Annotated in this window: 113 protein-coding genes, 6 tRNA genes and 1 pseudogene (2 of these 120 only partly in view); 55 read left to right on the top strand and 65 right to left on the bottom strand. The window is 70.7% G+C overall.

All coding sequences use genetic code 11. The annotated features are described in order from the left end of the window. A protein-coding gene (locus AB0C38_RS06500; RefSeq protein ID WP_360667359.1) for a patatin-like protein crosses the window boundary here: on the bottom strand, nt 1-450 show its 5' portion. The gene continues 2,508 nt to the left of window position 1, outside the view; 450 of the gene's 2,958 nt are visible here — the first part of the coding sequence; its start codon is at nt 448-450; the stop codon falls past the left edge of the window. A 260-nt stretch (nt 451-710) separates the two neighbouring features. Here AB0C38_RS06500 and AB0C38_RS06495 point away from each other — a divergent pair, with 260 nt between their 5' ends. Next, complete coding sequence (locus tag AB0C38_RS06495) at nt 711-1,922, top strand: hypothetical protein (RefSeq protein ID WP_360667356.1); 1,212 nt, start codon at nt 711-713, stop codon at nt 1,920-1,922. 9 nt (nt 1,923-1,931) lie between these two features. On the opposite strand, the gene AB0C38_RS06490 is transcribed toward AB0C38_RS06495, so the two are convergent. Both AB0C38_RS06490 and AB0C38_RS06485 read right to left on the bottom strand, forming a co-directional pair. Further along, nucleotides 1,932-3,167 carry a DUF445 domain-containing protein gene (locus AB0C38_RS06490; protein WP_360667353.1) on the bottom strand — a complete coding sequence of 412 codons (1,236 nt, stop codon included), beginning with the start codon at nt 3,165-3,167 and terminating at the stop codon, nt 1,932-1,934. A gap of 3 nt (nt 3,168-3,170) precedes the next feature. Next, nucleotides 3,171-3,962 (bottom strand): Abi-alpha family protein, encoded by a 792-nt coding sequence (locus tag AB0C38_RS06485; RefSeq protein WP_360667350.1) that lies wholly within the window; start codon nt 3,960-3,962, stop codon nt 3,171-3,173. An 82-nt stretch (nt 3,963-4,044) separates the two neighbouring features. Between AB0C38_RS06485 and AB0C38_RS06480 the strand changes: the two genes are divergently transcribed. Beyond that, nucleotides 4,045-4,866: a maleylpyruvate isomerase family mycothiol-dependent enzyme gene (locus AB0C38_RS06480; protein WP_360667347.1), complete on the top strand. Its 822-nt coding sequence runs from the start codon at nt 4,045-4,047 to the stop codon at nt 4,864-4,866. Between the two features lie 17 nt (nt 4,867-4,883). On the opposite strand, the gene AB0C38_RS06475 is transcribed toward AB0C38_RS06480, so the two are convergent. From AB0C38_RS06475 to AB0C38_RS06460, 4 genes are read right to left on the bottom strand one after another with little or no spacing between them, the layout of a single operon-like run. Then, nucleotides 4,884-5,318, bottom strand: a complete 435-nt coding sequence (locus AB0C38_RS06475; protein WP_360667345.1) for a lipopolysaccharide assembly protein LapA domain-containing protein — start codon at nt 5,316-5,318, stop codon at nt 4,884-4,886. Nucleotides 5,319-5,364: 46 nt separating this feature from the next. Then, a complete protein-coding gene (locus tag AB0C38_RS06470; protein ID WP_360667342.1) occupies nt 5,365-6,504 on the bottom strand; it encodes a dipeptidase in 1,140 nt (379 codons plus the stop codon). A 42-nt stretch (nt 6,505-6,546) separates the two neighbouring features. Further along, complete coding sequence (locus AB0C38_RS06465; protein WP_360667339.1) at nt 6,547-7,149, bottom strand: alpha/beta hydrolase; 603 nt, start codon at nt 7,147-7,149, stop codon at nt 6,547-6,549. Further along, nucleotides 7,146-8,111: a ring-cleaving dioxygenase gene (locus AB0C38_RS06460; protein WP_360667336.1), complete on the bottom strand. Its 966-nt coding sequence runs from the start codon at nt 8,109-8,111 to the stop codon at nt 7,146-7,148. Before AB0C38_RS06460 ends, AB0C38_RS06465 begins: the two co-directional genes overlap by 4 nt. An 83-nt stretch (nt 8,112-8,194) precedes the next feature. Between AB0C38_RS06460 and AB0C38_RS06455 the strand changes: the two genes are divergently transcribed. After that, nucleotides 8,195-8,641 carry a MarR family transcriptional regulator gene (locus AB0C38_RS06455; RefSeq protein WP_360667333.1) on the top strand — a complete coding sequence of 149 codons (447 nt, stop codon included), beginning with the start codon at nt 8,195-8,197 and terminating at the stop codon, nt 8,639-8,641. 3 nt (nt 8,642-8,644) lie between these two features. Here AB0C38_RS06455 and AB0C38_RS06450 read toward each other — a convergent pair whose 3' ends face one another. The 7 genes from AB0C38_RS06450 to AB0C38_RS06420 form a co-directional block, all read right to left on the bottom strand. Continuing rightward, the gene (locus AB0C38_RS06450) at nt 8,645-9,499 is read right to left on the bottom strand and encodes an amidohydrolase family protein (RefSeq protein ID WP_360667330.1); all 855 of its coding nucleotides are present in this window, start codon (nt 9,497-9,499) and stop codon (nt 8,645-8,647) included. Then, nucleotides 9,496-11,040, bottom strand: coding sequence for a benzoate-CoA ligase family protein (locus AB0C38_RS06445; protein WP_360667327.1), 1,545 nt, complete (start codon nt 11,038-11,040; stop codon nt 9,496-9,498). The genes AB0C38_RS06450 and AB0C38_RS06445 overlap by 4 nt, the downstream gene beginning before the upstream one ends. Before the next feature lie 8 nt (nt 11,041-11,048). Further along, entirely contained in the window at nt 11,049-12,470 is a 1,422-nt protein-coding gene (gene boxB / locus AB0C38_RS06440) for a benzoyl-CoA 2,3-epoxidase subunit BoxB (protein WP_360667324.1), read from the bottom strand. A gap of 5 nt (nt 12,471-12,475) precedes the next feature. Beyond that, nucleotides 12,476-14,095, bottom strand: a complete 1,620-nt coding sequence (gene boxC / locus AB0C38_RS06435) for a 2,3-epoxybenzoyl-CoA dihydrolase (protein ID WP_360667321.1) — start codon at nt 14,093-14,095, stop codon at nt 12,476-12,478. Nucleotides 14,096-14,127: 32 nt separating this feature from the next. Next, entirely contained in the window at nt 14,128-14,565 is a 438-nt protein-coding gene (locus AB0C38_RS06430) for a hypothetical protein (protein ID WP_360667318.1), read from the bottom strand. A 90-nt stretch (nt 14,566-14,655) separates the two neighbouring features. Continuing rightward, nucleotides 14,656-15,558, bottom strand: coding sequence for a GNAT family N-acetyltransferase (locus AB0C38_RS06425; RefSeq protein ID WP_360667315.1), 903 nt, complete (start codon nt 15,556-15,558; stop codon nt 14,656-14,658). 152 nt (nt 15,559-15,710) lie between these two features. Further along, the gene (locus tag AB0C38_RS06420) at nt 15,711-18,137 is read right to left on the bottom strand and encodes a glycoside hydrolase family 3 C-terminal domain-containing protein (RefSeq protein ID WP_360667312.1); all 2,427 of its coding nucleotides are present in this window, start codon (nt 18,135-18,137) and stop codon (nt 15,711-15,713) included. 74 nt (nt 18,138-18,211) lie between these two features. Here AB0C38_RS06420 and AB0C38_RS06415 point away from each other — a divergent pair, with 74 nt between their 5' ends. Beyond that, nucleotides 18,212-18,793: a TetR/AcrR family transcriptional regulator gene (locus tag AB0C38_RS06415; RefSeq protein ID WP_360667309.1), complete on the top strand. Its 582-nt coding sequence runs from the start codon at nt 18,212-18,214 to the stop codon at nt 18,791-18,793. Nucleotides 18,794-18,795: 2 nt separating this feature from the next. On the opposite strand, the gene AB0C38_RS06410 is transcribed toward AB0C38_RS06415, so the two are convergent. Next, a complete protein-coding gene (locus AB0C38_RS06410) occupies nt 18,796-19,179 on the bottom strand; it encodes a PPOX class F420-dependent oxidoreductase (RefSeq protein WP_360667306.1) in 384 nt (127 codons plus the stop codon). A 12-nt stretch (nt 19,180-19,191) separates the two neighbouring features. Further along, entirely contained in the window at nt 19,192-19,779 is a 588-nt protein-coding gene (locus AB0C38_RS06405; protein ID WP_360667303.1) for a dihydrofolate reductase family protein, read from the bottom strand. A 91-nt stretch (nt 19,780-19,870) separates the two neighbouring features. Here AB0C38_RS06405 and AB0C38_RS06400 point away from each other — a divergent pair, with 91 nt between their 5' ends. After that, nucleotides 19,871-20,326, top strand: coding sequence for a helix-turn-helix domain-containing protein (locus AB0C38_RS06400; RefSeq protein ID WP_360667300.1), 456 nt, complete (start codon nt 19,871-19,873; stop codon nt 20,324-20,326). A gap of 2 nt (nt 20,327-20,328) precedes the next feature. Here the strand turns inward: AB0C38_RS06400 and AB0C38_RS06395 are convergent, their stop codons facing one another. Continuing rightward, a complete protein-coding gene (locus AB0C38_RS06395) occupies nt 20,329-20,775 on the bottom strand; it encodes a helix-turn-helix domain-containing protein (protein WP_360667297.1) in 447 nt (148 codons plus the stop codon). 49 nt (nt 20,776-20,824) lie between these two features. Here AB0C38_RS06395 and AB0C38_RS06390 point away from each other — a divergent pair, with 49 nt between their 5' ends. From AB0C38_RS06390 to AB0C38_RS06375, 4 genes are all read left to right on the top strand, one after another. Further along, nucleotides 20,825-21,292, top strand: a complete 468-nt coding sequence (locus AB0C38_RS06390) for a DUF1579 family protein (protein ID WP_360667294.1) — start codon at nt 20,825-20,827, stop codon at nt 21,290-21,292. Nucleotides 21,293-21,666: 374 nt separating this feature from the next. Continuing rightward, nucleotides 21,667-23,616 (top strand): ABC transporter ATP-binding protein, encoded by a 1,950-nt coding sequence (locus AB0C38_RS06385; RefSeq protein WP_360667552.1) that lies wholly within the window; start codon nt 21,667-21,669, stop codon nt 23,614-23,616. A gap of 104 nt (nt 23,617-23,720) precedes the next feature. Beyond that, the gene (locus tag AB0C38_RS06380) at nt 23,721-25,196 is read left to right on the top strand and encodes a wax ester/triacylglycerol synthase family O-acyltransferase (RefSeq protein WP_360667292.1); all 1,476 of its coding nucleotides are present in this window, start codon (nt 23,721-23,723) and stop codon (nt 25,194-25,196) included. Then, a complete protein-coding gene (locus AB0C38_RS06375; protein WP_360667289.1) occupies nt 25,196-26,080 on the top strand; it encodes an alpha/beta hydrolase in 885 nt (294 codons plus the stop codon). The genes AB0C38_RS06380 and AB0C38_RS06375 overlap by 1 nt, the downstream gene beginning before the upstream one ends. A 77-nt stretch (nt 26,081-26,157) precedes the next feature. Here the strand turns inward: AB0C38_RS06375 and AB0C38_RS06370 are convergent, their stop codons facing one another. Together AB0C38_RS06370 and AB0C38_RS06365 are read right to left on the bottom strand one after the other, a co-directional pair. Beyond that, nucleotides 26,158-26,919 carry a fumarylacetoacetate hydrolase family protein gene (locus tag AB0C38_RS06370; protein ID WP_360667286.1) on the bottom strand — a complete coding sequence of 254 codons (762 nt, stop codon included), beginning with the start codon at nt 26,917-26,919 and terminating at the stop codon, nt 26,158-26,160. Beyond that, entirely contained in the window at nt 26,916-27,716 is an 801-nt protein-coding gene (locus AB0C38_RS06365; protein WP_360667283.1) for a 2-keto-4-pentenoate hydratase, read from the bottom strand. The genes AB0C38_RS06370 and AB0C38_RS06365 overlap by 4 nt, the downstream gene beginning before the upstream one ends. Nucleotides 27,717-27,855: 139 nt before the next feature. Between AB0C38_RS06365 and AB0C38_RS06360 the strand changes: the two genes are divergently transcribed. The 4 genes from AB0C38_RS06360 to AB0C38_RS06345 are packed head-to-tail and all read left to right on the top strand — an operon-like array spanning nt 27,856 to nt 30,147. Beyond that, a complete protein-coding gene (locus AB0C38_RS06360; RefSeq protein ID WP_360667280.1) occupies nt 27,856-28,359 on the top strand; it encodes a VOC family protein in 504 nt (167 codons plus the stop codon). Between the two features lie 57 nt (nt 28,360-28,416). Further along, nucleotides 28,417-28,989, top strand: coding sequence for a hypothetical protein (locus AB0C38_RS06355; protein WP_360667277.1), 573 nt, complete (start codon nt 28,417-28,419; stop codon nt 28,987-28,989). Between the two features lie 23 nt (nt 28,990-29,012). Then, nucleotides 29,013-29,414, top strand: a complete 402-nt coding sequence (locus tag AB0C38_RS06350) for a CoA-binding protein (RefSeq protein WP_360667274.1) — start codon at nt 29,013-29,015, stop codon at nt 29,412-29,414. Nucleotides 29,415-29,424: 10 nt separating this feature from the next. After that, entirely contained in the window at nt 29,425-30,147 is a 723-nt protein-coding gene (locus AB0C38_RS06345; RefSeq protein WP_360667271.1) for a dienelactone hydrolase family protein, read from the top strand. Here AB0C38_RS06345 and AB0C38_RS06340 read toward each other — a convergent pair. The 12 genes from AB0C38_RS06340 to AB0C38_RS06285 all read right to left on the bottom strand — a co-directional run bounded on the left by AB0C38_RS06340 (nt 30,144) and on the right by AB0C38_RS06285 (nt 37,537). Continuing rightward, nucleotides 30,144-30,677, bottom strand: coding sequence for an NHL repeat-containing protein (locus AB0C38_RS06340; protein WP_360667269.1), 534 nt, complete (start codon nt 30,675-30,677; stop codon nt 30,144-30,146). The genes AB0C38_RS06345 and AB0C38_RS06340 overlap by 4 nt on opposite strands. A 74-nt stretch (nt 30,678-30,751) precedes the next feature. Next, a complete protein-coding gene (locus AB0C38_RS06335; protein ID WP_360667266.1) occupies nt 30,752-31,309 on the bottom strand; it encodes a GvpL/GvpF family gas vesicle protein in 558 nt (185 codons plus the stop codon). Then, nucleotides 31,306-31,623: a gas vesicle protein GvpJ gene (gvpJ, locus tag AB0C38_RS06330; RefSeq protein WP_360667263.1), complete on the bottom strand. Its 318-nt coding sequence runs from the start codon at nt 31,621-31,623 to the stop codon at nt 31,306-31,308. The genes AB0C38_RS06335 and gvpJ (AB0C38_RS06330) overlap by 4 nt, the downstream gene beginning before the upstream one ends. After that, nucleotides 31,624-31,845 (bottom strand): gas vesicle protein K, encoded by a 222-nt coding sequence (locus AB0C38_RS06325; protein ID WP_360667260.1) that lies wholly within the window; start codon nt 31,843-31,845, stop codon nt 31,624-31,626. Next, the gene (gvpJ, locus tag AB0C38_RS06320; RefSeq protein ID WP_360667257.1) at nt 31,842-32,015 is read right to left on the bottom strand and encodes a gas vesicle protein GvpJ; all 174 of its coding nucleotides are present in this window, start codon (nt 32,013-32,015) and stop codon (nt 31,842-31,844) included. Before gvpJ (AB0C38_RS06320) ends, AB0C38_RS06325 begins: the two co-directional genes overlap by 4 nt. Next, the gene (locus AB0C38_RS06315; protein WP_360667254.1) at nt 32,008-32,730 is read right to left on the bottom strand and encodes a GvpL/GvpF family gas vesicle protein; all 723 of its coding nucleotides are present in this window, start codon (nt 32,728-32,730) and stop codon (nt 32,008-32,010) included. The genes gvpJ (AB0C38_RS06320) and AB0C38_RS06315 overlap by 8 nt, the downstream gene beginning before the upstream one ends. Then, nucleotides 32,727-33,050: a gas vesicle protein gene (locus AB0C38_RS06310; protein ID WP_360667549.1), complete on the bottom strand. Its 324-nt coding sequence runs from the start codon at nt 33,048-33,050 to the stop codon at nt 32,727-32,729. Before AB0C38_RS06310 ends, AB0C38_RS06315 begins: the two co-directional genes overlap by 4 nt. Then, a complete protein-coding gene (locus AB0C38_RS06305; protein ID WP_360667251.1) occupies nt 33,043-33,372 on the bottom strand; it encodes a gas vesicle protein in 330 nt (109 codons plus the stop codon). Before AB0C38_RS06305 ends, AB0C38_RS06310 begins: the two co-directional genes overlap by 8 nt. Before the next feature lie 182 nt (nt 33,373-33,554). Continuing rightward, on the bottom strand, nt 33,555-34,235 hold the full coding sequence (locus tag AB0C38_RS06300) for a response regulator transcription factor (RefSeq protein WP_360667248.1): 681 nt from the start codon (nt 34,233-34,235) through the stop codon (nt 33,555-33,557). Beyond that, nucleotides 34,235-35,623 (bottom strand): ATP-binding protein, encoded by a 1,389-nt coding sequence (locus tag AB0C38_RS06295; protein WP_360667245.1) that lies wholly within the window; start codon nt 35,621-35,623, stop codon nt 34,235-34,237. Before AB0C38_RS06295 ends, AB0C38_RS06300 begins: the two co-directional genes overlap by 1 nt. A 20-nt stretch (nt 35,624-35,643) precedes the next feature. Next, a complete protein-coding gene (locus AB0C38_RS06290; protein ID WP_360667242.1) occupies nt 35,644-36,351 on the bottom strand; it encodes a glutamine amidotransferase in 708 nt (235 codons plus the stop codon). Further along, complete coding sequence (locus AB0C38_RS06285) at nt 36,344-37,537, bottom strand: MurT ligase domain-containing protein (RefSeq protein WP_360667546.1); 1,194 nt, start codon at nt 37,535-37,537, stop codon at nt 36,344-36,346. Before AB0C38_RS06285 ends, AB0C38_RS06290 begins: the two co-directional genes overlap by 8 nt. 565 nt (nt 37,538-38,102) lie before the next feature. Here AB0C38_RS06285 and AB0C38_RS06280 point away from each other — a divergent pair. From AB0C38_RS06280 to AB0C38_RS06270, 3 genes are read left to right on the top strand one after another with little or no spacing between them, the layout of a single operon-like run. Then, nucleotides 38,103-38,882, top strand: a complete 780-nt coding sequence (locus AB0C38_RS06280) for an IclR family transcriptional regulator (RefSeq protein WP_360667239.1) — start codon at nt 38,103-38,105, stop codon at nt 38,880-38,882. Nucleotides 38,883-38,885: 3 nt separating this feature from the next. After that, nucleotides 38,886-40,571, top strand: a complete 1,686-nt coding sequence (locus tag AB0C38_RS06275) for a lactate permease LctP family transporter (protein ID WP_360667236.1) — start codon at nt 38,886-38,888, stop codon at nt 40,569-40,571. A 10-nt stretch (nt 40,572-40,581) separates the two neighbouring features. Continuing rightward, on the top strand, nt 40,582-41,133 hold the full coding sequence (locus AB0C38_RS06270; RefSeq protein ID WP_360667233.1) for an HD domain-containing protein: 552 nt from the start codon (nt 40,582-40,584) through the stop codon (nt 41,131-41,133). Here the strand turns inward: AB0C38_RS06270 and AB0C38_RS06265 are convergent. The 3 genes from AB0C38_RS06265 to AB0C38_RS06255 are packed head-to-tail and all read right to left on the bottom strand — an operon-like array spanning nt 41,130 to nt 43,214. Continuing rightward, the gene (locus AB0C38_RS06265; RefSeq protein WP_360667231.1) at nt 41,130-42,395 is read right to left on the bottom strand and encodes an RNA polymerase sigma factor; all 1,266 of its coding nucleotides are present in this window, start codon (nt 42,393-42,395) and stop codon (nt 41,130-41,132) included. The two genes, AB0C38_RS06270 and AB0C38_RS06265, sit on opposite strands and share 4 nt — an antisense overlap. Nucleotides 42,396-42,441: 46 nt before the next feature. Then, nucleotides 42,442-42,789 carry a YciI family protein gene (locus tag AB0C38_RS06260; RefSeq protein ID WP_360667229.1) on the bottom strand — a complete coding sequence of 116 codons (348 nt, stop codon included), beginning with the start codon at nt 42,787-42,789 and terminating at the stop codon, nt 42,442-42,444. Beyond that, on the bottom strand, nt 42,789-43,214 hold the full coding sequence (locus tag AB0C38_RS06255; RefSeq protein ID WP_360667226.1) for a YciI family protein: 426 nt from the start codon (nt 43,212-43,214) through the stop codon (nt 42,789-42,791). The genes AB0C38_RS06260 and AB0C38_RS06255 overlap by 1 nt, the downstream gene beginning before the upstream one ends. Before the next feature lie 176 nt (nt 43,215-43,390). Here AB0C38_RS06255 and AB0C38_RS06250 point away from each other — a divergent pair, with 176 nt between their 5' ends. Both AB0C38_RS06250 and AB0C38_RS06245 read left to right on the top strand, forming a co-directional pair. After that, on the top strand, nt 43,391-44,365 hold the full coding sequence (locus AB0C38_RS06250; protein WP_360667223.1) for a small ribosomal subunit Rsm22 family protein: 975 nt from the start codon (nt 43,391-43,393) through the stop codon (nt 44,363-44,365). Beyond that, entirely contained in the window at nt 44,362-44,934 is a 573-nt protein-coding gene (locus AB0C38_RS06245; protein WP_360667220.1) for a dihydrofolate reductase family protein, read from the top strand. Before AB0C38_RS06250 ends, AB0C38_RS06245 begins: the two co-directional genes overlap by 4 nt. On the opposite strand, the gene AB0C38_RS06240 is transcribed toward AB0C38_RS06245, so the two are convergent. After that, nucleotides 44,931-45,599, bottom strand: coding sequence for a maleylpyruvate isomerase N-terminal domain-containing protein (locus AB0C38_RS06240; RefSeq protein WP_360667217.1), 669 nt, complete (start codon nt 45,597-45,599; stop codon nt 44,931-44,933). The two genes, AB0C38_RS06245 and AB0C38_RS06240, sit on opposite strands and share 4 nt — an antisense overlap. 239 nt (nt 45,600-45,838) lie before the next feature. Between AB0C38_RS06240 and AB0C38_RS06235 the strand changes: the two genes are divergently transcribed. Together AB0C38_RS06235 and AB0C38_RS06230 are read left to right on the top strand one after the other, a co-directional pair. After that, on the top strand, nt 45,839-47,170 hold the full coding sequence (locus AB0C38_RS06235) for a HAMP domain-containing sensor histidine kinase (RefSeq protein WP_360667214.1): 1,332 nt from the start codon (nt 45,839-45,841) through the stop codon (nt 47,168-47,170). Nucleotides 47,171-47,226: 56 nt separating this feature from the next. Continuing rightward, the gene (locus tag AB0C38_RS06230; RefSeq protein ID WP_360667211.1) at nt 47,227-48,543 is read left to right on the top strand and encodes a DUF2079 domain-containing protein; all 1,317 of its coding nucleotides are present in this window, start codon (nt 47,227-47,229) and stop codon (nt 48,541-48,543) included. A 234-nt stretch (nt 48,544-48,777) separates the two neighbouring features. On the opposite strand, the gene AB0C38_RS06225 is transcribed toward AB0C38_RS06230, so the two are convergent. The 6 genes from AB0C38_RS06225 to AB0C38_RS06200 all read right to left on the bottom strand — a co-directional run bounded on the left by AB0C38_RS06225 (nt 48,778) and on the right by AB0C38_RS06200 (nt 55,378). Further along, on the bottom strand, nt 48,778-49,353 hold the full coding sequence (locus AB0C38_RS06225; RefSeq protein WP_360667208.1) for a DUF4232 domain-containing protein: 576 nt from the start codon (nt 49,351-49,353) through the stop codon (nt 48,778-48,780). 35 nt (nt 49,354-49,388) lie between these two features. After that, complete coding sequence (locus tag AB0C38_RS06220; protein WP_360667206.1) at nt 49,389-49,877, bottom strand: DUF4232 domain-containing protein; 489 nt, start codon at nt 49,875-49,877, stop codon at nt 49,389-49,391. Between the two features lie 131 nt (nt 49,878-50,008). After that, nucleotides 50,009-52,525 (bottom strand): CHAT domain-containing tetratricopeptide repeat protein, encoded by a 2,517-nt coding sequence (locus AB0C38_RS06215; RefSeq protein ID WP_360667203.1) that lies wholly within the window; start codon nt 52,523-52,525, stop codon nt 50,009-50,011. Between the two features lie 173 nt (nt 52,526-52,698). Next, entirely contained in the window at nt 52,699-53,184 is a 486-nt protein-coding gene (locus AB0C38_RS06210) for a hypothetical protein (protein ID WP_360667201.1), read from the bottom strand. Continuing rightward, nucleotides 53,181-53,756 carry a sigma-70 family RNA polymerase sigma factor gene (locus AB0C38_RS06205; RefSeq protein ID WP_360667199.1) on the bottom strand — a complete coding sequence of 192 codons (576 nt, stop codon included), beginning with the start codon at nt 53,754-53,756 and terminating at the stop codon, nt 53,181-53,183. Before AB0C38_RS06205 ends, AB0C38_RS06210 begins: the two co-directional genes overlap by 4 nt. Beyond that, nucleotides 53,753-55,378: a S8 family serine peptidase gene (locus tag AB0C38_RS06200; RefSeq protein WP_360667196.1), complete on the bottom strand. Its 1,626-nt coding sequence runs from the start codon at nt 55,376-55,378 to the stop codon at nt 53,753-53,755. The genes AB0C38_RS06205 and AB0C38_RS06200 overlap by 4 nt, the downstream gene beginning before the upstream one ends. A gap of 183 nt (nt 55,379-55,561) precedes the next feature. Here AB0C38_RS06200 and AB0C38_RS06195 point away from each other — a divergent pair, with 183 nt between their 5' ends. Next, nucleotides 55,562-58,702, top strand: a complete 3,141-nt coding sequence (locus AB0C38_RS06195) for a SpvB/TcaC N-terminal domain-containing protein (protein ID WP_360667193.1) — start codon at nt 55,562-55,564, stop codon at nt 58,700-58,702. Nucleotides 58,703-58,904: 202 nt separating this feature from the next. Here the strand turns inward: AB0C38_RS06195 and AB0C38_RS06190 are convergent, their stop codons facing one another. The 3 genes from AB0C38_RS06190 to AB0C38_RS06180 all read right to left on the bottom strand — a co-directional run bounded on the left by AB0C38_RS06190 (nt 58,905) and on the right by AB0C38_RS06180 (nt 60,713). Beyond that, nucleotides 58,905-59,786: a sigma-70 family RNA polymerase sigma factor gene (locus tag AB0C38_RS06190; RefSeq protein WP_360667190.1), complete on the bottom strand. Its 882-nt coding sequence runs from the start codon at nt 59,784-59,786 to the stop codon at nt 58,905-58,907. Nucleotides 59,787-59,852: 66 nt separating this feature from the next. Then, nucleotides 59,853-60,473 carry a hypothetical protein gene (locus AB0C38_RS06185; protein WP_360667187.1) on the bottom strand — a complete coding sequence of 207 codons (621 nt, stop codon included), beginning with the start codon at nt 60,471-60,473 and terminating at the stop codon, nt 59,853-59,855. A gap of 51 nt (nt 60,474-60,524) precedes the next feature. Next, complete coding sequence (locus AB0C38_RS06180) at nt 60,525-60,713, bottom strand: hypothetical protein (protein WP_360667184.1); 189 nt, start codon at nt 60,711-60,713, stop codon at nt 60,525-60,527. Between the two features lie 154 nt (nt 60,714-60,867). On the opposite strand from AB0C38_RS06180, the gene AB0C38_RS06175 reads away from it, so the two are divergent. Next, nucleotides 60,868-61,050 carry a DUF2716 domain-containing protein gene (locus AB0C38_RS06175; RefSeq protein ID WP_360667543.1) on the top strand — a complete coding sequence of 61 codons (183 nt, stop codon included), beginning with the start codon at nt 60,868-60,870 and terminating at the stop codon, nt 61,048-61,050. A gap of 157 nt (nt 61,051-61,207) precedes the next feature. Further along, nucleotides 61,208-63,532 carry a chitobiase/beta-hexosaminidase C-terminal domain-containing protein gene (locus AB0C38_RS06170; protein WP_360667181.1) on the top strand — a complete coding sequence of 775 codons (2,325 nt, stop codon included), beginning with the start codon at nt 61,208-61,210 and terminating at the stop codon, nt 63,530-63,532. 59 nt (nt 63,533-63,591) lie between these two features. Here the strand turns inward: AB0C38_RS06170 and AB0C38_RS06165 are convergent, their stop codons facing one another. Beyond that, a complete protein-coding gene (locus AB0C38_RS06165) occupies nt 63,592-64,593 on the bottom strand; it encodes an erythromycin esterase family protein (RefSeq protein WP_360667178.1) in 1,002 nt (333 codons plus the stop codon). 17 nt (nt 64,594-64,610) lie between these two features. Here AB0C38_RS06165 and AB0C38_RS06160 point away from each other — a divergent pair, with 17 nt between their 5' ends. Continuing rightward, nucleotides 64,611-65,327, top strand: a complete 717-nt coding sequence (locus tag AB0C38_RS06160) for a TioE family transcriptional regulator (protein ID WP_360667176.1) — start codon at nt 64,611-64,613, stop codon at nt 65,325-65,327. On the opposite strand, the gene AB0C38_RS06155 is transcribed toward AB0C38_RS06160, so the two are convergent. Beyond that, entirely contained in the window at nt 65,284-65,832 is a 549-nt protein-coding gene (locus AB0C38_RS06155; RefSeq protein ID WP_360667173.1) for a TetR/AcrR family transcriptional regulator, read from the bottom strand. The genes AB0C38_RS06160 and AB0C38_RS06155 overlap by 44 nt on opposite strands. A gap of 83 nt (nt 65,833-65,915) precedes the next feature. Between AB0C38_RS06155 and AB0C38_RS06150 the strand changes: the two genes are divergently transcribed. Beyond that, nucleotides 65,916-66,923, top strand: a complete 1,008-nt coding sequence (locus AB0C38_RS06150; protein ID WP_360667170.1) for an LLM class flavin-dependent oxidoreductase — start codon at nt 65,916-65,918, stop codon at nt 66,921-66,923. On the opposite strand, the gene AB0C38_RS06145 is transcribed toward AB0C38_RS06150, so the two are convergent. Both AB0C38_RS06145 and AB0C38_RS06140 read right to left on the bottom strand, forming a co-directional pair. Beyond that, entirely contained in the window at nt 66,924-67,772 is an 849-nt protein-coding gene (locus tag AB0C38_RS06145) for an ion transporter (protein ID WP_360667167.1), read from the bottom strand. A gap of 164 nt (nt 67,773-67,936) precedes the next feature. Next, on the bottom strand, nt 67,937-68,920 hold the full coding sequence (locus AB0C38_RS06140) for a hypothetical protein (protein WP_360667164.1): 984 nt from the start codon (nt 68,918-68,920) through the stop codon (nt 67,937-67,939). Nucleotides 68,921-69,287: 367 nt separating this feature from the next. On the opposite strand from AB0C38_RS06140, the gene AB0C38_RS06135 reads away from it, so the two are divergent. Next, on the top strand, nt 69,288-71,486 hold the full coding sequence (locus AB0C38_RS06135; RefSeq protein WP_360667161.1) for an NB-ARC domain-containing protein: 2,199 nt from the start codon (nt 69,288-69,290) through the stop codon (nt 71,484-71,486). A 137-nt stretch (nt 71,487-71,623) separates the two neighbouring features. Beyond that, nucleotides 71,624-71,797, top strand: a complete 174-nt coding sequence (locus AB0C38_RS06130) for a hypothetical protein (RefSeq protein ID WP_360667158.1) — start codon at nt 71,624-71,626, stop codon at nt 71,795-71,797. A gap of 10 nt (nt 71,798-71,807) precedes the next feature. On the opposite strand, the gene AB0C38_RS06125 is transcribed toward AB0C38_RS06130, so the two are convergent. The 8 genes and pseudogenes from AB0C38_RS06125 to AB0C38_RS06090 all read right to left on the bottom strand — a co-directional run bounded on the left by AB0C38_RS06125 (nt 71,808) and on the right by AB0C38_RS06090 (nt 75,316). After that, nucleotides 71,808-72,431, bottom strand: coding sequence for a TetR family transcriptional regulator (locus AB0C38_RS06125; protein WP_360667155.1), 624 nt, complete (start codon nt 72,429-72,431; stop codon nt 71,808-71,810). Nucleotides 72,432-72,445: 14 nt separating this feature from the next. Beyond that, nucleotides 72,446-73,849 carry an MFS transporter gene (locus tag AB0C38_RS06120; RefSeq protein WP_360667152.1) on the bottom strand — a complete coding sequence of 468 codons (1,404 nt, stop codon included), beginning with the start codon at nt 73,847-73,849 and terminating at the stop codon, nt 72,446-72,448. Nucleotides 73,850-73,954: 105 nt separating this feature from the next. After that, nucleotides 73,955-74,823, bottom strand: a pseudogene (locus AB0C38_RS06115) (alpha/beta hydrolase). Nucleotides 74,824-74,897: 74 nt separating this feature from the next. Beyond that, a tRNA-His gene (locus AB0C38_RS06110) sits at nt 74,898-74,974 on the bottom strand. 2 nt (nt 74,975-74,976) lie between these two features. Then, nucleotides 74,977-75,048, bottom strand: a tRNA-Val gene (locus AB0C38_RS06105). Between the two features lie 30 nt (nt 75,049-75,078). Beyond that, nucleotides 75,079-75,152, bottom strand: a tRNA-Thr gene (locus AB0C38_RS06100). 4 nt (nt 75,153-75,156) lie between these two features. Beyond that, nucleotides 75,157-75,229: transfer RNA gene (locus AB0C38_RS06095), tRNA-Gly, on the bottom strand. A 4-nt stretch (nt 75,230-75,233) separates the two neighbouring features. Continuing rightward, nucleotides 75,234-75,316, bottom strand: a tRNA-Tyr gene (locus AB0C38_RS06090). A gap of 309 nt (nt 75,317-75,625) precedes the next feature. Between AB0C38_RS06090 and AB0C38_RS06085 the strand changes: the two genes are divergently transcribed. After that, nucleotides 75,626-76,768, top strand: a complete 1,143-nt coding sequence (locus tag AB0C38_RS06085; RefSeq protein WP_360667149.1) for a pentapeptide repeat-containing protein — start codon at nt 75,626-75,628, stop codon at nt 76,766-76,768. Nucleotides 76,769-76,882: 114 nt separating this feature from the next. Further along, nucleotides 76,883-78,469 (top strand): benzoylformate decarboxylase, encoded by a 1,587-nt coding sequence (mdlC, locus tag AB0C38_RS06080; protein ID WP_360667146.1) that lies wholly within the window; start codon nt 76,883-76,885, stop codon nt 78,467-78,469. 105 nt (nt 78,470-78,574) lie between these two features. Here the strand turns inward: mdlC and AB0C38_RS06075 are convergent, their stop codons facing one another. Both AB0C38_RS06075 and AB0C38_RS06070 read right to left on the bottom strand, forming a co-directional pair. Then, entirely contained in the window at nt 78,575-79,582 is a 1,008-nt protein-coding gene (locus AB0C38_RS06075) for an ABC transporter substrate-binding protein (RefSeq protein ID WP_360667540.1), read from the bottom strand. 414 nt (nt 79,583-79,996) lie between these two features. Continuing rightward, nucleotides 79,997-80,069: transfer RNA gene (locus AB0C38_RS06070), tRNA-Thr, on the bottom strand. Between the two features lie 170 nt (nt 80,070-80,239). On the opposite strand from AB0C38_RS06070, the gene AB0C38_RS06065 reads away from it, so the two are divergent. From AB0C38_RS06065 to AB0C38_RS06040, 6 genes are all read left to right on the top strand, one after another. Then, nucleotides 80,240-81,739: a threonine/serine exporter family protein gene (locus tag AB0C38_RS06065; protein WP_360667143.1), complete on the top strand. Its 1,500-nt coding sequence runs from the start codon at nt 80,240-80,242 to the stop codon at nt 81,737-81,739. 82 nt (nt 81,740-81,821) lie between these two features. After that, nucleotides 81,822-83,261, top strand: a complete 1,440-nt coding sequence (locus AB0C38_RS06060; RefSeq protein WP_360667140.1) for a trehalose-6-phosphate synthase — start codon at nt 81,822-81,824, stop codon at nt 83,259-83,261. A gap of 36 nt (nt 83,262-83,297) precedes the next feature. Next, nucleotides 83,298-85,832, top strand: a complete 2,535-nt coding sequence (otsB, locus tag AB0C38_RS06055) for a trehalose-phosphatase (protein WP_360667137.1) — start codon at nt 83,298-83,300, stop codon at nt 85,830-85,832. 85 nt (nt 85,833-85,917) lie between these two features. Continuing rightward, complete coding sequence (locus tag AB0C38_RS06050; protein WP_360667134.1) at nt 85,918-86,445, top strand: hypothetical protein; 528 nt, start codon at nt 85,918-85,920, stop codon at nt 86,443-86,445. 121 nt (nt 86,446-86,566) lie between these two features. Beyond that, nucleotides 86,567-87,133, top strand: a complete 567-nt coding sequence (locus tag AB0C38_RS06045; protein ID WP_360667131.1) for a helix-turn-helix domain-containing protein — start codon at nt 86,567-86,569, stop codon at nt 87,131-87,133. An 18-nt stretch (nt 87,134-87,151) separates the two neighbouring features. Beyond that, nucleotides 87,152-88,453 (top strand): alpha/beta hydrolase, encoded by a 1,302-nt coding sequence (locus AB0C38_RS06040; protein WP_360667128.1) that lies wholly within the window; start codon nt 87,152-87,154, stop codon nt 88,451-88,453. On the opposite strand, the gene AB0C38_RS06035 is transcribed toward AB0C38_RS06040, so the two are convergent. Further along, the gene (locus tag AB0C38_RS06035) at nt 88,450-89,043 is read right to left on the bottom strand and encodes a C39 family peptidase (protein ID WP_360667125.1); all 594 of its coding nucleotides are present in this window, start codon (nt 89,041-89,043) and stop codon (nt 88,450-88,452) included. The two genes, AB0C38_RS06040 and AB0C38_RS06035, sit on opposite strands and share 4 nt — an antisense overlap. 156 nt (nt 89,044-89,199) lie before the next feature. Between AB0C38_RS06035 and AB0C38_RS06030 the strand changes: the two genes are divergently transcribed. Together AB0C38_RS06030 and AB0C38_RS06025 are read left to right on the top strand one after the other, a co-directional pair. Continuing rightward, on the top strand, nt 89,200-89,793 hold the full coding sequence (locus AB0C38_RS06030) for a sigma-70 family RNA polymerase sigma factor (RefSeq protein ID WP_360667122.1): 594 nt from the start codon (nt 89,200-89,202) through the stop codon (nt 89,791-89,793). After that, a complete protein-coding gene (locus AB0C38_RS06025; RefSeq protein WP_360667118.1) occupies nt 89,786-90,916 on the top strand; it encodes a hypothetical protein in 1,131 nt (376 codons plus the stop codon). The genes AB0C38_RS06030 and AB0C38_RS06025 overlap by 8 nt, the downstream gene beginning before the upstream one ends. On the opposite strand, the gene radA is transcribed toward AB0C38_RS06025, so the two are convergent. Continuing rightward, complete coding sequence (gene radA, locus AB0C38_RS06020; protein ID WP_360667115.1) at nt 90,917-92,275, bottom strand: DNA repair protein RadA; 1,359 nt, start codon at nt 92,273-92,275, stop codon at nt 90,917-90,919. Between the two features lie 39 nt (nt 92,276-92,314). After that, nucleotides 92,315-92,989, bottom strand: coding sequence for a hypothetical protein (locus tag AB0C38_RS06015; RefSeq protein ID WP_360667113.1), 675 nt, complete (start codon nt 92,987-92,989; stop codon nt 92,315-92,317). A 275-nt stretch (nt 92,990-93,264) separates the two neighbouring features. Here AB0C38_RS06015 and AB0C38_RS06010 point away from each other — a divergent pair, with 275 nt between their 5' ends. The 9 genes from AB0C38_RS06010 (at nt 93,265) to AB0C38_RS05970 (ending at nt 100,454) form a co-directional block, all read left to right on the top strand. Beyond that, nucleotides 93,265-93,756 carry a CarD family transcriptional regulator gene (locus tag AB0C38_RS06010; protein ID WP_004559016.1) on the top strand — a complete coding sequence of 164 codons (492 nt, stop codon included), beginning with the start codon at nt 93,265-93,267 and terminating at the stop codon, nt 93,754-93,756. Between the two features lie 52 nt (nt 93,757-93,808). Next, nucleotides 93,809-94,423, top strand: a complete 615-nt coding sequence (locus AB0C38_RS06005; protein WP_360667110.1) for a 2-C-methyl-D-erythritol 4-phosphate cytidylyltransferase — start codon at nt 93,809-93,811, stop codon at nt 94,421-94,423. Continuing rightward, nucleotides 94,420-94,887, top strand: coding sequence for a 2-C-methyl-D-erythritol 2,4-cyclodiphosphate synthase (gene ispF / locus AB0C38_RS06000; RefSeq protein ID WP_360667107.1), 468 nt, complete (start codon nt 94,420-94,422; stop codon nt 94,885-94,887). Before AB0C38_RS06005 ends, ispF begins: the two co-directional genes overlap by 4 nt. 146 nt (nt 94,888-95,033) lie before the next feature. Further along, nucleotides 95,034-95,429, top strand: a complete 396-nt coding sequence (locus tag AB0C38_RS05995; RefSeq protein ID WP_360667104.1) for a PPOX class F420-dependent oxidoreductase — start codon at nt 95,034-95,036, stop codon at nt 95,427-95,429. Between the two features lie 10 nt (nt 95,430-95,439). After that, a complete protein-coding gene (locus AB0C38_RS05990; protein WP_360667101.1) occupies nt 95,440-95,829 on the top strand; it encodes a PPOX class F420-dependent oxidoreductase in 390 nt (129 codons plus the stop codon). Between the two features lie 22 nt (nt 95,830-95,851). Beyond that, nucleotides 95,852-96,538, top strand: a complete 687-nt coding sequence (locus AB0C38_RS05985; protein ID WP_360667098.1) for an HAD family hydrolase — start codon at nt 95,852-95,854, stop codon at nt 96,536-96,538. Nucleotides 96,539-96,592: 54 nt separating this feature from the next. After that, nucleotides 96,593-97,981 carry a cysteine--tRNA ligase gene (cysS, locus tag AB0C38_RS05980; protein WP_360667095.1) on the top strand — a complete coding sequence of 463 codons (1,389 nt, stop codon included), beginning with the start codon at nt 96,593-96,595 and terminating at the stop codon, nt 97,979-97,981. Between the two features lie 29 nt (nt 97,982-98,010). Then, entirely contained in the window at nt 98,011-98,967 is a 957-nt protein-coding gene (gene rlmB / locus AB0C38_RS05975; RefSeq protein WP_360667092.1) for a 23S rRNA (guanosine(2251)-2'-O)-methyltransferase RlmB, read from the top strand. 53 nt (nt 98,968-99,020) lie between these two features. After that, the gene (locus tag AB0C38_RS05970) at nt 99,021-100,454 is read left to right on the top strand and encodes an MBOAT family protein (protein ID WP_360667089.1); all 1,434 of its coding nucleotides are present in this window, start codon (nt 99,021-99,023) and stop codon (nt 100,452-100,454) included. Here AB0C38_RS05970 and AB0C38_RS05965 read toward each other — a convergent pair. After that, nucleotides 100,451-101,098, bottom strand: coding sequence for an SGNH/GDSL hydrolase family protein (locus AB0C38_RS05965; protein ID WP_360667087.1), 648 nt, complete (start codon nt 101,096-101,098; stop codon nt 100,451-100,453). The genes AB0C38_RS05970 and AB0C38_RS05965 overlap by 4 nt on opposite strands. A gap of 128 nt (nt 101,099-101,226) precedes the next feature. Here AB0C38_RS05965 and AB0C38_RS05960 point away from each other — a divergent pair, with 128 nt between their 5' ends. From AB0C38_RS05960 to AB0C38_RS05935, 6 genes are all read left to right on the top strand, one after another. After that, a complete protein-coding gene (locus AB0C38_RS05960) occupies nt 101,227-101,589 on the top strand; it encodes a hypothetical protein (RefSeq protein ID WP_360667084.1) in 363 nt (120 codons plus the stop codon). Then, complete coding sequence (locus AB0C38_RS05955) at nt 101,589-102,194, top strand: histidine phosphatase family protein (protein ID WP_360667081.1); 606 nt, start codon at nt 101,589-101,591, stop codon at nt 102,192-102,194. The genes AB0C38_RS05960 and AB0C38_RS05955 overlap by 1 nt, the downstream gene beginning before the upstream one ends. A gap of 73 nt (nt 102,195-102,267) precedes the next feature. Then, nucleotides 102,268-102,849, top strand: a complete 582-nt coding sequence (locus tag AB0C38_RS05950) for a transglutaminase family protein (protein ID WP_360667078.1) — start codon at nt 102,268-102,270, stop codon at nt 102,847-102,849. A gap of 182 nt (nt 102,850-103,031) precedes the next feature. Further along, complete coding sequence (locus AB0C38_RS05945; RefSeq protein ID WP_360667075.1) at nt 103,032-104,045, top strand: hypothetical protein; 1,014 nt, start codon at nt 103,032-103,034, stop codon at nt 104,043-104,045. Between the two features lie 2 nt (nt 104,046-104,047). Continuing rightward, nucleotides 104,048-104,686, top strand: a complete 639-nt coding sequence (locus AB0C38_RS05940) for a hypothetical protein (RefSeq protein ID WP_360667072.1) — start codon at nt 104,048-104,050, stop codon at nt 104,684-104,686. Nucleotides 104,687-104,759: 73 nt separating this feature from the next. Next, entirely contained in the window at nt 104,760-105,431 is a 672-nt protein-coding gene (locus AB0C38_RS05935; protein WP_360667069.1) for an HD family phosphohydrolase, read from the top strand. Here AB0C38_RS05935 and AB0C38_RS05930 read toward each other — a convergent pair. Further along, entirely contained in the window at nt 105,428-106,087 is a 660-nt protein-coding gene (locus AB0C38_RS05930) for a class II aldolase/adducin family protein (protein WP_360667066.1), read from the bottom strand. The two genes, AB0C38_RS05935 and AB0C38_RS05930, sit on opposite strands and share 4 nt — an antisense overlap. A gap of 351 nt (nt 106,088-106,438) precedes the next feature. After that, nucleotides 106,439-107,377 (bottom strand): hypothetical protein, encoded by a 939-nt coding sequence (locus AB0C38_RS05925; protein WP_360667063.1) that lies wholly within the window; start codon nt 107,375-107,377, stop codon nt 106,439-106,441. Nucleotides 107,378-107,506: 129 nt separating this feature from the next. Between AB0C38_RS05925 and AB0C38_RS05920 the strand changes: the two genes are divergently transcribed. The 3 genes from AB0C38_RS05920 to AB0C38_RS05910 are packed head-to-tail and all read left to right on the top strand — an operon-like array spanning nt 107,507 to nt 111,216. Further along, nucleotides 107,507-108,736, top strand: a complete 1,230-nt coding sequence (locus AB0C38_RS05920) for a DUF445 family protein (protein ID WP_360667060.1) — start codon at nt 107,507-107,509, stop codon at nt 108,734-108,736. 59 nt (nt 108,737-108,795) lie between these two features. Further along, nucleotides 108,796-109,971 (top strand): DUF445 family protein, encoded by a 1,176-nt coding sequence (locus tag AB0C38_RS05915; RefSeq protein ID WP_360667538.1) that lies wholly within the window; start codon nt 108,796-108,798, stop codon nt 109,969-109,971. A gap of 36 nt (nt 109,972-110,007) precedes the next feature. Next, the gene (locus AB0C38_RS05910) at nt 110,008-111,216 is read left to right on the top strand and encodes a DUF445 domain-containing protein (RefSeq protein WP_360667057.1); all 1,209 of its coding nucleotides are present in this window, start codon (nt 110,008-110,010) and stop codon (nt 111,214-111,216) included. Nucleotides 111,217-111,308: 92 nt separating this feature from the next. Here AB0C38_RS05910 and AB0C38_RS05905 read toward each other — a convergent pair whose 3' ends face one another. Then, a protein-coding gene (locus tag AB0C38_RS05905; RefSeq protein ID WP_360667054.1) for a metal ABC transporter permease crosses the window boundary here: on the bottom strand, nt 111,309-111,952 show its 3' portion. Its footprint extends 238 nt past the window's final position; only the last 644 of its 882 coding nucleotides appear in the window; the start codon falls outside the window, past its right edge; the stop codon is at nt 111,309-111,311.

Here is a 111,952-nt window from a genome sequence, read left to right as displayed (position 1 = left end):
GGTGACGTCCGGCGGCTCGGCGGGTGCGGAGCCGGAGTCGGTGATCCGGTGCAGCGCCCGCTCGAAGTCGCCGAGCAGCACGCGATCGCCGTCGAGAATGGACCGCGGCTGCGCCTCGGCGGGGTCTCGCACGAGGTTCTCCAGCGAGCCGATCTCGAGCCAGGTGTCCCGCAGGACCTGCGGCGTGGAACCGAAGGCTTCGGCCAGGCCGAGACAAGCGGCATTGACCCCACCGGCGCTGGTCCCGGTGAGGACGTCGATGGACACCGTGGCCCGCAGGAGGTCGAGCAGCTTGCGGTAGAGCCCGGCTTCGGCGTCCCCCCTGGACTCGCGCAGCAGCTGCGACGTCTCGGTGGCGACGCCGCCCATCCAGATGGCGAGGCTGGCGCCGCCCACCATCGTCATCGCCAGGCGGATCTCCTGCGGCCACGGTTCGGCTGTCTGAGGCATGGGCTCCCCCGCCCGTCGTCGTCCTGACGCACATTAGAGGCGCAAGGTAAGCGCGGGGATACGGCCAGGTGTACGGCCGTTCGGGTGGACTTGCTCGCCCGTCAGGCGGCCAGGTGCTCCAGCAACAGCACCTGTCCCCGGAGAGCCGGGTGATGAGCTACTTCGAGCACTTTCGCACAGGCAGCGGATACGACGTTGCCGGCTTGCCAGGACCGTGCGTGTGGTGCACACGCTGTCGGTTCGAGGGCTAAAATGCGAAAATGCCCACCGCAGATCTGCGAGTCTTCCGCTGCACCAGCGGCTACAACAGCGCTGGTGAACACGTTCTCGAAGACGCCGTGTTCGACCGGCAAGGGCCGATGCCGATCCGGATTCCCAGTCTGCTCGAGGTCAACGCGCTCGCGACACCCCTGCACCGCGCCTTGACGTACCGGCTCAAACAACACGAACTGAACCTTGTCCTCAGTTTTCTGAAGGCACGGCCGACCGGCGGAGTCGCTGCTCGTCTCGATGATCTGAGAGCGGCGGCCCGTCACATCCGAGGCTTCGTCATCGAATCCGTGGGGATGGGTATGCTCACCGCAACGATGCGTGATTTCTACCGCTGGAGCGGCAACCACGAACACCTCGAACACTTCGACGCACTGCCGCTTCACATCAAGGGCAATTACCTCCGGGGCGGGGTCCGCCCGGATCTGCTGTTTCTCGACCCATTCGCGCCGAAGAACAGAATTGCCGGTGAAGCACGCGGAAGGTCGACGAAACCGCTCGCGAGCTCGATGCCCTCGAAAGCACAACAGCAACGGCTCGACGAGATCCTCGACTGGTCCGCCCGGCACAGCTACCACCCGGTCACGATGGCGTGGACCTGCTTCGGCGGGCCCACATTGAGTGTCGACCTGTTCCACATAGAGTTCCCACCGCCGGCGCAGCGGCGGTCCACACGGCCGCCCGACACGCCCGCCCCAACCGGATCGCGCCCCCGGAAGGAGCGCTCCACCCGACGCCCGGGAATGCCTCCCTCTGCCGACGAGGAGTCCGGCCGCATACCACGGTCCCGCAACGGAGCTGATCGCGTCGAACAGAGGCCTCGCGAAGAGAGCTCCTTCTCCGATCAGGAAGACGACCGCGACGAGGTGCGAGGCTTGCAGGCAAATGTCACGACGAGCATCGAGCGCCTCTGGAGAACAGCGCCACCAGGAGATCGGACACAGGTCTTCAACGAGGGTCCAGTACGCGGAGATTGGGTATCCGCGAATCTGCTCGGGGCGGCCAGGACTCACCTCTTCCTGGGTGTCCTCGGCGAAGAGCCACCGGCGGCCTTTCAAAGACGGCTCAGAGAACGCTCAGCGGACTCCGACGCGATCTTCGATCCTATTCAAGTCGACGTGCTCGGGCGCTTGATCATCGCGGTATCACTCGACAGCGAAGCCCCACCACTCTGGCAAGAGGTAGCTGCGCGCCTCGGCTGAGGCCAAGCCCTAAGCCGCCAGGTGCTCCAGCAACAGCACTTGACCTTCACCGACCGCGAACCCCAGCACCGCGCCCGTCGCGATCAGGATCCACTCGTCCTGCTCGAAGGCCGGCCGCAAGAGCCGCTCGAACTCGTGCGGGGACAGCTCCTTCATCTTCGACACCAGCACGTTCCGGATGTCCATCGCGTCGGTCGCGTAGTCCTCGATGTAGCGCATCGTCTCCGGCAGCCGCGACATGATCTGCGAAGCGATCGCCAGCTTCATGTCCTGGTACCTGCGGCTGCCCACCGCGAACACCAGCACCGGCTTCGCGACGCTCCCGAGCTCCCGGTCCAGCTGACGCTGGATCAGCGCCAGCACGCGATCGGACAGCGGCCCGTGCAGGATCGCCTCGATGACGTTGTGCGGGGTGATGATCTCCTGGGCGATCAGCGACCCGTACGCCTCCGCGACCTCCGCGCGCCGCTTCAGGAACAGACCCTGCCACTGCACTCCGAAGTACCGCCGCGGCTCGATCGGGTAGAAGATCATCCGCAGCGCCAGCCAGTCGGTGAACCAACCGGTGAACAGGCCGAACAGCGGCATGATCAGCGGGAACTTGAACAGGATCCAGGCGACCATCTGGATCACGCCGATCGCGCCGCCGAAGACCAGGCCCGAGCGCGCGATGAACTTGAACTCCTTCGCGCCCGCCTCCTGGAAGATCCGGTTCAGCAGCCGCTTGTCCTTGACCAGGCTCGTGACGACCATGCCCTTGAGGTCGAACACACTGTCCACATCGGACTTGATCAGGTCGAGCACGGCCGCGACCATCCGCGGCGACTCGTGCTGGACGCGCTCGATCACCAGCCGCTGCACCCGCTCCGGCAGCGACTCCCACAGCCCCGGCTGGTAGTGCCCGGCCACCTCGCGCACGATGTCCTCGACACCCGCGAGCAGCGGTTTCTCGATCTCCTGGGCAATGCGAGAAGCGTCCAGCCGCGCGACGACCTCCGCCGGCTTGATCAGCTGCTCGGTCATCGTGTCGCAGGCGATGCTCGCCATCCGCGCGGCGCGCTTGGGCACGATGCCCTGCCAGCCGAGGAACGGCTTGACGCCGATGAACTCCACCGGCTGGAACATCATCCGGATCGCGACGAGCTTGGTGCCGTAGCCGATCAGCGCGGCGACGACCGGGATCGAGACGTAGAGGGGCCAGTGCTGCGCGAAGTCGGCGACGATGCCGGCGAGGAACGACCCCATCCGCTAGCCGAAGCTCGGGTCGCAGGCCTGCCAGAACTGCGCGCCCAGGCGCGAGATGTGGATCGTCCGCCGGACGTACTTCGCGCGTTTGACGTGCTTCTCGGCGTCGCGCACGGTCTCGTCGGTCAGCAGGATCTCGTACTGCGTCTCCAGCGACGGCACCTCTTCGTCGAGGTCGACGAGGCCCAGCCCGATCAGCCGCGTGACGTACCCGGGCACCTGGTCGGGCAGCGACACCCCGGCCGCCTTGCCCACCGTCGACGCGTTGCGCAGCGCGACGCGCCCGCTGCTGCCGAGGCCGGTGCGCTCGACGACGTCGATCGCGGGGAACGGCGAGCCGTCCGACAGCGCGGACAGGATGCGTGCCTCGTCCGGGGTCAGCTGCCGCAGGATGATCGCGTAGAAGTACTCGCGGGCGCGCTCGCGGCCGAAGCCGATGGAGTGGTTGAGCAGCTCGGCCATCGCGGCGCGCAGCGGCTCGGCGTGGTTGTCGCGCGCGGGCACGATGGTGACCGCGGCTTCGACCTTGCCGGGCACCGCCGGGCGGTTCATCGCGGACGCCGCCGTCAGCGCCGCGTGGTAGGGGTCGTCGACCTCGTCGAGGCGGCGGCGCAGCTCGCCCAGCAGCTGCCGCTCGACCTGCCGCACCCCGCGTTCGGCGGTCTCGACGCCGGGGAGCCTGCGCCCGAGCGCGAACCCGGTGCGCGCGGCCCAGCCGGCCAGCTGGCCGGCGCGGCGGGCCAGGTCGGCCACCTCGTCACCGGCGCCCCGGCCGTTCGGTCGCTCTGCGTTCACGGGCGGACTCCCCTCTGCTCACGGGCTGATGCTACCTGCGGGTAGGCCGAACGGTGGTGTGACCACCGGCATGATGTGCACCATGAGTCCGACCCGCTGGGGCCCGCCGATCGACGTCCTCCCGTACTTCTCCAAAGAGGAACAAGCGCTGATGACGCTGCTCGGCGCGCTGACCGACGAAGACTGGCTGCGCCCGACCGGGTGCGCGGGCTGGTCGGTCAAGGACGTCGCCGCTCACCTGCTCGGGGACAAGGTCGGCCGGCTGTCCCGGAGCCGCGACGGGCACGCGCCGGAAGCCCCCCGCCCGGGTGAGTCCTTCCCCCGCTTCATCGACCGGATCAACGAGGAGTGGGTCGTCGCCTGCCGCCGTCTCTCGACGGACGTCCTGCTCACGATGATGTACGAGTTCATGGGCCAGACGACCGAGTACTGGGCGAAGCTCGACCTCGACGTCCTGGGCGAGCCGGTGAGCTGGGCGGGCGACGAGCCGGCGCCGCGCTGGCTCGACGCGGCGCGCGACTATTCGGAGTTCTGGGTCCACCACGTGCAGATCCGCGAGGCGCTGGAGCACACGCCGCTGGAGGCCGAGTACGCCGAGCCGATCGCCGACACGTTCGTCCGCGCGCTGCCGCACACCCTGCGCGACGTCGACGCGCGCGTCGGGAAGCAAGTGGGTTACACGGTCACCGGCGCCGGCAAGTGGTACGCCCGCCGCGAGCGCGATGGCTGGGTCCTGGACCGGGGCGCGCCGCCGTCGCGCACCCCGCTGGCCACCGTGACGACGGACCTGGACACGTTCTGGCGGCTCTGCACCCGCGCCGCGCCCGACCTCGGCCGCGTGCGGACTTCAGGCGACGAAAACGTTTGCGCGCAGGTACTGACGATGACGTCGATCATCGTCTGAGTCCGCCACTTTCCGCCTCAGCGGCGGCGGGCCTGCTTGCGCAGCTGCATGATCCGGGCCCCGCCGATCAGCGCGACCAGCACCGCACCGCCGATGGCCGAGAACAGCATGGCGATGGCCAGCGGCAGGCTGCCTTCGGCGCCGAAGAAGTGCACCGTCGCCGGGTCGAGGTTCTGCAGGATGAAGACCAGCAGCACGACCAGCACGACCAGACCGGCGATGACCGCGACCCAGGTGCCGCTGATCCGCGTCGGCCGGCTCCGCTTCCTGGTGGCCGCGCCGGTCTTGGCCGGCGCCGGGAGCACCGGCGTGACCTCCTCGGCGCCGGGCCGGACGTCGCCGGCGCGCAGTTCGGCGGGTTCGAGGGCGCCCTCGGGCACCTCGTTCCCGGGCAGGTCGTGGTTGGTCGGGCCGGTGGGGCGGCCGGCCGCGTCCCCGCGCGCGTGCGTCATGTGCTCAGTGTCCGTCCCGCACGCGGGGAGCGCTGTGTCAAACCCCCTAACGGGCGAAGCCGTCCACCTCCCGCAGCACGCGGAGCGTGTTCTTCCCGGCCAGCTTCGCGCAGTCCTCGTCACTCCACCCGCGCTCGAGCAGCGCCGCGAACAGCACCGGGTACTTGGACGTGTCCTCCAGGCCCTCCGGCAGCGAGCCGACGCCGTCGTAGTCGCCACCGAGACCGATGTGGTCGATCCCGGCGACCTCGCGGGCGTGCTCGATGTGGGCGACGACGTCGTCGACGGTGGCCTTCGGCTTGACCGGGCCGTCCCACTCCTTCACGAACTCCCCGCGCTGGGCCAGGTTCCGGTACTCCTGGCCGGCGGCTACCATCGCGGCCTTCAGCTCGTGGTCCCACGCGGTGACCTTCGGCGAGATGAACGCCGGCACGAAGGTGGTCATCGCGACGCCGCCGTTGCCGGGCAGTAGCGCCAGGACGTCGTCCGGGATGTTGCGCGGGTGGTCGTTCACCGCGAGGCACGAGGAGTGGCTGAAGATCACCGGCACCGAGCTGACCTCGATGGCCGCGCGCATCGTCGTCGGCGCGACGTGCGACAGGTCGACCATCATCCCGATCTTGTTCATCTCGCGCACGACGTCGCGGCCGAACTCGGTGAGCCCGCCGTGGGCCGGCTCGTCGGTGCCCGAGTCCGCCCAGGTGGTGTTGAAGTTGTGCGTCAGCGTCATGTAGCGGACGCCGAGGCGGCGCAGGATCCGCAGCACGCCGAGCGACTCCGCGATGCTGTGCCCGCCCTCCGCGCCGAGCAGCGACGCGATCCGGCCGTCGGCGAACGCGGCCTCGGCCTCGTCCGCGGTGTCGACCAGCCGGAGCCGGTCGGGGTAGCGCTCGGCCAGCTGGTGGACGACCTCGATCTGCTCCAGCACCGCCGTCACGGCGCTGTGGCCTTCGAACTCACAGGGCACGTACACCGACCAGAACTGCATCCCGAGCTTCCCGTCGGCGAGCTTCGGGAAGTCGGTGTGCAGGGCCGGCTGCCGGACGGTCAGGTCGAGCGACGCGGCCGCCTCGACCGGGTTCGGGCCGCCGTGCTGCCGCAGCTCCCACGGCAGGTCGTTGTGCCCGTCGGCGAGGATGACCCCGTCCAGCAGTTTCGTAGCACGCTGCAGTGCCTCGTTAGTCATCACCCGATCGTAGGGCGCGCCGATATACGGTCCGTACAAACGTCAGGGCATGATCCACTTCGCGGCCGCGCGGACGCCGTCCGGCGTGATCGTGTGCCCGCCGGTGTGGCGCTCGGTGACGACGTCGGCCCCACGCGCGCGCAGCAGCCCGATCAGCTCCTCCGTGGACGCGAGGGGCGCCATCGGGTCGCGTTCGCCGTTGGCCAGGAAGACGCGGGAGCCGGACAAGTCGTTCGACGGCGGGTCCGGGACCGGCGACATCGCCGCGAAGAGGGCGGCTTCGCGGACGACGTCCGGCCGCAGCAGCGTCACCGCGGCCGCGATGTTGGCGCCGTTCGAGAAGCCGACGGCGACCAGCCGGCGGTCGCCCAGCCCGTACTTCTCCCGGGCTTCCAGGACGAAGTCCGCGAGCTGGTTCGCGCGCTTGACGACGTCTTCGTGGTCGAACACGCCCTCGGCGAGCCGCCGGAACCAGCGCGCCGCGCCGTACTCCGACACCGGGCCGGCCGGGGCCAGCACGGCGGAGTCCGGGCTCAGCTCGCGCGCCAGGCCGAGCAGGTCGCCGGGGCTGCCGCCGGTGCCGTGCAGCAGGAGCAGCAGCGGCGCGTCCGGCGAACCTTCGACGTACTCGTGCTCCAGCGTCATGACAGCTCCGGGTTGTTTTCGGTGGGGAGGTCGAGCTTCGGCAGCATGTGCTGGATCTCTTCGCGGCGCGGCTCCAGCCACGGCGGCAGCTTGAGCGCGCGGCCCAGCTCCAGCAGCGGCTCGTCGATGGCGAACCCGGGCTCGTCGGTCGCGACCTCCAGGAGCGTGCCGCCGGGCTCGCGGAAGTAGATCGAGCGGAAGTACTGGCGGTCCAGGATCGAAGTAACGTGCACGCCCTGGTCGACGAGCTCTTCGCGCCAGGCCTTCTGGGTGTCCTCGTCCGGCGCGCGCCAGGCGACGTGGTGCACGGTGCCCGCGGCGACCAGCCCGCGCGGCGCGTCCGGCGTCACGAGGACGTCGACCAGCGCGCCGGGCCCGCCTTCGCCGGCGGCGAAGCGCAGGCGGTTGCCGTCCTGGGTGGCGAAGCTGAGGCCGAGTCCGTCGGTGAGCATGCCGGCGGTGGCGTCCTCTTTGGTCACCGAAAGCGTCACCGAGTGCAGGCCGCGGATCGCGTGCTCGGCCGGGACCAGCTCGGTGTTCCACGGGTCGCGCGGGTCGCCCTGCGGGTGCGCGACGAGGGCGAGCTTCAGGCCGTCGGGGTCGCGGAAGGTGAGCGTGTCCTCGTCGTCGGCGTTGCGGACCTGGCCGGTTTCGATCTTCTGCGCGTCGAGGTGCTGCTTCCACCAGCCGATGGAGGCCTCGGGAACGGAGAACGACGTGGTCGTCGCCTGGCCGGTGCCGTGGCGGCCGCTCGGCGCGTCGGGCCACGGGAAGAAGGTCATCAGCGAGCCCGGCTTGCCGGCGCTGTCGCCGTAGTAGAGGTGGTAGGTGCCCGGGTCGTCGAAGTTCACGGTGGTCTTCACCAGCCGCAGGCCCAGGGTCCGCAGGTAGAAGTCGGCGTTGCGCTGCGGGTCGCCGCCGATCGCGGTGACGTGGTGCAGGCCGGACGTCTTGATCGCCATGGTTGCCTCCTGGATTCAAGGTAACCGCAGAACCTCTCGCGAGCAAGATATATTCCGTGCAGACTTTCCGGTAGGCTGGCCGGGTGGATCCGAAGACCGACGACGACGAGATCGTCACCTGGTGGGGCCTGGTCATCGAGGGCTACCTGGCCACGCAGGACAAGCTGATGGGCGAGATCGCCGACCGCCTCGGCCTCGCGCCGGCGTCGTTCGACATCCTGCTGCGGCTGGTCCGCTCGCCCGACCACCGGATGCCGATGACCAAGCTGGCCACCGAGGCGGCGCTGTCCAGCGGCGGCTTCACGAAGGTGGCCGACCGCCTGGTGGCGGCAGACTTGATCTGCCGCGTCCCGAGCCCGGACGACCGCCGGGTGACGTTCGCGGCGCTGACCGACCACGGGCTGGACATGGCGAACAAGGCGAGGACGGCGGCAGCGGAGATCCTGCGGCGCATCGTGCTGACGCCGTTGGGTAACGACGCGCCGGCACTCGCGGAAGCGATGCGGACACTGCGCGCGTTCAACGCTTGAGTGCTAGGCCAGACCGGGCATCAGCTTCACCGCGTTACCCCCGAGAACGCCGGTCAGGACGTCCTCGGGCCAGCCCAGCCCGATCAGCGCCCGCACGTTCTTGGCCACCGAAGGCACCCCCGGCCAGTCCGTCCCGAACACGAACTTCCCCGCCAACCGCGCCAGATCGAACCGCTGGTAGTACTCCGGCAGCTTCTTCGGTGGCAGCCCGGCGAGATCCAGCCAGACGTTCTCCCGCGCCAGCGCGAGGAACGCCGCCACGTCGTACCACCAGCCGCGACCACCGTGGGCGAAGACGAACTGCAGCGAAGGAAAGTCCTCGATCACATCGGACATCAGCTCGGGATTCCCGAAACTCGTGCGGGAGCCCGGAAAGCTCGACGTTCCCGAGTGGAGGATCACCGGCACCCCACGCTCGGCACACAGCGAATAGACCGGGTACAGCTCCTTGTCCGCCGGGGAGAACGCGCCGTGCACCGGGTGGATCTTCAGCGCCACCGCACCCAGGTCCAGCTGCCGCGAAACCTCGGAAGCCGCCGGGTGGTGCAGATACGGATTGACGTTCGCCACCAGCCGGAACCGCGAAGGATTGTGTGCCACCAAAGGCAAGTTGTCCTCGATCGGCTGGATCCCCGTCGCCCGTGGACTGTATTCGCAGAACAGCAGCACCCGGTCGACGCCCTCGGACTCCATCAGCTCGTCCATCGCCGAGGGGATCACCTCCCCCGAAGAGGAGTACACCGAACGCCACGGGTACGACCCCGCGAAGTCGTGCGCCCACTGCGTCCAGGCGGGTTTGAGCGTCGGCAGGCGCGGGGTGTGGACGTGCGCGTCCACCACGAAGTAACCGTCGATCACGTGCTGGGCACCACCCGCAGGACGTCCCGGACCTGCTCGCGGATCACGTTCCGGCGGATCTTGCCCGTCGCCGTCTTCGGCAGTTCCGCCAGTTCGACCACTCCTCGCGGACGTTTGAACGCCGCGAGGCCCTCGCGGCAGAACTCGATCAGCTCGGCCGGGTCCACGGCGAACCCGGGGGCCGCCACCACGCACGCCACCGGCTTGTCGAGCCCGTCGGCGTCCGGTGCGGCGACCACCGCCACCTCCGCCACCGCCGGGTGCCGGCGCAGCCGTTCCTCCACTTCGGACGGTGATACCCAGATCCCGCCTGCTTTCAACATGTCTCCGAACCGGCCCAGACAGGAATACGTGCCGTCCTCGTTCCGCACGTAGCTGTCGCCGGTCCGCAGCCACTCGCCCTGGAACACGAGCTTCGTCGCGTCGTAACGCGCCCAGTAGCCGGTCGCCGTCGATGGACCGGCCACGAACAGCTCGCCCGGCTGGCCGGCGGCGTCGATCACCGCGCCCGCCTCGTCGCGGATCTGCACGGAGTACCCGGGCACCGGGACGCCGGTGCTGCCGGGCCGCACCGCGCCGGGCTGGTTCGACAGGAAGATGTGCAACGCCTCGGTGGACCCGATGCCGTCGAGGATCTCCAGCCCGAAGCGGGCGCGGAACCGTTCGAACAGCGACGCCGGCAGCGGCTCGCCGGCCGAGACCGCGTGCCGCACCGAAGCGAACGAGTCGTCCGGGACGTCGCTGGCGAGCAGCGCCGCGTAGAACGTCGGGACGGCGAAGAACAGCGAAGGCTCTTCTTCACGAGCCCGTCTGGCGAACAACGCCGGCGTCGGACGCGAAGGTTCGAGCAGTGTCGTCCCGCCCGCACCGAGCGGGAAGAAGCACGAATTCCCCAGCCCGTAGGCGAAGAAGAGCTTGGGCACCGACAGGAACCGGTCGACCGGGGTAGTTGCCAGCACGCTGTGCGCGTACGTCTCGCACACCGCGCGGATGCTCGCGTGCCGGTGCATCGCGCCCTTCGGCTGTCCCGTCGTCCCGGACGTGTACAGCCACAACGCGGGCGAGTCCTCCCACGTCTGTCCACTTCGGAACGAGCCGGCCAGCGAAGACCACTCGTGCGTCCGGACGCCGAACCCGGCCGCGTCGGACCGGTCGAGCAGGACGTCGGTGACCTCGGGCGCGAACCCGAGCGCGGTCACCGCCTGCTCGGCGAACTCGCCGGACACGCACAGCAGGCGCGCCCGCGAGTCGGCCAGCATCTTGCCCAGCTCGAGCCCGGTGACCATGGTCGAGACCGGCACGGCGACCGCGCCGGCCAGCATCGCGCCGAGGATGCCGGTGAGCAGCTCGACGTCGTCGACCATGCAGAACATGACACGCTCTTCGGGCCGCACCCCGAGCTCGGCGAGCCCGCCCGCGACGCGCCGGGACTCGGCCGCCAGCTCGGCGTAGGTGAGCGTGCGGCGGGGCGACACGACCGCGGTCGCGTCCGGGTGCCCGGCCGAAAGCAGGTACTCCGCGGCATTGAACCCTGTCGCCACCAGGCCTCCTACGTGAGGTAGACGTACTCGTAGTCGAAGGGCTTCCCGTTGATGCCCTGCCGCGGCGGGGCCACCCAGCTCGCGATCTTCCCCCGCTCGTACACCGGGTGCATGAGCGAGCGGACGAACGTCAGGTCCTCGGTGGTGGGCAGCCACTTGTTCTTGCCGGCTTGCCAGGTCGTCTCGTCGACGATGGTGCCGTCGGGAGTGACGTGGTGGCCGGAGTTTATGCCGACTTCCCGGTTGAAGCCAGGGTGCGGCAAGCGGAACGTGAAGTCGATGCCGGCGTCGGCGAGGATCTTGTTCCACCGTTTCACGCCGGTCTGGCAGTCCGTCACGTACTCGCTGCGCAGGTCGAGGTTCAGCAACAGGATCGCCTGCAGCTCCTCCGACGTCCAGGTGCCGTCGCCGGCCGGTTTCTCCAGCGTGCGGGCGTCCCCGGTGAGCTTGTGGTCGTCCTTGCGGCGCGTCTCCTGCCAGCGGCCCTTGAGCCCGGCGGTGTAGTAGTTCGCCGCGTTGGTCGACGTCTCGCTGCCGAACAGGTCGAGCGAGACGGTGTAGTGGAAGTTGATGTACTTCTGGATGAGCTCGAGCGGGATCCCACCGTGCGGGCCGATGTCGCGCGTGTCGTGCTCGCGGATCAGCTCGGCGCTGCGGATCACCACGCGGTCGACACCGGTGGTGCCGACCATCATGTGGTGTGCCTCCTCCTTCAGCATGAACTCGCAGGTGCGCGAGAGCGGGTCGAAGGAGCTCTCCTTGAGCGTGCCGAGCTGGTACTTCCCGTCGCGGTCGGTGAAGTAGGTGAACATGTAGAAGGCCAGCCAGTCGGCGGTCTCCTCGTTGAACGCGCCGAGGATGCGCGGCGCGTCCGGGCTGCCGGAATTGCGCAGCAGCAGCCCTTCGGCCTCGTCACGGCCTTCGCGGCCGAAGTAGGCGTGCAGCAGGTACACCATCGCCCACAGGTGCCGGCCCTCTTCGACGTTGACCTGGAACAGGTTCCGCAGGTCGTAGAGGCTCGGCGCGGTGAGCCCGAGGAGCTTCTGCTGCTCGACGGACGCCGGCTCGGTGTCGCCCTGGATGACGATCAGCCGCTGCAGGTCGGCGCGGTACTCGCCGGGCACCTGCTGCCAGACCTCCTCGCCCTTGTGCTCCCCGAAGGCGATCCGCCGGTCCGGGTCGCGCTCGGCGAGGAAGATGCCCCACCGGTAGTCCGGGACGTTGACGTGGTCGAAGTGCGCCCACCCCTCCCGGCCGACGCTGACCGCGGTGCGCAGGTAGACGCCCTGCGTCTCCAGCGTCGGGCCCATCTCGCCCCACCAGTGCATGAACTTCGGCTGCCAGCCCTCCAGCGCGCGCTGCAGCCGCCGGTCCTCGGAGAGGTTGACGTTGTTGGGGATCTTGGCGTCGTAGTCGATCTTCTCGGGCATCTGCGCTAGACCCGCTTCCTGTCGAAGACGGCCTTCTGACCCGTACCGTATCGGCGCAGCGCGCCTTCCGGCCCGGATGCGTTCGGCCGGGTGAAAATCCAGTTCTGCCAAGCCGCCAGCCGGCCGAAGATCTTGGTCTCGATGGTCTCGGGACCGACGAACCGGTGGTTGGCTTCCATGCCGGTGAGGGCGTCCGGGGACAGCGACGCCCGGCCTTCGAGCGCGATCCGGATCTCGTCCTCCCAGTCGAGGTCGTCCGGGGCGTCGGTGACCAGGCCGAGTTCGACGGCTTCGGCCGCGCTCAGCTCGTGGTTCTTTTCGCGCGCGAGCCAGGCGAGGTGGTCCTCGTCGCCGTAGAAGCGCGTCTGCAGGCGGGTCAGGCCGTTGCCCATCGGGAACGGGCCGAAGTTGGCTTCGCTGAGCCTGATCGTCGCGCGTTCGTCGGACTCTTCGTCGTCGATCGGCGGCCCGTCCAGCAGGTACTGGCGGTCGGCGGCGAGCGCGAGTTCGAGCAGCGACCCGGCGAAGCAGCTGCCGGGCTCGATCAGCGCGATCAGCGTGCGGCTGGTGACGTCGAGACGCTTGAGCGTGCGCTTGAAGTACTGCGTGATCTCGTTGCCCAGCCAGTCCTTCGCGCCGAACACGGCCCGTTCGTGCGCGAGCACCTTCTCCGGGTCGCCCTGCGTCTTCAGGATCCAGGTGCCGGCTTCGACCTCATTGGTGCGCAGCCGCAGGATGGCGTCGTCCAGCTCGCGGGTCATGGCGAGGAACCAGCCGTTCGCGCCTTCTTCGTGCAGGTCACCGGGGTCGTTCTCGGGCCCCTTGATGGTGATCGTGGCCTGATCCTTGGTCACTTCTATGTCGACATAGCGATGTTCGAGCGGGGTCAGCTCGATGCCGCCCTCACCGGTCCGGTCGGACTCGCGCGCGATCTCGCGGGCCCGCTTCGCCACGGCCTCGCGGAATCCTTGCCGCGGCACCAGTTCGTCGACCAGGCGCCAGTCGACCGCGGTCTTGCCCTTGACGCCGTCCGAGCGCGTCGCGAAGACGTCGGCGAGATCCCTGCGCACACGCCGTTTGTCGACGACCCGGGTCAGGCCACCGGTACCGGGCAGCACACCGAGTAGCGGCACCTCGGGGAGCGCGACGGTCGACGAGTTGTCGTCGATCAGGAGGATCTTTTCGCAGGCCAGCGCGATCTCGTAGCCCCCGCCGGCACAGGTGCCGTTCACCGCGGCGACGTACGTCTGGCCGGAGTGCGCGGTGGCGTCCTCCATGCCGTTGCGCGTCTCGTTGGTGAACTTGCAGAAGTTCACCTTCCAGTGGTGCTCGGACGCGGCGAGCATCCGGATGTTCGCGCCGGCGCAGAAGACCTTGTCCTTCGCGCTGGTCACCACCACCACGCGAACCTCGGGGTGCTCGAACCGCAGCCGCTGGGTGGCGTCGTACAGCTCGATGTCGACCCCGAGGTCGTACGAGTTGAGCTTGAGCTCGTAGCCCGGGACGAGCCCACCCTGTTCGTCGACGTCCAGTTCCAGCCAGGCCACCTCCCCGTCGAGCTGGAGGCGCCAGTGGCGGTACTCGTCCGGACGGCGGTCGAAGGTCACCGGTGTGGTGGTGGTCACTCATCCGAGTGTCTACATAGTTCCGACGAACGTCAATGTTGTGTAGAAACTTGATCTCGCGAGGTCACCCGGTTGAGCGTCGCCCAGGCCCACGTGAGGAACACCCACAGCGCGAGCCCCGCTGCGGCATCCGTGAAGATCGTCGCGAAGAAGAACCCCGGGATCTGCGGCACGCCGGTCAAGAAGTGGCCGAGGGTGATCATCCCGGCCAGCGAATAGACCAGCAGGAAGGCCAGCGCCCGCGGGTAGCGGCCCTGCCGGTACGCGCGGTAGCCGAGCCAGCCGAACGTCGTGAACAGCACCCAGCCGAAGGCGACGACGATCCCCGAAACCATCGCCGGGATGCCCGGCAGCTGCGGGTAGTCCGCCACCCGGATGGTGTTGTGCGTGTAGTGGATTGTGGTGCTGAGCAGCGAAAAGGCAAGGATCACGCGAAGCGGCGTCAGACCCTTCTCCTGCAGAACGTCCATCTCGGGCCCCCTGTAACCGACTTGATAGATCGCTCTAGCGACGGTACCGCGAGACGGCCGCGCCGGGCAAGACGCGGCCGCCTCGGGGGGTCACACCAGGTCGATGCGGTGCTGCGTCACCGGGTAGCCCGCCTTGGCGAAGGCCTTGGCCATCGGGACGTTGCCGACGTCGGTGCCCGCGACGATCTTGTCCGCGCCGTACCCGACGAGGTCGTGCGTGGCCTCGACCAGCAGGTCGTACGCGTAGCCGTGGCCGCGCTGCTCCGGCACCACGGCGACGTACCCGACCACCGGGTCGTAGGCGTTGCGGCTCGGCAGCGTGAGCCCGACGAGCTCGCCCTCGGGCGTGTACGCCAGCCGCCACCAGTCCCGCGGCGCCGGCATCCACAGCATGATGTCGAGGTCTTCGCGCGCGGCCGCGTCGAGTCCGTGCTCCTCGATCGTCTTCCGCACGTGCGCGTCGAGGCTGCCGACGTGCACCCGCTTGAAGACGTCCAGGAACACGCCGTCGTCCGGCTCGGGCCGGAACTCGAGCCTGCCGGGTCGCTCCGGCAGGCCGTTTCCGGGCGTCCAGCAGAACCGGTAGCGCTCGACGAGCTTGCGGTAGCCCGCCTTCTCGGCCGCCTCGACGCGGATGGTGACCTCGTGCGCGACGTCCGGGTCGTCCTGCCAGCCGGGCGGCGTGGTCAGGGAGTACTCCGCGCGCAGCGGCACCCGCTTCAGCAGCTCGACGCCCGCGTCGAAGTCGGTGAAGTCGAACCAGTCGAGCGCGATCGGCGTCTCGTCCTTGGGCGTGCCCCACCACGCGGCCCGCGCCACGACGACGTCGTCGCGCAGCGCGACCCAGACCCACTCAGGCCGGTATTCGCCCTTCGCGGCCATCTCGACGAAGTCGTTGCCGAACAGCTTGCGGCCGACGAGACCGCGGTCGGGCAGGGAGGTGAACAGTGTTTCTTCGCCCGCTTCGAGCGGGCGCACGACCAGATCGGTCATGGAAGTCCTTCCGGGAGTACACGCTCCCGGTCAGAAACCCGGCACCCTCGAGGCGAGGTGGGAGCGCGTGATCGGTTGCGTGATCATCGGACCCACCTCCCTTTCGCTCGTTCGGGGTGCTCGGCCGAAGTTAGAGGGCTCGCGAGTCCCCGTCAACGGATTTTCTGAAGAACGACTCTCGTGCTCAGCCGCGGCTGAGCGTAGGAGTGCGAAGCCTCCAGGACGTACTCGCCGGCGATGTGCTGCCAGCCGTCGCGCCAGACTTCGGCGGACCTCGGCCTGATGGCGATGTCGGTCTCGACGGCCTCGCCGGGGCCCGCTTCGACGCTCGCGAAGCCGACCAGCCAGCGCGGCGGCCGGTCGCCGCGTTCGGTCGGGGCCAGGTAGAGCTGGACGACTTCGCGACCCTTGCGCGTCCCCGAATTGCGTACGCGGACCCGGACGCGTGCGCCGCCTTCGTCGTCCGGGAAGACGTCCAGCTCCTCGTACACCCAGGTCGTGTAGCCCAGGCCGTGGCCGAACCAGTACGCGGGTTGTGCGTCTGCGCGCGCCCAGGCGCTGTAGCCGATGTACACGCCTTCGCCGTACTCGAGGACGCCTTCTTCCGGCGTCACGTCGGTAACCGGCGCGTCTTCGAGCCGCACCGGCCAGGTCGTCGGCAACCGGCCGCCGGGCTCTTCGCGGCCGAGGAGGACGTCGGCGAGCGCGTCGCCGCCGGCCTGACCGGGGAACCAGGTGAGCAGCACCGCGGCGACGTCGTCCCGCCACGGCAGTTCGACCGGGGAGCCGGCGTTGACGACGACCACGGTGTTCGGGTTGGCCGCCGCGACCCTGGCGACGAGTTCGTCCTGCCTTCCCGGCAGCGCCAGGGAAGTCCGGTCGTAGCCTTCGCTCTCGACCTCGGCGGTGGTGCCGACCACGACGACCGCGACATCCGACTTCCCCGCCAGGGCAACGGCTTCGTCGAGGGCGGCGTCCGGGTCGAGCACCGGGCCGCGGTGGCCGAGCGCGAAGGTGACCCAGGCGAAGGTGCCGCGGGCGAACTCCGCCATCTCCGACGGGATCCAGTACGTCAGGCTGACGTCGACGAGCTCGCCCGCCGTCAGCTCGACCTCCCGGCGCTGCTCGATCACCTGCATGATCGACGTGAAGACGTCACCGCCTTCGGGCAGGTTGACGCCGTCGAAGAGGGTCTGGCCGCCGACGTCGAGACGGAGGTCGCCGGGGCCGGTGACGGCGAAGGTGTGCGTGCCGCTTCGCTCCGGCAGGTAGGTGCCTTCGATCTCGACCGACGCGAGCGTGGCGAGGTCGAGCCCCTTCGGCAGCTCGCCGATCCAGTGGATTTTGGCTTCCCTGAGCGGAAATTCAGCCAATCGGGTGCCGTCCGCGGCCTTGGCGGTCGCGCGGAGCCGGAAATTGTCGGTGGCCGGCGGTAGCGTCGTTCGCGGATCGGCACCGATGGCGAACGCGAGGTCGGTGCCGGGGGGAACGGCCCTCCGGAGGCCGTCGAGAGGGGAGACGATGTGATCGGGGAACACGGTGGCGCTGCCGCCGCCGAGGATCTTCGGGTCCGCGGCCAGCGCGCCGATCAGGGCGATGCTCTGCGGTTCGCGCAGGGGGAGCACGCCGGTTTCGTTGCTGAGCAACACGAACGACCGGTGCGCGACCTCGCGCGCGATCGCGTCGCCATCCACAGTGGACTGCGCGGTGACGGGGCTGCCGCCGAGCGCGCCGGTCCGGTGGGCCAGCAGGAGCACGCGGCGCACCATCTCGTCGACGACGTCTTCGTCGACTTCGCCGCCGCGCACGGCTTCCGCGAGCTGCTTCCCGAAAACCGTGCGGGGGCCGGGCATCGCGACGTCGAGGCCGCCATTGGCGGAGGCGACGGTGTCGCGCGCGGCCAGCCAGTCGGAGACGACGAAGCCGTCGAAGCCCCATTCGTCGCGCAGCACGCCGTTGAGCAGTTCGGCGTGCTCGGTCATCGTGGTGCCGTTGACGCTGTTGTAGGCGGCCATGATCCCCCACGGCTTCGCCCGCCGGACGATGAGCTCGAACGGCGCGAGGTAGAGCTCGCGCAGCGCGCGCTCGCCGACGTGGACGTCGGCGGTGAAGCGCTCGGTCTCGAAGTCGTTGGCGACGAAGTGCTTGACCGTGACGGCGACCCCGCCGTCCTGCACGCCGGTGACGTAGCCGGCGCCGATCATCCCGGTGAGGAGGGGATCTTCCGAGTAGCACTCGAAGTGGCGGCCGCCCAGGGGCGAGCGCTGGAGGTTGACCGTCGGGGCGAGGAGGACGTGCACGCCCTTGCGGCGGGCCTCCTGCGCGAGCAGCCTGCCGGCGCGCACGGCCAGCCGCGGGTCCCAGCTCGCGGCGAGCGCTGTCGGGCTGGGGAGCGTCACCGAGGGGTCGTCCGGGCTCCACCGCACCCCGCGGACGCCGACCGGGCCGTCCGAGAGCACCAGGGACTGGAGCCCGACCCGCGGGAGCGCGGGCAGGCTCCAGACGTCCTGGCCGGCGAGCAGGCCCGCCTTGGCGTCCAGGTCGAGCTCGGCCAGCAGCGCGTCGACGTCGAAGCTCATGGAGACGTACTGTACCTGGCGATGAGTAGTGAACGTTACGCTTCCGTGACAGCCTGTCCCGTAGGCTCGGGATCATGACCCGGGCCAGGGGCGCCGACCGCCGAGCGAGCATCGTCCGAGCGGCGTTCGAGGTGATCGCCGAACGTGGCTATCGCGGCACATCGCTGGCGGCGGTGGCCGAGCGCGTCGGGCTGACCCAGCAGGGACTGATGCACTACTTCCCCGCGAAGGAGGATCTGCTGGCGGCGGTGCTGGAGGCCCGCGACGAGTGGGACCTGCTGCACTTCGGGCACGCCCCGCCGGGCGACGAGTCGGCGATGACGGTCAACCAGCTGGCCGAACTGGTCGACTACAACGCGTCCCGGCCGGGGATCGCCCAGACGTACACGGTCCTGTCGGCGGACAGCGTCACGGAGGACCACCCGGCGCGCGAGTACTTCCACGACCGCTACGAGCGGGTGCGGGCGGGCATGACCCAGATGCTCGAACGCCACCGCGACGAGCTTCCCCCGGGGGCCACCCCGGAACAGCTGGCCCCGATCGCGATAGCGGTCCTGGACGGCCTGCAGCTGCAGTGGCTCCTCGACCCGGCTCAGGTCGACGTGCCCGCGGGGTTCCGCACGTTCTTGACCCTGCTGGGCATCAAGCCGGACTGACGTCAGCTCATGCCGACGCTCTGCCGTTCGACCTCGATCAGCCCGACGACGCGTACCTCGTCACGCGAGTAGGGCTGGCCGATGTACTTCGTCGCGATCCGGTCGACGATCGCCCAGGCGGCGTCGCCCTCGATCCACTCGGCCAAGCGGCCGCGGATGATCACCGGCTCGAACGGGTTGTCCGCCGGGGTCAGGGACAGCGCCACCCGCGGGTCGCGGCGCAGGTTGCGGGCTTTCTGCGAGCCCGGCCCGGTCATGATCGCGAGGTACTCCCCCTCCGGGTCCACCCAGACCGGGATCGAGTGCGGGGCTCCGTCGGGCAGGAGGGTGGCGAGGTGACCCACCACGGCGGTTTCGACGATGCGGCGGACGTCAGCGTTGATCATGGTGTTTCCCCTTCAGTTCACTGCGTAATGGAGGTGGGTGACGCCGGGGGCGACGACGGCTTCGACGAGCCGCAGCCGGATGTGCGAGGGCAGTTCCTGGAAGAAGGACCGGCCGCCGCCGAGCAGGACGGGCACCTGGTGCAGGACGAACTCGTCGACGAGGCCCGCCGCCAGCGCCGCGGTCAGGACACCGCCGCCCATGAGGCCGACGTCCTTACCCCCGGCCGCCTCTCGCGCGGCCTCGATGGCTTCCTTGACGTCGCCGAACAGGGTCTGCCGCTCGGTCAGCTCAGGCGCCGGCCGGTGGCTGACGAGGAAGAGCGGGGCGTTCGGGTGCGGGCTGCCGCCGCCGAAGTGGTCCGAGTCCTCGTAGGTGTTGCGGCCCGCCACGATCGCGCCGACGCGGCCGGCGAGGTCGTCGAAGACGCGGGCGCTCGGCTCGCTGAGGTTGAAGAAGTCGAACACCCGGCTCTGCGTGTCGCCGTCGGTGTACCAGTCGAAAAGCGTTCCGCCGTCGCCGAGGCCGTGCCCGGGGCCGGCGCCGCGGCCGGTGATGTACCCGTCCACCGATACCGCGTGGGCACTGAAGACCTTGCTCATCGCCGCGATCCTTTCGGAGTTCCTTGAGGAGACTCCAGAACCGTAGCAGCTCAAGTTCCTTAAGGGAACCCTGAGTGGTAAAGTGGCCCTCATGCAGCGGACGAACTTCAGCGAACTGGCCGCGTGCTCGATCGCGCGCACGCTCGACGTCATCGGCGAGCCCTGGTCACCGCTGATCCTGCGGGACGTGTGGGTCGGGGTCAGCCGGTTCGAACAGATCCAGGCCGACCTCGGCATCTCCCGCAAGGTCCTCACCGAGCGCCTGAACCACCTCGCCGACCAGGGCATCGTCGAGCGGCGGCCGTACGACCGGCGGCCGCGCTACGAGTACGTCCTGACCGAAAAGGGCACCGAACTCGTCGACATGCTCATGGTCATGACCCGCTGGGGCGACAAGTGGCTCGCGGGCGAGGCCGGCCCGCCGGTGCTCTACCGGCACCACGCGTGCGGCGAGATCACCAGCGTCGACCTCCGCTGCACCCACTGCGGCGAGCCGATGCACGCACGCGACGTCGACCCGCTCCCCGGTCCCGGCGCGGCGAACTGACCTCAGAGCAACCGCGGCTGGGCCACGACCTCCCGCAGCCGCCGCAAGGTCCGCAGCGTCGTCTCCAGGTCCTCCTGGGACACGGATCCCGCCACGCCCTCCGCCCAGTCGACCTGCGCCGCCCCCAGCTCGCGCAGCGCTTCCTTCGCCTGCCGCGTCACCGACAACAGGGGCGCCCGCGCGTCAGCCGGGTTCGGCAGGCGGTCGAGCATTCCGTTGCGCAGCAACCGGTTCACCGTCTCCTGCACACTCTGGCGCCGCAGGCCACGGCGACGCGCGAGTTCCGCCGCGGTCGCCGGGCCGTCCTCGAGGAAGCCGAGCACCTGCCACTGGGCCGCCGTCAGCCCGACCGGCTCGGTCAGCGCGTCACCCGCCGCCAGGAAGCCGCCGTTGCACGCGAAGACCGCGTCGATCACCCGGGTGAACGTCTCGGCTCGAAGGGACCGCATGCGTGCTAGTCTCGCACATCGACAGGTACCTGTCGAAATGGAGACGACCATGGACATGCCCACCCTCGGCCCCGCGCACGACGCCCTGAAGGCCTTCGCCGGCGACTGGACCGGCACCGAAGACCTCGCCGCCTCGCCATGGGCGCCGGCCTCGACCGCACGCGCGACCTGCGAATACCGCCTGGCACTCAACGGTTTCGCACTGATCCAGCACTACCGCCAGCACCGCGAAGACGGCTCGGAGTTCCTGGGGCACAACATCTTCACCGTCGACCCGCGGACCGGCGAAACGCTCTGGTACGGCTTCGACAGCTACGGCTTCCCGCCCGAGTCACCCGCCCGCGGCGACTGGGACGGCGCCACGCTCGTCCTGGACAAGAAGACCGCTCGCGGGGTGGCCCGGCACCGGCTCACCCCGGACGGCGACACCCTGACGCACGAAATCGACGTCAAGATGGGCGAAGACCGCGAATTCAGCCCATTCCTGCGGGCGCGGTACACCCGGGAAAACGGGTAGGAGGAAACAGGCGACGCCCCTCCCCCCTGACCCGAGGACGTCACCTGTTTCCGGTCTCTGCCACCACATCCGCGGGCCTGCCGACACGGGCGGCCCAGCGCTGGGTCAATTACACAACAATTATTAGTTATTCCATCTTGCTTGTTTCCGCGCCCTGCAGCGAGTGTGTCCCCGATGCCGCCGGAGGCCCAGAGAAAACGATTACTTTCACCCGAACGGCCTAGCGCCTGCACCCGCCCACCGGGAGCCCGCCGCCGCGCGGGCGGCCGGAACTGTCGGACCCCCGGAGTACAGATGTAGGCGTGCGCAGATCCGCCGGAACACCCCAGGACACCACGGAATCGCCCCCGCTGATCGGGGTCGAGAACCTGAAGATGCCTGAGTGGGCGCGCGTCGACGAACGCGTGGCCGACGCCGGGTTCGGCCAAGCCGTGCGCGCGCTGCCGGCCGCCATCGCCGTCGTGCTGCGGCTGGCTTGGCGGACGTCGCCGCGGCTGACGCTGCTGGCCGGCTTCGTGCACGTCGTGTCCGGCTGCGTCACGGCGTTCGGGCTGCTCGCCACCGCGAACGTCTTCACCGCCCTGCTCGAACAGGGCCCGACCCCGGAGCGGGTGCGGCAGTCGCTGCCGGCGATCGCGGTCGTCATGGGTTCGTACGCGGCGCGCGCGTTGCTCGACGCCGCCGTCGCGGCCGTCGAGGGAGCGCTGCGGCCACGCGTCACCGCGGCGGCCGACGACGCAGTGACGGCGGCGGTCGTGCGCGTCGGGCTGATCGCGTTCGAGGACGCGGACTTCCGGGAGCTGGCGCGCCAAGGCGCGCGGTTCGGCGTCCGGGCGATCGAGACCAGCCTGCGCCGGGTGGCCGACCTGACGTCGTCGGCGATCTCGCTCGCGGCGGCGATGCTCACCGCGGGGCTGCTCAACCCGTGGCTGGCCCCGGTGCTGCTGCTCGCCGCGGCGGCCGACGGCTGGGCCGCGGCCCGCGTCGCGAAGCTGAACTACCGGCACTTCATCGACACGGTCGGGCGCAACATCCGCAAATCGGTCGTCGAGGAGGTCGCGACCTGGCGGTCGATGGCCCTCGAACGGCACGCGCTGACGCTGCAGGAGCCGTTGCTCGGCGAGTACCGGCGCATCTCGCGCAGCCTGACGCGGGAGGAGGTCCGGCTGGCGCACCGCAGCAACCTGGTGCGGACCACCGGCCGGGCGGCGGCCGGGTTCGGCACCGCCGTCGCGTACCTGGTGCTCGGCTGGCTGCTCTACTCCGGCGGGATGGAGCTGGCGCTGGCCGGCACGGCGGTGCTGGCGATGCGCACGGCGTCGACGGCGCTGTCCAACACCATGCGCGCGGTCAACTCGCTGTACGAGGACTCGTTCTACATCGGGTTCTACAACCAGCTGCTGGTGGAGTCGGCGAAGCTGCAACCGCCGCCGGCGGCGCTGTCCGCGCCCGCGGACCCGGCCGAGATCCGGCTGGAGGGCGTCACGTTCACCTACCCGGGCCGGGGAAGCCCGGCGTTGCGGGACATCTCGCTGACGATCAAGCGCGGCGAGGTGGTCGCGCTCGTCGGCGAAAACGGGTCGGGCAAGACCACTCTCGGCAAGCTGCTGACCGGGCTGTACCCACCGGACGAAGGCGTGGTGCGATGGGACGACATCGACCTCGCGCACGCCGACCCGGCGTCGGTGCACGCGAACATCGCGGTGATCGCGCAGGAACCGGCGGAGTGGCCGATGACGGCGGCGAACAACATCACGGTGGGCTGCCTCGGCCGCGCCGACCCGGACCACCGGGCGTGGCGCGAAGCGGTGGACTACTCGGGCGCGGACGAGGTGATCGAGTCGTTGCCCGCCAAGGAGAACACGGTGCTGTCGAAGAAGTTCGACGAGGGCCACGACCTGTCCGGCGGCCAGTGGCAGCGCATGGGCATCGCTCGCGGCATCTACCGCGACGCCTCGGTCCTGGTGGCCGACGAACCGACGGCGGCGCTGGACGCCCGAGCGGAGGCCCGGGTGTTCGCGGGTCTCCAGCACGCGAGCACGTCCCACCACGGCCGCCGCACGACGGTCCTGGTGACGCACCGCCTGGCCAACATCCGGTCAGCCGACCGGATCCTGGTGCTGGAGAAGGGAAGGCTGATCGAGCAGGGCACCCACGACGAGCTGATCCGCGCGCGCGGCACGTACCACGAGCTGTTCGAAATCCAGGCGCGCGCGTACCGCAACGGCACCGAGGTCCCAGCGCCGCGAGCCACCGGCACGGTCTCGTCGTCGCCACGAGAAGCGCCGCACCCCGCACCAGGTACACCGGGCAGGTCGGTATGAAGGCCTTCTGACCGTCCGAGCGGGTGGATCGCCGCACCCGGCCAGCGGATTTACCCCCGCCGACCCCGCGGGGCAGACTGGCGTGCCCAGCCCGAGGAGGCGCGATGCGTCAGCTCACCGCCCTGGACGTGCAGTTCCTCAACGCCGAGTCGACCACCACGACCGGGCACGTCGGTGGCCTCTCGATCCTCGATCCCGCCACCGCGCCGAACGCCACCCTGACCCTCGACGACCTCCGCGAACTCATCGGCGAGCGGCTGCACCTCGCGAAACCGCTCCGCTGGCGGCTGCTGCCCGTGCCGCTCGGGCTCGACCACCCCTACTGGATCGACGATCCCGAGTTCGACCTCGAGTACCACGTCCGCGAGATCGCCCTCCCCGCCCCGGGCGACGAGCGGCAGCTCGCCGAGCAGATCGCGCGGCTCACCGCGCGGCCGCTCGACCGGCGGCGGCCGCTGTGGGAGGCCTACCTCGTCCACGGCCTGCAGGACGGCAACGTCGCCGTCTACACGAAGGTCCACCACAGCGCCATCGACGGCGTCTCCGGGGCCGAGCTCATCGGCGTCCTCATGGACACCACCGCCGAACCGCCGCCGCTGAAACCGCCGAAGACACCGCAGAAGGAGTCCGTCCCCACTCCTGTCGCACTCGCCCTCAACGGGACGAAGAAGCTCGCGCTGCACCCCGTCAAAGCCGCCATGCAGGTGCCGAAGCTGCTGCAGCACCTCGACGAAGTCCCCGGCCTCGGGCGCTACCCCGGCGTCGGGCTGCTCGCGAAGGCCGGCAGCGTGCTCAACCGCGTCACCCGCCAGGGCTCCGGACGGCACGAGGCCGACCGGCCGCGGCTCGTCGCGCCGGACACTCCGTTCAACGGGCCGATCAGCCCGCACCGCCGGTTCGCGTACGGCTCGCTGCCCCTCGACGAGGTCAAGCACGTCAAGAACGCCTTCGGCGTCACGGTGAACGACGTCGTGATGGCGCTGTGCGCGAGCGTGATGCGCCGGTGGCTCGTCGACCACGACGCCCTGCCCGACCAGCCGCTCGTCACGCTCGTCCCGCTGTCGGTGCGCACGCCCGAGCAGGCGAAGGACGCCGGCAACCAGGTGTCGGTCATGCTCGCGCCGCTGCCGACGCACCTCGCCGACCCCGCCGCGCGGCTGGCCGAGGTCACCAGCGCGATGGTCGCCGCGAAACAGCGGTACCAGCCGCTGCCGGCGTCCTGGCTGGTCGACTTCAGCGGGATGCTCCCGGCCGCGCTCGGCGGGCTCGCCGCCCGCGCCACCATGAAGTTCCTCGGCGCCACCGCGCCGGTGGTCAACCTCGTCGTGTCGAACGTCCCCGGGTCGCAGAGCCCGCTGTACCTCGCGGGCGCGCGGCTGCTCGCGAACTACCCGGTGTCCGCGATCACCGACGCGAGTGGCGGGCTGAACATCACCGTGATGTCCTACGACGGCAAGCTGGACTTCGGGTTCGTCGCCTGCCGCGAGCTGATCCCGGACGTCTGGGACCTGATCGATCACCTGCACGACGCGCTGGCCGAGCTCACGAAGCTGGCCGCCGAGCACACCCGGGAGGCCTGATGGCGGAACGCGTCGCGGAGGTCGGCGGCGTCGAGCTGTGCCACGAGACGTTCGGCGACGCGGGCGGCCGGCCGCTGCTGCTCGTCATGGGCCTCGGCGCGCCGATGATCTGGTGGGACGAGGAGTTCTGCGAAGCCCTTGCCACACAGGGGTTTTACGTCATCCGGTTCGACAACCGGGACGCCGGGCGGTCCAGCCGGATGCGCGGCCGGGCCAACCTCGCGCAGGCGTACCTGCTGCACCGCGCGCCGTACTCGCTCGCGGACATGGCCGCCGACGCCGCCGGGTTGCTGGACGTCCTGGACGTCCCGGCCGCGCACGTCGTGGGTGCGTCGATGGGCGGGATGATCGCGCAGACCCTCGCCATCCGGTATCCCGAGCGGGTGCTGTCGCTGACGTCGATCATGTCCAGCACCGGCGGGCGGCTGGTCGGCCGGCCGAGCGGCAAAGCGATGTCGATGCTGGTCAGCACGCCGCCGCGCACCCGCGCGGACTACGTCGAGATGCTCGTGCGGACGTTCCGGCTGATCGGCTCGCCGGGCTACCCGTTCGACGAAGCGCGCATGCGCGACCGCGCCGAGCGCACGTTCGACCGCGGCGTCCACCCGGGCGGGACGCTGCGCCAGCTCGCGGCGATTATGGCCGAACGCGACCGCGGGCCACGGCTGCGCCGCGTCCGGGTGCCGGCCCTGGTGGTGCACGGCGCCCGCGACCCGCTGGTCCACGTGTCCGGCGGCCGCGCGACGGCCCGCGCGATCCCCGGCACGGACCTCGACATCGTCCCCGGCATGGGCCACGACCTGCCCCGCGCGGTCTGGCCGCGGGTGGTCCGGGGCATCACGCGCATCGCCGACCGGGCGGAAACTCCGATCTCGCGTGATTGAGCACGGAACTCGCGTGATTGGGCGCGCATCTCGCGTGATCAGAGGGGCATCACGCGTGATTTGAGGGTCGACACGGCCTAGGACGAGAGGGTGATCGAGCCCAGGTGGGAGAAGTGGGCTGCGACTCGGGAGCCTCGGCGGACCGGGACCGCGTCCGTCATGCCGCCGGTCAGGACCAGCCAGCCCGGCTCCAGGGCCAAGCCCCGCGCGCCGAGGGCGTTCGCCGCCAGCGCCAGGGCCTCCGCCGGGTGACCTTGGACGGCCGCGCCCGTGGCCGTGTCGACGATCTGGCCGTCGACCTCCAGCAGAGCCGCTTCCAGGGAGAGGTCCAGAGAAGACGGCGGCAGACCGACCGGGCCGACACTGAAGTACGCCGAGGAGCCGTTGTCCGCGACGGCGTCCGGGAGCGTGAAGCGGTAGTCCGCGTACCGGCTGTCGATGACCTCCATGCCGCCGTACACGCGGTCGACGGCGGCCAACGCGGTCGCCGCCGTCACGCCGGGGCCCGCCAGCCGCTCACCCAGCACGAAGACCAACTCCGGCTCGGCGCGCGGGTGGATCAGCGAGTCGTGCGGCAGGGGCGCGCCCGCCGGCAGGACCATCGCGTCCGTCAGCCAGGCCAGCAGCGGCGAGTCGATGCCCATCCGCTGCTGCTTCGCCCGAGACGTCAGGCCCAGCTTCAATCCGACCAGCGTCTCGCCGCGGGCCCGCCGCAGCCGCAGGGCCTCGTCCTGGATCGCGTACGCCGTGTCGACGTCCAGCCCCGGCCAGTCCTCCGAGAGCGGCGAGCGCTCCGAAACCGTCCCCAGCAGCGCGGCGGCCGCCTCGCGCACGTTCATGATTCCTCCGAAACAGGCGCGAAGACCGCGGTGACGCTGCCGAGGCCGGCGATGGTCGCGACGATCGTGTCGCCCGGCGACACCGGGATCGCCCGGGTCATCGACCCCGGCAGCACGACGTGCCCGGGTTCGAGGGTGACGCCCAGCGGCCCCACCGTGTTCGCCAGCCACACCAGCGAGTTCAGCGGCGAGCCGAGCACCGCGCCGCCCGCGCCCGTCGCCGCCACCTGCCCGTTCTGGTACAGCACGCAGCCGGCCAGCCGCAGGTCCACCGCACCCAGCGCCGTCGGGCTGCTGCCCAGCACCACCCCGCCGGAAGACGCGTTGTCGGCGATCGTGTCGAACAGCGAGATCTTCCAGTCCTGGATCCGCGAGTCGACGATCTCCAGCGACGGCAGCACGAAGTCCACCGCGCGCACCGCGTCGGCGACCGTGACGCCGGGGCCGCGCAGCGCCGAGCCGAGCACGAAGGCGATCTCCGGTTCGATCCGCGGCTGCAGGAAGGCCGACGTCGGGATCGCCTGGTGCTCGAGGTGGAACATGCTGCCGGTCAGGTGCCCGTAGTCGGGCTGGTCGACGCCCATCTGCCGCTGCATCGCGGCGGACGCGAGCCCGACCTTGTGCCCGCGGACGGCGTCACCGCCTTCGACCCACTGCCGCACCTGCTCCTGCTGGATCCGGTACGCGTCCTCGATCCCCGCTTCCGGGTAGGTCTTGATCAGCGGCTCGATCGGTTCGCGCGTCGCGTAGGCCCGCCCCAGTACGGCGGCGGCCTCCTGCACCTTGCTGACGTCCACGCCGGGAACTCTGCCGTGCACCCAGTCCGTACACAAGCCTCGATGTTCCGCCCAGCGGACCTCTCGCCAGACAACCTCTTGCGCGCGAGATAAATGGAGCGTAGCGTTCGGGACACCACCAGGAAGGGACGTGAGGGACATGGCACCGACCCAGGCCGAGGTCACCAAGCTCGCCGAAATCCGTGACGAGCTGCGCGAGCGCCACCTGCACCCGGCCGCCGACCGCCCGGCGACGAACGGGCGCGGCATCCACCACACCGCGCTGATCTCCAGCGACGTCGAGCGGACCATCGCGTTCTACCAGGACATCCTGGGCTTCCCGCTCACCGAGCTGATCGAGAACCGCGACTACCCCGGCTCCAGCCACTTCTTCTTCGACGTCGGCAACGGCAACGCCGTCGCCTTCTTCGACCTGCCCGGTCTGGACCTCGGTCCGTACGCGGAAGTCCTCGGTGGACTGCACCACCTGGCCCTGTCCGTCACGCCCGAACGGTGGAGCGTGATCAAGGACCAGCTCGACGAAGCCGGCGTGCAGTACCTGCTGGAGAGCAAGACCTCCATCTACCTGTCCGATCCGGACGGTGCCCGCGTCGAGCTGATCTCCGACCCGCTCGGCGAGATGTACGGCGAGAAGATCGGCTGAAACTCCTGTTCCGGGCGCCGCGCGCCGTTTAGCCTGTGCGCGACGCCTGGAGGTCCGATGTCCGACTGGTCCCTCTCCCGCGCGAAGGCGCGGCTCGATCATCGCGAGCTGCTCGACGAACTCACCTCGCGGACGCGGTTCGAGGTCCGGCTGCACCTCAACGAGCCGGCGACGAACGGCGCCTACGACGAGCTGACGAGCATCTTCGCGATCGGGCACGGCGAGTGCGCCGCGCTGCTGGCCCACCAGCGGCTGCTGCCGTGGTGGGAACGCTCACTGCTGCACCGGTACGCGCGGCGCCTGCACGGCAAGGCGATCACGCGCAGTGTCGGCGTGGTGCCCGCGGAGGTGGCGCCGCAGGCGGCCCGCGCGTTCGGCGCCGAAATCGCCGAGCTCGCCCCGGACTCCGGCGACACCGGCGCGAAGTACGACCTCCAGGGCCGTGGCCTGCTGACGGTGTTCCGCATCGCCGTCGGCGCGAAGGGCGAGGTCTGGGAGGACCGCCACGAAGTCGCGACGACGTCGGCCCGCAACATCCTCACTTGTGCCGCAACCTTCGCCCGCCGCAAGCCGTGGCATGTGATCTGGCCCGTCTACCGCGTCCGCGGCCTGCGGCTCTGGAAGCTTTGAGCCGCGCGGAGCGTTCCACCGGTATGAAGGCAGAAGAGATCCTGGCGGACGCGAAGACCATCGCGGTCGTCGGCCTGAGCCGTGACCCGGCCAAGGCCGCGCACGGCGTACCGGCGGTGCTGCAGGCGCACGGGTTCCGGATCATCCCGGTGCACCCGAGCGCGACCGAGCTGCTCGGCGAGAAGGTGTACCGGTCGCTGAAGGACATCCCGGAGCCGGTCGATGTCGTAGACGTTTTTCGGCCGTCCCCCGAAGCCCCCGGCATCGCCCGCGACGCCGTCGAGATCGGCGCCAAGGCGCTGTGGCTGCAGCAGGGCATCGTCTCCGCCGAAGCCCGCAAGATCGCCGAAGAAGGCGGGCTCGAGTACGTCGAGAACCGCTGCACCGCCGTCGTCCGCGCGACGGCCGCGATCTCGAAGAACTAGACGGAGGACAGTGCTCACCAACACGGCGCAGATTCCCACCGCGGACGGTCAAGCCGACGCGTTCGCCGCTTTCCCCGGCGAGGGCGGACCGCACCCCGGGGTGCTGATGTACCCCGACGGCTTCGGGATCCGTCCGGTGCTGCGCGACCTGGCCCGCGAACTGGCCGGTCACGGGTACTACGTGCTCGTCCCCAACGTCTTCTACCGGACCGGCCCGACCCCGGTGCTCGAGCTTCCCGAGCACATCGGCGAAGAAGCCAGGCCCGCGATCTTCGCGCGGCTCATGCCGTTGATAACGGCCCACACCACCGAACGCGTCCTGCGCGACGCCGACGCGTACCTCCGGTTCCTCACCACCAGGCCCGAGGTCGGCGCCGGGCCCGTCGCGGTGACCGGCTACTGCATCGGCGGCCTCCTCGCGACGCGCACCGCCGCGGCCCACCCCGGGCGAGTGGGCGCCCTCGCCGCGTTCCACGCCCCGGTGCAGGCCGCCGGGCCGGACCTGCAGCGGCTCACCGCCCGGGTCCACTTCGGCCACGCGGAAACCGACCTGACGCCCGAGGCGCTCGGCGAGCTCAACCGGACCCTGGACGCCGCGGGCGTCGACTACACGTCCGAGATCTACCCCGGTACCGTCCACGGCTTCACGATGTCCGACACCGACGCCTTCGACCCCGCCGCTCTCCGGCGCCACTGGGATCGCCTGCTGCCGCTGCTGGCCGAAAACACCTAGGCCGACGCTCCGAAGTGGACGATGCGGTGGTTGCCGGTCTCGGCGACCCAGACACCGCCCACTCCATCATCGGCGACGTCCCGCGGTGAGCTGATCGGCTCGGTCGTGTCGGTCAGCGGCGCGCCCGTGCGGGTGTCGAACCGCGCGACGCGCCGGTGTCCGGCGTCGTCGACCAGCAGCCGGCCGGCCCGGTCCAGCGCGACCGCGCGAGGCCGGCCGAAGTCGCCGAACTCGCGCACGAACCCGCCCCACCACGAGAACTGCACCACGCGGCGGTTGCCGGTGTCGGCGACGTAGACGTTGCCCGCCGCGTCGACCGCGACCCCTTCCGGCGCCTTGAGCCGCCCGGCCAGCACGCGCACGAGCGCGCCGTCGCGGGTGAACGCCTGCACGCGGTCGTTGCCGGTGTCCGCCACCCACACGCGTCCGCGCCCGTCGACGGCGATCCCGGACGGCGCGCGGAACTGGCCCGGCCCCGAGCCGGGCCCGCCGAAAGCGCGGGGAAGTGCCGCGACTTCGCTGGTGGTCACCTGGCCAGGATCGCCGACCGCGAGCCACGGCGGCCAGTACCGAAAAGAGTGTTCAGCAGCTGTTCCGCCGTCGCTCACCAGCTCCAGCGGGAGCACGTCCGCCGCTCCAGGAAGCTGTACGCGGGCAGCGGCCCGAGCCAGTCGGCCTCGACGCCGCCGTGGGCGAGGCCGGCGACGGCGTCCCGCACGACGAGCAGGTCGCCCATCCCGACGAGGAACGCCCACCGCTCGTCGGCGCTGTCGCCGGCCGGCAGCGCCACGGAGTCGCGGGCCCGTTCGGCGACCTCCATGAGCAGCCCGTCCGAGCGCGCCGAGCGCCACGCCGAGCCGGGTTCGGTGAACCGCAGGCAGACGTGCACCTCGGCCAGGCCGTCGAGCCGGTCGAGGTCGGCGCGGTACTCGTCAGCGGCCGGCGCGAGCACCTCGTCCCGGACGGCGTCTTCGTCGTCGGCGACGGTGCCGAACCGGACCGGCAGTACCGGTCCGCCCTCCACCAGCGCGGACACCACCGCCAGGTGCACCGCCGGGTCCGGCTCGGGCTCGCCGACGACCATCGCCAGGTCCTCCCAGCACACCGTCCGCGGTGTCCGCGGGTGCCCGGCGCGCACGACGCCGTAGAGCTGCAGCGTCACGGCTGGTCGACCGGGATCGCCGGCTCGACCGGCACGGCCACCGCGGGCGTGGGCGGTGGCGGCGGGATCAGCCCGGTCGTCTGCCCGAGCCCTTGCGAGATCTGCCCGGGCACGGGGGTGTTCTGCAGCCGCTGCATCGCTTCGAGGTAGCGGATGTAGGTGTCGACGCTGGCGATCACGATCCGGGCCTCGATCGCCAGCAGCTCGATCCCGATCACCGACACCCGCACCGAAGCGTCGATCACGAGTCCCTTGTCGAGCAGGATGTCGAGCGTGTCGGCGAGGCCGCCGCCGGTCTGTCCCGGTCTGGTCACCTAGATCCTTTCGTCGAGGGCCGCGCGGATCTCCGCGAACCGGAGATCGAGCGCGATCAGGGCTTGGCCGAGGTCTTCGATCTGGGTTTCGGTGAGGGTGCCGGCGTCGAGGCGGCGCAGCGCCTGCCTTTCCAGCACCTCGCGGAGGATGTCGAGCACGGTGACGACGAGGTGGCCGAGCCCGCGGCCCGCGTCGGCGGGGATCCGGAGCGGCTCGGTCATTCTTCGATCCCGAGCAGGAGCAGCCGCAGGTCGAGCCGCACCAGGTCGATGCCGGCGAGCGAGATGAGCACGTCGCCGGTCACCACCGCGCCCCGGTGCACCACCCGGTCGAGCAGGTCGGCGACGGCTTCGGCGGCCTGGGTGCCCGTGATCGCCACGGTGTCAGCCATCGGCCGCCCCGAGCTCGACGTCGGTGAACGAGTACGGCGGCCACGGCCCGGACGTCTCGACCGTCGCGCCCGCCTCACGCAGCTCGCGGGCGAACCACTCGAACTCGGCGTGGAACGCGGCCTCCCGCCCCGTTTCGACCAGGAAGGCCGTGTTGACCAGCACGCCGTGCGGCCGGGCCCGCCCGATGCTGTCGGCGGCGTGCCGGCGCAGCGCGTCCTGGAGCCGGCCGGCGGCAGTGCCGACGTCCTCGCGGGCCCGCCGGATCGCCTTCAGCCGTTCGTGGCGCCGGACGAGGTACTGCGTGCCGGTCAGGCCCGTGGCGTCCGGCCGGGTGGTCGTGGCGGGTTCGGCGTGCCGCACGCGGACACCCCACTCGCGGTGCCCGGCCACTTCGTCGAGGCAGTCGCGGGCCTGGTCGTAACCGGCTTTCAGGAGCCGAAGGGCGGCGTCCTCACCGTCGAGGATCGTGCCGAACCGCAGGGGCAGCACGGCTCCGTGGCGGAACACCGCGCGCACCACGGCGTCGTGCTCACGGGCCAGCTCGACCAGCGCGCCGTCGACCGGGTCGAGCGTGTCGATCCGGTCGAAGCGCGCCGGCGCTACTTCGGAGACGACCACGCCGAGGTCCCGGTAGCCGATCAGCCGGGGCGCGCCGATGTCCCAAGTGGCCGGCCGGTTGCGGGTGATCGCGTACGCGCACAACCAGTCGCTCACCGCGGTTCTCCCGTCCCGCTCGGCGCGGGCAGCCGCGCCTCCAGTTCGGCGACCCGGGCCGCCAGATCCGCCTTCCCCAGTTCCTCGCGCGCCGCATTCGGCGCGAAGAACGGGTCGTTCGTCCACCAGTCCATCCCCATTTCCCGGGCGGTCTGCGCCGAAGCGATGAACAACCGGATCCGCAGTGTCAGCAATTCGACGTCGACGACGCTGACGCCGATGTCACCGGCTATCACCACACCCTTGTCGAGGACGCGTTCCAGAATGTCCGCCAATGAATCGGACGAAGCGGCCAATCGGTCGACCTTCCTTTCAGGAATCGGTGGCGCCCCGGGTGAACCGCCGCAGCCGCTCGCACGCGGCGAGCTCGCCGGCCCCGTCGACGTCCACCCGGTAGGTGGCCATCACGCTGGTGGAGTCCGGGATCCGGGCCAGCTCGACGACGTCGACGAGCACGGACCAGCCGCCGTCGGCGCGGGTCCGAACCCCGGTCACGGCGTGCGGGGTCAACCCGGTCACCACGCCGAACTGGACCCTCGCTTCGCGAATGGCGTCGGCGGCGCGGAGCCGGGAAACGGATTTCTCAGAGGGCTCTTGAACATTGTTACTGGGGGCAGGGAACGGCTTCGGCGATTCCGTCATCGCTTTCCTGGTCTCGGGTGGTGCCCACCGTAGCAACGGGCACAACCGCTCGCAGGAGAGCCACGACACGGTATTTTTCACCGGTTCGCGGGAACCACTGGGCTTTCCGTGGCAACCAGCGGAGGCAAACGGCGCAACGGCAGACACCCGGCCGCACCAATTCCCCGATTCCGCCCGGAAGGTTACGATCGAGTAACGTCCACGAGCCGATACCCGACACCCCGGACCGTCTCGATGGTGCGGGTGCCGAAGGGGACGTCGATCTTGCGCCGCAAGTAGCCGATGTAGACCTCGACGACGTTCTCGTCGCCGTCGTAGTGCGCGTCCCAGACGTGGCCGAGGATCTCGTTCTTCGTCAGCGCGGTGCCCGCCCGGCGCAGCAGGAACTCCAGCAGCCCGAACTCCCGCGCGGTCAGCTCGATCCGCTGCTGTCCTCTGTGGACGGTCCGGGCCGAGGGGTCGAGCCGCAGGTCGCCCGCCTCCAGCACGGCGGGCCGGGCCGGCGCGCCGCGGCGCAGCAGCGCGCGCAGCCGGGCGATGAGGACGACGAAGGAGAACGGCTTCGACAGGTAGTCGTCGGCGCCGAGGTCGAACGCGTCGGCTTCGTCGTACTCGCCGTCCTTCGCGGTGAGCATCAGCACCGGCGTCCAGTTCTCCGCCGCGCGCAGGCGTTTGAGCACCTCGTAGCCGGACAGCTCGGGCAGCATGATGTCGAGCACGACGACGTCGTACTCCTGCTCGGAGGCCCGCCAGAGGCCTTCCCGGCCGGTGTGCGCGACGTCGACGGTGAACCCCTCGGCGACCAGGCCGCGCCGCAGCGTCTCCGCGAACTCGCGCTCGTCCTCCACGATCAGCAGCCGCACTACTCCTCCTCCGGCAGGTCGAGCACCGGCAGCTCGAGCACGAACCGCGCGCCCGGCTCCTCCGACGCGGCGTAGCGCGCCCGGCCGCCGTGGCGCGCCGCGATGCCCGCCACGATCGGCAGGCCCAGCCCGGTGCCGCCGTGCCCGCGCTGGCGCGACGCGTCGAGCCGGACGAACCGCTCGAAGATCCGTTCGCGGTCGGCCTCCCCGACGCCCGGGCCGTCGTCGCTCACCTCGACGACGGCGAGGTCGCCGCGCACCGAGCTGGCGACGCGGATGTGCGAGCGGGCGTGCCCGCGGGCGTTGTCGACCAGGTTCCGCACCGCCCGCCGCAGCTGGGCTTCGCTGCCGCGCACCTTCGCCGGCCCAGCCCGGACCTCGACGTCCAGCGCGCACTCGCCGCGGACCCGCTCGGCCTCCGCGCGGACGATGTCGTCGAGGTCGACCTCGGTGCGCGACGGCCGGTCGGTCGTGTCGTCGGTGCGGGCCAGCATCAGCAGGTCGTCGACGAGCTCGCGCAGCCGCGCGGTCTCCCGGGCGATCACCGGCACCAGGTCCCCGGCGCTCTCCGGGTGCCGCCCGGAGACGTCGAGCGCGGTGCTGATCGTGGACAGCGGCGAGCGCAGCTCGTGGCTGGCGTCCGCGACGAACCGGCGTTGCGCCGCCTGCGCCGACGCGAGCCGGCCGAGCATCTCGTTGAGCGTCACGGCGAGGCGGTGCACCTCGTCGCCACCCGGCGGCAGCGGGACGCGGGCGGCGAGGTCGCGCGTCGAGATCTCGGCGACGGTCCGGCGCATCCGCTCGACCGGCCGCAGCGCCGAGCCGACCGCGCGGTAGACCGCGAGGCCGGAGATCGCCAGCAGCGGGATCGCGATCAGCCCGAGCAGCAGCGTCAGCCGGGTCGACGCCTCGGTCACCGGCTCCAGCGACCGCGCGGAGACCACCGTGTACGGCCCACCCGGCCCGTTGACCTGCTGCGACACGACGCGGTAGTCGTCGCCGTCGCCGTTGAGCCCGAGCGGGAGCGTCTCGACCGTCTCGTGCCCGGCGACCGGACGGGCGGTGGTCAGCGGCGGGTGCCCGACGATCGCCGGGTCGCTCGCGATCGGCACACCCCGCGCGTTGAGCACCTGGGTGACGGCCTCGGTGTCGCCGGTGCTGGCGACGTCGGACGCGCTGAGGTCGCGCGCGCCTTCGCGGACGAGCTGGATGGCGACCTGGCGGCCGGTGCTGCGGGCACTCTCGGTGACGCTGCGGTCGAGCGACTCCTCGAGCAGCACCACGACCACGGCGAGCGCGGCCGCGATGGCCAGCGCGAGCGCGAAGACGGCCACCGCGGTGGTGCGCATCCGGACGCCGGTCGCCGCGAGCACGCTGCCCAGTTTCATCAACGCAGCGTAACCGGCCATCACGACGTCCGGCGGCGGCGCGCGAGGCGTTCACCGCGCAGGCGGTCGACCTCGGGCAGCTCGAGCGCCGGCAGCGCCTGCCCGGCCGCCCAGGTCAGCAGGAGGTCCGCCAGCGCGGGGTTGCGAGCGAGGGCCGGGCCGTGCAGGTAGGTGCCGGCGATGTGGTCGGTCACCGCGCCTTCGGTGCCGTCGCCGTTGCCGGTGCCGCGCACGACCTGCCCGAGCGGCTCGCTGCCGGTGCCGAGCTTGCTGGCGCCGAGGTGGTTCTCGAACCCGGTGAGCGGTGCGTGGCCGAGGATGTCAGACGACGTCGCGACCAGCTCGGAGACCGCCCGCCGCTCGCCGGGTTCGGTGGTCAGGTCGAGCAGGCCGAGGCCGTCGTGGTCGACGCCGTCGAGTCCGCGGAAGCGCGTGCCGAGCACCTGCAGGCCGGCGCAGACACCGAAGACCACCGCCTCGGGCGTCAGAGCTCGCCGGTACTTGCGCAGGTGGGCCGCGGCCAGGGCCTGCGCGCCGTCCTCGCCGCCGCCGAGCAGGTAGAGGTCCAAAGTGGACGGCACCGGCTCACCGAGCCCGACCGGCACGACCTCGGCGTCGAACCCGCGCCAGCGCAGCCGCCGGCACAGGACCTGCGCGTTGCCGGTGTCGCCGTAGGTGCCGAGCACCTCGGGCAGCAGGAGTCCGATGTGGACGATCGAGTCACGCACCGGGCAGCCTGCCCACCAGGTCGCGGAAGGCTGTGTAGTTGGCGACCAGCTCGACGCCGCCGGGCGGCAGCGCGTCGATCGCGGCGACCGGGTCAGACTCGGCCCAGTGCGCGACTTCGGCGTAGCAGAGCCGCACGGCGAGGTCGGCGCCGCGCTCGCCGGTGACGACGACCTGGCGGCCGCGCAGCCGTTCGAAGTGCACGTCCCAGAGCCAGGACAGGTCGCGGCCGTCGGCTTCCTGGGCGTTGACCGCGACGACGACCGGGGTGTCCTCGTCCAGCACCCGCAGCGTTTCGGCCCAGCCGGCCGGGTTCTTGGCCAGCATCAGCCGCACGGAGTGCCGCGACCGGCGGATCGTCCGGTAGCGGCCGCCGATGTCGGTGATGGTTCGCAGCCGCGCGGCGGCGGTGTGCGGCGGCACGCCGAGCCGGTGCGCGGCGGCGAGCGCGAAGGCGGCGTTCGCCCGGTTCGCGTCCCCGGGCAGCCGCAGGTCCAAGTCGACTTGACGGCCGCCGGGCGTGCGGACGAGGTCGCCGTCGAGGGTCCAGGTGGGCTCGGGGCGGGCGAGGCCGCAGGCGCAGCTCCAGTGTTCTCCGGCGTGGCGGATCAGGCCGTCGCACCGCGGGCAGGCGGTCGAGTCCCCGGTCCAGCGGCGGCCGGTGCCGACCCAGAGGGGCCTGGCGGCCGCGGTCGCCGCGGAGGTGACGAGAACGTCGTCGCAATTGGCGACAATCGTGGTTCCGGGATGGCCACCGATCGCGGCGCGCAGATCGCGTTCGGTCGAGCGCACCTCGCCGACGCGGTCGAGCTGGTCGCGGCTGAGGTTGAGCAGCACGAGCACCGCGGGTTCCAGCTGCTCGGCGACCCAAGGCAGGTAGGTCTCGTCGACTTCGAGAACGGCGTACGGCGCTTCGGGGCTTGCGGCGAGCGCGGCGAGGATGCCGTCGGGCATGTTGGCGCCGTCGCTGTTGGCGGCGACCTCGGCGAGGGCTTCGAGGGCTTCGGTGATCATCAGGGCGGTCGTGGTCTTGCCGTTGGTGCCGGTGACGAGCACGACGGTGCGTTCCCGGCCGAGCCTTTTGAGGGCTTTCGGATCGAGGGCGAGGGTGACGCGGCCGCCGATGACCCCACCACGGCCGAGGCCGGCACGGCGGGAGAGCGAGGCGGTGATCCGCCCGGCGGTCACGGACGCGCGGGTACGGAGCGGGCTTCGGACGGTCACCGGCTGGATGGTGCTCGGTGGGCGCTGTGAGTTCGCTGAGTCCGTGACCCGGGTCTCGGCCGGGTGCCGCTTGGTCGGGTGCGGCGGCTCGAACGTCATGAACGAGTCGTTCATGACGTCGGACGCGGTGAACGAGTCGTTCATGACGTCTCCGCCGCGAGCGCGCACCCCCGGCCCGCCCGGTTCCGGAGGTCGCGAATGACTCATTCGCGACCTCCCGCGCCCCGAATGAGTCATTCGCGACGTCGGCCAGGAACCGTCTCTACTTTCTTCACGCCCCATTCACGGATATGAACCACTCGCCGTCGAACTTGTCGAACGAGGCCGCCGACAGCTCCGCAACCGCCATAGGTAGGAAACTTAACCATCGGAGGTTGTACCAATTAGCCTGCGCAAGTAACCGCATTCTTCTGAGACGTTTCAAGATCTTCCCCACATACATCGGAGGTGTTACCGTCCAACCCCACCCAGCGGAAATGCGTACCGCTGAGCGGAAGCCGGCAACCGGGAACGTCCAACGGAGGGCAACGTGGGACCGGAGCGCGCACTGGAGAACAGCGGAACTCTCGAACGCGGACTCGCGGTGCTCGAGCACGTGGGTCGGCACCAGGAGATTTCCACCAATGCGATCGCGCGGCAACTGGGGCTTTCCCGCAGTGCCGCCTACCGCATCGTCGGCACCCTGAAGAGCCTCGAATACCTCGAAGCCGACCAGGTCACCGGCCGGGTCCGGCTCGGGACGCGGCTCGTCGAGCTCGGTGCGCGGGCCATGGCCGCGACCGACCTGCACCGGTGCGCGCCGCGGTACCTCGCGTCGCTCGCCGAACGGTCCGGGGAGACCACCTACCTCGCCGTTCCCGACAACGACACCATGGTCTACGTCGCCACCGAACGCAGTGCCAGCGCCGTCACCCTCGCCTGCCGGCTCGGCACGCGGCGGCCGCAGCACGCGACGTCGCTCGGGAAAGCCTGGCTCGCCGCGCTGCCCGAGGCCGACCGGGCCGAGCGCGTCCGGCGGATGAAGCTCGACCCGCTGACGCTCAAGACGATCAACGACCCGCTCCGGCTGCTCGACGACCTCGCGCGGACCAGCCGCCGCGGCTGGGCGGTCGACGAGGTCGAGAACGAGCCGGACGTCGGGTGCGTCGCCGCCGCCGTGCGCGACCACTCGGGACGCCCGATCGCCGCCATCAGCATCGCCGGGCCGGCGCCGCGCGTGCTGCGCCGCCTCGACGAGCTCGGTGCCTCCGTGGCCGGGACCGCCGCCGCCCTGTCGCTGAGGCTCGGTTACGTACGGCAAAGGGGCTGACCGGTGACCTGGATCCAGGACTACCAGCCGGCGGGCGGGCTGTGGGTCTCCGCGCTGCTCGCCGCGCTCCCGATCGTCGTGCTGCTGGTCGCGCTCGGCGTGGTCCGCTTCTCCGCGCACCTTTCCGCGGCGCTCGCGCTGGTCACCGCGCTCGGCGTGGCCCTGCTGCTGTACCGGATGCCGGCCGCGCTGGCGTTCGACTCCGCGGCGATGGGCGTGGTCTTCGGCGTGTGGTCGGTGGCCTGGATCGCGTTCCACGCCGTGTACTTCCACAACGTCACGGTCGCGACCGGCCGGTTCGACGCGATCAAGCGCGTGCTCGCCGGGTTCAGCGAGGACCGGCGGCTGCAGGCGCTGCTCATCGCGTTCGGCTTCGGCGCGCTGCTCGAAGGCGTCGCGGGCGGCGGGTCGCCGATCGCGATCACCGCGGCGATGATGGCCGCGCTGGGGTTCCCGCCGGTGAAGGCCGTGGTGCTGGCGCTACTGGCGAACACCGCGCCGGTCGCGTTCGGCGGGCTCGGCAACCCGCTGATCGTCCTCGGCCGGCTGACCGCGCCGATCATGCACCTCAAGCCGGACCAGGCGACCGAGCTGTTCTCGGCGGCGGTCGGCCGCCAGGTGCCGGTGCTCGCGCTGATCATCCCGGCGTTCCTGGTCGTGGTCCTCGCCGGGTGGAAGCGCATGCTCGAGGTGTGGCCGGCGGTGCTGACCGCCGGGCTCGCGTTCGCGGTCATGCAGTTCGTCGTGTCCAACTACATCAGCGCCAGCCTGGTCGACGTCGTCGCCGCGCTCACCGCGATGGCCGCGCTGTGGATCCTGACCCGGTTCTGGCAGCCGAAGTCGGTGTGGCGCTTCGACGGCGAAGAAGCCGCGTCGAAGAGCTTGGGCGCCGCGAAGTCCGAGCGTGGCGCGCTGTACGCGTGGATGCCCTACATCATCCTGATCCTGGCCATCTTCCTCTCGCGGATCGGCACGATCTTCAAGAACCTCCCGACGTGGCTCGACCTGACGAAGCTGTTGCACAAGGCGGACTGGATCTTCGCCTGGCCGGGGCTGCACAACCACGTCGTCCAGCACCCGCCGATCACCGCGAAGGACGCGCCGTACGCGGCGACGTTCACGGTGGACTTCCTGTTCTCACCCGGCACGGTCGCGCTGATCGCGGCGGTGATCGCCGGGTTCGCGATGGGCGGCCGGGCGGGGCTGCTGGTCAAGACGTACCGGAAGACGCTGCACCAGATGCGCTGGGCGCTCGCGACGATCTTCATGATCCTGGCGATCGCGTTCGTGATGAACTACTCGGGCGCGACGCAGACGCTGGGCCTCGCCCTGGCGACGACGGGCGTGGCCTTCCCGCTGTTCTCGGCGTACATCGGCTGGCTAGGCGTGTTCCTGACCGGGTCGGACGCGTCGACGAACAGCCTGTTCGGCCCGATGCAGGTGATCTCGGCCCAGCAGCTGAACCTGAACCCGATCCTGGCGGGCGCGACGAACACCTCGGGCGGCGTGATGGGCAAGATGATCTCACCCCAGAACCTCTCGATCGGCGCGACGGCGATCGGGCAGAGCGGCAAGGAAGGATCGCTGCTGCGCCAGACGTTCCTGTGGTCCCTGCTGCTGACCGCGGTGGTCGGCGTGATCTCCCTGCTGCAGGCGACGATCCTGACGGCGATGATCCCGTCGCCCTAGGCTGGGCGGCATGAGCGATTCCTTGGCCTCCTTCGGTTACGAGCTCGGACTGTTGAAGCGGGTCCGGCGGTCGGGCTGGTGGCACGCGGGTGTCCGCGACCCGGAGTCGGTCGGCGAGCACAGCCTCCGGGCGGCCCAGCTGGCGGCGCTGATCGCGGCGGAGGAGGGGGCGTCGCCGGAGCGGGCGGCGTTCCTGGCCCTCTGGCACGACACGCAGGAGACCCGGACGGGTGATCTTCCGCTGACGGCGGTGGAGTACCTGAAGAAGCCGGAGCCGCGGGAGATCACGGCGGACCAGACTTCGTCGCTGCCGGACCGCTCGCGCTCGCTCGTGCGGGACGCGGTGGACGAGTACGAGACCCGTTCGTCGGCCGAGGCGTTGTGTGCCAAGGACGCCGACAAGCTGGAGATGTTGTTGCAGGCGTTGGAGTACCGGGACGTCGGGGTCCAGCGGGTGGACGAGTGGATCGAGTCGGCGCAGAAGGGGCTCAAGACGGAGACGGCGCGGAAGATCGCCGAAGCGGCGTTGACGCTGTCACCGATGTCCTGGCGGGACCGCTAGCGACCCACCGCCGTCGCGCGGTCGAGGAGCAACGCTCGCTCCCGGGCGTTCTCCGTCATCTCCGCCGCCCGTCTGAACTCCTGCTCCGCCTCGTCCAGCCGGCCCAGCTTCTGCAGCAGATCCCCGCGGACGCTCGGGAGCAGGTGGTAGTCCTTCATCGCCGGCTCCTCCGCCACCGCGTCGACGACCTGCAGGCCCGCCGCCGGGCCGTACGCCATCGCCACCGCCACTCCGCGGTTCAGCTCGATCACCGGGGACGGCTGGAGCTTTCCGAGCCCCTCGTACAACGCCGCGATCCGGGTCCAGTCCGTCTCCGACGCCGTCCGGGCGCGGGCGTGGCAGGCCGCGATCGCCGCCTGGGCGGAGTACGGCCCGTACGCGCCGTCGGCGATCTGCTCCGACAAGGTCAAGGCGGCCAGGCCGTGCTGGATCAGCAAGCGGTCCCAGCGGGTGCGGTCCTGCTCCAGCAGCAGCACCGGTTCGCCGTTCGGGCCGGTGCGGGCCTTCGCGCGCGACGACTGCAGCTCCATCAGCGCGACCAGGCCGTGGACCTCGGACTCGCCCGGCATCAGCCCGGCCAGCACGCGGCCGAGGCGCATCGCCTCTTCGCAGAGCGCCGGGCGCATCCAGTCGTCGCCGCGGGTGGCCGAATAGCCCTCGTTGAACACCAGGTAGAGGACCTCGAGCACGGACGACAGCCGGGCGACGCGCTCGTCGCCCTCCGGTACCTCGAACGGGACCTTCGCCTCCGCGAGGGCCTTCTTCGCCCGGACGATCCGCTGCGCGATCGTCGATTCGCGGACCAGGAAGGCCCGCGCGATCTCGTCGGTCGTCAGGCCGCCGAGCATGCGCAGCGTCAGCGCGACCCGGGCCTGCGTGTTCAGCACCGGGTGGCACGCGACGAACAGCAGGCGCAGCAGGTCGTCTTCGATGTGGTCGTCGAGGGCGGCGTCGAAGTCGGGCAGCACGCCCTCGCCGAGCTGCTGGTCGCGCCCGACCTCTTCGAGTTTCTCCGCGTACCGCTCGTTGCGGCGGAACTGGTCGACCGCGCGGCGCTTGGCGATGGTCATCAGCCACGCACCGGGGTTGCGGGGCACGCCGGACTCCGGCCACTGCTCCAGCGCCGCGACCAGCGCGTCCTGCGCCAGCTCCTCGGCGAGACCGACGTCGCCGCGGGCCATCCGGGCCAGGCCCGCGATGAGCCGCGGCGACTCGATCCGCCAAACCGTCTCCACCGTGCTCCGGGTGTCCGCAACCGTCACCCGGCCATCAGACAGGGTGATCGGGCGCGGTGCAACCCGCTACTCGCTACTCGCTGATCGGGCGGATCTCGATCACGCCACCCCTGGCGTCCGGGTTCGGCGCCCGCTTCATCAGCGCGACGACGTCCTCGAGCGATTCGCCGTTCAGCACCCAGACCCCGGCGACGAGCTCCTTCGTCTCCGCGAACGGCCCGTCGATGAGCTTCGGCTCGGCGTCCCCGTCGAAGAGGACGCGCACGCCTTCCGCGCTCGACGTGAGGCCCTCGGCGAGCACGATCCGGCCTTCGTTCAGCAGTTCCTCGTTGAACTTCGACATCGTTTCGAGCTCTTCCAGGCTGGGCCCGGCCCCCGCCTCGGACTCCGGCGTCGCCTTCACCATCACCAGGAAGCGCATCAGGCCTCCCCGGCACCCTGCGCGCGAAGCCGGCCCTCCAGCTCCTCGACCTCGGGCGTCATGTTCTCGAAGTCGGAGGCCTCGGCGACGCGCCGGATCTCGACGACGCCCGGAGTGCCATCCGGGTTCGGCATCCGCTTGATCCACTCGACGCACTCGTCGCGGTCGCGGCACTGCAGGATCCAGAAGCCGCCGACGAGCTCCTTGGTCTCGGCGAACGGGCCGTCGACGACCTTGGGCTCCTCGCTCCCGGAGAACACGACGCGCGCACCCTGCGAACTCGGCGTCAGGCCCTCACCGGCGAGCAGGACGCCGGCCTTGACCAGCTCTTCGTTGAACTTCCCCATCTCGGCCAGCAGCTCGGCGCTCGGGCCCACGCCGGCTTCGGACTCTTCGTTCGACTTGATGATCACCATGAAGCGCATCGAGATCTCCCTTGTTTCGCTGTTGCCTACGCGTCGAACGGCCCCGCCCCGGATCGACAGCGTCCGCCAAAAAACTTTCGCGCCGGAAAACTAGCAGCTCAGAGCGGTTCCGGCGGGGATGATTCGGACCGGCGGGCCGGGGCGGGCCGGCGCAGGGGCCCGGCTAACCTGCCGTCGTGGCGGTACTCCCCGACGACCTCTCCTCCGCGCTCGACGACGAGCTGCGCCGGCACCCCGTGCCGCGGCTCACCCAGTCCGTCGACCGGCTCAGCACGCGCTACCGCCAGGGTGACGCGGCGACCTCGCCCATCCTCAGCTCCGAAGCCGACGTCGCCGCGTACGCGGGCTACCGGATGCCGGCCACGTACGCGGCCGTACACGCTGTGCTCGCCGAAGCCGCTTCGCGCGCACCCGGCTTCGAGCCGCGTACGCAGATCGACGTCGGCGGAGGCACCGGCGCCGCGGTCTGGGCGGCCGCGGCCGTGTGGCCGTCGCTGGCGAAGTGCACCGTGCTGGAGCAGGTCGCCGGGGCGATCGGGCTCGGCAAGCGGCTCGCCGCCGGTGCCGTGCGGCCCGCCGTCCGGAACGCGGAGTGGCGGCGAGGGTTCGTCGACCCGGCCGCGCCGGCGCCGGAAGCCGACCTCGTCACGCTGTCCTACGTGCTCGGCGAGCTGCCGGACGCCACTCGCGCCGACGTCGTGCGCTGGCTGGCGGGCAAGGCCGGCGCCGTCGCGCTGATCGAGCCGGGGACGCCGGCGGGCTACGAACGGGTCCGCGCCGCCCGGGCCCAGCTGATCGAGCTGGGCCTGCACGTCGTCGCGCCCTGCCCGCACGACGCCGCCTGCCCGATCGTGCCCGGCGAGGACTGGTGCCACTTCTCCGCGCGGCTCCCGCGGTCGGTCCTGCACCGGCGGCTCAAGGCCGGGACGCTCGGGTTCGAGGACGAGAAGTTCGCGTACGTCGTCGCGTCGCGGTCGGCGCCGGAGCGGCCGGACGCGCGGATCATCCGGCACCCCAAGAAGCACAAGGGCTGGGTCGCCCTCGACCTGTGCACGGCTTCCGACGGGCTCAAGCCGGGCGTGGCAGTCTCGAAGAAGCAGGGTCCGCGCTACCGCGCCGCCCGCGACGCGGAATGGGGTGACGGCTGGTGAAGGTCATCGCGGAGATCAGCGTGTCGGCGGACGGGATCGTCGCCGGGCCGGACACCAGCACCGAGCACCGCCTCGGCCAGGACGGCGAGCTGCTGCACCACTGGATGTTCGAGGGCACCGACGCCGAGGCCGGGGTCGGCGCCCGGCTCTTCGACGGCACGGGCGCGTTCGTCGTCGGCCGCACGATGTTCGACATGGGCGTCGATCCCTGGGGCGACGACGGCACCTTCAAGAAGCCCGTCTTCGTCGTGACCAACCGGCCGCACGAGCCCGTCGTGAAGGGCCCGACGACGTTCACCTTCGTCACCGACGGCCCGGAAAGCGCGCTGCGGCAGGCGAAAGCCGCGGCCGGCGAGGAGAACGTCCTGCTGATGGGCGGCGGCACGACCCTGCGGCAGTACCTGCTGGCCGGACTGGTCGACGAGCTGCGGCTGCACGTCGTCCCGCTGCTGTTCGGCGCCGGGGTCAGGCTGTTCGACGCCGAGACCGGCGCGCACGTCCGCCTGGAGCGCACCGCCGTCGAGGAGACGCCGAACGCGACGCACCTGACGTTCCGGGTGCTGCGCTAAGGCATCCGCACGGTCCGGAGGAACGCCGGCAGCAGCCACGGCCGCGGCCCGCCGATCCGGACGCCGCCGCCGAGCACCGCCCGCGCGCGGGAGATCCGGCCGAACATCATCGGCACCAGCACCGCCGGGTCGAACGTCAGCCGCACGTCGGCGCGGCCGTCCACCTCTTCCGCGCGCAGCTGGCCGTGCTGCAGCGCGAGCACCGCGGGTTTCGTGTGCGCCGACCGGAACTCGACGGCGATCCGGCGCGCGGACGGCGTCGCGTCGTCGAGCAGGCGGCCCATGTCGTTGCGCACCATCCCGAACAGGTACAGCTCCAGGAACAACGCCTCGTGCGACGCGGGGATCGGCCACGGCCGCCGGACCGCCCGGGCGATGTCGAGGCCGTGCACCAGCATCTCGTTGACCAGGTGCGCGAGCACGCCGGCAGCCGGCACGCGCGAGCCGCCCAGCCACCACACCGGCTTCTCCGGGTCCAGGTCCGCGCTGACGAGCAGCACCTCGGCGATGTCCGCGCGCAGCCGTTCGGCCAGCCGGACGGGGTCGCGTTCCGGGTAGAGCTCGAGCGCGAGGGCGTTCATCCGCGAGATCGTGTCGACGCGGGCCGCACCCATCGCCCCTTCGAGACCCGGCAGCGGCAGCGGACCGCCGTCGCCGCGGATCATCGACGTGGTACATCAGCGCGATCATCCCGACGTGCGACGCCGTTTCGGCGATCGACCACTCGCCGAGCGAGGTCGCGTGCCCGTACCGCACCCCCGCCACCAGGTCCGCGAACCAGGCGCCGGTCTCGGGCAGCGCGGTGCGCACCGCCTGCCACCGGGAAAGCTCGATCGTCACAGCTTCCGACGGGAGGAGGCCGGACGGCGTCCCGGGTCTTCGAAGGTGCGGTTATCTTCTGCTCATGGTCCGGCTCCTGCCCCGGTCGACCCGGTGGCGGGTCGCCCTCTTCGCCGCCCTCGCCTCGGCGTTCGTCCTCGGCCTCGGGTCGTACTGGTTCGTGAACTCGCTGATGGCCGGCCTGCAGGACAGCGCACGCGCTTTGGCCGACGACAAGGTCGAAGCCGTCACGGCGCTCCTGAACTCGGGAGTGACCCCCGCCGACGTGGCGAAACGCCTCGAAAAGGGCGGCGGCTACATGATCAGCACCGAGCGGATGAACCGCTGCTCGACCGGCCGCCCGGACGTACCGTTCGAGGGCCGGGCCCAGGTCTACGGCCCGGACTGCGTCATCGCGATGCCGTACGGCCTGCCGGACCAGGAGTTCCGCGGCTTGACGACGCCCGACGGCCATTACTTCGTCGACGCCGCCCAGTCCCTCGACCCCGTCGGCCTCGAAACCGTCGCTACCGCCCAGCGGATCCTCTGGGGCGGGGTGCCCGCGGCCGCGCTGGTCATCGGCGGCGTCGCCTGGTTCGCCGTGCGGCGGTCGCTGCGCGCGGTGGGCGGCATCCGCGCCGAGGTCGACGGCGTGCGCGCGGGCGACCTCGGCCGCCGCGTCCCGGTGCCGGACTCCGGCGACGAGATCACCGAGCTCGCCGTGACGATGAACGAGATGCTGGCCCGGCTCGACCGGTCGGTGCGGCAGCAGAGCCGGTTCACCGCGGACGCGTCGCACGAGCTGCGCACGCCGCTGGCGTCGCTGCGCACCCAGCTCGAGGTGCAGCTCGCCCACCCGGACCGGCTCGACTGGCGCCGCAGCTGCGAAAACGCCGTGCTCGACGTGACGCGGATGGAGGTGCTGGCCGCGGACCTGCTGCTGCTCAGCAAGCTGGACGCGGACCAGCCGGCCGGCACCGAGCCGGTGGCGCTGGCGGACCTCGTGGCCGCGCACGTCGCCGCGCGGCTCCCCCACGCCGGCGTCGAGGTGGGGGTGGATCTCGAAGCGGTGGCGGTGGTGCGCGGCCACGCCGGACGGCTGGAGCGCGTGCTGCGCAACCTCGTCGACAACGCCGAACGCCACGCGAAGAGCCGCGTGACGATCACGCTCACCGCGTCCGGCGGCCAGAGCGTGCTCACGGTCGAGGACGACGGCCCCGGCATCCCGGCCGGGCAGCGCGAGCGCGTCTTCGACCGGTTCGTGCGGCTCGACGAGGACCGCGCCCGCGAAGACGACGGCGGCTCCGGGCTCGGCCTGGCGATCGCCGCGGAGATCGCGCGCACGCACGGCGGCACCCTGCGCGTCGCCGGCAGCACGTCCGGCGCTCGGCTGGAGCTGCGTCTCCCGCTTGCCTGAAGACGTCTTCAGCTCGCTTAAGCTCCGGTTCAGCGTGGCCCCAAGAGCATCCCGCCATGCTGATCGACCTCGCGCCGGCTCCGGTTCGCGCGCGCCTCACATTTCCTTACGTCGTCGCCGCGGTCGCCTTCGCCGGGTACGCCACCTGGTCGTTGCAGCGGCTCCGGACGTTCGACGCGAGCGGGTTCGACCTGGGGATCTTCGAACAGGCGGTGCGGTCCTACGCGCACGGGCACTGGCCGGTGTCGGACCTGCTGGGGCCCGGCGCGCCGACGCTCGGCGACCACTTCCACCCGATCCTGGCGCTGCTCGCGCCGTTCTACCTGCTCTGGCCGTCGCCGGCGTGCCTGCTGGTCGCGCAGGCGTTCCTGTTCGCGCTCTCCGCGGTGCCCGTGACGCGCTGCGCTTCTCGCGTGCTGGGTGCTCGCCGGGGCGCGGTCGTGGCCGCCGGGTACGTGCTGTCGTGGGGGCTGCTGTCGGCGGTGAACTTCGACTTCCACGAGGTCTGCTTCGCCGTGCCGATGGTCGCGTTCGCCGCGGAGCACCTGCTGCGCGAACGGTGGCGGGCGGCGGTCTGGTGCGCGCTGCCGCTGGTGCTGGTCAAGGAGGACCTGCCGATGACGCTCGCCGCGGTGGGCGTGGTCCTGGTGCTCAACCGGCAGCGGCGGCTCGGCTGGGCGGTGGTCGTCTTCGGCGTGGCCACGTCGCTGCTGCTGGTGACGGTCGTGCTGCCGGCGCTGAACCCGGCCGGCGCGTACGCGCACGGCGGCGGCTTCAACCCCTTCGGCGGGTCGATCGTCAAGGTGTCGATGCTGCTGGCCCTGGTCGCGCCGACGGCGTTCACCGCGTTGCGCTCGCCGCTGCTGCTGCTCGCGGTGCCGACACTGCTGTGGCGGCTGGTCTCGGCGAACGACCGCTACTGGGGCATGGGCTACCACTACAGCGCGGTCCTGATGCCGATCGTGTTCCTCGCGGCGGCGGACGGCGTCCGGCGGTTCGACCGGCAGTGGCTCCTCCCGGCGTGCGCGCTGGTCGCCGGGCTGGCTTCGCTGGGCCTCCAGGCAGCGCACCTGACGAGCGGCGTCTGGACGCCGTCGCAGCGGACCGGCATCGACGCGGTGCTGGCCCGGATCCCGGACGGCGCGGACGTCATGGCGTCGAACCGGCTGGCCCCGCGGCTGACGTCCCGCTGCACGGTCCTGTTCTTCGACGGCGTGTCGACGGCGCGGCCGGAGTGGGTGGTGGTGGCGAAACCGGAACAGTCCTGGCCGACCACGCTGGCCACGAAGGCTCTCGCGTTGGAAGAGCTGAAGAGCACGGGATACCTGCGCGTCGAGGAAACGGACTCCGTCGTGCTGCTCCACCGTGCGTAGAGACACCGCAGCGGTAACCGGCCAGTCGGGGGGCGTGCCGGCCGGTTACCGCCGCATGGAGGAAGAGGGACGCCCACGCCAGGAATGACGCGCGGCCCCCGACGTCACCCGATCGAGTGACGCCGGGCCTCAAGCGCCCCAATGTGGCCTTCGGTGCGTTAGACGCACCGAAGGGCCCCTTGGGTGCGTTGAGCGCAACCAAGGCCACATTGGGGCGCTTGGGTCAGGTCAAGGTCAGGCCGGGTCGGCGAGGATGCCGTTCACGTACGAGCCGGGGTGGGTCGCCGCGTCCTGGCGGAGGACCGGGAGGTCCGCCGGCCACTCCGCGGTCAGCGCCGACGTCTGGCCCGGCGGGATCGTGTTCAGCTTCGCCGGCGTCCAAGCCGGCTCACCGGCGGCCGGCTTCACGACCGTGATGGTCGCCGACGCCGTCGTCCCCGCGGTCACCTCGTTGTACTTCACGCCGTTGTCGACGCGCGGCAGGTGGTACACCGGGCCGAACGTCGCGTCGTCCGGGCCGACCAGGTCGACGCCCGGCACGCCGTACAGGCCGCACGTGTGGTCCGAGGTGTTCCGGTACGTCAGCGGCACGTCGAACTGCCCCGGCGCGTCGGACTTCTCGGCCGGCTGGCCCAGCGAGACCGCCAGGTCCGCCGTCGTGCAGCGCGGCGTCGCGGTCGAAGCCGCGGCCACGCCGCCCCCCGCTCCACCGGCGGGCCCCGACGCCGAGGTAGCCGCCGTCGAAGTCCCGCACGCCGCCAGCGCGAAGGCCCCCGCCACCGTGCCGATCCCCATCAAGATGCGCTTCATGACATTCCTCCCTGTGTCGGAAAAGTCGGAAAAGCTCAGCTGCTGACCGGCGTGACCTGCACGGTGTCGCCCTTCAGCGGCGCCCCCGCGGGCCACTCGACGCTCACCGGCTGGCCGTACGGGCCGGTCGGCAGGTCGAACGACACGAAGGCCGGCGCGACGGACGCCGCGGCCGAGCGCTGCACGATCCGCGACACGGCCGGGTGGCCGTCGCGCAGGTTCACCGGCACGGACGCACTCCCGTCCGCGGTCGCGGTGACCGGCAGCCGCTGCCCGGCGGCGATGAAGGTCAACGCCGTCGGCGCGCCCTCGAGCTTGCAGTTCGTCGTCGGCGAGGCCGCGGTGTAGGTGAGCACGTAGGCCTCGTGCCCGGCGGCGTTCGACGGGTCCGCGGCGATGCTCACGTGCACGTCCGAGGCGCCGCACGGCGTGTCGCTCGGCATGGCGTTCGCGGCCCCGGCCGTCAGGAACAGCCCACCGGCGGCCAGACCCCCGACGATCAACGCGGTACCAGTTCGCTTCATGGTCATCCTCCCTCGTTCCGTGATCAACCGGACTCACAGGGAGAGATGCCCAGGGGCCACCGGGGGATGCGCCGCGATGGGGTCGCTCACCCGAAAGCAACCCCGAAGATCGTCAGACGTCGAAAGGAACGTCAGCTACGGCCGAAGCAGACGAACGGCATCAGCGGTTCCGCCTGCGCCGCGTCGGCCAGGGCCCGTGCTGGGGGCGTGCCCGCCGCCAGCGCCCGGTGGTAGGCCAGCATCACGCCGCCGGCCGTCCGGTCGTCGACGCGCGCCACGCTCGAGACCACCGTCCGGCTCCCGCCGTAGAGCAGCGCCGCCGTGAAGCCGAGGACCTCGTCGCCCTCGCGGACCACCGCCTGGCCGATGTCGCACGACGACAGCACCACCTGCTCCGGCGCCGTCGAAAGCTGCTGGACGTCGTAGGCCATCAGCGGGCCGTCGGCCAGGTTCAGCCGGGAGAACAGCACGTTCTCCTGTTCGTGGTGGCCGTGCGCGGCGAAGTGCGCCAAGCGGCAGCCGTCGAACGCCTTGAGCGTCGCCGCCACCGTCGCGTCCGGCCCGGTCAGCACCTCGGCCTCCGGGTAGAGCGGCGCCAGCAGGGAGACCTCGGTTTCCGCGTGGGTCAGGTCCGAGCCCGCCACCAGCAGCGGCGCCCCCGCGGCCCGGCGTGGCCGGCGGCCCGCGTCGAGCCAGGCCGACGACGACGGCGTGACCGTCACCGGGCGCCCGCGCACCGTCGGCAGCAAGCCCCACGGGATCGCCGAAAGCGCGCCGGTCGGCACGACGACGACGTCGAGGTCGCCGAGCCGGGAAGCCAGCGGCGCCAGCAGGATCTCGTCCAGGGCGGTGACCTGCGTCCGCACCGAACGACGGATGACCCGGTCGAGCTGGGCGGGGAGCTGGCGCCCGCACAACGCGTCGAGGTCACTGTGCAGCCGCGCGACCGGTTCGGCCACGGCCGACGCCGGGCCGAGCTCGATCAGCGCGACCCGGTGGTTCGCGATCACCTGCGCGCACAACGCACCGTGGTCGGCGAGGAAGCAGACCATCGCGCTGCCGGTCTCGGCGAGCTCGTCGCCGACCTCGCGCAGCTTCGCCTCCGGGTGGTCGACGTCGGTGCCCTCGGCCTGCCAGCCCTTGGCGCGGATCTCGCGTTCCAGCGCGGCGCACCGCTTCACGGCCTGGGCGTCCGGCTTCCCGGACAGCTCGCCCGCGCGGATCTGCATCGAGAGGTACCGCAGCTCGGCGACGGCGTCGACGGTCTCCGGGTGCGCGGGCGGGCGGACCGGCCGGAACCGGAAGGCCTGCGCGCGCGAGCGGTCGAGCCACCGGAACACGACCCCGGGCGAACGCTGGGCCAGCGCGGCGGCGAGGCCGGCGTCGGCGAGCTCCTTGCCGAGCGACGTCGTCGCGGTCTGCAGGTCGATGCTGCCGAACCGGCCGCGGTGCCGCTCCAACTGCGTCAAGCCGGCGCGCGCGTTCGCGAAGGTGATGCGCCGGTCGCCGCTCGCGGCCCCGAGCTCGGCCAGCGCGAGCCGGCGGACCAGGCGGTTCTCCAGCGGCGCGGCTCGGCGGTCGCGCGGGGCGATGCCGGCGCGGGCGCCGTCGAGATCGCCCAGTGCGATGCGCGCGCGGGCGGCGAGCAGCGCGGCGATCTCCGCGTCGTTGCGCAGGCCCAGCCCGGTGAGCCGGCCGGCCAGCGCGGTCGCTTCGGTGGCGACGCGGGCGATCCGCCGTCCGGCGGCGAAGTCCGCGCGCAGCACGGTCAGCTGCGCGACCGCCGCCCAGGTTTCGTTGCCGCGACGCCGAAAGCGGCGTTCGGCGCGACCGGCCCAGCTCCGCGCGGCAGACGGCGCACCGCTCGCCAGCGCGGCGAGGGCCCGGGTCAGCTCGGCTTCGGCGTGTTCCTGGTTCATCCGCAGCCGCGGGAACTGTTCCAGGGCCGCGTCGAGCTCGGCCGCGGCCTCCTGCGGCAGCCCGGCCGCGAGCAGCGCGCGGGCCTTGTCGACGGCCAGCACCGGCAGCATCCCGACGCTCTGTTCGGCGTAGAACCCGCTCGCCGCGTCGAAGTCCCTCAGTGCGCCCGGGATGTCGCCGGTGAGGATGCGCGCCTGGCCGCGGCCGTGCGCCGCCTTGGCGAAAATCCGCTCCAGGCCTTCTTCCGACGCTTGTCCGGCGCTGATCTGCTCGCACTGGTCGAGGTCGGCGAGCGCGAGCCGGACGCGCCCGGCGTACTGGTGCAGCATCGCGCGGTTGAGCAGGGTCCGGGCGAGCACGACGAACTCGCCGGCCTGCCGCAGCAAGGGGACCGCCTCGTCGAAGCACGTCAAGGCTTCGTCCATCCGGCCGATCAGGATGAAGACGAGACCCCGTTGCTGACGCAGGATCCCGCGCCCGGCGTCGGACACGAGGACGTCGGCTTCGTCGAGCAGCGCGAGCCCGCGGGTGCTGTTGCCCAGCGCGGTTTCGACGGCGGCGTACGTGCCGAGGACGCGCGTCGCGAGGTCAGGCCAGGCAGGCCAGTCCGGTGGCGGTTTCGTGGCCGGCAGGCCGAGAAGCCGCGCGGCGGACCGGATCAGGCGGCCGCCGACCACGGGCTGGCCGTTGTTGGTCGCCGCGACCGCACGCCGATGCAGGTCGCGCACCCGGTCTTCCGCCCTCGGCGACGCGACCACAGGCTGCCCTTCCGGCCGGGGCCGTCCCCCTCGGCCGAGAAGGACGTCCCGGATCGTACCTCCGGGCTGTGGCCGTCCGGGAGTTCTTACCGGGTGGGCAGATTTTCACGGCCACACGCGATATCCGGTGTGCCGGGCGCGCGTCAGAGTTCGATGGCCGGGGTGCTCACCGTCCTCGAAAGACCCAAGGTCCGCACCAGCACCTGCACCATCCCGTGCGGTACCCCGCTCACCGCGAAGCGGCCCTCGGCGTCCGATGTGGTCGTCAGGGTGCCGGTCGCGGTGCGGACCTCGATCGGGTGCTCGGCCGGTGGCGTGAGCCAGCCGTCCAGGCGGATCGTCCCGCCCGGCTCGTGGCTCACGTTCACCATGATCGTCAAGCTCTCGCTGTCGAACGTGATGAGCCGGCCCTGCTCCGCCGCACTGCGCGCGCCGGCGAGCCCCTCCTGTTCCCGGATCCGCATCACCTCGAGGTCGACGTCCTCCAGCTGGATCGCGAACCGGATCTGGTCCACCAGTGTGGGAGGCATCGGGTCGGCGTCTTCCCACAGCTCGCGCAGTCCGGTCAGCAACCGGAAGTCGAGCTCGTCCAAGGGCTCGTTCGCGCCGGGTGGTTCGACGGTGGTCACAGCCAATCTCCTTCGCCGTTGGCGAGTAGCTGCTCGCGCAGGCGCGCGAGACAGCGTCCCCTGGTCGGGCCGATACTCCCCCTCGGCATTCCCAGCCGGGCGCCCACTTCGGCGTAGTCCGGCCGGTGCACGAACGCCACGATCCGCAGCAAGCTGCGGCAGCGTTCGGGCAAGGTGTCGACCGCGCGCCACAACCTCGCGCGCTGGTCGTCGCGCAGCACCCCCTCCTCGGGTGCCGGTGACGCTTCGGTCAGCCGCTCCGGAAGCTCCGGGAGCGGCCGCTCGACCTGGCGTTTTTCCCCAGTCCGCCAGGCCTCCCGTTTCGTCACGGTGATCAGCCAGCCGGTCAGCGCGACCGGCGAGCGGATCTCCGCGAAGGAGCCGAGCAGGCGCAACCACGTCGTCTGCACGACGTCGGCGGCCTGATCGGCGTCCAGACCCTGATCACGCGCGACCTGCCAGAGCAGCGGCGTGAGCAGGGAAACCAGTTCGTCCAGCGCCGCGCGGTCGCCCTCCCGCGCGGCGTCGAACAGTGCCGCTACCCGGCTGTGGTCGGTCTTGGCCACGGTCACAGCGAGCCCAGCGCGCTCCAAGCGCGCTTGACGACGGTGTCGCGGTCGACCGTGGCCAGGTCGCCGGACTGGAACAGGGCCTTGGCGATCTCGGCGGCGGCCAGCGGCGCGGCGAACGACGTGCCGTCCCAGACCGCGAAGCCCGCGCTGTAGTCGTCGGGGTCGAAGGAGTTCCGGCCGGGCAGCTCGTGGTCGGCGGCCGCGCTGCCGCGGACGTCGGTCGGGTAGGTGCTGACGACGCCGGCGCCGGTCGCCCAGCACTTCACCCACGGGCCTTCGTTGGAGAACAGCGCCTTGCTGGTGCCGACGTCGGGGTTGAGCGCGCCGACGCTGATCACCTGCGGGCCGCAACCGCCGCCGAGCGGCTGGTCGGCGAACGCCGCCGGGTAGAAGCGGCGGGTGGTGGCGTCGTTCCCCGCGGCCGCGACGACGAGCACGCCCAGGCCGAGCAGGTCCGCGATGGCCGCGCCGAACTGGCCGGTGAAGGCGACGTCCGCCGGGTCTTCGACGTAGTAGCCCATCGAGATCGAGACGACGTCGACCATGTCCTGGGGCCGGTTGTTCGCCTGCGCGTTCCGGACACGGTCGGCCAGCAGGTGCAGCGCGAGCAGCACGTCGCCCTCGTACGCGACGCCGTCGCTGTGCACGACGCGGATCGCGAGGGTGTCGGCTTCGGGGCAGGCCTGCCGGATGATGCCGGCGATGAACAGGCCGTGGCCGGTGTCGGTGTCGACGTCGCCGATCAGCGGCTGGCCGGTCGTCGGCGCGTCCCAGTAGTCGGTGAGCAGCTGGGTCGGCAACGTCGTGCCCGCGTCCTGCTCGGCCTGCAGGATCGCGGCCTGGATGTCCGGGGCGACGGTGAGGCCGGCGCCGGCGGGCGGCGGGCCGCTGCGGTCGGCCAGCCCGAACCAGCGGTGCGGGCCGATGCCGGTGTCGAGCACGGCGACGACCGGCCGCCGGTGCGCGGGCTTCTTGCTGCGGTAGGGCGGGTCAGCGGCGAGCGTCACCGGGATCCGGTTGGCCCCGTGGGTGCGCCCGTACGAGCTGCCGGCGCCGAACCCGCTGGTCTCCCACGGCGTGCCGCCGAGGCCACTGGTCTCCCACGGCACCCCGCCGAACACCGGTGAGGTGAAGAGCAGGTGCTCGGCGGAGATCTCCTTGACGATCTCCGGGTCGATCTCGGGCTTCTCGCCCGAAGCGGCCGACCGCAGCAGCTGCAGCGCCTTCCAGCAGTCGACGACGACGGGGTCGGAGTCCTCGCGGACGTGCAGCAGCGCGCGGGCGGGCAGGTCCTCGAGCTGCCGCGCGCGGGCGAGCGCCTTGCTGTCGCCGCCGCGGTCGGCCGGTTCGGCGTGGATGCCGATGCGGCCGAGCACGCGGTTGACCGCGGCCATGGTCTCCTGGTCGCGCAGGTACCGGTTGGGGAGCAGGAAGGTGCCCGGCCGGTAGACGGTCGTGCGCGGGACCGGCTGCCCGGCGGCGACGACCGCCGTCGCCGGGTCGAGCACCCGTGCGCCGTGCCGGTCGAGCAACTGTCTGGGCGGGGTCGGGAGCTCGTTGAGCGTGCTCGCGTCCTCTGCCGCTACTTCCACGGTCTCGTCCCGCACGAACTTGACGACCATCGGGTCCACCCTCCGCCATTGATCACTGATGGCACCCGGGAAAGACCGGTGAGCCGCCACCGGGATACGACACTGACGTCACGAATGGGTAACGGGCACGGCAAACGGGTGACGACGTATCTGGCGGGCCCGCCTCACCCACTTGGCCGTCCGGGAGTCACGAATCGAGCCGGGGAGATCAGCATGGTTCCGCTGCGGGTGAGCGCGCAGGAGGCAAGCCGGCCCGCGCCGGTGCGAGGTCTGGGCGGCGCGTTCACCCCGGAACCCGCCACCGGCGGGGGCAGCTTCGCGGTGCCGCTCGACCTGCCGCCGGGGCCCGGCGGCCTCGCGCCCGCACTGGCGTTGCGCTACACGACCGGCGCGCCGAACGGCGCCTTCGGCGGCGGGTTCGCGCTGCCGCTGCCCCACGTCCGGCTGGCCGGCGGCCGCGCGCGCTCCGGCGCCGAAGGCCGGCTCACCCGCCGGGGCGACGGCTTCGCGCTCACCACCCGATCCGGGATCCGGCACGTCCTCGGCACGACCGACGGCGGCCGGTCCGCCGGCTCGGCCTGGTACCTCGAACGGACCGAGGACGCGTTCGGCAACACCTTGGCGTTCGGCTGGGCGCACCACAGCGGGCAGGCTTACCTCGCCCGCGTGTCCTACGGACCGTACGAAGTGGAGTTCACGTACGAGCCGCGGCCGGACGTCCTGCGCTGGGGCCGCAGCGGCACCCTCGTGACCACGGCGTTGCGGTGCGCCCGGGTCGACCTGCGGGTGCCCACTGACGCGCGGCCGCTCGTCCGGCGGTGGCGCTTCGGCTACGACGAAGACGACGTCACCGGCGACTCCCTGCTGACCTCGGTCGCCCTCACCGGGTTCGACGCGCACGGCGCCGAGGCGGCCGCGCCGGCTTTGCGGCTGGCCTACGCCCGCACGGAACCGCCGGCCCCGCAGCGGGGCCGGCTCGCCGCGAAGGCCCGGACCGGCGGTGGCGACGGCGGAGTGCTGCTGCTCGACGACGTCGTGTCCTACTTCTCCCTGGACCCCGCCGACTTCCCGCGCACGGGGTGGCTGAGCGAGATCGACAACGGGATCGGGCTGCGCACGTCGGTCGAGTACACGACCGTCGAGGCGGTCCCGGTCGTCCGGCGCGTCACGCGGCGCGAAACGGGCACCGGGCAGACGGGCGTCACCGAATTCGAGTACCACGACGGCCGCACCACCGGCTTCGGCCGCGTCGTCCAGGACGAACTCGGCGACGAGTACGCGCCCACGCTGCGGACCGTGCGCTGGTTCGGCGACGGCGGCCTGCTCGACAAGGAAGAGACCTACGGCCTCGACGGTTCCGCCGAGGAGGACCGCCCCTACCGCCGGGTGGAGCACGCCCGCCGTCCTAAGTGGACGCGTTCGGTCGTGACCGCGTTCGAGCGCCGGGAGCGGCCGGCCTCGGTCACCACGACGGAGACGGCCTTCGACACCGCCGGCAACCCGGTCCGGGAGGTCGAGACCACCAAGCGGCCCGGCCGCGAACCGGTGGTCCGCGAGACGCGCACGACGTACGCGACCGCCCCCGAGCGCCGGTTCGTCGCCCTGCCCGCCCGCGTGCGCGAGCTGGACGGCGGCGGGAAAGTGCTGTCCGACAAGGTGTTCCGGTACGACGAGCGTCCCGACGGCAGCGCCGGGACCCACGGCCTGCTCACCGCGCGGGAGGAGCTGGTGCTCACCGACGCGCTCGTCGCCGACGTCTACGGCTCGATCCTGCCGGACTTCCGGCACCACGGCTACCACCGCCGCACCGGCGAGGACGGCTGGTGGGCCACGACGTTCCACGGGCGGCTCGACACCGTCGCCGGGCTGCGCACCACGACGACCGGGCCGCACGGCCACACCCACGAGGTGCGCCACTCCGCCGACCGGTGCTTCCCCGAAGTCGTCTCGGACCCGCTCGGGAACGTGACCTCGGCGCGGTACGACCTCCGCACGGCGCGCGTGTGCGAGGTGACCGATCCGGCGGGCGCGGTGACCACGGTGACCCTCGATCCGCTGGGGCGTCCCGAAACCGTCGTGCGGCCGGGCGACTCGGCGGACCTGCCGACCGTCCGGTACCGCTACGCCGGGGCGCGGGTCACCACCGAGCAGCGGGCGGTGTCCGGCGAGGCGGAGGTGATCGTGACGTCGGAGCTGCGGGACGGCGCCGGCCGGCTGCTGCAGCGCCGGCACGCCGAGCTGCTCGGCGACGTCGTCGACGAACACCACGAGTACTGCGCGCGCGGCCTGGTGTGCCGGACGAGCCGGGGGTTCCGGGACGGCGACCCGCCGGTCGCGCCGGAGGAGTTCCGCTACGACGCGCTCGGCCGTCCACTCGGGACGTCCACATCGGACAGCGTGGTGGCCGGGACGGTCCGGGACCTGCGCGGCCGGGAGATCCGCGGCGCGGACGGCGTCGTGCACGCGCGGGACGCCGCCGGCAACCCGGTCGAGACGCGGACCACCGGCGGCCACACGGTTTACCGCGTGCACGACGCGGCCGACCGGGTGGTCGCGGTGCTGGTCGACGACCCGGGCGGCACCCCGGTCGCGACGTTCACCCACCACGACGGCGGGCTCCCGGTGCCGCTCGAAGCGGGGCCGCACAGCTGCGGGCGGCTGGTGCGCGTCGCCGACGAATCCGGCGTGACGCTGTTCGGCTACGACGCGCTCGGCCACCCGGCCGAGCGGCGCTGGCGGCCGGCGCACGTGGCCGTCGAGTACCGGCTCGACGTCGTGCGCCGCGCGGACGGGCGACTGTCCGAAGTGGTCTACCCCGACGCGGGCGACGGGCGGCTGACCGTCCGCCACCAGTACGACGAGGTCGGACGGCTGGTGAGCGTGCCCGGTTTCGTGGACACCGTCCAGTACGACCTGCACGGCCGCCGCACGGCGGTGCACTACGCGAACGGCGTCAGCGAGCACTTCGCGCCGAAGCACGTCATCACGGGCCCGGGCGGCCTGCTGCACGAGGTCGCGCCCCGCGCCGCCGAGGAACCGCCGACGGGCAGCGAGATCCACGACGCGTTCGGCCGCCTGCGCGGAGTGCACGGCGACGACGGCGTCAACGCGCTGTACGGCTACGACCACACCGGCCGCCAGGTCCGCACGCTGGTCACCAACGGCACCCGCATCCACGAGGTCCTGACCCCGGACGACCTGTACGCGGTCGAGGACGGCGAGCTGGTGGTCGTGGTGGCGGGCACAGTCCGCGGCTACGCGGACGGCCGCCGCCACTACCTGCACTTCGACGCCGCGGACGGGGTCGCTTTGATCACCGACGAACTGGGCGCGGTGGTGACGGAAACGCCATGAAAGGGTCTTTCATCGCGTCCGGCGCGGTGAAAGACCCTTTCATGCCATCGGCGGCAAGGGTCCCGACAACGCCGGAGTGGCGCGGCCGGCTCGCCGTGGCGGCACCACGAACGTCATGAACGACCCTTTCATCGCGTCTGGCGCGGTGAAAGACCCTTTCATGGCGTCGGCGGCAGCGGCAGCGGCACCGGCACCGGCAGCCTCAGTCGAGCACCGCCAGGTCCAACCGGCTCAAGCGCTCGGGGTCGGCGAGGATGTCGATCTCCACGATCCGCCCGCCGGCCACCGTGAAGCCCAGCACCGAGAACGGGCGGCCGTCGCGGGTGCCGACCACGCCTGCCGCGCCGTTGACCAGGGCTCGGTGGACCACGCCGCCGCCCGCGCCGAGGCGCGAGAACGTCAGTGCCTGGTTGGCCACCGCCGACGGGCCGCGGACCTCGATCGACCCGCCCAGCGTCGCGCCGCGGTCGGCGCGCAGCACGACCTCCGGGTCGAGGACCGAAACCAGCGCGTCGAAGTCGCCGCCGCGGGCCGCCGCCAGGAAGGCGTCGACGACTTCGCGCTGGCGGGACAGGTCCGGGTCCGGCGCGACCGGGGCGCCCTGGACCCGCCGCCGGGCGCGGCTCGCGAGCTGCCGGGTCGCCGCTTCGGACCGGCCGACGATCGGTGCGATCTCCTCGAACGGCATCGCGAACATGTCCCGCAACACGAACGCCAGCCGCTCGCCCGGGGTGAGCGTGTCGAGCACGACCAGCAGCGCGAGGCCGACCGAGTCCGCCATCAGGGCCTCGTGCTCGGGGCCGGCGTCGTCCCGGCTGACGATCGGGTCGGGCACCAGGACGTCCCACGGCTCCTCGCGCCGGGCCTTGCGCGAGCGCAGCATGTCGAGGCAGACGCGCCCGACGACCGTCGTCAGCCAGCCGCCCAGGTTCTCGACGGCCGCCGAATCGCTCCGGCTCAACCGAAGCCACGACTCCTGGACGGCGTCCTCGGCCTCGCTCAGCGACCCGAGCATCCGGTAGGCGACGGACCGCAGGTGGTCACGGTGGGTCTCGAAGCTGCGGGCCAGGAGATCGTCGTTCACGGGATCCGTCCTTTCGCGTACGTCACCACCCTGACGTATCCCGCGGCGAAGATGTGACAGATCGGCTCACCCGGTCAGCTCACGCAGCACCCGAGCCGGGTCGATGGCGACGGCGCGGCCCGGGTCCCCGCCCGCTTCGCTCCAGGCGACGGAGGCCCACAGCTCGGCGTAGTCCCCGCGCTCGACGCCGGGCAGCTGCCAGGTGAGCCGCGCACCTTCGAGTTCGACGGCACCGGCCAGCTTTTCCGACCAGTACGGCGGCACGTGCTGCCCGTCGCGGGAACAGCGGCACAGCGCTTCGACGTCGGGACCGCCGACGCTCACCACGGTCTCGGCCGTCTCGACGGTGAAGGCGCCGTCGCCACCGCGAGTGTCCGACGGCGGATCGGCGAGTTCAGCCTGGACGACGAACTCGCTGAGCGCTTCCCGGGCCAGCACCCGGAAGATGAGGGTCTCCCGGGTGACCCCGGGCTGCTCGGGCGCGGTGGTCCCGGACAGGACGTCGAGCCGCACGGACCGGTGCCGCCACCGGCACAGCCGCGCCCCGGAGCCGAGTCCCCAGGTGTGTTCGGGTTTCGCGGGCACGTCCCAGCCACCGATGCGGACGGCGAACCGCACGTCACCGAGCGGCGTGCCGACGTCGAGTGCTCGCGGAGGTGTCCGAGACAGGACTTCGGTGTCCAGCATGCAGACATCCTTACCCCGCCGCGCGACCCGCGAAAATGCCGCGCGCGAACGTCACCCGTCCGTGGAAGATCGTTCCCGCCGGCCGACGGGGTGGTCGAGCGGGACGGGCCGGTCGTCCGGACGCACCACGGCACGCACGACGAGGTGAACCACGGGCCGCTGCCCGAGGGTGACCTCGACGGCGATCGCGCCGCCTGGCTCGAAGCCCTCGGTGACCTCATGGTCATCGGCGGGCGTCACCGACCCCGGCCTGGCAGCGGCCCTCGTCCGCCACTGGCGGGCGGTCCCCCGTGTCGGCCGGCCCCACCCGGACGTCCGGTTCCTGCTCGGCCCGACATGAGGGCCTTTCCCGGCATCGCCGAACCGGCGGGCTCGGCGACCTGGCGTATCGGCGATACCGCACTCGACGAGCTGCCGCAGATCATCCACAAAGGACCTGACGTCCGACCTCCGCCTGGGCACCTTCGGTCACCCGTGGGAGGAGACGCTGTGCGTCTTCGGCGAGCTCCTCACCCGGGTCGAGCCGGCGCTCACCGCTCTGCTCGGGCCGCCGACCCGACGCGGTTTCGACAGGTGAGACGAGGCCACGAAGTGTCACGAGGCTCCTGACCCAGCGCAGTCATTGGTCCAGACAACTGTTACCGAAAAGTGACCGAAGCCCCGCTGAGCGGGAGCTACTTTGTTGTGACTCGCAACAAATGCTCGTGGATCCCCAACGGCGGAGGTGTCACGGCGTGAACCGGACCTTGGACAAGCTTCGACGACGCGGCCCGAAGCTCGCGCTCGTCGCGTCGGCGCTGCTGGTGGCGGCCGGGCTGAGCGCCCCCGCCGCCCTCGCGGCCGACGACTACACCCAGAGCGTCACCCAGCTCAGCTCGACGCAGCTGCAGCTCAACTTCACCCCGGCGACCCCCGCGGTGTACGTGGACGTCCACTACACCGGCGTGCCGGGCGCCGGCCAGCAGAACGTGCGGATGACCAACAGCTCCGGCACCTGGCGGACCACCGTCAACGGCCTGAGCACCGGGAACACGCTCGACTACTGGTTCACCTACGAGAAGAGCGGCCCGCAGTACGACACCCCGCACTTCAGCTTCACCGTGGGCGGCGGCTCGACAGCGGTCTCGGCGCCGACGTTCAGCCCGCCCGGCGGCACCTACTCCGCCGGCCAGACGGTGACCATCAGCAGCGCCACGTCGGGCGCGACCATCCGGTACACGGTCGACGGCTCGACGCCGACCGCGTCCTCGACGCTCTACAGTGGACCGATCAGCGTCCCGAACTCCCGCACGGTCAACGCGATCGCGCTCAAGTCCGGTTCGACGACGTCGGCGGTGTCGAGCGCGACCTACACGATCGGCACCCAGGCGGGCTGCCCGACGCAGTCGGACACACCGAACTTCGGCTCGAACGTGCGGATCTTCGACCCGGGCATGTCCGCGGCGACGATCCAGGCGCAGCTCGACACCGACTTCAACAACCAGAAGGACACGCTCACCGCGCAGTTCGCGGACCGGCGCGTCGCGCACCTGTTCAAGCCGGGCACCTACAACAACGTGCACGACAACGTCGGCTTCTACACCTCGGTCGCCGGCCTGGGGCAGAACCCGGGCGACGTGGTGATCAACGGCGACGTCACGGTGGACGCCTTCAACGCCTCCGACAACGGCGTCGCGCTGCAGAATTTCTGGCGCTCGGCGGAGAACATGGCGGTCAACCCCTCCGGTGGCCAGGAGCGCTGGGCGGTTGCGCAGGCCGCGCCGTTCCGCCGGATGGACGTCCGCGGCGGGCTGCAGCTGTACCCGGCGAGCTACGGCTTCGCCAGCGGTGGCTACATTGCCGACACGAAGGTGGCCGGCCAGGCCGCGTCGATCTCGCAGCAGCAGTGGTACACCCGCGACTCGCAGCTCGGCAGCTGGAACGGCGGCGTCTGGAACATGGTCTTCTCCGGCACGAGCGGCGCGCCGGCGAACACGTTCCCGAACCCGCCGGAGACCACCCTCGCCACGACCCCGGTCTCCCGCGACGTGCCTTACCTCTACGTCGACGGCACCGGCAAGTACCGCGTGTTCCTGCCTTCCCTGCGCACCAACGCTTCCGGTCCGAGCTGGGCGAACGGCAGCACCCCGGGCACGTCGGCGCCGATGAGCCAGTTCTACGTCGTCAAGTCCGGCGACACGGCCTCGTCGATCAACAACGCGCTTGCGGCGGGCTGCAACCTGTTCTTCACGCCGGGCATCTACCACCTCAACCAGACGCTCAACGTGACCCGGGCCAACACGACGATCCTCGGCATCGGCTACCCGACGCTGGTGCCGGACAACGGCGTCAACGCGATGCAGGTGTCCGATGTGGACGGCGTGCGGCTCAAGGGCCTGCTCTTCGACGCGGGCACGACGAACTCGCAGGCGCTGCTCACCGTCGGCCAGTCCGGCTCGTCGGCGAACCACGCCGCGAACCCGACGACGGTCCAGGACGTGTTCTTCCGGATCGGCGGCGCGCTCGCCGGCAAGGCGACGAACAGCCTGATCGTCAACAGCGCCAACACGGTCATCGACCACATCTGGGCGTGGCGGGCCGACCACGGCAACGGCGGCACCGTCGGCTGGAACACGAACACGGCCGATACCGGGCTCGTGGTCAACGGCGCGAACGTGCTGGCGACCGGCCTGTTCGTCGAGCACTACCAGAAGTACCAGGTGATCTGGAACGGCCAGGGCGGTAAGACGATCTTCTTCCAGAACGAGATGCCCTACGACGTGCCGAACCAGGCATCGTGGAACGCGCCATCGGGTGTCGCCGGATACGCCGCCTACAAGGTCGCGGCGAACGTGACGTCCCATGAGGCGTGGGGTCTCGGAAGCTACTGCTTCTTCGACACGAACCCGGCGGTGTCCAGCTACCACGCGTTCGAAGTGCCGAACAACAGCGGCGTCCGGTTCCACAGCCTGCTGTCGGTGTCCCTCAACTACCGCGGCACGATCACGCACGTCATCAACGACACCGGTGGCGTCACGCCTTCGGGCACGGTGCCGGTGAACGTGGTGAGCTACCCGTAACCGGGTGAAGCAGCGGCCCCCGCACCGGACCCGACCCCGGTGCGGGGGCTGCTGTGTCTTCAGGCGATGTGCGCCACGGCGTCGGCGCCGTCGAGCAGGTCCCGGTCCAGCGGGAAGTAGCCCTGCTTGACGTCGGTGCGCGTGCGGCCGGGCGGGACGTCGGCGGTCAGCTTCCAGGTGTCGGTCTCGCGCTGCAGCAAGCCTTCGTAGGTGTCCGCGGCCGGCTCCCCGAGGCCGAAGGCTTCGCTGTGGCCGAGGCTGCCGGCAATGAAGGCGTACCGGTCGCCGAGCAGCGACGCGACGATCGCGCCGGCGCCGGTCCCCAAGCCGCGCCGGAGATGGCTGTTGTGCGCGAACACCAGTGTCCGGCCCGGCGCCGACCGGTGGATGTCCAGGAGGTTCCGGGCCATGATGACCGCGCGGGCGCCCGCGAGCCGCGCGATCCTCGTGTCCCGGTCCCCGGGCCGAGCCGACGCCGCGTGGTAGCGCAGCAGGTCGAGCCCGGCGGTGGCGTGGATCCGGGCGCGGTCCCACGCGGCGCGCGAGGTCTCGGCGATGAGGTGGGACGTGCGGGCGTCGAGGGCCATGAGCAGGTCGTCGGCGAGGATCCGCAGCTCGCGGGCCTCGGCCGTCGCACCGGGTGAAGCCGCCGGGTCGAGGATCGCCTCGGCTCGGCTCCACCGCTCGTCGTCCCCGGTCAGGGCCGCGATGTCGGCGTCGAGCCCCAGGTAGTCGCGGACGTGTTCGAGGTAGCCGCGCGGGCTGGGCGCGCTGTACATCTCGGTCGGGGCGTCGAAGCCGTGGAAGACCAGCGGTTCGGCGGCGGTCTCGTTGTACTCACGGATCCAGGCGACCAGCTCCCGGTTGGCGTCCACCTCGCCGAAGCCGTGCGAAAACTCACCGTCGAGCGCGGCGACGCGGTCGGTCTCCAGCGCGATCGACCGGAAGCCGTGCCCGGCGAGCTGGGCGAAGAAGTCGTTCCGGAGCCGCGCGAAGGCCGGTTCGAAGTGCGTGGGCTCGCCGAACGCGAGCAGTTCGGCCGTGAAGTCCGTGATGTCCATGTGGTTGAATCGTATCCTTGAACACTCCATTGAGACCTGCGGACCTCGCCCGTGAGCACGGCATCTCCACGCAGGCGGTCCGCAACTACGAGCAGGACAGCTTCCTGCCGCCGGCCGCGCGCACACCGAGCGGCTACCGGGTTTACACGGAGGTTCACGCGGCCGCGCTGCGCGCCTTCCTCGCCCTGGTGGCGGCGTACGGGCACGCGACGGCCGGCGGGATCATGAACGCCGTCCACGACGACGACGTCGGCCGCGCCCTGACGCTCGTCGACCGCGGGCACCTGCGGCTGCTCCGCGACCGGGAAACCCTCGACGCGGTGCGCCAGTCGATCGGCCACCTGACGACCGGGCCGGCCCCGGAACCGGCCGTGACCGACTGGTCCATCGGGGAGCTCGCGCATCGCCTCGGCGTCACCGCGGCGACGGTGCGTGCGTGGGAACGCGCGGGAATCCTGATCCCGCACCGCAATCCGGCGACCGGCTACCGGGTCTTCGGCGCCGCCGACATCCGGGACGCGGAGCTGACCCACCTGCTCAGGCGCGGCGGCTACCCGCTGGAGCACATCGCGACAGTGGTCGGCCAGGTCCGCACCGCGGGCGGCACCGAATCGCTGGCCGCCGCACTGGAGACCTGGCAGGAGCGGCTCACCGCGCGCGGCCTGGCCATGCTCGGCGCGGCTGGCCTGCTCAGCGAGTACTTGCGAGAGCGGCATCCACGACCCGCTCGATGAACGCCTCGTCCAGGGGTTCCCGCGACAGCAACCGGCGGTAGAACAACGGCCCCAGGAAGAGGTCCGCGACGAACTCCGGGCGCTCGATCTCCCCGCGTCCGACGGCCCGCGCCACGGCTTCGTGCACCGGTTTCCGGCGCTGGGCGGTGAAGTCCGCCAGCACCGCCGCCAGCCCGGCGTCGCGCTCGGCGGCGTCGATCAAGCCGGGGATGAGCGCCGACGTCGGGGGCGTGCGCAGGATGCCGTCGAGGTCGTGCGCGAACGCCACCAGGTCGCCGCGCAGGCTGCCCGTGTCCGACGGCGCCGCGGGCGGCACGATCGACTCGACCGCCGCCCGGAGCACCGCCTGCTTGTCGGGCCACTGCCGGTAGATCGTCGTCTTCGCCGCGCCTGACCGGGCCGCGATCGCCTCGACCGTCGCCCCCGCGAAACCGTGTTCGACCAGCAGCTCGACCGCCGCGTCGAGGATCGCGCGCCGCGACCGGGCCACCCGTGGATCCGCCACCCGAACCTCCTCGCTTGCCCGCAGCTTAGCACTTTCGCTACGCTACGGTAGCGTAGCGAAACTCCACTGGAGAGGATCCCGCGATGAAGTTCGGCATCGAGCTCCCCACCGCCACGTCCGGCATGATGCACCCGGTCCCGTTCGCCGCCCCGCACGAGCTGGTCGACCTCGCGGTCGAGGCCGAGCAGCTCGGCTACCACGACGCCGGCGGCAACGACCACCTGTCCACGATGGACTTCATCCGGCGCGCCTGGCCGGACCCGCCCGACTTCTACGAGCCGCTGATCGTGCTGGCGCAGGTCGCGGCGCGGACGTCGGTGCTGCGGCTCACCACCGGCATCATGGTGCTGACACTGCGAGACCCGGTTCTCCTGGCGAAGCAGGTCGCCACGCTCGACCAGCTCAGCGGCGGCCGCGTCACGCTGGGCGTCGCGGTCGGCGGCTACCGCGACGAGTTCGAAGCCGTCGTGCCCGACCTCCGGCACGCCGGCCGGGCCCGGCTGGTGCGGGAGCGCATCGAGGCCCTGCGTCTCTTGTGGACCGAGCGCACTGCTTCCTACCAAGGCGAATACGTCCGGTTCGAGAACGTCGAGTCGTTCCCCAAGCCGCTCCAGTCGCCGCTGCCGCTCTACTCGGGCGGCAACGTGGACGGTTCGCTGCGGCGCGCGGCCGAGCTGTGCGACGGCTGGCTGCCGGCCAAGATGAGTCCACAAGGGATCGTCGCCGGGCGGGCGAAGCTGGCGGGGTACGCGTGCGCGGCGGGCCGCGACCCGGGGGCGATCACCACGGCCCTGCAGTCGGTCGTCTGCCTCGGCCCCACGCGCGAGGCGGCGCGGGAGACCTTCCGGAACTCGTCGTTCGACCTGTTCCGGAAGTCGCTGGCCAAGACCATGACCAAGGGCGTCGACCAGGACGCGTACTTCGACCTGAACCTCATCGGCGCGCCGGACGAGGTCCGCGAGAAGGTCGCAGCCTACGCGGCGGCGGGCGTCGACCACCTGACGGCGCTGCTGTTCGTCGGCAACACCGTCGAGGAGATGCGCGCGCAGATCCGGCTGTTCGCCGACGAAGTCCTGCCCGCGTTCCCCTGATCAGCGCCGTGGGTGCAGCCGGTCGTACTCGAGCGCGGCCGAGTGCTGGGTGCGCACGGGCAAGGACTTCTCCTTGTCTTCGTCCTCGATGTCGTTGAGCCCCAGCTGCACGGCCTGGCGGATCTGCTCGCGGTTGTCGCGCACGACGGCGGAGAAGAAGTCGTCGATCCGCGGGTCGACGAGCACGTCGAGCAGCACGCGGAACGACGTGTCGACGACGGTCCGCACGATCTCGTCGTGGAACGGGAGCCGCTTGAGCTTCCCGAGCTGCGGGTCCGCGGCGATCTTCTCGGCGATGATCGTGCGCAGCTCGTCCTTGTTGCTGTCGAGGGACTTGGCGAGGTTCTCCGGGTAGTTGCCGGTTTCCAGCACCTTGACGACCTCGTCGAGCACCGCGATGGTGATCGGCTTCTTGATCGCCTTGACGATCGGCTCGGACAGCTTGTCGACGAGCCGGTAGGTGAACTGCTCGCCGACGGCCCGGTCCGCCGCCCGCCCGATGCGGATCAGCAGCAGCACGACCCCGATGAACTTGTGGCCCGTGATCACCGGGTGCGCGACCGGGATCATGGCGAACAGCTCGTACCAGTTGCGCACGAGGAACTTCTTGCTCCACCCGCGTTTGCGCCACCGCCACAGGAACTCGATGAGGAACACGCCGCAGATCCCGCAGTCGACGGAGAACATCACGAGCGCCGCGTCCCGCGCCGGCGGGCTGACCAGCATGAACCCGAGCAACCCGACCGACCCGGCGGCGAGGACGAGCATGATCCAGTCGTCGGCCCGCACGTTCCCGGGCAGGACCCCGCTGTTGAGCTCCGGCTCGCGAGCGTCGCGATGGGTGGTCATGCCCGATGATGGCACGCACGGCGCTGGTCAGCCGGTTCACCGCTCCGCGTGGAACTGTCGTGTTGTTGTCGTGGCTTCGACGCGGCTTTCCGCGGCCGGGTGCGCCAAGGTGGACGAAGACGCTCACGCCGAGGAGGAGCATGGCGCGCACGGGGCACGGCCGGTCAGGGGGCGGCCGGCTGCCAGCCCACGCCATAGGACCTCGCGGGCTGGAGGCCGTGGAAACCGGTGTGCACCTCGCCCGCGCTGTCGAGGAAGAGCGGTTTGCGGGCCGGCACCGGATCACCCGCGTCCTTGGAGAGGTCGCCGTCGATGCGCCAGATCCGGTGCGGTGGCGCCTGCCGGTCGAACCGGACGTTGAGCTCGAAACTCTCGCACGGGAATTCCGGCGTGCAGCAGTAGAACGGCGCCGGCAGCTCTTCCAGCCGGACGCGGAAGAAGAACTCGTGCTGGTCACCGGCGTCCAGCGGCCGCGGCGGCCGCAGGCGGAACGCCACCCTGGTGGAGGAGACCATCCGCACGGAATGCACTTCCCCGCCCGAAACGACGTCGATGCCGAGGCCGGAGAGGTCGGGCTCGCCGGTCGGGCTGGCCGGGCGCGCGAGGGAGACCCCGTGCTCGATTTCCGCGAGCCCGGCGACGTGGCTGACGATCTGCCGGGTTTCGAAGACCTCGGCGGCGGCACCGGTGAGGGTCAGCCGGACCCCCAGCGCCGACGTGTGCCACGGGCCCTGGCTGAGCACCGGCGAGCCCCCGAACGCGGCCGGCGTCTCGTACGCGGCCTCGGCGATGAGGTAGATGACGTCGTCGGCGCGGCGTTGCATCGTGCGGATGTTGCGGTCGGCTCCGGTGCCCAGCAGTTCGAGGCGCGCGGTGTAGCGCTCGTTCGCGCCGGTGCCGAAGCCCAGCACGATCCGCGCCGTTTTCCGCTGCGGTTCCGGCAGTTTTTCGATCAACGCGCGAAGCGTGGTGACGATCTTGCCGCGAACCGTTCCCGGGAGGTCGTCTTCGCGGACCCCGCACACCTCGCGCAACTCTTCGCCGGCGACAGCGGGCAGGTTCTTCGCTTGGACGCCCAGGCCTTTGCGAAGCTGTTTCAGCTCCGTTGAGAGCGCGTTGATCTTCGCGTCGGCCGCCACCTGAGCCAAGCCGCCACCTCCGTCTTGTCGCCTGGGCGAAGTGTACTCATCCTCCTCGCCCGTCCCGGAGCCGTCACCCGTTTCCGGCCTGTTTCCGGAACCGGGAAACAGCGCAGGTCGAACTGGTCAGCACCGTTTCCTCCCGACCGGCAACGGGAAACATCTGTTTTCGCCGAATTCACCGGGTGAAGCTTGGGTCGCCGAAATCCCTCGGCGGAACAAGCAATTCGATCCGGAAAGGGGAACGCGATGCACACGCACCTCATCATCGTGCTCGGCCAGCTGGTCTCCCTGCTGGGCTGACCAGGAACAGGCCGGCGGGCCCGGGCCGCCGGCCGTCCTTCCCCCCGATCACCGAACGCAGGATGATTGACCGATGCAGGACTTTGGAGCGGAATTGAAACGTCGACGGACGTCGGTCGGCATGTCACTGACCGGACTCGCGGCGGCTGTCCATTTCACCAAGGGCTATCTCAGCAAGGTGGAGAACGGCAAGACCCGGGTGAACCGGGACCTGGCCAAGGCCTGCGACCAAGCGCTCGACGCCAAGGGAGAACTGCTCGCCCTCGTCACCGAACAAGGCCGGCCCGCGCGCCACAGCGCCGGTGGCATCGCCGGACTGCCGGACGGCGGCCGGTACTTCGTCGGCCGGGAAACCGAGCTCGACGCGCTTTCCGCGCTGCTGCTGGACCCGGACGACGCCCGGGTCGGCGTCGTGCACGGAATGGCGGGAGCGGGCAAGACGGCGCTGGCCGTCGCCGCGGCCCGGCGGGTCGAACGCGCCTTCCCCGACGGCTGTCTCTTCTTCGACCTCCGCGGCCACACGCCGGGCGCGGCCGAGCTTTCGCCCGGCGAAGCCCTCGGCCGGCTGCTGCGGCTGCTGGACGTCTCGGCCGACCAGGTGCCCGCCGACGTGGACGGCCTGGCCAACCTGGTCCGCGACCAGCTGCGCGGCCGGCGGATGATCCTCGTGCTGGACAACGTGCGCTCCGCCGAACAGATCCGCGCGATCGTCCCGGGCGAGACGTCGTCCCGGATCCTGGTGACCAGCCGGGGCCGGCTGCCCGCGCTCGACGACGCCTGGCACTTCCCGGTCGACGTGCTGCCGCTCGAGGACGCCACGGCGCTCCTGCGGTCCGTCGCGGGCGAGCACGCACCGGACGACGAAAGTGTGGCGACCGAGATCGTCCGGCACTGCGGACGGCTCCCGCTCGCGGTCCGCATCGTGGCCGCCCGGTTCGTCGCCGGCGGCTGGACGGCGGCGCGGCTGCGCGACCGGCTCGCCGACGAAAAGACCCGGCTCGGCACGCTGGACGACGGCGAGCGCAGCGTCGCCACGGCGTTCGCCGTCTCCTACGACTCCCTGCCCGGCGACCAGCGGCGGCTGTTCGGCCTGCTCGCCCTCCACCCCGCGACCGCCGCGGAGGTCGCCGCCGTCGAAGCCCTCGCCGGCCTCGGCCCCGGCGAAGCGGACCGGCTGGTGGACCGGCTGCACGACGCCCACCTGGTCGTCCGCGACGAACGCGGGTACGTCGAGCTCCACGACCTGATGCGGATGTTCGCCTCGACTCACGCGCTTCCCGACGTCGAGCCGGACGACCGCGAGGTCGCGGTGAGCCGGCTGGTCGACCACGCGCTCATGACGACGCTCGCCGCCGACGAGCTCGCGGAGCCCTACCGCTTCCGCCCGGTCACCGGTCTCCCGCCCGCCTCCGGCGTTCCGTTCGCCGACGCGGACGGCGCGCTCGCTTGGCTGGCCGCGCAGTGGCCGATGCTGGCCGAGGTCGTCGACTCCGCGTTCCGGCACGGGTTCCACGACCGCTGCTGGCAGCTCGCTTTCCTGCTCCGCGCATTCTTCTTCCGGGAGAAGCTGTTCGAGCCGTGGATCCGGACGCACGAGCGCGCGCTCGAGGCCGCGCGGGCGACCGGCGACCTGAGTGCGACCGGGATGATCCTGAACAACCTGGGCATGGCCCACATCGAATCGGGGCGTGTCGACGACGCCGTCCGGTTCCACCAGCAGGCGCAGGAGTGCTTTGCGCAGGCCCGTGACGACCGCGGTGCCATCGACGCCCTGTCCAGCCTGGCCTGGGCGCGCTTGTACCGCGGGGAAGCCGAAGCGACGGTGACCGACCTGACGACGGTGCTGGACGTCTACCGCCGGACCGGCCGGACCCGGAACGTGGTCATCGCCCTGCGCGGCATCGCCCTCGCTTCGGCGGCGCTGGAGCGGTTTCCCGAAGCGCTGTCCAGCGCGCGTGAGGCCGTCGAGCTCGCTCAGCTGCCCGTCGACCGGGCGATGTCGGCCAACGGTGAAGCGTGGGTGCGATTCCGCGCCGGGCACTGGGACGAGGCCGAGAAATGTTATCGACGTGCGGCCGAACTGGCGGATGACGCGGGCAGCGAATACGAGCACGCGCGGGCGTTGACGGGCCTGGGCAACACGGCGGCGGGGCGCGGCGACCGGCAGGCGGCGGGGCATTGGTGGGCGGAAGCCGCCGCGTACCGGGTCACGCTCGATCCCACTGTGCTCGGCGAGGCGGAATACCGGAATCGACTCTCCCGCGTGGAGTGAGGTTTCCCGTTTCCGGCAACGGAAACGCCTTGTCGCAACCGTCTTCCGGCGCGCACCATTGAGGCAGTCCCGAATTCCGCGGCCACCGCGGAATCGCCGAAATCCCCGGTTGTCCGGGAAATCTCGAGGAGCCTGCCATGACGGTCGTCTGTTCTTTTTCCGCCCTTGTCCGCGCCGCGCTGTTCCTCGTCACGCTGGCTCTGGTCGCCGGCTTGGCCCTGGCGGGTCCCAGTGCGTCGACGAGCACGCCCGGCCCGGGCCCGGCGGTCTCCACCAGCGAGCCCGTCGTACACGAGCCCGTCGAACACTGAGGTGCGGCTCCTACCGCCCCAGGTGCTCCACCAGCCTGGCCAGCTGGTCGGCGTACCGCCGCACGAACTCCGGTGAGTCCGCGGCGGTCCGCGTCAGCCCCTCGGTGATGTGCGGCAGGGTCACCGGCGCCATCGCCGCCGCCATCAGCAGCACCGTCAGGCAGGCCGGGTCGACCCACTCGGGGAGTTTCCCGTCGGCCTTCATCGCCGCGATCTGCTCCACCGTCCCGGCCAGGCGCCGGGTCCTCGGCTCGTTGTCGGGGTCCGTCTCGGCGCCCTCGTACTCCAGGCCCGACCACGCCACCAGCCGCATCCCGTCACGACCCGACAAGCCTTCCAGCGCGTGCTGCCGCACCTGTTCCGACAGCGGCATGTCCGGCGCGACGAGCTCGCGCTGCCGCTCGGTCCACTGCTCCGACAACGCCCGGTACAGGCCCTCTTTGCCGTCGAAGTAGTACGAAATCAGCTGCTGGTTCACCCCCGCGCGGCCCGCGATCGACGCGATCCGCGCGCCCGCGTAGCCTTTCGCCGCGAACTCCGCGCCCGCCGCCTCCAGGATCAGCCGGCGGGTGCGCTCCGGATCCCGTTGCCGCTCCTGGGGTTTCGGCGAACGGCGAGGCTTCGAGGCGGTCACGCCGCGACTATACGTCAACCAACCGCTTGACTCTGCGGAACAGAAGGGTGACGAGCAGGCAGCGCCGCCGTCAGCGCGAGAGCCAGCACCAGCACGCCGGCGCTGACCAAGAGCGCCCCCGCCGTCGCGGACTCGTACCCGCCGTCCAGCCGGGTGAAGAACACCGTGCCGAACAGCGCGATCCCGGTCGCCGTGCCGAGCTGGACGGTGGTGTTCACGACACCGGACGCCGCGCCCGCCTGCTCCGGCCGGATCTCCGCCATCGCCGTGCCGAACAGCGCGTTCAGGACCGCGCCCATGCCGAGTCCGACGCCGATCACCGGCACGAGCAACGCCCACCCGCTCAACGCCGCGCCCTGCTGCAGCACCAGGGCGGCGACGGCGACCAGGCCGGCCAGCAACACCGCGACGGCGCCCGCGGCGAACGACCGCCCGAGCGCCGGGGCGAGCCGCATGGCCAGGACGTTGCCCGCGACGATGCCGAGCGTCGACGGCGCGAACGTCAGCGCCGCCTCCCACGGCGAGAAGCCGAGGCCCAGCTGCAGGTGCAGCGTCAGGACGAAGAACACGCCGACGCCGGTGTTGACGCAGAACAGGACCGCCTGGCTGCCGGCGAGGCGTCGTACCAAGTCCGTCGGGACCAGCGGTTCGCCGCCGCGGCGGGCCTGGATCCGCTGGTGCAGCGCGAAGACGCCGAACAGCGGGACGGCGGCCACCAGCAGCCCGACCGACCACGCCGGCCAGCCCAGCTCGCGCCCTTGCACCAGCGGGTAGAAGACCGCGAACAGCGCGGCGGTCAGTAGCGCGAGACCGCCGAGGTCGAGGCGGTGCCGGAGGAACCCGGGCCGGCTCGCCATGGTCACCGCCGCACCGGCCAGCGCGAGCACGCCGAGGGGCACGTTCACCAGGAAGATCGCGCGCCAGCCGGTGCCGAACAGGTCGGCCTGGGTCAGCGCGCCGCCGAGCAGCGGCCCGGCGAGCCCGCCGACCGGGAACGCGCCCGCGTACCAGGCCATCGCCTTCGGCCGCTCCCGCTCGTCGAACTCCGCGTGGATGAAGGAAAGCACCTGCGGCACCATCAGCCCGGACCCCACACCCTGCACCCAGCGCGCGGCGATCAGCACGCCGACGTGCCCGGCGAGCCCCGCGACCAGCGACGCGGCGGTGAACACGAGCATCCCGGCCACGAACAGCTTCTTCGTGCCGTGCCGGTCGCCCAGGCGGCCGCCGGTGATCAGCGTCAGCGCGAACCCCAGCGCGTACCCGGCCGAAATCCACTGCAGCGCGGCCTCCCCGGTGCCGAGCTCGCGCTGGATCGTCGGCAGCGCGACCGCCACGATCTGGTTGTCGATCATGTCCACCAGGACGGCCAGCACCGCGACCGCCAGCGCCCACCACCTGAGTGCGTGCTTCTCCACGACGTCCCCCTTGCTCCGTCAGCCACTCCGACGCAGCAATGGTCAGCCAGTCGACCCACTCTGTCAACTAGTTGTTTGATTGGGTTAGTCGATGAGATGAAAACTCTAGGCTTCGAGGACCTCCCGGAGCTTCCGCGCGAAGGCTTCGGGCTGGCCGGCGTAGCCGAACTCGCCGCCGAGGAAACCGCCGTGGTGACTGGGGAAGACCGTGGTCTCCTGGCCGAGGCGCTCGGCGGTGGCGAGCGCGGCGCGGCGGCCGGTCATGACGTCGATGGACTCTTCGCCCACGGCGATCACGACCCGGGTCGGCGCCGCGTTCAGCGCCTCGACGTCCAACTGGTACGCCGTGACCGCCAGGGAGCGATCTGTCATCAACGGGTCGTCGCGGCGGCCGTCGTCCTCGGCCGGCATGCCGAACTGGGCCGGATCCGCCGCGGGCAGGGCGAAGTAGTCGTCGGTGAATTCGCCCTTCCACGAGGTCATCGCGATGAAGGCCGCCATGCCGGCACCGAAGCCCCGGGCCTGGTAGGCGTCCCGGAAGGCCTGCCCGGCCCGCTCGGCCGCGGCGGCGTCGGGCAGCACCCCGACGAGCGGCGGTTCGTGGGCGACGAGGGTGCTGACGTCCTCGGGATGGGCGGTGACGAGCGCAAGCGCGGCGACGGCGCCCCGCTGCTCCCGAACACCTCGACGGCGCCGGCGCCGAGCGCCTGGATGACCCCGTGGAGGTCTTCGGCCTGGATGGTGGGCACGTGGTCTTCACGGCCGTCCTTGCGGACGCTGCGCCCGAGCCCCCGCGGGTCGTAGGTGACGACGGTCCGGTCGGGGAAGTACGAGGCGAGCGTGCTGAACCCGCCGGCGTCCATGGGTTGCCCGACCATGAGCAGCGGTGGCCGCGGGCTGTCGGCGGGCGCGGGCCCGTGCACGTCGTAGACGACGTCGGCCTCGGGCGTTTCCAGTACGTGGGTGGTGGTCATCGGGTTCCTCCCCCGGGTTCGGGACTCGGGGGAAGCGTAAACCGGGGTACCGACAATTCCGGCGTTCTCCACAGTGGGGTGGCCGGCCGGACTCGCACCGGCTTTTCCCGGGGTCACAGCCCGGGGCCTCGTCTCCTTCGGCTTCGGCCACAGTCGTCCGGCCAGGGATCGAACCTGGGACCACCCCGATGTGGGCGGGGCGCTCTTCCGCTGAGCTACCGGACGCGGCGCTGGCCGTTGAGCCAGCGATCCTCGAGCCGCACCTGGGATTCGAACCCAGCACCTCCCGTTTACGAGACGGGTGCTCAGCCGGAATGAGCTTGTGCGGCGAAGAGCGGCCGGTGGGCATCGAACCCACTGCTCCGGTTTGGAAGACCGACGTGTCCGCCGAGTTCACCACAGCCGCGGAGTGGTGGAGGAGGGAGTCGAACCCCCTGTGCCACAAGGACGTCCGGGTTACAACCGGCTGGAGCTCCACAGCTCCGTCTCCACCGCTGCCCGGCCGGATCGACACACCGGCCGGGGCGCACTCGCGCCGGCCGCACTGGTTGCGACCGGAACGAGCGCAGAAAAAAGAATGCACGAAAAAGCCGCCCGGACCGGTTTCCCGATGGGCGGCTCCCGTTGGCGTGACGACGCACTACGTCACCAGAGGGAGCCCCCGAAGATTGTGTACTCGCAGATAAGTCACGCCGACTCCTCAGTCCGTTTCGTGTGAAAACATCATCGCGCACGCTGCCGAACGAAGTCAACGAATTAACGAGCCCTAGGCGATGGACGCGGTGCTCGGCAAGATGGGGGCATGGGTGACCCCGGCAAGGTGCTGTCCAACCGCATGATCGCCTGGAGCGCGGCCGGGCTGGTGGTGGTCGCCGTCGGGGTCGGGTGGCCGTTGCTCGCGGTGTACGGCCTCGGGCTCGAGGCGATCCGGACCGTCGGCACGATCGTGCTCGGCGCGGGAGGCGCGGTCGGCCTGCTGCTGGCCGCACGCCGGCAGCAGACCGCCGAACAGGACCTGGCCGAGAAGCGGCGCGATCTCGCGCACAAGGAGCACGTCCAGCGGCACACCGAGGTCGACGCGGCGGAGCGGCGGATCACCGAGCTGTACGCGAAAGCGGTCGAGCAGCTCGGTTCGGACAAGGCCCCGGTCCGGCTGGGTGGTCTGTACGCCCTCGAGCGGCTCGCGCAGGGCACCCGGTCGCAGCGCCACACCGTGATCGACGTGCTGTGTGCCTACCTGCGGATGCCGTTCGAGCCGGCTCAGACGCAGGAAAAGCACGTGCGCATCACCGCGCAGCGCATCCTCGCTCAGCACCTGCGCCCGGGCTCCGACGCGTTCTGGCCGGACACCGACCTGGATCTGCGGGGCGCGACGCTCATCGAGTTCCGATTCGAGCGCTGCCGGGTCCGGTCGGCCCTGTTCACCGACGCGAAGTTCGAGGGCGATGCCGACCTGGGCGGCACGGCGTTCCTCGAGCGCGCCGACTTCGACGGCACGACGTTCACCGGCAGCGCCCGGTTCAGCGCCGCGTCCTTCGTCAACGGCGCTCGGTTCCGCACCGCACGGTTCCAGAGCAACGTCCGGTTCCGGGGCACGACCTTCCACGGGGACGCCCGCTTCACCGGTACCCGGTTCGTCGCCAACGCCTGGTTCGGCGAGGCCGCCTTCCACGGCGACGTCTGGTTCACCCAGACGCACTTCGAGCAGGACATCCGGTTCGACGGCGCCGTCTTCCTGGGCACCGCCCGCTTCCACGACGCGACGTTCACCTGGCCAGCCGGGCGACGGCCGAAGATGTTCAAACGGGCCTGGGCCCGCCCGGCGAGCCACACGCACTGGCCGCCGGACTGGGCCCCGCTCGCGACGGCGGACGAGCCGTGGCCGGACTCCGGCGGCGGCTGGCAAAGGCTTCGGCCGGTGAACGAGGACGAGCCGCCCGGCTGACCGGTTCGCCGCACCGAGGAGCCGCACCGAGGAGACGTCCACATGGCACACCAAGGCCCTGGCAGCGGCCCTTTGGGGGCTTTCCTTCGCAAGACTAAGCATTATTCTGGGGGCATGATCAAGCGCACGGTCCTGGAAGCCACCCGCGAACTCCTCCGCGAACTCGGCCTCACCACAGTCTTCGGCAACCCCGGCACCACCGAGGTCCCGTTCCTCACCGACTGGCCCGACGACTTCGACTACGTCCTCGGCCTGCAGGAGTCCACCGTCGTGGCCATGGCCGACGCCTACTCCCAAGCCACGCGCCAAGCCGTCCTCGTCAACCTGCACTCCGCGGGCGGCGTCGGGCACGGCCTCGGCAGCCTCTACACCGCCCACTGCAACCGGACCCCGCTGATCATCGTCGCGGGACAGCAGACCCGGGCGCTCCTGCCGCACGATCCCTTCCTCGGCGCCAAGGACGCCCCCGACTTCCCCAAGCCGTACGTCAAGTGGTCCATCGAACCCGCCACCGCCGAAGACGTCCCCGCCGCGCTGGCCCGCGCCTACCACGTCGCGACGCAAGCACCGACCGGGCCGGTCTTCGTGTCCGTGCCCGCCGACGACTGGACCGCCACCACCGAACGCCCCATCATCTCCCGGCCCCGCATCCGCGGCTTCGCACCGGACCCCGAAGCCATCGACGAACTCGCCGCCGCTCTCAAGACAAGTGAGCGTCCCGCGATCGTCGTCGGCGGAGCCGTCGACCAGGACCGCGCCGTCACCGAAACCGTCGCCCTCGCCGAACGCCTCAACGCCGGCGTGTTCGTCGCCCCGATGTCCTTCCGCTGCTCGTTCCCCGAGGACCACCCGCTCTTCCAAGGCTTCCTCGACCCCGAACGCGGCACCATCTCCGACAAGCTCGCCGCGCACGACCTCGTCATCGTGATCGGCGCGCCCGCCTTCACCTACCACGTCGACCGCGGCCGCGGCGAAGCCCCGCTACCGCCGCTGTTCATCATCAGCGACGACGAGCAGATCCTCGCCCGCGCCTTCGAAGGCACCGGCATCCGCGCCACGCTCAAGCTCGGCGTCCGCGCCCTGCTCGACGTCGTCGACCAGAGCACCCGGCCCGCGCCGGAGCCGCTCGTGCGCCCCGCGAAGCCCAGCGGCGACAAGCTCACCGGCGAGCTCGTGTACTCGACGCTCGCGGACCTGTTGCCGGACAACGCGATCGTCATCGAAGAGGCGCCCAGCGACCGCGGTGTCCTGCACGACCACCTGCCGATCACCGGAACCGACACCGGCTTCCTGACCATCGCCAGCGGGGCCCTCGGCTACGGCGTCCCCGGCACCGTCGGCGCGGCCCTCGCCTGCCCGGACCGCAAGGTCATCGGCGTCATCGGCGACGGCTCCAGCATGTACGGCATCCAGGCCCTCTGGACCGCCGCGCGCCAGGAGCTGCCGGTGACGATCCTGATCCTGGACAACAGCGAATACGCGGCGGTCCGCATCTTCGGCGAATCGATCGACGGCGGGAAGCTGCCGAGCACGGAGCTGGGTGGCATCGACTTCGCGGCGCTGGCCTCGAGCATGGGCTGCCAGGGGGTGACGATCAGCGAGCCGGCCGGCCTGGTCGCGGGCCTGACGGCGGCCCTGGACGACGAGCGCCCGACGCTGGTGCACATCCGGGTCACCTCGTCGGACGAGTCGCCCTACTGACAAAGCGAACGCCCGCCGGCCGCAGCAGGTGCGAGACCTGCTGCGGCCGGCGGGCGTTCAGCGCTGCCGCGAGTCCACTGTGGACCGCGGAGCGGTTTCCTCACATCAGTTGGTCGCCTGCGGAGCGATCATCGACGCGGCGTCGACCTTGCTCGTGATCGCGCCCATCTGGAGCATCAGGTCGGGCACCCGCTGCAGGCGCCGGGCGTCCAGCGTGGCGCCGAAGCTGGGCAGGGTGAGCAGCTTGGCCGTGTCTTCGTCGATCTTCGCGTACTTCACCAGCAGCGGCTCGATCTTGGACCGGTCCCGGTTCGTTTCGCTGGTGGCCTTCTGCAGCGCGCGCTGGAAGGCCGCGAGGGTCTTCGGGTTCTCCTTGACCCACTTCGACGTCGCGCCGAAGCCCGTCAGCGGAAAGTCCTGGGTGGCGCCGGAGTTGACGTCGATCACCGGGATCGCGCCCGCGGTCTTGGCGGACTGCGAGAGGAACGGCTCAGGCAGCAAGGCCGCGTCGACCTGCCCCTGCGCCAGCGCCGCCGCGACGTTCGGGAACGGGATCGGCACCCAGTTGACCTTGGTGTAGTCGACGCCGTGGTCCTTCATCAGGGACTTGGCCAGCAGGTCGCTCGCCGTGTTCTTGGCGGTCATCGCGATCCGCTTGTCGTGCAGGTCGTTGATCGTCTTCACCGGCGAGTTCGGCGCCGTGACGATCGCGAACGACTTCGGGGCGATCGAAGTCGCGTCCGCCACGAGCTGGAGGTCGGCCGCGCCGGTGCTCTTCGCGACGAAGAACGGCATGTAGCTCGAGATCGCGATGTCGGTTTCGCCGGAAATCGCCTTGGTCATCGCCGCCTGGCCACTCGGCGCGACGACGGCCTCCACCTCGAGGCCTTGCTCCTTGAAGTAGCCGGCGTCCTGAGCGAGCCACAGCGGCGCGCTGTCGACGGTGGTCAAGATCGAGACCTTGATCTTCGACTTCTCCAGGCCGCCCCCGGTCGACGAGGCGTTCGAGTCGTCCGAGCCGAGCGCGCTGCAGCCGGTGAGGGCTGTCGCTGCTGCGACGGTGAGGGCGAGCCCGAGCGCGGCGCGGCGAGTGCGAACCCGGCCACTGCTCATGGCGTTTCCAAGCAAGGCCTGCTCCTTGTTCAAAAAAGTGACGGTTCGTGAACCGAATCCGATGGAAGTGCGTGACTCGATCTCCGGAGTCACGCGGGTCACTGTAGAGAAGGTGACCGCCTGCTCACAACGGGTGCGATCAACACCTGAGAGAGTGACTCGCGTCACTCTTTCGGCCTATGGTCTAGGCCCGCTACTCCACTCGCCGTAGCTGTTCACCCAGCGTAGGACCCAGATCTGGAATATGAGATGTCAAAAACTGACCCGATCGGACGCACCTCACCGACGGAGCTCTACTCGACGTACCACCCGGCACCCGTCCACCGTGACGGAGAAGACTCGACACCGAGACGATGACGACCGGCGATTGCTCCGCGAATGGGCGCGATCGCGCCGTTGACCGTTTCTTTCCGGAGCCGCCAAGGGGGCTCGAACCCCTGACCTTCTGTTTACAAGACAGATGCTCTACCAGCTGAGCTATAGCGGCCTGGCGCCCAAGGCACCACAAGCAGTGTATCGGGCGGTGCCCAAGATCTTCCCAGGAGGCACGATCCCCAGCTCCAGGCCACTATGGAGCGACGTGGCGCACGCCACTGCAACGGTCGACACACTCTGGTCGATGGTCCGGGAAGAGAGAGAAGAGCGAGGAGGTGGATCTTGAAGATCAACGAGCGCACCAACGGGGGCAGCACGACCAGATGGCCCCTCCTCGAGCCTCCCCAGCAGAAACCGAGAGTCCACCGCCCCAACCTCCTCAAGCGCCGCCCTTGGCACGTCCTCGAGGCGCCCACCGGTGAGTTCCCCGCCGTCGACGCCGACGAAGCCATGGGGCCCCAGCTGCCCGATGAAGCCACCGTCAACTTCGTGCTCGACCTCTCCCTGCGCATCGGGGAGGTCCAGATGTCCAGCGGCGCCGGGGCTTCCGACGTCACCGCGACGATCATCGCCATCGCCGGGGCGCTCGGGCTGCCGCACTGCGAGGTCGACGTCATCTTCACGTCGATCACCGTCACGTGTCACCGCGGCAGTGACCTCTCGCCCGTCACCGCGCTGCGCGTCGTGCGGAGCCGGAGCCTCGACTACACCCGGCTGACCGAGACCGAGAAGCTCATCCGGCAGATCGTCCGCGGCAACGTGGGCGCCGAGCAGGCGCAGACCGAGCTCGAACGGATCACGCAGGCGCCGCACCCCTACCCCCGCTGGGTCGCGACGCTGTCCTGGGGCGGGGTCGCCGCTTTCATCACGATCCTGCTCGGCGGCGGCCCCGACGTCGCGCTCGTCGCGTTCGTCATCAGTGGCGTCATCGACCGGATCGGCCGGCTCGTCAACCGCTACGGGCTGCCCTTCTTCTTCCAGCAGGTCATCGGCGGACTGGTCGCGACGCTCTCGGCGATGGCCATCGTCAGCAGCAACCTCCTGACGACCGACAAACCGACGCTCGTCGTCGCCGCCGCCGTCACCGTGCTGCTGTCCGGCCTCTCCACCGTCTCCGCGGTCCAGGACGCCATCACCGGCTACAACGTCACCGCCGCCGGCCGCACCATGGAGACGGCGCTGATGTCGGCGGGCCTGATCGCCGGGGTCGTGCTGGCGCTGCGGATCGCCGTCATGCTCGGCCTGCCGCGCACGCCGTTGCCCGAAATCAGCGGTTCGACGCCGCAGCAGCTGCCGCTCGTCGTGCTCGGCGGGGCCGGCGCCTCCGCCTGCTTCGCGCTCGCGAGCTACTCCAAGATGCGGGCCATGCTGGTCGCCGCGGCCGCCGGGGCCATCGGCGCCGTGGTCTACGGCGGCCTGATGCTGGCCCAGCTCGACGGCGTCAGCTCGTCCGCGATCGCCGCGACGCTCGTCGGTTTCTGCGGTGGCGTGCTCGCGCGGCGACTCGGCGTTACTCCACTGGTGGTCGCCGTGTCCGGGATCACTCCGCTGCTTCCGGGTCTGTCGACCTACCGTGGTCTTTATCAGATCGGGGTCGAGCCCAGTGGCGACATCTCGACGCTCATGACGGCCGTCGCGATCGGGCTTGCGCTGGCAGCGGGCGTGGTACTCGGCGAATGGCTCGCCCAGCCGGTACGGACCGGTCTGGGCAGGCTCGAGCGGCGGTTCGCCGGACCACGCATGGCTGGTCCGCTCGAAGCCGCTGATCGACGCTTGGAGTAACCCAACGGTCACCGGCTGTTCATCGCTCACGCGATAGGGTTTCACTCTGGGGCCGCGACCCAGGACGCGAGGAGCAGCAGACGTGACTGAACAGGAGAACGGGAACCAAGCCGACTTCGTCGTGGTGGCGAACCGGCTACCGGTCGACCTCGAACGCAGCACCGACGGCGAGCGCCGCTGGACGGCCAGCCCGGGTGGGCTCGTCTCCGCGTTGGAGCCGTTCCTGCGCTCGCGGAAGGGCGCGTGGGTCGGCTGGCCGGGCGTCCCCGACGTCGACGTGGACGAGTTCGACGACGACGGCCTCGTGCTCCACCCCGTCTCGCTGAGCGCGGACGAAGTCCGCGACTACTACGAGGGTTTCTCCAACGCCACGCTCTGGCCGCTCTACCACGACGTCGTCGAGCGCCCGGTGTTCGACCGGGTGTGGTGGAACAGCTACGTCAAGGTCAACCGCCGCTTCGCCCACGCCAGCGCCGAGGTCGCCGCCCAGGGCGCGACCGTCTGGATCCAGGACTACCAGCTGCAGCTGGTGCCGGCGATGCTGCGCGAGCTGAGACCGGACCTGCGCATCGGCTTCTTCCTGCACATCCCGTTCCCGCCGGTCGAGCTGTTCATGCAGATGCCATGGCGCGCCGCGATCATCCGCGGCCTCACCGGCGCCGACCTCGTCGGCTTCCACCGCCCCGGCGGGGCGCAGAACTTCCTCTGGCTGTGCCGCCAGCTGATCGGCCTCGAGTCGACGCGCGGCGCGGTCGGCGTCCGGTCGCGGCCGGGCACCATGCAGGTCGGCGACCGGACCGTCCGGGTCGGCGCCTTCCCGATCTCCATCGACGCCGCCGGGCTCGACACCCTCGCCCGCACGAAGGGCGTCCAGGAACGGGCCGCGCAGCTGCGGCGCGACCTCGGCAACCCCAAGATCGTGATGCTCGGCGTCGACCGCCTCGACTACACCAAGGGCATCGACCTGCGCCTGCAGGCGCTGCACGAGCTGCTGCACGAGGGCAGGCTGCAGCCGGACGACGTCACGTTCGTCCAGCTCGCCACCCCCAGCCGCGAGCGCGTCGAGCACTACCAGCGGATGCGCGGCGAGATCGAGCAGATGGTCGGCCGGATCAACGGCGAGTTCTCCCGCGTCGGCCACCCCGTCGTCCACTACCTGCACCAATCGGTCGACCGCACCGAGCTGGCCGCTTTCTTCACCGCCGCGGACGTCATGGTCGTGACGCCGCTGCGTGACGGGATGAACCTCGTCTGCAAGGAGTACGTCGCCGCCCGGCACGACCTCGGGGGCGCGCTGGTGCTGTCGGAGTTCGCCGGCGCGGCCGCCGAGCTCTCTAGCGCATTCCTCGTGAACCCCCATGACCTGGACGGGGTGAAGGACGCTTTAGTAGCTGCCATTACGCTCGACCCGGCTGAGGGCCGTCGCCGGATGCGCGCCATGCGTCGCCAGGTCCTCACCCATGACGTCGATCGATGGGCGCGCTCGTTCCTCCAAGCTTTGGGTGCCGAAGCGGTCGACTGACATAGTCTTTGACCATGCACGAGCTCCTGAGGAGGAGTGTTGACTGCCGAGGCCCTGCCCGCCGAGCTACGGCGCGCGATCGTGCAGATCGCCCGTACTCCGCGTCTGCTGGTCGCTTGCGACTACGACGGCACGCTGGCACCCATCACGCTCAACCCGGATGAGGCGCGCCCGCTGCCGGAGTCCGTCGGGGCCCTCAGATCGCTCGCCGGTCTGCACGAGACCACCACGGCGGTCATCTCCGGCCGCGCCCTGCGTGACCTCGCGACGCTCTCGCGGCTGCCCGCCGAGGTGAACCTCGTGGGCAGCCACGGCTCGGAGTTCGACATCGGCTTCATCCACGCCCTCGACGAGAAGGCGCGGGAGCTGCACCGGCGGCTGGAGTCCGAGCTCGAACAACTCGTGCTGGACGTCCCGGGCGTGTCCCTGGAGGTCAAGCCGGCGAGCATCGCGGTGCACGTGCGCCGCGCCGAGCACGAGGCCGGCCGTCGCGTGCTGGCGGCTGTCCACTCCGGACCGTCCACATGGGAGGGTGTGTCGACCACCGACGGCAAGGAGGTGGTCGAGCTCGCGGTCGTCCAGACGGACAAGGGACGCGCGCTCGACATCCTGCGCCACCAGGTCGGCGCCACCGCGGCGATCTTCCTCGGCGACGACGTCACCGACGAGAAGGCCTTCGCCCGCCTCTCCGGCCCGGACCTGGGCATCAAGGTCGGCGACGGCGAGACGCTCGCCGGGTTCCACGTGCCGGACACCGTCGACGTCGCGCTCGTCCTCGGCTTCCTGCTGGAAGAGCGGCGCAACTGGCTCTACGGCGAGTCGGCGCCGCCCATCGAGCGGCTGTCGATGCTGGCCAACGAGCGCTCGGTCGCGCTGCTGACGCCGGACGCCAAACTGACCTGGCTCTGCCACCCCGGGCCGGACGCGCCCGCGGTGTTCGCGGACCTGCTCGGCGGCGAAGGGGCCGGCCACTTCTCCATCAAGCCGCACCGCAACGGCCTCCCGCTCGGCCAGCGCTACCTGCCGAACACGATGACGGTCGAGACGCGCTGGTCGCGCCTGCTCGTCACCGACTACCTCGAGCCGGAGAGCCCGCAGCACCGGACGGACCTGGTCCGCGTCATCTCCGGCGAAGCGGTGGCGAGCGTCAAGTTCGCGCCGCGACCCGAGTTCGGCGGCGTGCCGGTGAAGCTGGAGATCACCGAGGGCGGCCTGCGGGTGCTCGGCACGTCGGAGCCGTTCGTGCTCTACTCGCCGGGCGTCGAGTGGACCCTCACCTCCGACGGCCTGCACGACACCGCGACGGCGCTGGTCCAGCCGACGCCGACCCAGCCGGTGGTGCTGGAGCTGCGCTGCGGCACCACGGACTTGGGCGACCACGAACTGTCCGAAGTGGAACGTCGGGACCGCGCGGGCCGCTACTGGAGCGAGTGGACGTCCAAGCTGCAGCTGCCGCAGGTCCAGACCGACCTCGTGCTGCGTTCGGCGCTGACCCTGCGCGGCCTGGTCAACACCGACACCGGCGGCGTGCTCGCCGCGGCGACGTCGTCGCTGCCGGAGGAGATCGGCGGCGTCCGCAACTGGGACTACCGCTACTGCTGGATCCGCGACGCCGCGATGACCGTCCGGGAGCTCGCGCACCTGGGCTCCCTCGATGAGGCCGAGGGCTACCTCAAGTGGCTGCACGGCGTGCTCGCGACGCTGGCCGGCCCCGAGCGGCTCCACCCGCTGTACACCCTGGCCGGTGGCGTCATCGGCGCCGAAGCCGTGATCGAGTCGCTGCCCGGCTATGCCGGTTCCCGCCCGGTCCGCGTCGGCAACCTGGCGAACCACCAGGTCCAGCTGGACGTCTTCGGCCCGGTCGTCGAGCTGGTCGGCACGCTCGCCGCCGCGCGCGGCGACCTGCGTGACGAGGACTGGCAGATGGTCCGCGCGATGGCGGAAGCTGTCACGCGGCGCTGGAGCGAGCCGGACCACGGGATCTGGGAGGAGCGGCACGTGCCGCGCCACCGGGTCTACTCCCGCGTCATGTGCTGGGTGACGATCGACCGCGCGGTCAAGCTCGGCGCCCAGTACGGCCGGGACGTGCCCAGCCAGTGGCCCACCCTGCGCGACGAGATCAAGGACGACGTCCTCGAGCACGGCTGGAACGACGAGGTCCAGGCCTTCACCACGGCCTACGACGGCACGGACCTCGACGCGGCGTCGCTGTTCGTCGGGCTCACCGGCCTGATCGACCCGGCTGACGAGCGCTTCCAGCAGACGGTGACCGCGATCGAGGCGGAGCTGCGCAGTGGGTCCACTGTGTACCGTTACCGCCGCGACGACGGCCTGCCCGGCGGTGAGGGCGGCTTCCACATCTGCGCGGCGTGGCTGATCGAGGCGTACCTGCTCACCGGGCGGCGCACCGAGGCGCAGGAGCTGTTCGACCAGATCGTCGCGGCGGCCGGCCCGACGGGGCTGCTGCCCGAGCAGTACGACCCCATCGCCGAACGGTCCCTCGGCAATCATCCGCAGGCTTATTCGCACATCGGGCTGATCCGGTGCGCCAACTTGCTGGCGGCCAGTTAGCCCTTTCGGTCCGAACTGCCGTCGAGGCCACCGTGCGGGCGCCGGACGCCCGTAAGGTGGCCTTGACGGCATTCGGAGGTGGTGGATGCAGGGGACGTTCGGTCAGGTCGAGTTCGTGCCACTGCCACCCCGGTTCGCCGAGCGGGTGCGCTGGGGCTCGGTCGTCGTCGGCTGCTCGATGATCACCGGCATGATCCTGCTGTTCGGGCTCACGACGTTCCTGCAGGGCATCGTCCACGGCCACGCCTTCCCGGACGCGCTGGTCGGCAAGGCCGCGACGGTGCTGCCGCCGCTGGGCGTGCTCGCGATCGCGGTGCTGGTGCTTTCGTCCCGCCGGTGCCTGCGCGGCGACTACCTGGTGGTCGCGATCGCCGCGTCGGCCCGCAACGCGCTCGTGTTCACGTACGTGCTGACGCTCGTGCTGATTCTCGGTTCGTTCGCGGTGCCGATCGTGTTCCGGGTGTGGCGCGACACGTCGGAGTTCCAGGCGCCGGACCTGCTCACGACGTTCTCGACGCTCGCCTTCGCCACCATGGGTTTCCTGGCGGGGATGTTCTACGTGCGGCCGTCGATGCAGACACTCCGGAAGTTCAGCGATCACCCGATTTGGTGAGCTGTAGCCGCTCTTGACCCACGGTGTGTCCATAGTGGACACCGCAGCTCGGTTCTCCGACGCGCATCCCACGTGCACAGATTTCTTTGCATAATTTCCTTTGCACGGCTACGGTGGTGCCATGACCAGCGCTCCACCACCGGAAGAGCTCGACCCGGACGCCCTCAAGGCCGTCACGCACCCGCTGCGCCGCCGGATACTCGGCGTGTTGTCGGCGGGGCCGGCGACAGCCACGAAGCTCGCCCAAGCCCTGGGCGGGAACAGCGGCGCGACCAGCTACCACCTGCGGGAGCTGGCGCGGTTCGGGTTCGTCGAGGAGGTCCCGGAGCTCGCGCGGGGCAAGGAACGGTGGTGGCGGACGCGGCCGCGGGACATCCGCTGGCCGCGCCGCAGTGAGCAGAGCGCCGAATCCCGGGTGCTGTTCGACGACATGCAGCGGCAGGGATTCGAGGACGACCTCGAAAAGCTCAGCCGGTTCGCGGAAAAGCGCGACGAGCTGCCCGGCGACTGGCCGGACGCGCTGCTCTACGCACGCGGCGGCACCTGGCTCACCGCCGAGGAGCTGCTCGCGTTCTGGAACGACTACATGGAGCTGTTCCGCCGGTACTGGCGAGCCGAGGACGACCGGTCACCGGAAGCGCGGCGCGTGCTCGTGCGCCTGCTCGCGTTCCCGGAACCAGGGGAATGACATGACAGGGGATCTCACATGCGAAGAGGGGCTTTACTGGCCGGGGTGATCCTGGCGGTCACGGCGCTCGCGCCACCGGCGTCAGCGGCCGAGTTGACCAACAACGACGTGACGTTCCAGAACGGCGGGGTGACCTTGCACGGCACGGTCGTCACACCACCCGGCGGGTCGAAACTGCCGGGCCTGGTCCTGGTCGACGGGTCGGGGGAACACACCCGGAACGACCACCGCGTCGAAGCGGAAGCCTTTGCGCGGCAAGGCATCGCGACCCTCATCTACGACAAGCGCACCGAAGGCTATTCGCTGTTCTCGCGCTCCTATTCGACCCTGGCCGACGATGCACTCGCCGCGGTCGAGGTGTTGCGGAAACGGCCGGAGGTCGATCCGGCGCGGGTCGGCGTCTGGGGGTTGAGCGAAGGGGGCTGGGTCGCCCCACTGGCGGCTTCCCGTTCTGCCGACGTCGCTTTCGTGGTGACGCTGGGGGCGAACGGCGTCGAGCCCGCGCAACAGCAGGCGTGGGCGATCGAGAACCAGTTGCGACGCTTGGGAATGGACGGGTCGATGGTACGGATGGCGTCGTCGACGATGATGCGACAGCTGGTCGACGGCGGCGCGTTCCCGGAAGCGCACTACGACCCGGTGCAGGTGCTGAAAAGCCTGCGTCAGCCGGTACTCGGGCTGTGGGGCGCGGAGGATGTCCTGACACCGCCAGGTGAAGCCGTGCAGATCTTCCGGGATTCGTTGGCGCACTACACGTTGCGGGTCTTCCCGGACGCGCAGCACCAGCTGCGCCGGACCACTGACGGCTACGACAAGCTGCCCGGTTACGCGCCGGGCTACTTGGAACTGGTGGGCGCGTGGGTGCACGACCCGCCCGCTCAGTCGAGCGCCGACGCGACGCCGGCGCAGGACCGGCAGAGCACCGCGTTGGCCCCGCTCGCCTGGTACGAGTCGACTTGGCTACAGCTGGCCGTGTTGCTGTTCCTGGTGCTGGCGTTCGCTTTCTACCCGCTGTTCCGGCGAGGACCGTCGGCTGCCTCGGCTCGTTGGCTGACGGCGACCGGACTCCTTGCGGTGCTGGGCTTCCTGGTCGTGGACGTGCTGATCCAGACGACCATGGGCAAGGGGCTGGGCCCGGTGGTCGCGGGGCGTCCGCTGGCGTGGCTGGCGTTGCAGCTGCTGTCGCTGGGCGCGGTGGCCGCCGCCATCGGCACGGCGGTGGCGTGGCGGCGGCACCGCACCCCGCGGCTCGCGGTAGCGCTGGCGGGCGGCGTGGTGTTCGTCCCCTGGGCGGTCTATTGGGGACTGCTGGCGATCTAGGCGGAGTAGCCCTTCGGCGGGATCAGCGTCGCGAGCTGGTCGAAGCTGAGCCAGTAGAGCTGGTTCCCGCCGAAGTTCGCCGGGTCGGCGATCTTGACGGTCCGGTCGGAGCTGTCGTACCCGATCACGGTGAAGTAGTGGTAGATCGTGTAGTTCGGGTAGCCCGGCGGGTGGTTGTTCGCGGGGGCGACGATGTTGGCGACGATCGCGTAGCCGTTGTTGATGTCGAGGACGATGTCGTTCCAGAGCAGGTCGCGCTGGGCTTGGGTCGGCGGGTCGTTCGGCATCTCCTTGGTCTCGTACCAGGAGGTGCCGAGATCGCCGTTGAGGACGCCGGTGACCTGGCCGATCCAGTCGGTGCCGTTGGTGGTCGTGCCGAGCTGGGACGCGAGAGTGCCCTGGCTCGGCAGGTTCCCGGTGCGCGCGGACATGGCGATCCGCGTGGCGGCCGGGCCGCACCAGTAGCCGGTCTCCTGCACTTGGTACTGGACGTTGAGCACGGCCTCGGTGGTGGCTTCGGCGACTGCGGGCAGCGCGACGAGCCCCATGGCGGCCACGAGCGTGACGAATCCCAGCCGGAATCTGCGCATGACGATCCTTCCCCAGTTGTGACGTCGGTTGGCCAACGCCTCACCGAGGCATGATCCCGGCGGAATCAGACCTCGTCTCTAACCCCACCCCGGATGGATCACGCCGAAGGTAGGTTCGCCCGTGAACGCTCGGGATCGCTGCGGGCAACAGGGGGCATGCAGGTGATCCACGAGGGATCCGAGATCTGGGGGCACGACCGCCCTGACCTGGGCGGAGCCGAGCCCGGGCCGGCGTTCGGCCGGCTCTTCGACGCCCACGCGGCGGCGTTGCGCCGGTACCTCGCCCGGCGGGTCGGCGCCGAACCGGCGAACGACCTCGTCGCCGAGACTTTCCTCGTCGCGCTCAGGCGGCGCGAGAGCTACCGGCCGGAGCTGGGCACCGCGCGGTCGTGGCTCTACGGCATCGCCACCAACCTGCTGCGCCACCACGTGCGGTCCGAGATGCGCGGGCTGCAGGCCACCGCGCGGCTGGCGCGCGCCGGCGAAAACAGCCACGCCGGGCACGACGGCCGCGTCGCCGAACAGGTCGACGCCCAGGTTCGCGCCGCGCAGCTCGCCGGGGCGCTGGCCAAGCTCAGCCCCGCCGACCGCGACACGCTGCTGCTCGTGTCGTGGGCCGGGCTGGAACCGGCCGAGGTCGCGGAAGCGCTCGGCATCCCGCCGGGTACCGTCCGGTCCCGGCTGCACCGGATCAGACGCTGGCTCAGGACGAACGCCCCGGCTCAGGAGGAGGTGCAGGACCTTGCGTGAAGACAACGTCCGGAAGATCTGGTCCGACGCCGAACTCGACGCGGCGCTCTCGGACCTCCACGACGACGTCGACTCCGGCGACGGGCTGGCCTTCGCCCGCGCGTCCCTGATGGCCGCGGCCGGCACGTCGGAAGCGCCGCCCGAGCCACGCCGGTCCGGGACCTGGCGGTGGATCGCGGTCGCCGCGGCGGTCGTCACGCTGGTGGGCGGGCTCGCGATCGTCACCTCCCTGCGGACGCCGCCTTCGGAGCCGGCCCAGCCGGCCGCGGCGCTCCAGGACCTCGACCGCGCCCTCGCGCCCGGCGAGTTCCACTACGCGCAGAAGCTCCAATGGCTGCCGGAAAGCCTCGAGGGGCAGTCAGCCGAAATCCAGCAGAAGGTCGAGCTGTGGATCCCGGCCGACCCCACCGGCGTCTGGCACCGGCGCACGAGGTGGACCGGCGCCGTGAACGGGTTCTCACCCGGCGAGCAGAAGAGCGTCCAGGTGAACCTGGCGCCGTTCGACGAGTACGGCCAGGGCGGCCGGTTCCCCGGCCCCCCGAACTTGGGCGGGCAACAGGAGCCGACCTGGAACACGCCGTTCCAGAACTGGCTGACCCCGGACGCCGCCTTCATCGCCTCGCTCACCCCCGACCGGGGAAAGCTGGCCAAGCGCCTGAACTTCGACACCATCAGCATCCACGACAGCGGGAAGGTGCACAGCCCCACGTCAGCGCTCGGCATGGTGCGGTCCGTGCTGGAGACGGGCCTGGTCCGCAAGGACGTCCGGTTCGCGCTGCGCGACGCGTTCGGCGAGATCTCCGGCGCGTACGTGGTGCCGGGGCAAACCAGGGACGGCCGCGCCGCCACGGTCCTCGGCACGAAGGACACCGGCCAGCGGCTCTTCCTCGACCCGGCGACGGCACAGCTGCTGTCCTGGGACGGCCTGATCCCGCCCACACCGGTGACCACCAGTCGCAGCGACGCCGTGCCGTTGAGCATGTCCCAGGTCATTCCCCCACCGAGCGGCACCACGGGGCCGCCGGAAACGACGACGACCACGCCTCAGAACCGGGCCGAGCCGCGGCTGCCCCAGCCCCTGGAGACGACGTACTCGTTCGCGATCACCCGGACCTCGGAGTGATCAGCGCGCGTGACTCGCGGCGTTCAACGCGTCAGCGACGTTCGCCACCTCCAGCACCCGGATCCCCGCCGGCGGCTTCCCGGAGTCGGGCGGCACCAGCGCGTGCGTGAAGCCGAGCCGGGCCGCCTCCGCCAGGCGGCGGCCCACGCTCGGCACCCGTCGGATCTCTCCGGCCAGCCCCACTTCGCCCACCGAGACCAGCCGGGGCGACAAAGCGACGTCACCGAAGGAAGACGTCAACGCCAGGACCAGCGCCAGGTCGATCCCCGGCTCGGTGATCTTCATGCCGCCGACCGTCGCCGTGTAGACGTCCTTGTCGCCGAGCTTCAGGCCGCCGCGCTTCTCCAGCACGGCCAGCACCATCGCCACCCGCGCCGAGTCGAGCCCGCTGACCGCGCGGCGCGGCTGGGGCGCCGACGTCGACGACACCAGCGCCTGGACCTCGCCCAGGAGCGGCCGCTTGCCCTCCATCGACACCGTGATCGCCGTGCCCGGCACCGGCTCCGCCGTCTGGCTGATGAACAGGCCCGACGGGTCCGGCACCCCGACGATGCCTTCTTCCACCAGCTCGAAGCAGCCGATCTCGTCGGCCGCGCCGAAGCGGTTCTTGATGCCGCGCAGCATCCGCAGCGTCGAGTGCTTGTCGCCCTCGAACTGGAGCACCACGTCCACCAGGTGCTCCAGCACGCGCGGGCCGGCCACCGAACCGTCCTTGGTGACGTGCCCCACCAGCACCACCGGCAGCCCGCGCTCCTTGGCCAGCGCGACCAGCCCGGACGTCACCGCGCGGACCTGCGTCACCCCGCCCGGTGAGCCGTCCACCAGCGGCGACGCCATCGTCTGCACCGAGTCGACGATCAGCACGCCCGGCTTCACGTCGTCGACGTGCCCGAGGATGGCCGAAAGGTCGCTCTCGGCGGCCAGGTACATGCGGTCGTGGACGTTGCCCGTCCGCTCCGCGCGCAACCGGACCTGGCCCGCGGACTCCTCGCCCGTGACGTACAGGGACCGGTCGACCGTTTTCGCCCACTGGTAAGCGACTTCGAGCAGCAGGGTCGACTTGCCGACGCCCGGTTCACCCGCGAGCAGCACCACCGCGCCCGGCACCAGGCCGCCGCCCAGCACGCGGTCCAGCTCGGAAACACCGGAGCGCACGGCGCGGGCGGTTTCGACGTCGACTTCGCCGATCGGCCGCGCGGGCGCGCTCGGCGCCCCCGCCGCGACGCGCTGGATCGCTGCCTTGGCCGGAGCCCCGCGTTCCTCCAGCGAGCCCCATTCCTGGCACTCCGGACACCGGCCCAGCCACTTCGCCGCTTCGTACCCGCAGCTTCCGCAGCGGTAGGTGGTCCCTTTCTTCACCCCGCGAGGCTATCGGCGACCACCGACAAAATCGGGGACCTACTCCTTGACGTGCGCCGGCGCCGCGACGGGCAGCTCGACGGTGACCGGTCCGGCGTTCTTGAAGACGAAGGTGACCTTGATGGTCTGACCCGGCCAGAGCGGCTGCTTCAGCGCGGGCAGCGTCACGGTGCCCTTGCCGACGGTCGCGGGGGCCGCGGTCGGCGTCGCGCTGGCGGAGGGGGCCTCCGACGACGAAGACGAAGTCGCGGTGCCCGTGGCGCTGGTACCGGTGGAGCTGGTGCCGGTCGGGGCCTCCGACGACGAGGTCGGCGCGCCCGAAGACGTGGGCTGCGCCTCATTGGTGGACTCGACCGCGTCGTCCGGGCCGATCACCAGTGAGTGCCCGGCGATGATGTCCTTCGAGCCACCGACGGTCGCCTGGGTGCCGTCCCCGGTCGTCACCGAGACGAGCGTGTCGTCCTGGGCGCCCTGGTTCACGATCGTCAGCGTCAGCGCCGGGGTCGCGCCGGCCGGGTACCCCGGGCCGGACGTCGGGTACTGCACCGCGACGTCGCGCATGACGATGGTCTTGACCTGGGCATACGTACCGTTGACCGCGGGCTGCTGCGAGTCGGTCTGGGTGATCTGGCCGGCCCCGCACCCGGCGAGCGCGAGCGCGGCACCGAGCGCCAGCACGCCCGCGCCGAGCACGCGACGATTCTGCAGCCTCACGTCGCAGTCCTTCCCTTTTCACGGCCTCGTCCCCGCGAAGACTAGCCGGGCGCGATCACCCGCACCGAACCGGTCCGCGTTGCGCCCAAGATCAACCGTCCAAAAAGGATTTCCCTTTGCCTGGCGGAACCCGTCGCGGTCACCTGCATGAGCATGGGGGTCGGACGTTTGTCAACCCCCGCTCAGGCCGCTGACCTGCGAGGACGAGTCCGGCCCGCTAGGTGGGCACTGGCGGACCGTGATAGGATGGAGTCAGCGAAAGGGGCAGAGGACACATGGTTTTCAAGGTCGGAGAGACCGTCGTCTACCCGCACCACGGTGCCGCACTCATCGAAGCCATCGAGACCCGCGTGATCAAAGGCGAGGAAAAGAAGTACCTCGTCCTCAAGGTCGCGCAAGGGGATCTCACGGTTCGCGTGCCCGCTGACAACGCCGAGATCGTAGGCGTGCGAGACGTCGTCGGGCAAGAAGGACTGGACAAGGTTTTCGACGTTCTGCGTGCTCCGCACACCGAGGAACCAACGAACTGGTCTCGTCGGTACAAGGCCAACCTCGAGAAACTCGCCTCCGGCGATGTGAACAAGGTGGCCGAAGTGGTGCGCGACCTCTGGCGGCGAGAGAAGGACCGCGGGCTTTCGGCGGGCGAGAAGCGCATGCTCGCCAAGGCGCGGCAAATTCTGGTCAGCGAGCTCGCGCTCGCGGAGGGCACCGACGAGGACAAGGCTGAAGTCCTCCTCGACGAAGTTCTGGAAACCGCGACGGTCTAGCCCAAGGCGTCCTGCCCGACGGGCGGGTGGGTGCCTCTACGATCGCGAACCGATGAACGTCGTCGTGATCGTGACCGTCGCACATCATGCCTCCGACGGAGAGCTCGCTCTCACGCCGGTCCATGGTGAGGCGCTACTCACGCACACCGTGCGGGGGCTGCTGGAAGTACCGGAGATCGATCTGGTGCTCGTAGCGGCCCCCCAGCGGTGTGCGCAGTCGTTTTCGGAGGTCCTCAGCGGCCTTCCCTGCCGGGTCGTGCCCGGCTCGCTCCGGGAGGCCTTCGCCGCCGTCGAGCCCGATCTTCCCCGTGACTCAGTTGTACTCCTCCATGACGTTCTGCGAGCCTTCATTCCTGCGGCCACCGTGCGTGACGTCATCGCGGCGGTCGGTGACGCCGAGATCGTCGTCCCGGTGCTGCCGATGGCGGACACGGTGAAGGTGACCGACGCCTCGTTCATCACCGGGACCGAGGACCGGTCGCGGCTGCGCACGGTCCAGACGCCGATCGGCTACACGCTCGAGGCCTTCCGGTCGGCCGAACCGTGGGACGTCACCGGCGCGGCGACGGTGCCCGGGCACCCGGACGCGATGCGCGTCACGACCGATTTCGAACTGTCCCTGGCCGAGGCGATCGCGGCGGCACCGAAGAACGAGGAGACGCTGTGAGGATCGGCAACGGGGTCGACGTCCACCCGGTCGAAGCGGGCCGCGAGTGCTGGATGGCCGGCCTGCTCTGGCCGGGCGTCGACGGTTGCGCGGGCCACTCGGACGGAGACGTGGCGGCGCACGCGCTCTGCGACGCACTGCTGTCGGCGGCGGGCCTGGGCGACCTCGGCGCGGTGTTCGGCACGGGCGACCCCCGCATGGACGGCGCGCACGGGGCGGACATGCTCGCGGAGGTCCGCGAGCTGATCTCGGCGGCTGGCTGGCGGGTGGGGAACGCGTCGGTCCAGATCGTGGGGAATGCACCGCGGGTGGGGAAGCGGCGCGAAGAGGCGCAGAAGGTGTTGTCGGAGGCGGTGGGCGGCCCGGTGAGCGTGTCGGGGACGACGTCGGACGGCTTGGGCCTGACGGGCCGCGGCGAGGGCATCGCGGCCTTCGCGACAGCCCTGCTGCTGGCGGCGGAATAGCCCCGCGCCGGCTTTCGGACGCGCTGTTGACAGCCTGCCAGCGCCCCAATGTGGCCTTGGTTGCGTCTCACGCACCCAATGTGGCCTTCGGGACCCGGCCACCGGAGCGGCGGAATAGCCCCGCGCCGGTGCGAGTTCGGCGTGATATGGCCCTCACCCTCTCGGACGATGTCCGCGCGCTGATCGACGGGAAGAACTTCGCCACCGTCGCCACCCTCGATCCCGATGGTGGCCCGCAGACCTCCGTCGTCTGGGTCGGCCTCGACGACGGCGATCTCGTCTTCAGCGCGACCGAGGACCGCCGGAAGGTCCGCAACCTGCGCCGCGACCCGCGCGTGAGCGTCTCGATCGTCGATGCCGCGAACCCGTACCGGCACACCCAGCTCCGCGGCCGCGTCACCATCGAGCCCGACCCGGGCAAGACCCTCCCGAAGACGCTCAGCCACAAGTACCTCGCCCAGGACCCGCCACCCGAGGGCCCCGAGACCGAGCGCGTCGTCGTCCGGCTGCACGTCGGGAAGGTCGCCGGGAACGTCAAATAAGGTCTGAACCATGACGTTCAACGAGGCCACCAAGGCCCTCCTCGACGGCCGCAACTACCCGGTCGTCGCCACCACCAACGCCGACGGCTCGCCGCAGAGCTCCGTCGTCTGGGCGCGCCGCGACGGTGACACCGTGGTCTTCGTGACCGTCCAGGGCCGGCGCAAGGAACGCAACATCCGCCGTGACCCGCGGGTGTCGCTCTCCGTCTTCGACCTGGCCGACCCGGAGAACTACGTCGAGATCCGCGGCCGCGCCGAGGTCACCGTCGAAGGCGGCCCCGAGCTGAACGACGAGCTGGCCCGCAAGTACACCGGCACCGTCTTCCCGCCCGAGCCGCCGGAGGTCGTGCGCGTGCTCGTCCGCGTTGTTCCCGAACACATCACAGGGCATTCGGCCTGACGATCCCGTTAGGCTGAAAGCCATGACGATCAGGGCGGTGTTGTTCGACTACTCCGGCACGCTCTTCCGGCTCGAGCAGGACGAAACCTGGCTCACGGAACTCACCGACCACGAGGGCACGCCGCTCGACATCGAGGCGCAGGCCGAGCTGATGCGCCGGATGACCGCGCCGGTCGGGCAGGTCGTCGAGCTGGACGCCGAGCACGTGCACGCCTGGAACCACCGCGACCGCGACCCCGGCCTGCACCGGAAGGTCTACCTCGAGGTGCTCAAGAAGTCCGGCGTCCCGCACGCCGACCAGGCCGAAGCCCTCTACGACCGGCTCATCGATCCCAGCCAGTGGACGCCGTACCCGGACACCGAAGCCGCGCTGAAGGCCGCCGCCGAGCGGGGGCTCAAGGTGGGCGTGCTGAGCAACATCGCCTTCGACATCCGGCCGGCCTTCACCGCGCGCGGGTGGGACGCCTACGTGGACGAGTTCGTGCTGTCCTTCGAGGTCGGCGCCATCAAGCCGGAGCTGGAGATCTTCCGCAAGGCCGTGCAGGCGCTCGGCGTCCCGGCCACCGAGACGCTGATGGTCGGCGACAGCGAGGAGGCCGACGGCGGCGCCCGCGCGCTCGGCTGCGAGTTCGCGCTGGTCGACCCGCTGCCGACCGCCGAACGGCCGGACGCCCTGCTCACGGCGTTGCGCGGGTTCGGCGTCGGCTGAGACCCCGGCTTGGGGCCTGCGACGTCGCTCACGCCCACCCCGTACCCTTTCAGGGTGGCCCTACACCTTTTCGACACAGCGACCCGGAGCGTGCGGGAGTTCCACCCCGTCCGTAGCGGAACGGCGTCGATCTACGTGTGTGGTGCCACCGTGCAGGGCGTTCCGCACATCGGGCACGTCCGCGGCGTCCTGAACTACGACGTCCTGCGCCGCTGGCTCGTCCACAGTGGACTGGACGTGCTGCTGGTCCGCAACGTCACGGACATCGACGACAAGATCCTGACCAAGGCCGAGGAAGCCGGCCGGCCCTGGTGGGAGTGGGGCGCGACGCACGAGCGCGCCTTCGAGACCGCGTACGAGCAGCTGGGCTGCCTCGCGCCGTCGGTCAACCCGCGCGCGACCGGGCACGTCACCCAGATGGTCGAGCTGATGGAACGCCTCATCGAGAGCGGCCACGGCTACGTCGCGGACGGCGACGTCTACTTCTCGGTCAAGTCGTTCGACGACTACGGCAGGCTGTCCGGCCAGGTCCTCGACGACGTCCAGCAGGGCGAGACGCCGACCCGCGGCAAGCGCGACCCGCGCGACTTCACCATGTGGAAGAGCGCTAAGCCGGGCGAGCCGTCGTGGCCGACGCCGTGGGGCGAGGGCCGGCCGGGCTGGCACCTGGAGTGCTCGGCGATGGCGACGTCGTACCTCGGCGCGGAGTTCGACATCCACGGCGGCGGCATCGACCTGGTCTTCCCGCACCACGAGAACGAGCGCGCCCAGTCGAACGCGGCGGGCGACGCCTTCGCGCGGTTCTGGCTGCACAACGCCTGGGTGACCATGTCGGGCGAGAAGATGTCGAAGTCGCTCGGCAACACCGTCTCGATCCCGTCGATGCTGGAGCGCTACCGGGCGCCGGAGCTGCGCTACTACCTGGTGCAGCCGCACTACCGCTCGACCATCGAGTACTCCGACGGCGCGCTGTCCGAGGCCGCCCAGGGCTACCGGCGGATCGAGACGTTCCTGCGTCGCGCCGCGCAATCCGGCGAGGTCACGCTGGGCACGATCCCGGCCGCGTTCGCCGCCGCGATGGACGACGACCTGGCCACCCCGCAGGCGTTCGCCGTGGTCCACACCACGGTGCGGGACGGTAACGCCGCGCTCGACGCGGGCGACACCTCCAAGGCACTCGAATTCGCCGCGGCCGTCCGCGCGATGACCGATGTGCTGGGCCTCGACCCGCTGTCCGCGCGCTGGTCGGAGGCGGGCGGTTCCGACTCGCCCACCAAGGACGCGTTGTCCCGGATCGTCGAAGGGCTGCTGGCCGAGCGTCAGCAGGCCCGCGCCGAAAAGGACTTCGCCCGCGCGGACGCCGCCCGTGACCGCCTCCAGCAGGCGGGCATCGTGGTGGAGGACACCCCCAACGGTCCACAGTGGACAGTCAAGTCCGACTGAGCCGTTCTCTACGCAAGGAAACTTTCACCATGGCAGGCAACTCGCGGCGCCAGGGCGCGATCCGCAAGACGGGCACCAAGAAGGGCGCCGTCGTCGGCTCGGGCGGTCAACGCCGCAAGGCCCTCGAAGGCAAGGGGCCGACCCCGAAGGCGGAGGACCGTCCCGGGCACAAGGCGTACCGCTCGAACAACGCCGCGACCAAGCGCGACCAGGCGCGGCAGAAGAAGGCCGACAAGCCGGAGCTGATCGCGGGGCGCAACCCGGTGGTCGAGGCGCTGCGCGCCGGCGTCCCGGCGACCGCGCTGTACGTCGCGATCAACATCGAGATCGACGACCGCGTGAACGACGCCGTCCGGCTGGCCGGCGACAAGGGCATCTCGATCCTGGAGATCCCGCGCGAGGAGCTGGACCGCAAGACGAACCGGGCCGTGCACCAGGGCCTGGGCCTGCAGGTCCCGCCGTTCGAGTACGCCCACCCGGACGACCTGATGGCGGCGGCCCGCAACTCGGGCGAGGTGCCCCTGTTCGTCGCGCTCGACGGTGTCACCGACCCGCGGAACCTGGGCGCGGTGATCCGCTCGGCGGCCGCGTTCGGCGCCCACGGCGTGCTGCTGCCGGAGCGGCGCAGCGCGGGCATGACGGCGGTGGCGTGGCGCACGAGCGCGGGCACGGCGGCGAAGCTGCCGATCGCGGTGGCGACCAACCTGACGCGCCAGCTCAAGGCGTGGGCGAACGACGGCCTGATGCTGGTGGGCCTGGACGCCGACGGTTCGGTGGAGATCGACGAGCTCGAGCTGGCGGCGGACCCGCTGGTGATCGTGCTGGGCTCGGAGGGCCGCGGCCTGTCGCGCCTGGTCCGCGAGACGTGCGACGCGACGGTGTCGATCCCGATGGCGGCGGGCGTGGAATCGCTCAACGCGTCGGTGGCGGCGGGGGTCCTGCTGGCCGAGGTGGCGCGCCGCCGCCGTCTCGCCGGTCGGGTCTGACGCGACCACCCACTCGGGTTAAGGTCACCGTCGGATAAAACCGAGGGGACCCGATGTCGTTCGTTTCGCCACTGTTCCTGTGGTACTTCATGCCGGCGGTGCTCGTCGCCGTGCTGGTGTGCCCGCGGAGCTGGCGGAACGGCATCGTCGCGACCGGCAGCCTGCTGTTCTACACGATCGGCGCCGGGCCGTTCGTGTTCCTGCTGCTCGGCTGCATGGTCGTCAACTTCCTGGCCGGCCCGCTGCTGGCGCCGAGCCCGTGGGACGTCGGCGGCGTCCGGCGGCGCCGGATCCTCATCGCCGTCGTGGCGCTCGACGTCACGGTGCTGGTGATCTGGAAGTACGCCGGGTTCGCGACGCAGCAGATCGCGGCCGTCGCGCACTGGTTCGGCGGCAGCGTGCCGGTCGCGAGCCTGGTGGTGCCGATCGGCATCTCCTTCTACACGTTCCACCACATTTCGTACGTGGTCGACATCTACCGCGGCGAGCGGCAGGCGCTGCGGAACCCGGTGTCGTTCGCCGCGTACATCGCGATGTTCCCGCAGCTGGTGGCCGGCCCGATCGTGCGGTACCGCGAGATCGCCGACCAGCTGCCGCAGCTGCGGTCGCACCGGCTCGACGACATCGCGGCCGGCTTCCCCCGGTTCGCGCTCGGGCTGTGCAAGAAGACGATCATCGCCGACTCGCTGAGCCCCTTGGTCGAGGCGTGCTTCAAGGTGCCCCCGGACCAGATGACGTTCGCGACGGCGTGGCTCGGCGCGATCGGCTACACGCTCCAGCTGTTCTTCGACTTCTCGGGTTATTCGGACATGGCGATCGGCCTCGGCCGCATGCTGGGCTTCAGGTTGCCGGAGAACTTCGCGCGGCCGTACTCGTCGGTGACGATCACAGAGTTCTGGCGCCGCTGGCACATGAGCCTGTCCCGCTGGTTCCGCGACTACGTGTACATCCCCCTGGGTGGCAACCGGAACGGCGCGGGGCACACGTACCGCAACCTGTGCATCGTGTTCGTGCTGACGGGCTTCTGGCACGGCGCGCAGTGGACGTTCCTGGTGTGGGGCTGCTACCACGGAGCGCTCCTGGTGATCGAGCGCCGCTTCAGCCTCGACCTCGACCCGGCGTCCCGCTGGCCCCGCCTGGCCCGCCGAGCGCTGACGATGCTCCTGGTGGTGTTCGGCTGGGTGTTCTTCCGCTCGGCGGACCTGGGCCACGCGCTGTCGATGATCGGCCACATGCTGATCCCCGACTTCGACGGCCTGGGCGCAGGCGTCGAGGAGGCGTTCACGAACCAGCGGCTGGTGTTGCTCCTGGCGGCACTGGCGGTGTTCCTGCTCCCCGCCCACCCGGTGACGGGGCCGCTGCTGGAGTCGTCCCGAAGCAAGCCGGCAACGGCGCTGCGCATCGGCGTGATGACGGTGGGGCTGGTGTACGCGGCGATCCTGATCGCGACGGGGACGTTCAGCCCCTTCTTGTACTACCAGTTCTAAGCGACCAGACGCAGCCAGGCTTCCGCGAGCGCCCCGTGTCCGGCCGGAGTGGGATGGATGCCGTCATCAGACCAATGTTCCGGGTCCTCACTCAGCACCAACGAGGCGAACATCCGGTCCGCCGCAAGAAGATGCGCACCGTACTCACCCGCCAGTTCCCGAACCGCCTGGATCTTCGCGTCCAAATCACTACGCCATTCCTCACGCACCGCCTCGTCGATAACGACGACCCGCTCCCCGTCGACACCGTGGAGCACACGCTCGACAACGCCCTTGACCGGCAAGAGGAACGGCTCGACGAGGATCAGCTCCGTCCCCCGCGACGCGAGCGGAGCGAGCAGCCGGTCGTAACACGCCGCGAACTCCTCGACCGGAACCACCCGGCCGCGAGGGTCCAACGTGTGCCACCCCATGTCGTTGGCGCCGACGAGGATCGACACCACGTCCGGGTGCGCGTCGAGCACGTCCGCCTGCCACCGGGCCTCGAGGTCCAGCACCTTGTCGCCGGCGTGGCCGGTGTTCAGCCAGGTCACCGCGCACTCGGGGTGCCGGAAGCACCACTCGCCCGCGACCAGCAGCGGGTAGCCGCACCGGTCCTCGCCCGGGGGCCGCCAGAGGTCGGTGATCGAGTCGCCGGTGAACATCACGGTGCTTCCGGGCTTCAGCTTGATCGTCATGTGCCCAGCGTCGCGCCCGCAACTGGCAGGGAACGCACACGCCGCTGGTGCCGACCTGGCAGCATGATCGGCGAACAGTCAGAAAGGCAGCAGGGATGACCGAGCCGACCGATCTCGCCAAGGTGCCCGGCGTGATCCCCTACGTCGACCACCACACCGGCCCCCGCCGGCTGCTCGCCGTCGAGATCCCGCACCTCGGCCACACCGTGCGCGCCTACGCCCCGATCGCCAGCATCGACGGCCGGCAATACATCGTCTCCTGGGGTTCCGTCTCCTTCGAGATCCCCGCCGACCGGAACGTGCACGTCAGCGTGCACCTGCAGACCAACAGCGGACGCGACTACACGATCACCCCGTTCGCCTCGACCATCCTGCCGCCGCACCCCGCGCCGGTGCGGCTGCTCGCCCAGTTCGTGCCCACCCAAGGCCCTGAGGGCGCCCTCGTCCCCGTCGGCTGATGCTCGCCACGCGGTATCTCTTCCTGACCCGCCACGGCGAAGCGGCACCCACCGGCGACCTCACCGACGCCGGCCGGCAGCAGGCCGTCCTGCTCGGGCGGCGGCTCCGCGAGGTCCCCGTCTCCGCCGTCCACCACGGTCCCCTCCCGCGCACCTCGCAGACCGCCGCGCTCCTCGCCACCCAGCTGCCCGGCGTCCCCGTCTACGTCGACGAAGCGGCCGGCGACTTCGTCCCCTACACGCCCATGCGCGAAGAGCTCCCCGAGACGTCCGGCGACCTCCTCCACGCGTTCGCGCGGCAGCTTCCGCCCGCCGACGAGGAAAGGGCCGCCGAAGCCGAGCGGCGGTTCACCGGACCCGTGCCCGGTACCGAGACGCGGTTCGAAGTGCTCGTCACGCACAACTTCCTCGCCGGCTGGCTCGTCCGCGCCTCGCAGGACGCGCCGCCGTGGCGGTGGCTCGCCCTCGACCACGCCGACGCCGCGCTCACCGTGATCCGCTACTCGCCGGGGCGCCCGGCGGCGCTGCTGACGTACAACGACGTCGGCCACCTGCCCGCGGAACTGCGCTGGACCGGCTCTTCGCCCGAGTTTTACCTTCCGTAATCGGTGAACGCGGAGCGTCGCCACCCCGGAAAAGGAGGCTCGCCCGAATGGCCGAGCCTGTCAGGATGGGCGGATGAGTCCGGTTCCGTCACCCACCTCCGATCGGCCGAGCGACTACCTCGCCGCCGACGCCGTCGTCGATCACGGGCACCCCTTGATCCTCGCCCGGGTCGCGACCCTCCGACCGGACGCGGATGATCCCGCCGAACGGGCCGAGGCCGCGTTCCTCTTCGTCCGGGACGAAGTCGAGCACGTGATCGACGCCGAAGACCCGCGCGTCACCTGGCGCGCGTCGGACGTCCTGCGCGAGCGCGTCGGGATCTGCCACGCGAAAGCGCACCTGCTCGCCGCTTTGCTGCGCGCACAAGGGATCCCGGCCGGGTTCTGCTACCAGGAGCTCTCCGCGCTGCACGGGCTGAATGCCGTGTACCTGCACGGCAAGTGGTCGCGCCTCGACGCCCGCGGCAACCGCACCGGGGCCCGCGGGGAGTTTTCGCTCGGCGAGGAAAAACTGGCGTGGCCGGTGGACACCGCGCGCGGCGAGCGCGATCACCCGGAGATCCACCCGGCGCCGGCACCGGTCGTCGTGGATTTCCTGATGACGGCCGAGCCCGGTCCGGGCTGGTACGAAAAGGATCTCCCGGCCGCACTTTGAGCCGGGTTTCCGTGATTTTCGTAAAACTTGCCAACCTCGTTAATTATTGCCGAGAGTGACGTCTGTCCGTCATCCTTGTCCCCCGAACTTCTTATTTCGCGCGTCCCGTCGGGCGCGTAAAGTGACTCCCCGCACTCGAACCGACACATTACGCATTCGTCCGTTCGAGTGGTCCGAGGGAGGTGAAGCACGTGGCCGCGGATGGCGGACCCCTCCGCCGTACCCCACTGCAGGAGATCTTCTGGACCAGGACGAGCCTGCTCCTTTCGGTGCTCGTCGTGGTCGCCGGCCTCAGCCTGTGGCTCGCCGGCCTGATGGACCCCGGCACCGGGAAGACCCTGGTGACGTCCCTGGGCACCGGCACCCTGATCTCCGCGATCGTCGGGTTCGGCACCACACTGATCACCGCCAGCGCGTCGCAGCGGGCGCTGGTGACCCCGGTGATCGAAGAGAGCCGGCGCGCGCTGGAGGACCTGAGCGCCGAATACCGCGCGCTGAACAAGGAGTTCTTCCCCACCGACGTGTTCGACGCGACCACCGACCCCGATCCCGCGTTCAACCGGGGGCTGATGGCCGACCTCAACGCCACCCGGCAGTACTTCTTCCGCGGCTTCTCCGGCCGGCACGCGGCCGCCCGCCTGTTGCTTTCCCGCACGGAACGCGAACTCCGGGCCGTCATCGCCGATCCGCGTGACGCCAGCTCGATCAGCGGGCGCGCCCGCTACCTGCTCCGCCGCGAGGCGGGCGACGTCGACTACGAACAGATCCAGACCCGGCTCGACGAAGAGATCCGGATCGGGCTGGTCGGCCTCTTCCTGGCGCGCAGCCGCTGCGCGCAGGTCGACATCACCGTGGTCGCCGACCCGCCGCTCGACCGGCTCGAACTGTTCGACGACAGCGTGTGGGTGTCGCTCTACAGCGACGTTCGCGGCGCCACGAAGCTGTACCCGCGGTCCTTGCGGTTCACCGAGGGTTCCTTCCTCTACAACATGGAGCGCGCCGAGTTCGTGCGCGTTTCGCAGTCCCGGACCGGCCGCCACTTCCGCATCACGTCCGCCACGACGCGGACGGATTTCCTGGCGCTGTTCGAAAAGATCACCGGATCCCCCCTGTCCGAGGAGCAGTTCCGCGAGCTGGAAAGCAAGTTCCACGCTTTCCGCGCGGAGTTCTCCGAAGTCGCCGAGCTAGGGAGCTGACCTTGCTCACCCGTCTGTCCCCCCTGTCCGAACTGGCCACGCGCCTGCGCACGGCCGGGTTCCCGCTCGCCATCGACTGGCGCACGGTCGACACCTGGTTCCGGTCGTGGGCCGACCACCCCGAACTGCGGGAGGAACTGCGCTCGCAGCTCCGTTCGCTGTCTCCCGCGCAGGCCGCGAAACTGCTGCGCTCGTCCCGGGAAACCACGACCCACTTCGCCTGGTGCCTGCTCGATTCGCCGACCGACCCGTTTTCCTTCTGGCTGCACGAATACAAGGCGCAGCACGACTGGCGGGAGGGGTACGCGGATTCCGTGCACAACCACAGGTACCACTTCTGCACCACCATCCTCCGGGGCAGCTACCTCCACGAAAGGTACGAAACGACCCACGACCCCCGCACCGGCTTGATCGACTCCGCGCACCTGCGGCGCCGGACGTTGTGCCAGGCCGGGGCGTGCGCCACCATGCTGGCCGACGAATACCACCGGATTCCCGAAGCGGCGTCCGGCACGATGACGTTTCTCGTGAAATCACGGCCGGTGAGCACGTTCAGCCTTTCCTACGATCCGGCCAGCGGAATCGGCCATCGTCACGTTCCGGTCGAGGTCCGATTGGGGGAATTGGCCGACCGCATCTAGCTACACACCGGCGTCAGCGGCGCTTACCATTGCTCCACCCGTCTGAACACCACGGCCGGGATCGGAGAGGTGTATGCGCACGCAGGAAAGCACGATCGACCATGTGATCATCGAGGCCGTCGAGACCCGGGTTCATCGGTTGTGTCACCGATATGCCGAACGGTTGCAGTTCCACGGCTGGCACCACGTGAGCTTCGTCCGCGCGAAGGCGGCCGGCTTCGCCGAGCACAACGGGGCCGACCGCGCCGTCGTCGAAGTCGCGGCGCTGGTGCACGACGTCAACTACCTGGTGCTCCGCAACTCGCCCGCGGCGGCGGGCCGGAGCCTGCGGCTGGAGATCCTCGCGGAGTGCGGGGTCCCCGACGGCGTCGCGCGCTGGATCGACGCGATCATCGACGAAGCCGAAATGGCCACGCGCGGCCGCGACATTTCGCTGGAGGCGCAGGCCCTGAGCGACGCGGACACGCTGTTCAAGGCGCTGCCGGTGACCCCGGTGGTGCTCGCGCACCGGTACCTGCGCGAGAACGGGCTGAGCCTGCGCGAGCTGGCGCACAAGATCGTCGGCGAGCAGTGCGACGTCCACGACGAGGGGTACTACTTCTACAACCCCGAGGCGGCGGCGACGTACTCGCGCTGGGCGATGGCGAACCTCCAGCTGTGGCAGTGCATCAAGGAGGCGGTCGACGACCCGACGGTGGCGGAGCTGCTCGACGCGGTGCACGCGGTCGACGCGATGGCGTCCTAGGGCCGGCCGCCTTGGCCGTAGTCCCGGAGCCGGTCGACGACCTTGGCCACCTCGGGCGGCGGCAGCAGGCTCGGCCGGCCGGCGCTCTGCGCGAGCAGCCACACCCGGCAGGCCCACTCGAGCTGCTGGGCCCGGTGGTAGGCGGCCTCGAGGCCGTCGCCGTAGGTGAGGGTGCCGTGGTTGGCCATCAGGCAGCCGCGGCGCCCCTCCAGGGCCTCGAGCACGGCCGCCGCGAGCTCAGGCGTGCCGTAGGTGGCGTAGCGCGCGACGCGCACCGAGGGGCCGATCGTGGCGACGATGTAGTGGACGGGCGGCACCTCGCGCACGAGGGTCGACACGGCGGTGGCGTGCGGCGAATGCGTGTGGACGACGGCGGTGACGGGCTCGCGGTCGGGATCGCGGACGTCCCAGTACACGGACAGGTGCATCGGGAGCTCACTGGTCGGCTTGAGCGAGCCGTCGACGACCTGGCCCCCGAGGTCGACGACGGCCACATCGGCCGGCGTCATGCTCGAGTAGGGAACCCCGGTCGGGGTGACGGCGACCAGATCCCCGGCCCGAACGGAGACGTTCCCGGAAGTGCCGACGACCAGGCCGTCCCCGACCATCCGGCGCGCATAGGCGCAGACGGCGGCCCGCTCGGTCTCGAGGATCATGCGCAGGTCCCGTCGTCTCGTGGGTGATCAGCAGCTGAACTGAACACTGCCAGCCACCCACGAGCTTCGGCCACCTCTTGACCGGCCGAGGACACGCCCCCGCCCATCCCTCGCAGCGCTCCGGCAAAGACATGAACGACCCTTTCACCTCGTCAGACGAGGTGAAAGGGTCGTTCATGACCGCTGCCGCGGAACGAGTCCCCACCCGCTCGCCTGCGATCCGAGTGTCGCGAATGACTCATTCGGGGCGTCCGGGCCACCGTCGCCCCAGCCGGGCCCCACGGGCTGATGGGATCGAAATTGGCCCGGCGCCTCCCGAGGATCCGAGAGGCGCCGGCGTCTGCGGGAAAGTCAGGCCTTCGCGGGAGCAGCGGGAGCCGAGGGACCAGCCGGAGCCTTCGCGGGCGCAGCCGGAGCAGCGGGAACCTTCGCGGCAGGAGCAGGAGCCGGCTTCCGGTCCCCGTTCCCAGCAGCGGGAGCAGCGGTCTCCTCCACCGGGGCCAGCAACCGCATGGCCTCCTGGACCGCCACGTCCGTCGCCGCGATGCGCTCCGCGACCTTCGACCGCAGGTCCAAAGCCAGCTTCCGGTTCTGATCCGCCGTCGCCTGCTGCGTCCGAGCCGACGTCAACGCCGCCTCGGTCTCCTGCTTCTTGCGGGAGTTCTCCTCGTCGAACGCCTTCTTGCGCGCGGCCAGCTCCTCCGCGGCCTTCCGGTCCGCCGCGGCCCGGGCCTCGGCCGCCGCCGCCTCGGCCTTCCCGTCCGCTTCCTTGCGGGACCGCTCGGCCGCCGCGGCCAGCTCGACCCTCTTCGCGCCCGCCGCCGCGTTCAGCTTCTCGATCTCGCCCTTCGCCTCCGACTTCAGGCGGGCGCGCTCCTCCTCCGCGTCCTTCGCCAGCTTGTCCGCCGTGCGGCGGGTCTCGTGCGCGTACTTGTCGGCCTGGTCGCGGGTCGAGGCCGCGTCGGCCTCCGCCGCCGAGCGGAGGTCGGCGATCTCCTCCTCCGCGAGCTGCATCATCATCCGGACGCGCTCGGCCATCGCGCCGGCGCCGGACGGGCTGGCGCTCATCCGCGCGAGGGCGGCCTTCGTCTCGGCCAGCTCTTTCTGCGCGTACGCGAGAGCCTTCGACAGATCCGACGCCGTCGCGGCGGACTCGTCGCGGCTGCGCGCCGCTTCGCGGACCTCCTTGGTCAGCGCGGCGAGACGCTCGTCTACCTGACGCTGGTTGTAGCCGCGGACACCCACGGCGAATGTCTTCGAGGTGGACTGGGACTTCTCAGGCGCGACCATCGGGCCACCTTAATGAGCAAGGGACCTTCAGGACGTACCGCCAAACGGATGCATCACGAATTTGGGAACCCCCGGTAACACATGGCATTCTGACCTCGGCTGACCAGCGGCTGACCCGAGGAGTTCACTGTGGACATACCCGCAGTCCTCGCGGATATCGGCGCGCACTGGCACGTCTACGCCACCATGCCGCTCATCGCCGCCCTGATCGGCTACCTCACCAAGCGCGTCGCCATCGAGATGATGTTCCGGCCCCTCGAGTTCACCGGCATCCGGCCGTTCCTCGGGTGGCAGGGGGTGATCCCGGCCAACTCGCGGCGGATGGCCACCACCGCCGTGGATCTGCTGACCCGCAACCTCGTCGACCCGCAGGAGATCTTCGCCCGGCTCGACCCGGAGGAAATGGTCAAAGAGCTCGAAGCGCCGCTGCTCAAGGCCGTAGAGGACGTCACGCGCGAGGTCATGGAGACCTATCAGCCGCGGCTGTGGGAGATGCTGCCGTCGCGGGCGCAGCGGCTGCTCGTCGACCAGGTCCGCGCGCAGGCGCCGGAGGTCGTCAAGCGGCTGCTGCGGGAGGTCTCGACCAACATCGACGACGTCCTCGACGTCAACGACATGCTCATCAACGCCATGGTCCGCGACAAGTCGCTGACGTGCCGGCTGATCCGCGAGGTCGCCGCGCCCGAGTTCAAGTTCATCGCGCGCTCGGGCGTTTACTTCGGGTTCGTGATCGGGCTGGTCCAGTTCGTCGCCTGGGCCCTGACGAAGGAACCGCTGATCATGCCGATCTTCGGTTTCGTCACGGGCTTCGTCACGGACTGGCTCGCCCTCAAGATGATCTTCTACCCGCGCGAGCCCCGCGGCTTCGGGTTCTTCCGCTGGCAGGGCATGTTCCAGAAACGCCGTCAGGAGGTCGCCGCCGACTACGGCGCGCTGATCGCCGACGAGGTCCTGACCGTGCGGAACGTGATGGAGGCCGTGCTCACCGGCCCGCGCGCGGACCGGCTGTTCGCGCTGATCACCCGCGAGGTGCAGCGCACGATCGACGCGCAGGCGAGCATCGCCAAGCCGCTGGTCGCGCTGACCATGGGCGGCAAGCAGTACCAGGAGATGAAGCGCGCGGCCGCCGAGAAGGCCATCGCCTACCTCCCCGAAACGGTGAAACACGTCGAGAGCTACGCCACCGGCGCGCTCGACGTCCGCAACACGATCGTCGACAAGATGCAGCAGCTGACGCCACTCGAGTTCGAAGGCATCCTGCGGCCGGCCTTCAAGCAGGACGAATGGAAGCTCATCGCCGTCGGCGCGGTCATCGGTGGGCTGGTGGGTGAACTCCAGGTGCTGCTCCTGCTGCACTGATCAAGGGCCGATAGCGTGCGCGGGTGGACTTCGGCACGCACTGGCAGGTGTACGTCACCATGCCGTTCATCGCGGCGCTGATCGGCTACGTCACCAAGCGCGTCGCCATCGAGATGATGTTCCGGCCGCTCGAGTTCACCGGGGTCAAGCCGTTCCTCGGCTGGCAGGGCGTCCTGCCGGCGAACGCCGAGCGGATGGCGGCGACGGCCACCGAGATGCTGACGACCAACCTCGTCGACCCCAAGGAGATCTTCGCCCGGCTCGACCCGGAGCAGGTCGCGAAGGAGATCGAGCAGCCGCTGCTGCGGGTCGTCGAGGACGTCACCCGCGAGGTGATGGAGACCTACCAGCCGCGGCTGTGGGAGGTGCTGCCGAACGGCGCGCAGCAGTTGCTGCTCAAGCGCGTCCAGGCCGAGGCGCCGAAGGCGATCACCAAGATCATGCGGGAGATCGCCGACAACATCGAGGACGTCCTCGACCTCCAGCACATGGTCGTGACGAACCTGGTCCGCGACAAGGCGCTGCTCAACCGGCTGATCCGCGACATCTCGCGACCCGAGATGCGGTTCATCGCCCGCTCGGGGATCTGGTTCGGGTTCATCCTCGGCTGCGTGCAGCTGGTGGTGTGGGCGCTGACGAAGTCGCCGATCGTGCTGCCGCTGTTCGGCCTCCTCATCGGCTGGTTCACCGACTGGCTGGCCCTGAAGATGATCTTCCTGCCGCGCGAGCCGCGCCGGTTCTTCGGCGTCTACACCTGGCAGGGCGTCTTCCAGAAGCGCCGTGACCAGGTCGCCGCCGACTACGGCGACATGATCGCGCGCGAGATCATCACCATCCCGAACCTGCTGGAAGCCGTGCTGCGCGGCCCGAAGTCCGACCGGCTCTTCGCGATGATCACCCGCGAGGTGCAGAAGACGATCGACGCGCAGGCGAGCGTCGTCAAGCCGTTCGTCGCCATCGCCGTCGGGACGAGAAAGTTCCAGGAGCTGAAGCAGACGGCCGCCGCGAAGGCCGCGGAGCGCGTCCCGGAGACGATCCGGTACGCCGAGAACTACGCCATCAACGCGCTCGACGTGCGCAACACGATCGTCGACCGGATGAAGAAGCTGAGCGCGCTGGAGTTCGAGCAGCTGCTGCGGCCGGCGTTCCGGCAGGACGAGTGGAAGCTGATCGCCGTCGGTGCGGTGATCGGCGGGCTCGTCGGAGAACTGCAGGTGCTCGCCCTGCTCGGGTAGCCGGTACGGTTTTGCTTTCGGCAGGAGGAGGTCGGCTTGGACGCTGTCCTGGACGACCTCGCGCGGCACTGGCCGCTCTACGCGGCGATGCCGTTCATCGCGGCGCTGATCGGGTACGTCACCAAGCGTGTCGCCATCGAAATGATGTTCCGGCCGCTGGACTTCCTCGGGATCCCGCCGCTGCTCGGCTGGCAGGGCGTCGTCCCGAAGCACGGCGGGCGGATGGCGGCGGTGGCGACCGAGCTGCTGACGGCGAACCTGCTCGACCTCCGCGAGGTCTTCGGCCGGATCGACCCGGTGATCATCACGAGCGAGCTGGAGCAGCCGCTGCTGCGCGCGGTCGACCACATCGCGCGCGAGGTGCTCGCCGAGCACCACCCGCGGCTGTGGGAGGTCATGCCGACGCTGGCGCAGGAGATGCTGATCAAGCAGGTCCAGGCGTCGGCGCCGCGGCTGGTCCGGGAGTTCCTCGACGACGTCCGCGAGAACCTCGACGAGGTCCTCGACGTCCAGCACATGACGGTCCAGCGGCTGACGCGGGACAAAGCGCTGCTGGTGCGGCTGATCCGCGAGACGTCCCGGCCGGAGATGTCGTTCATCGCGCGGATGGGCATCTACTTCGGCTTCGGGCTCGGCCTGGTGCAGACGATCGTGTGGGCGTTCACGCGCGAGCCGTGGGTGCTCCCGGCGTTCGGCGGCGTGATCGGGCTGTGCACGGACTGGCTGGCGATCAAGCTGATCTTCGTCCCGCGCGAGCCGGTCCGCCTGGGCCGGGTGATCTTCCAGGGCAAGTTCCAGCGCCGGCGCGCGGAGGTGGCGCGGCAGTACGGCGAGCTGATCGCGACCGAGGTCCTGACGGTGCAGAACCTGCTGGACGCGGTGTTGCGCGGCCCGCGCGCCGATCGGCTGGCGGCGCTGGTGGAGCAGATGGTGTCGTCGGCGGTCGACGCGCAGCTGCCGCTGTCTTTCGCGGTGGGCGGCACGCGGCTGCGCGAGATGAAGCACGCGGCGGCCCGGAAGGCGCTGGAGCAGCTGCCGGACACGGCCCGGTACGCCGAGGGCTACCTGACCGAGGCGATGGACGTCGCGAAGATGATCGAGCAGCGGATGCTGGCGTTGACGCCCCTGGAGTTCGAGGGGCTGCTGCGGCCGGCGTTCCGGCAGGACGAGTGGAAGCTGATCGCGGTCGGCGGGGTGATCGGGTTCGTGGTCGGGGAGCTGCAGGTCCTGCTGATGCTGGGTTAGCAGCGCCCCAATGTGGCCTTCGGTGCGTTGAACGCACCGAAGGCCGCCTTGGGTGCGTTCAACGCAACCAAGGCCACATTGGGGCGCTGGGGTCAGGCCGCCGCGACCAGGTCCGGGGCCGGGTCGACCGCGCGGACCCGGGTCCGGCGGTCGCGCTGCCAGGCGATCAGGCGGCAGACCACGTAGATCAAGAACGAAATCGCCGTCACGAACGCGCTCACCGGCAGCCCCGGTGCCAGCGACAGCACGATCCCGCCCAGCGCCGACACCTCGGCGAAGACCACCGCCAGCACCGTCGCCTTCCACGGTGACGCCGTCACGCGAGCCGCCGCGGCCGCCGGCGTCACCATCAGCGCCACCACCAGCAGCGACCCGACGACCTTCACGCTCAACGCCGTCGAGATGCCCACCAGCAGCGCGAACACCACCGTCAACGTCTTCACCGGGACCCCGCGCGCGACAGCCACGTTCCGGTCCACCGAAGCGAACAGCAACGGCCGGTAGACCAGCGCCAGTACCGCCAGCACCACCACCGACGACACGACGAACAACGTCAGGTTCGTCGAGTCGATCGTGATGATCTGGCCGGTGAGGATCCCGAACTTGTTCCCGGACCGTCCTTTGTAGAACGACAGGAACAGCACGCCCATGCCGAGGCCGAACGACAGGATCACGCCGATCACCGAGTCGCGGTCCGCGTCGCGCGCGCCGAGGATGCCCAGCAGCAGCGCCGCCA

The sequence above is a fragment of the Amycolatopsis sp. NPDC048633 genome (genome assembly GCF_040650695.1).
Lineage (GTDB): Bacteria > Actinomycetota > Actinomycetes > Mycobacteriales > Pseudonocardiaceae > Amycolatopsis.
This window is presented reverse-complemented; position numbering and strand designations above follow the sequence as displayed.

Bases quoted from the DNA above. Each gene is read 5' to 3' on its own strand.
- AB0C38_RS05955 (WP_360667081.1), top strand. From the start codon at position 101,589: ATGCTCGCCACGCGGTATCTCTTCCTGACCCGCCACGGCGAAGCGGCA.
- AB0C38_RS06230 (WP_360667211.1), top strand. From the start codon at position 47,227: ATGCTGATCGACCTCGCGCCGGCTCCGGTTCGCGCGCGCCTCACATTT.
- AB0C38_RS06165 (WP_360667178.1), bottom strand. From the start codon at position 64,593: ATGGACATCACGGACTTCACGGCCGAACTGCTCGCGTTCGGCGAGCCC.
- AB0C38_RS06390 (WP_360667294.1), top strand. From the start codon at position 20,825: ATGGACATGCCCACCCTCGGCCCCGCGCACGACGCCCTGAAGGCCTTC.
- AB0C38_RS05985 (WP_360667098.1), top strand. From the start codon at position 95,852: ATGACGATCAGGGCGGTGTTGTTCGACTACTCCGGCACGCTCTTCCGG.
- AB0C38_RS05925 (WP_360667063.1), bottom strand. From the start codon at position 107,377: ATGGTCGCGCCTGAGAAGTCCCAGTCCACCTCGAAGACATTCGCCGTG.
- AB0C38_RS06240 (WP_360667217.1), bottom strand. From the start codon at position 45,599: ATGATCCGCGGCGACGGCGGTCCGCTGCCGCTGCCGGGTCTCGAAGGG.
- AB0C38_RS06030 (WP_360667122.1), top strand. From the start codon at position 89,200: ATGCAGGTGATCCACGAGGGATCCGAGATCTGGGGGCACGACCGCCCT.
- AB0C38_RS05995 (WP_360667104.1), top strand. From the start codon at position 95,034: ATGGCCCTCACCCTCTCGGACGATGTCCGCGCGCTGATCGACGGGAAG.
- AB0C38_RS06260 (WP_360667229.1), bottom strand. From the start codon at position 42,789: ATGCGCTTCCTGGTGATGGTGAAGGCGACGCCGGAGTCCGAGGCGGGG.
- AB0C38_RS06010 (WP_004559016.1), top strand. From the start codon at position 93,265: ATGGTTTTCAAGGTCGGAGAGACCGTCGTCTACCCGCACCACGGTGCC.
- AB0C38_RS06075 (WP_360667540.1), bottom strand. From the start codon at position 79,582: ATGAGCAGTGGCCGGGTTCGCACTCGCCGCGCCGCGCTCGGGCTCGCC.
- AB0C38_RS06465 (WP_360667339.1), bottom strand. From the start codon at position 7,149: ATGACGCTGGAGCACGAGTACGTCGAAGGTTCGCCGGACGCGCCGCTG.
- AB0C38_RS06220 (WP_360667206.1), bottom strand. From the start codon at position 49,877: ATGAAGCGAACTGGTACCGCGTTGATCGTCGGGGGTCTGGCCGCCGGT.
- AB0C38_RS06235 (WP_360667214.1), top strand. From the start codon at position 45,839: ATGGTCCGGCTCCTGCCCCGGTCGACCCGGTGGCGGGTCGCCCTCTTC.
- AB0C38_RS06430 (WP_360667318.1), bottom strand. From the start codon at position 14,565: ATGGACGTTCTGCAGGAGAAGGGTCTGACGCCGCTTCGCGTGATCCTT.
- AB0C38_RS06360 (WP_360667280.1), top strand. From the start codon at position 27,856: ATGGCACCGACCCAGGCCGAGGTCACCAAGCTCGCCGAAATCCGTGAC.
- AB0C38_RS06185 (WP_360667187.1), bottom strand. From the start codon at position 60,473: ATGCTGGACACCGAAGTCCTGTCTCGGACACCTCCGCGAGCACTCGAC.
- AB0C38_RS06495 (WP_360667356.1), top strand. From the start codon at position 711: ATGCCCACCGCAGATCTGCGAGTCTTCCGCTGCACCAGCGGCTACAAC.
- AB0C38_RS06195 (WP_360667193.1), top strand. From the start codon at position 55,562: ATGGTTCCGCTGCGGGTGAGCGCGCAGGAGGCAAGCCGGCCCGCGCCG.
- AB0C38_RS06475 (WP_360667345.1), bottom strand. From the start codon at position 5,318: ATGACGCACGCGCGCGGGGACGCGGCCGGCCGCCCCACCGGCCCGACC.
- AB0C38_RS06350 (WP_360667274.1), top strand. From the start codon at position 29,013: ATGAAGGCAGAAGAGATCCTGGCGGACGCGAAGACCATCGCGGTCGTC.
- AB0C38_RS06040 (WP_360667128.1), top strand. From the start codon at position 87,152: ATGCGAAGAGGGGCTTTACTGGCCGGGGTGATCCTGGCGGTCACGGCG.
- AB0C38_RS06255 (WP_360667226.1), bottom strand. From the start codon at position 43,214: ATGCGCTTCATGGTGATCATCAAGTCGAACGAAGAGTCCGAAGCCGGC.
- AB0C38_RS06410 (WP_360667306.1), bottom strand. From the start codon at position 19,179: ATGATCAACGCTGACGTCCGCCGCATCGTCGAAACCGCCGTGGTGGGT.
- AB0C38_RS06050 (WP_360667134.1), top strand. From the start codon at position 85,918: ATGCAGGGGACGTTCGGTCAGGTCGAGTTCGTGCCACTGCCACCCCGG.
- AB0C38_RS06425 (WP_360667315.1), bottom strand. From the start codon at position 15,558: ATGACCGATCTGGTCGTGCGCCCGCTCGAAGCGGGCGAAGAAACACTG.
- AB0C38_RS06355 (WP_360667277.1), top strand. From the start codon at position 28,417: ATGTCCGACTGGTCCCTCTCCCGCGCGAAGGCGCGGCTCGATCATCGC.
- AB0C38_RS06150 (WP_360667170.1), top strand. From the start codon at position 65,916: ATGAAGTTCGGCATCGAGCTCCCCACCGCCACGTCCGGCATGATGCAC.
- AB0C38_RS06295 (WP_360667245.1), bottom strand. From the start codon at position 35,623: ATGAAACTGGGCAGCGTGCTCGCGGCGACCGGCGTCCGGATGCGCACC.
- AB0C38_RS06035 (WP_360667125.1), bottom strand. From the start codon at position 89,043: ATGCGCAGATTCCGGCTGGGATTCGTCACGCTCGTGGCCGCCATGGGG.
- AB0C38_RS06045 (WP_360667131.1), top strand. From the start codon at position 86,567: ATGACCAGCGCTCCACCACCGGAAGAGCTCGACCCGGACGCCCTCAAG.
- AB0C38_RS06405 (WP_360667303.1), bottom strand. From the start codon at position 19,779: ATGAGCAAGGTCTTCAGTGCCCACGCGGTATCGGTGGACGGGTACATC.
- AB0C38_RS05915 (WP_360667538.1), top strand. From the start codon at position 108,796: ATGCCGTTCATCGCGGCGCTGATCGGCTACGTCACCAAGCGCGTCGCC.
- AB0C38_RS06480 (WP_360667347.1), top strand. From the start codon at position 4,045: ATGAGTCCGACCCGCTGGGGCCCGCCGATCGACGTCCTCCCGTACTTC.
- AB0C38_RS06415 (WP_360667309.1), top strand. From the start codon at position 18,212: ATGACCCGGGCCAGGGGCGCCGACCGCCGAGCGAGCATCGTCCGAGCG.
- AB0C38_RS05930 (WP_360667066.1), bottom strand. From the start codon at position 106,087: ATGATCCTCGAGACCGAGCGGGCCGCCGTCTGCGCCTATGCGCGCCGG.
- AB0C38_RS06130 (WP_360667158.1), top strand. From the start codon at position 71,624: ATGACGGTCGTCTGTTCTTTTTCCGCCCTTGTCCGCGCCGCGCTGTTC.
- AB0C38_RS06225 (WP_360667208.1), bottom strand. From the start codon at position 49,353: ATGAAGCGCATCTTGATGGGGATCGGCACGGTGGCGGGGGCCTTCGCG.
- gvpJ (WP_360667257.1), bottom strand. From the start codon at position 32,015: ATGGCTGACACCGTGGCGATCACGGGCACCCAGGCCGCCGAAGCCGTC.
- AB0C38_RS06145 (WP_360667167.1), bottom strand. From the start codon at position 67,772: ATGACCACCCATCGCGACGCTCGCGAGCCGGAGCTCAACAGCGGGGTC.
- boxB (WP_360667324.1), bottom strand. From the start codon at position 12,470: ATGCCCGAGAAGATCGACTACGACGCCAAGATCCCCAACAACGTCAAC.
- AB0C38_RS05970 (WP_360667089.1), top strand. From the start codon at position 99,021: ATGTCGTTCGTTTCGCCACTGTTCCTGTGGTACTTCATGCCGGCGGTG.
- AB0C38_RS06005 (WP_360667110.1), top strand. From the start codon at position 93,809: ATGAACGTCGTCGTGATCGTGACCGTCGCACATCATGCCTCCGACGGA.
- AB0C38_RS06135 (WP_360667161.1), top strand. From the start codon at position 69,288: ATGCAGGACTTTGGAGCGGAATTGAAACGTCGACGGACGTCGGTCGGC.
- AB0C38_RS05960 (WP_360667084.1), top strand. From the start codon at position 101,227: ATGACCGAGCCGACCGATCTCGCCAAGGTGCCCGGCGTGATCCCCTAC.
- AB0C38_RS06305 (WP_360667251.1), bottom strand. From the start codon at position 33,372: ATGACGGAATCGCCGAAGCCGTTCCCTGCCCCCAGTAACAATGTTCAA.
- AB0C38_RS06470 (WP_360667342.1), bottom strand. From the start codon at position 6,504: ATGACTAACGAGGCACTGCAGCGTGCTACGAAACTGCTGGACGGGGTC.
- AB0C38_RS05950 (WP_360667078.1), top strand. From the start codon at position 102,268: ATGAGTCCGGTTCCGTCACCCACCTCCGATCGGCCGAGCGACTACCTC.
- AB0C38_RS06395 (WP_360667297.1), bottom strand. From the start codon at position 20,775: ATGCGGTCCCTTCGAGCCGAGACGTTCACCCGGGTGATCGACGCGGTC.
- AB0C38_RS05990 (WP_360667101.1), top strand. From the start codon at position 95,440: ATGACGTTCAACGAGGCCACCAAGGCCCTCCTCGACGGCCGCAACTAC.
- AB0C38_RS06400 (WP_360667300.1), top strand. From the start codon at position 19,871: ATGCAGCGGACGAACTTCAGCGAACTGGCCGCGTGCTCGATCGCGCGC.
- AB0C38_RS06325 (WP_360667260.1), bottom strand. From the start codon at position 31,845: ATGACCGAGCCGCTCCGGATCCCCGCCGACGCGGGCCGCGGGCTCGGC.
- AB0C38_RS06200 (WP_360667196.1), bottom strand. From the start codon at position 55,378: ATGGTCGTCAAGTTCGTGCGGGACGAGACCGTGGAAGTAGCGGCAGAG.
- rlmB (WP_360667092.1), top strand. From the start codon at position 98,011: ATGGCAGGCAACTCGCGGCGCCAGGGCGCGATCCGCAAGACGGGCACC.
- AB0C38_RS05965 (WP_360667087.1), bottom strand. From the start codon at position 101,098: ATGTTCACCGGCGACTCGATCACCGACCTCTGGCGGCCCCCGGGCGAG.
- AB0C38_RS06385 (WP_360667552.1), top strand. From the start codon at position 21,667: ATGCCTGAGTGGGCGCGCGTCGACGAACGCGTGGCCGACGCCGGGTTC.
- AB0C38_RS06085 (WP_360667149.1), top strand. From the start codon at position 75,626: ATGGGTGACCCCGGCAAGGTGCTGTCCAACCGCATGATCGCCTGGAGC.
- mdlC (WP_360667146.1), top strand. From the start codon at position 76,883: ATGATCAAGCGCACGGTCCTGGAAGCCACCCGCGAACTCCTCCGCGAA.
- AB0C38_RS06375 (WP_360667289.1), top strand. From the start codon at position 25,196: ATGGCGGAACGCGTCGCGGAGGTCGGCGGCGTCGAGCTGTGCCACGAG.
- AB0C38_RS05935 (WP_360667069.1), top strand. From the start codon at position 104,760: ATGCGCACGCAGGAAAGCACGATCGACCATGTGATCATCGAGGCCGTC.
- AB0C38_RS06420 (WP_360667312.1), bottom strand. From the start codon at position 18,137: ATGAGCTTCGACGTCGACGCGCTGCTGGCCGAGCTCGACCTGGACGCC.
- AB0C38_RS06380 (WP_360667292.1), top strand. From the start codon at position 23,721: ATGCGTCAGCTCACCGCCCTGGACGTGCAGTTCCTCAACGCCGAGTCG.
- AB0C38_RS06270 (WP_360667233.1), top strand. From the start codon at position 40,582: ATGAGCGATTCCTTGGCCTCCTTCGGTTACGAGCTCGGACTGTTGAAG.
- AB0C38_RS06490 (WP_360667353.1), bottom strand. From the start codon at position 3,167: ATGGGGTCGTTCCTCGCCGGCATCGTCGCCGACTTCGCGCAGCACTGG.
- AB0C38_RS06370 (WP_360667286.1), bottom strand. From the start codon at position 26,919: ATGAACGTGCGCGAGGCGGCCGCCGCGCTGCTGGGGACGGTTTCGGAG.
- AB0C38_RS06460 (WP_360667336.1), bottom strand. From the start codon at position 8,111: ATGGCGATCAAGACGTCCGGCCTGCACCACGTCACCGCGATCGGCGGC.